General features: G+C 51.2%; 117 protein-coding genes, 2 pseudogenes and 3 riboswitches (2 of these 122 running past the window's edge). Of the genes and pseudogenes, 40 read left to right on the top strand and 79 right to left on the bottom strand.

All coding sequences use genetic code 11. The annotated features are described in order from the left end of the window. A protein-coding gene (locus DP119_RS12340) for an SDR family NAD(P)-dependent oxidoreductase (RefSeq protein ID WP_112233459.1) crosses the window boundary here: on the top strand, positions 1–532 show its 3' portion. 218 nt of this gene lie to the left of the window's left edge; 532 of the gene's 750 nt are visible here — the last part of the coding sequence; its start codon lies off the left edge, out of view; it ends in the stop codon at positions 530–532. Positions 533–575: 43 nt separating this feature from the next. Here DP119_RS12340 and DP119_RS12335 read toward each other — a convergent pair whose 3' ends face one another. The 9 genes from DP119_RS12335 to DP119_RS12295 all read right to left on the bottom strand — a co-directional run bounded on the left by DP119_RS12335 (position 576) and on the right by DP119_RS12295 (position 8,492). Next, positions 576–1,466, bottom strand: a complete 891-nt coding sequence (locus tag DP119_RS12335; RefSeq protein WP_112233458.1) for a fumarylacetoacetate hydrolase family protein — start codon at positions 1,464–1,466, stop codon at positions 576–578. A 102-nt stretch (positions 1,467–1,568) separates the two neighbouring features. Further along, positions 1,569–1,868, bottom strand: a complete 300-nt coding sequence (locus DP119_RS12330; protein WP_112233457.1) for a hypothetical protein — start codon at positions 1,866–1,868, stop codon at positions 1,569–1,571. Next, positions 1,869–2,549 (bottom strand): FusB/FusC family EF-G-binding protein, encoded by a 681-nt coding sequence (locus tag DP119_RS12325; protein ID WP_112233456.1) that lies wholly within the window; start codon positions 2,547–2,549, stop codon positions 1,869–1,871. Positions 2,550–2,678: 129 nt separating this feature from the next. After that, entirely contained in the window at positions 2,679–4,202 is a 1,524-nt protein-coding gene (locus tag DP119_RS12320) for a tripartite tricarboxylate transporter permease (protein ID WP_240616432.1), read from the bottom strand. Positions 4,203–4,229: 27 nt separating this feature from the next. Continuing rightward, entirely contained in the window at positions 4,230–4,712 is a 483-nt protein-coding gene (locus DP119_RS12315) for a tripartite tricarboxylate transporter TctB family protein (protein ID WP_112233455.1), read from the bottom strand. Between the two features lie 93 nt (positions 4,713–4,805). Beyond that, entirely contained in the window at positions 4,806–5,777 is a 972-nt protein-coding gene (locus DP119_RS12310) for a Bug family tripartite tricarboxylate transporter substrate binding protein (RefSeq protein ID WP_167399232.1), read from the bottom strand. 17 nt (positions 5,778–5,794) lie between these two features. After that, complete coding sequence (locus tag DP119_RS12305) at positions 5,795–6,328, bottom strand: chromate transporter (protein ID WP_112233453.1); 534 nt, start codon at positions 6,326–6,328, stop codon at positions 5,795–5,797. Continuing rightward, positions 6,325–6,894 (bottom strand): chromate transporter, encoded by a 570-nt coding sequence (locus DP119_RS12300; protein WP_420812311.1) that lies wholly within the window; start codon positions 6,892–6,894, stop codon positions 6,325–6,327. Before DP119_RS12300 ends, DP119_RS12305 begins: the two co-directional genes overlap by 4 nt. After that, positions 6,888–8,492: a gamma-glutamyltransferase family protein gene (locus tag DP119_RS12295; protein ID WP_112233452.1), complete on the bottom strand. Its 1,605-nt coding sequence runs from the start codon at positions 8,490–8,492 to the stop codon at positions 6,888–6,890. The genes DP119_RS12300 and DP119_RS12295 overlap by 7 nt, the downstream gene beginning before the upstream one ends. A gap of 159 nt (positions 8,493–8,651) precedes the next feature. On the opposite strand from DP119_RS12295, the gene DP119_RS12290 reads away from it, so the two are divergent. Continuing rightward, positions 8,652–9,581, top strand: coding sequence for a LysR family transcriptional regulator (locus tag DP119_RS12290; RefSeq protein WP_167399231.1), 930 nt, complete (start codon positions 8,652–8,654; stop codon positions 9,579–9,581). A gap of 579 nt (positions 9,582–10,160) precedes the next feature. Further along, complete coding sequence (locus tag DP119_RS12285) at positions 10,161–11,444, top strand: L-lactate MFS transporter (RefSeq protein ID WP_112233450.1); 1,284 nt, start codon at positions 10,161–10,163, stop codon at positions 11,442–11,444. Between the two features lie 81 nt (positions 11,445–11,525). Here the strand turns inward: DP119_RS12285 and DP119_RS12280 are convergent, their stop codons facing one another. Next, a complete protein-coding gene (locus DP119_RS12280; RefSeq protein WP_112233449.1) occupies positions 11,526–13,019 on the bottom strand; it encodes an amidase in 1,494 nt (497 codons plus the stop codon). Positions 13,020–13,297: 278 nt separating this feature from the next. Here DP119_RS12280 and DP119_RS12275 point away from each other — a divergent pair, with 278 nt between their 5' ends. The 3 genes from DP119_RS12275 (at position 13,298) to DP119_RS12265 (ending at position 16,823) form a co-directional block, all read left to right on the top strand. Continuing rightward, positions 13,298–14,368, top strand: a complete 1,071-nt coding sequence (locus DP119_RS12275) for a Fe(3+) ABC transporter substrate-binding protein (RefSeq protein WP_112233448.1) — start codon at positions 13,298–13,300, stop codon at positions 14,366–14,368. Positions 14,369–14,443: 75 nt separating this feature from the next. Next, complete coding sequence (locus DP119_RS12270) at positions 14,444–16,075, top strand: ABC transporter permease (RefSeq protein WP_112233447.1); 1,632 nt, start codon at positions 14,444–14,446, stop codon at positions 16,073–16,075. 1 nt (position 16,076) lies between these two features. Further along, positions 16,077–16,823: an ABC transporter ATP-binding protein gene (locus DP119_RS12265; RefSeq protein WP_112233446.1), complete on the top strand. Its 747-nt coding sequence runs from the start codon at positions 16,077–16,079 to the stop codon at positions 16,821–16,823. Positions 16,824–16,878: 55 nt separating this feature from the next. On the opposite strand, the gene pabB is transcribed toward DP119_RS12265, so the two are convergent. The 18 genes from pabB to DP119_RS12180 form a co-directional block, all read right to left on the bottom strand. After that, complete coding sequence (gene pabB, locus DP119_RS12260; protein ID WP_112233445.1) at positions 16,879–18,621, bottom strand: aminodeoxychorismate synthase component I; 1,743 nt, start codon at positions 18,619–18,621, stop codon at positions 16,879–16,881. Further along, complete coding sequence (locus DP119_RS12255; protein WP_112233444.1) at positions 18,599–19,222, bottom strand: anthranilate synthase component II; 624 nt, start codon at positions 19,220–19,222, stop codon at positions 18,599–18,601. The genes pabB and DP119_RS12255 overlap by 23 nt, the downstream gene beginning before the upstream one ends. Before the next feature lie 157 nt (positions 19,223–19,379). Continuing rightward, on the bottom strand, positions 19,380–19,778 hold the full coding sequence (locus tag DP119_RS12250; protein ID WP_112233443.1) for a DUF1259 domain-containing protein: 399 nt from the start codon (positions 19,776–19,778) through the stop codon (positions 19,380–19,382). Between the two features lie 244 nt (positions 19,779–20,022). Beyond that, positions 20,023–20,211: a hypothetical protein gene (locus DP119_RS12245; RefSeq protein WP_058382404.1), complete on the bottom strand. Its 189-nt coding sequence runs from the start codon at positions 20,209–20,211 to the stop codon at positions 20,023–20,025. A gap of 73 nt (positions 20,212–20,284) precedes the next feature. Further along, positions 20,285–20,761 (bottom strand): flavodoxin domain-containing protein, encoded by a 477-nt coding sequence (locus DP119_RS12240; protein ID WP_240616431.1) that lies wholly within the window; start codon positions 20,759–20,761, stop codon positions 20,285–20,287. Then, on the bottom strand, positions 20,748–21,794 hold the full coding sequence (locus tag DP119_RS12235) for a ribonucleotide-diphosphate reductase subunit beta (RefSeq protein WP_112233442.1): 1,047 nt from the start codon (positions 21,792–21,794) through the stop codon (positions 20,748–20,750). The genes DP119_RS12240 and DP119_RS12235 overlap by 14 nt, the downstream gene beginning before the upstream one ends. Before the next feature lie 6 nt (positions 21,795–21,800). Beyond that, positions 21,801–23,978 (bottom strand): ribonucleoside-diphosphate reductase subunit alpha, encoded by a 2,178-nt coding sequence (locus DP119_RS12230; protein WP_112233441.1) that lies wholly within the window; start codon positions 23,976–23,978, stop codon positions 21,801–21,803. A 1-nt stretch (position 23,979) separates the two neighbouring features. Beyond that, positions 23,980–24,468 carry an acyl-CoA thioesterase gene (locus tag DP119_RS12225; RefSeq protein ID WP_112233440.1) on the bottom strand — a complete coding sequence of 163 codons (489 nt, stop codon included), beginning with the start codon at positions 24,466–24,468 and terminating at the stop codon, positions 23,980–23,982. A gap of 136 nt (positions 24,469–24,604) precedes the next feature. Then, positions 24,605–24,783, bottom strand: a riboswitch (cobalamin riboswitch). A gap of 860 nt (positions 24,784–25,643) precedes the next feature. After that, positions 25,644–25,832 (bottom strand): DUF3934 domain-containing protein, encoded by a 189-nt coding sequence (locus DP119_RS12220; protein WP_112233439.1) that lies wholly within the window; start codon positions 25,830–25,832, stop codon positions 25,644–25,646. Between the two features lie 72 nt (positions 25,833–25,904). Continuing rightward, the gene (locus DP119_RS12215; RefSeq protein WP_112233438.1) at positions 25,905–26,381 is read right to left on the bottom strand and encodes a glutathione peroxidase; all 477 of its coding nucleotides are present in this window, start codon (positions 26,379–26,381) and stop codon (positions 25,905–25,907) included. A gap of 27 nt (positions 26,382–26,408) precedes the next feature. Beyond that, positions 26,409–26,846, bottom strand: coding sequence for a transcriptional regulator, SarA/Rot family (locus DP119_RS12210; RefSeq protein WP_112233437.1), 438 nt, complete (start codon positions 26,844–26,846; stop codon positions 26,409–26,411). A gap of 20 nt (positions 26,847–26,866) precedes the next feature. After that, on the bottom strand, positions 26,867–27,286 hold the full coding sequence (locus DP119_RS12205; protein WP_058382397.1) for an organic hydroperoxide resistance protein: 420 nt from the start codon (positions 27,284–27,286) through the stop codon (positions 26,867–26,869). A gap of 150 nt (positions 27,287–27,436) precedes the next feature. Next, complete coding sequence (locus tag DP119_RS12200) at positions 27,437–27,991, bottom strand: methyltransferase family protein (RefSeq protein WP_112233436.1); 555 nt, start codon at positions 27,989–27,991, stop codon at positions 27,437–27,439. A 214-nt stretch (positions 27,992–28,205) separates the two neighbouring features. After that, a complete protein-coding gene (locus DP119_RS12195; protein WP_101191995.1) occupies positions 28,206–29,858 on the bottom strand; it encodes a b(o/a)3-type cytochrome-c oxidase subunit 1 in 1,653 nt (550 codons plus the stop codon). Between the two features lies 1 nt (position 29,859). Further along, the gene (locus DP119_RS12190; protein ID WP_058382394.1) at positions 29,860–30,327 is read right to left on the bottom strand and encodes a cytochrome c oxidase subunit II; all 468 of its coding nucleotides are present in this window, start codon (positions 30,325–30,327) and stop codon (positions 29,860–29,862) included. 18 nt (positions 30,328–30,345) lie between these two features. Continuing rightward, entirely contained in the window at positions 30,346–30,468 is a 123-nt protein-coding gene (locus tag DP119_RS12185) for a hypothetical protein (protein WP_058382393.1), read from the bottom strand. Between the two features lie 456 nt (positions 30,469–30,924). After that, positions 30,925–31,278, bottom strand: coding sequence for a hypothetical protein (locus DP119_RS15775; RefSeq protein ID WP_146747874.1), 354 nt, complete (start codon positions 31,276–31,278; stop codon positions 30,925–30,927). 346 nt (positions 31,279–31,624) lie between these two features. Further along, a complete protein-coding gene (locus tag DP119_RS12180) occupies positions 31,625–32,320 on the bottom strand; it encodes a Crp/Fnr family transcriptional regulator (protein WP_240616430.1) in 696 nt (231 codons plus the stop codon). 171 nt (positions 32,321–32,491) lie between these two features. On the opposite strand from DP119_RS12180, the gene DP119_RS12175 reads away from it, so the two are divergent. Next, on the top strand, positions 32,492–32,956 hold the full coding sequence (locus tag DP119_RS12175; protein ID WP_112233435.1) for a universal stress protein: 465 nt from the start codon (positions 32,492–32,494) through the stop codon (positions 32,954–32,956). A gap of 58 nt (positions 32,957–33,014) precedes the next feature. Here the strand turns inward: DP119_RS12175 and DP119_RS12170 are convergent, their stop codons facing one another. After that, complete coding sequence (locus DP119_RS12170; protein ID WP_420812306.1) at positions 33,015–34,064, bottom strand: M14 family zinc carboxypeptidase; 1,050 nt, start codon at positions 34,062–34,064, stop codon at positions 33,015–33,017. Between the two features lie 403 nt (positions 34,065–34,467). On the opposite strand from DP119_RS12170, the gene DP119_RS12165 reads away from it, so the two are divergent. From DP119_RS12165 to DP119_RS12140, 6 genes are all read left to right on the top strand, one after another. Then, the gene (locus DP119_RS12165; RefSeq protein ID WP_112233434.1) at positions 34,468–35,787 is read left to right on the top strand and encodes a murein hydrolase activator EnvC family protein; all 1,320 of its coding nucleotides are present in this window, start codon (positions 34,468–34,470) and stop codon (positions 35,785–35,787) included. Positions 35,788–35,989: 202 nt separating this feature from the next. Then, positions 35,990–36,214, top strand: coding sequence for a hypothetical protein (locus DP119_RS12160; protein WP_112233433.1), 225 nt, complete (start codon positions 35,990–35,992; stop codon positions 36,212–36,214). A gap of 39 nt (positions 36,215–36,253) precedes the next feature. Then, positions 36,254–36,553, top strand: coding sequence for a hypothetical protein (locus tag DP119_RS12155; protein WP_112233432.1), 300 nt, complete (start codon positions 36,254–36,256; stop codon positions 36,551–36,553). A gap of 39 nt (positions 36,554–36,592) precedes the next feature. Continuing rightward, complete coding sequence (locus DP119_RS12150; protein WP_112233431.1) at positions 36,593–36,877, top strand: hypothetical protein; 285 nt, start codon at positions 36,593–36,595, stop codon at positions 36,875–36,877. A 35-nt stretch (positions 36,878–36,912) separates the two neighbouring features. Then, positions 36,913–37,191, top strand: a complete 279-nt coding sequence (locus DP119_RS12145) for a hypothetical protein (protein ID WP_112233430.1) — start codon at positions 36,913–36,915, stop codon at positions 37,189–37,191. A gap of 33 nt (positions 37,192–37,224) precedes the next feature. Beyond that, positions 37,225–37,494, top strand: coding sequence for a hypothetical protein (locus DP119_RS12140; protein ID WP_112233429.1), 270 nt, complete (start codon positions 37,225–37,227; stop codon positions 37,492–37,494). A 50-nt stretch (positions 37,495–37,544) separates the two neighbouring features. Here the strand turns inward: DP119_RS12140 and panB are convergent, their stop codons facing one another. The 9 genes and pseudogenes from panB to DP119_RS12100 form a co-directional block, all read right to left on the bottom strand. Then, positions 37,545–38,378, bottom strand: a complete 834-nt coding sequence (gene panB, locus DP119_RS12135; RefSeq protein ID WP_112233428.1) for a 3-methyl-2-oxobutanoate hydroxymethyltransferase — start codon at positions 38,376–38,378, stop codon at positions 37,545–37,547. 204 nt (positions 38,379–38,582) lie between these two features. Beyond that, positions 38,583–39,053: a GNAT family N-acetyltransferase gene (locus tag DP119_RS12130; RefSeq protein ID WP_112233427.1), complete on the bottom strand. Its 471-nt coding sequence runs from the start codon at positions 39,051–39,053 to the stop codon at positions 38,583–38,585. Further along, the gene (locus DP119_RS15950; protein ID WP_205853880.1) at positions 39,050–39,466 is read right to left on the bottom strand and encodes an HIT family protein; all 417 of its coding nucleotides are present in this window, start codon (positions 39,464–39,466) and stop codon (positions 39,050–39,052) included. Before DP119_RS15950 ends, DP119_RS12130 begins: the two co-directional genes overlap by 4 nt. Positions 39,467–39,577: 111 nt before the next feature. After that, positions 39,578–40,075, bottom strand: a pseudogene (locus DP119_RS12125) (class I SAM-dependent methyltransferase); the annotation flags it as partial. 22 nt (positions 40,076–40,097) lie between these two features. Further along, the gene (locus DP119_RS12120) at positions 40,098–40,655 is read right to left on the bottom strand and encodes a GNAT family N-acetyltransferase (protein WP_112233426.1); all 558 of its coding nucleotides are present in this window, start codon (positions 40,653–40,655) and stop codon (positions 40,098–40,100) included. Beyond that, the gene (locus DP119_RS12115; RefSeq protein WP_112233425.1) at positions 40,636–41,169 is read right to left on the bottom strand and encodes a GNAT family N-acetyltransferase; all 534 of its coding nucleotides are present in this window, start codon (positions 41,167–41,169) and stop codon (positions 40,636–40,638) included. Before DP119_RS12115 ends, DP119_RS12120 begins: the two co-directional genes overlap by 20 nt. Before the next feature lie 53 nt (positions 41,170–41,222). Then, on the bottom strand, positions 41,223–41,675 hold the full coding sequence (locus DP119_RS12110) for a hypothetical protein (RefSeq protein ID WP_112233424.1): 453 nt from the start codon (positions 41,673–41,675) through the stop codon (positions 41,223–41,225). Positions 41,676–41,690: 15 nt separating this feature from the next. Next, the gene (locus DP119_RS12105) at positions 41,691–42,158 is read right to left on the bottom strand and encodes a DUF4181 domain-containing protein (protein WP_112233423.1); all 468 of its coding nucleotides are present in this window, start codon (positions 42,156–42,158) and stop codon (positions 41,691–41,693) included. 20 nt (positions 42,159–42,178) lie between these two features. Next, complete coding sequence (locus DP119_RS12100; RefSeq protein WP_112233422.1) at positions 42,179–42,667, bottom strand: DUF4181 domain-containing protein; 489 nt, start codon at positions 42,665–42,667, stop codon at positions 42,179–42,181. Positions 42,668–43,001: 334 nt separating this feature from the next. On the opposite strand from DP119_RS12100, the gene DP119_RS12095 reads away from it, so the two are divergent. From DP119_RS12095 to DP119_RS12080, 4 genes are all read left to right on the top strand, one after another. Continuing rightward, the gene (locus tag DP119_RS12095; RefSeq protein WP_112233421.1) at positions 43,002–44,231 is read left to right on the top strand and encodes a dicarboxylate/amino acid:cation symporter; all 1,230 of its coding nucleotides are present in this window, start codon (positions 43,002–43,004) and stop codon (positions 44,229–44,231) included. 83 nt (positions 44,232–44,314) lie between these two features. After that, positions 44,315–44,647 (top strand): heme oxygenase, encoded by a 333-nt coding sequence (locus DP119_RS12090; RefSeq protein WP_068870998.1) that lies wholly within the window; start codon positions 44,315–44,317, stop codon positions 44,645–44,647. A 416-nt stretch (positions 44,648–45,063) separates the two neighbouring features. Further along, a complete protein-coding gene (locus tag DP119_RS12085; protein ID WP_112233420.1) occupies positions 45,064–46,704 on the top strand; it encodes a diguanylate cyclase domain-containing protein in 1,641 nt (546 codons plus the stop codon). Between the two features lie 188 nt (positions 46,705–46,892). Further along, the gene (locus DP119_RS12080) at positions 46,893–48,086 is read left to right on the top strand and encodes an MFS transporter (RefSeq protein WP_112233419.1); all 1,194 of its coding nucleotides are present in this window, start codon (positions 46,893–46,895) and stop codon (positions 48,084–48,086) included. 58 nt (positions 48,087–48,144) lie between these two features. Here DP119_RS12080 and DP119_RS12075 read toward each other — a convergent pair whose 3' ends face one another. Together DP119_RS12075 and DP119_RS12070 are read right to left on the bottom strand one after the other, a co-directional pair. Next, positions 48,145–48,561 carry a cupin domain-containing protein gene (locus DP119_RS12075; protein ID WP_112233418.1) on the bottom strand — a complete coding sequence of 139 codons (417 nt, stop codon included), beginning with the start codon at positions 48,559–48,561 and terminating at the stop codon, positions 48,145–48,147. 76 nt (positions 48,562–48,637) lie between these two features. Then, positions 48,638–49,687 carry an NAD(P)/FAD-dependent oxidoreductase gene (locus DP119_RS12070; protein ID WP_112233417.1) on the bottom strand — a complete coding sequence of 350 codons (1,050 nt, stop codon included), beginning with the start codon at positions 49,685–49,687 and terminating at the stop codon, positions 48,638–48,640. Between the two features lie 156 nt (positions 49,688–49,843). Here DP119_RS12070 and DP119_RS12065 point away from each other — a divergent pair, with 156 nt between their 5' ends. The 4 genes from DP119_RS12065 (at position 49,844) to DP119_RS12050 (ending at position 53,628) form a co-directional block, all read left to right on the top strand. Continuing rightward, positions 49,844–50,635, top strand: a complete 792-nt coding sequence (locus DP119_RS12065; RefSeq protein ID WP_112233416.1) for an ABC transporter ATP-binding protein — start codon at positions 49,844–49,846, stop codon at positions 50,633–50,635. 7 nt (positions 50,636–50,642) lie between these two features. Further along, positions 50,643–51,563 carry an iron-hydroxamate ABC transporter substrate-binding protein gene (locus tag DP119_RS12060; protein ID WP_112233415.1) on the top strand — a complete coding sequence of 307 codons (921 nt, stop codon included), beginning with the start codon at positions 50,643–50,645 and terminating at the stop codon, positions 51,561–51,563. Between the two features lie 62 nt (positions 51,564–51,625). After that, entirely contained in the window at positions 51,626–52,624 is a 999-nt protein-coding gene (locus DP119_RS12055) for a FecCD family ABC transporter permease (RefSeq protein ID WP_112233414.1), read from the top strand. Further along, positions 52,621–53,628 (top strand): FecCD family ABC transporter permease, encoded by a 1,008-nt coding sequence (locus tag DP119_RS12050; RefSeq protein ID WP_112233413.1) that lies wholly within the window; start codon positions 52,621–52,623, stop codon positions 53,626–53,628. Before DP119_RS12055 ends, DP119_RS12050 begins: the two co-directional genes overlap by 4 nt. Positions 53,629–53,673: 45 nt before the next feature. On the opposite strand, the gene nhaC is transcribed toward DP119_RS12050, so the two are convergent. Beyond that, positions 53,674–55,143 carry a Na+/H+ antiporter NhaC gene (gene nhaC, locus DP119_RS12045; RefSeq protein ID WP_112233412.1) on the bottom strand — a complete coding sequence of 490 codons (1,470 nt, stop codon included), beginning with the start codon at positions 55,141–55,143 and terminating at the stop codon, positions 53,674–53,676. 205 nt (positions 55,144–55,348) lie between these two features. Between nhaC and DP119_RS12040 the strand changes: the two genes are divergently transcribed. From DP119_RS12040 to DP119_RS12030, 3 genes are all read left to right on the top strand, one after another. After that, positions 55,349–55,885: a dihydrofolate reductase family protein gene (locus tag DP119_RS12040; RefSeq protein ID WP_112233411.1), complete on the top strand. Its 537-nt coding sequence runs from the start codon at positions 55,349–55,351 to the stop codon at positions 55,883–55,885. 106 nt (positions 55,886–55,991) lie between these two features. Next, positions 55,992–57,338, top strand: coding sequence for a magnesium transporter (gene mgtE / locus DP119_RS12035; protein ID WP_112233410.1), 1,347 nt, complete (start codon positions 55,992–55,994; stop codon positions 57,336–57,338). Positions 57,339–57,477: 139 nt separating this feature from the next. Beyond that, positions 57,478–57,891 (top strand): DUF4395 domain-containing protein, encoded by a 414-nt coding sequence (locus DP119_RS12030; RefSeq protein ID WP_101192015.1) that lies wholly within the window; start codon positions 57,478–57,480, stop codon positions 57,889–57,891. Positions 57,892–57,941: 50 nt separating this feature from the next. On the opposite strand, the gene DP119_RS12025 is transcribed toward DP119_RS12030, so the two are convergent. The 6 genes and pseudogenes from DP119_RS12025 to DP119_RS12000 all read right to left on the bottom strand — a co-directional run bounded on the left by DP119_RS12025 (position 57,942) and on the right by DP119_RS12000 (position 67,151). Next, positions 57,942–59,219, bottom strand: a complete 1,278-nt coding sequence (locus DP119_RS12025) for a glutamate-5-semialdehyde dehydrogenase (RefSeq protein WP_112233409.1) — start codon at positions 59,217–59,219, stop codon at positions 57,942–57,944. A 35-nt stretch (positions 59,220–59,254) separates the two neighbouring features. Continuing rightward, positions 59,255–60,019 (bottom strand): annotated as a pseudogene (gene proB / locus DP119_RS12020) (glutamate 5-kinase); the annotation flags it as partial. Positions 60,020–60,558: 539 nt separating this feature from the next. Continuing rightward, positions 60,559–61,593: a hypothetical protein gene (locus tag DP119_RS12015; protein WP_112233407.1), complete on the bottom strand. Its 1,035-nt coding sequence runs from the start codon at positions 61,591–61,593 to the stop codon at positions 60,559–60,561. Positions 61,594–61,780: 187 nt separating this feature from the next. After that, positions 61,781–62,416 (bottom strand): DUF4352 domain-containing protein, encoded by a 636-nt coding sequence (locus DP119_RS12010; protein WP_112233406.1) that lies wholly within the window; start codon positions 62,414–62,416, stop codon positions 61,781–61,783. 22 nt (positions 62,417–62,438) lie between these two features. After that, positions 62,439–63,881 (bottom strand): alkaline phosphatase, encoded by a 1,443-nt coding sequence (locus DP119_RS12005; RefSeq protein ID WP_112233405.1) that lies wholly within the window; start codon positions 63,879–63,881, stop codon positions 62,439–62,441. Positions 63,882–64,055: 174 nt separating this feature from the next. Beyond that, positions 64,056–67,151, bottom strand: a complete 3,096-nt coding sequence (locus DP119_RS12000; RefSeq protein ID WP_112233404.1) for an efflux RND transporter permease subunit — start codon at positions 67,149–67,151, stop codon at positions 64,056–64,058. A gap of 98 nt (positions 67,152–67,249) precedes the next feature. Between DP119_RS12000 and DP119_RS11995 the strand changes: the two genes are divergently transcribed. Continuing rightward, positions 67,250–68,101: a TetR/AcrR family transcriptional regulator gene (locus tag DP119_RS11995; RefSeq protein ID WP_112233403.1), complete on the top strand. Its 852-nt coding sequence runs from the start codon at positions 67,250–67,252 to the stop codon at positions 68,099–68,101. A gap of 246 nt (positions 68,102–68,347) precedes the next feature. On the opposite strand, the gene DP119_RS11990 is transcribed toward DP119_RS11995, so the two are convergent. Together DP119_RS11990 and DP119_RS11985 are read right to left on the bottom strand one after the other, a co-directional pair. Further along, on the bottom strand, positions 68,348–69,421 hold the full coding sequence (locus DP119_RS11990) for a branched-chain amino acid aminotransferase (RefSeq protein WP_112233402.1): 1,074 nt from the start codon (positions 69,419–69,421) through the stop codon (positions 68,348–68,350). 115 nt (positions 69,422–69,536) lie between these two features. After that, positions 69,537–70,151: an NUDIX hydrolase gene (locus DP119_RS11985; protein WP_112233401.1), complete on the bottom strand. Its 615-nt coding sequence runs from the start codon at positions 70,149–70,151 to the stop codon at positions 69,537–69,539. A 153-nt stretch (positions 70,152–70,304) separates the two neighbouring features. Here DP119_RS11985 and DP119_RS11980 point away from each other — a divergent pair, with 153 nt between their 5' ends. Then, positions 70,305–71,063 (top strand): purine nucleoside phosphorylase YfiH/LACC1 family protein, encoded by a 759-nt coding sequence (locus DP119_RS11980; RefSeq protein ID WP_112233400.1) that lies wholly within the window; start codon positions 70,305–70,307, stop codon positions 71,061–71,063. A 440-nt stretch (positions 71,064–71,503) separates the two neighbouring features. Here the strand turns inward: DP119_RS11980 and DP119_RS11975 are convergent, their stop codons facing one another. Next, entirely contained in the window at positions 71,504–74,617 is a 3,114-nt protein-coding gene (locus DP119_RS11975) for a DEAD/DEAH box helicase (RefSeq protein ID WP_112233399.1), read from the bottom strand. A 159-nt stretch (positions 74,618–74,776) separates the two neighbouring features. Between DP119_RS11975 and DP119_RS11970 the strand changes: the two genes are divergently transcribed. The 3 genes from DP119_RS11970 (at position 74,777) to DP119_RS11960 (ending at position 76,920) form a co-directional block, all read left to right on the top strand. After that, positions 74,777–75,226: an SRPBCC family protein gene (locus tag DP119_RS11970; protein ID WP_112233398.1), complete on the top strand. Its 450-nt coding sequence runs from the start codon at positions 74,777–74,779 to the stop codon at positions 75,224–75,226. Between the two features lie 27 nt (positions 75,227–75,253). After that, the gene (locus DP119_RS11965; protein ID WP_112233397.1) at positions 75,254–76,012 is read left to right on the top strand and encodes an SDR family oxidoreductase; all 759 of its coding nucleotides are present in this window, start codon (positions 75,254–75,256) and stop codon (positions 76,010–76,012) included. A 371-nt stretch (positions 76,013–76,383) separates the two neighbouring features. Then, positions 76,384–76,920: an ECF transporter S component gene (locus DP119_RS11960; protein WP_112233396.1), complete on the top strand. Its 537-nt coding sequence runs from the start codon at positions 76,384–76,386 to the stop codon at positions 76,918–76,920. Between the two features lie 116 nt (positions 76,921–77,036). On the opposite strand, the gene mqo is transcribed toward DP119_RS11960, so the two are convergent. The 8 genes from mqo to DP119_RS11920 form a co-directional block, all read right to left on the bottom strand. After that, the gene (mqo, locus tag DP119_RS11955) at positions 77,037–78,566 is read right to left on the bottom strand and encodes a malate dehydrogenase (quinone) (protein WP_112233395.1); all 1,530 of its coding nucleotides are present in this window, start codon (positions 78,564–78,566) and stop codon (positions 77,037–77,039) included. Between the two features lie 313 nt (positions 78,567–78,879). After that, positions 78,880–79,149 (bottom strand): hypothetical protein, encoded by a 270-nt coding sequence (locus DP119_RS11950; protein WP_112233394.1) that lies wholly within the window; start codon positions 79,147–79,149, stop codon positions 78,880–78,882. Positions 79,150–79,234: 85 nt separating this feature from the next. Next, on the bottom strand, positions 79,235–79,798 hold the full coding sequence (locus DP119_RS11945; RefSeq protein WP_112233393.1) for a DNA-3-methyladenine glycosylase I: 564 nt from the start codon (positions 79,796–79,798) through the stop codon (positions 79,235–79,237). Between the two features lie 58 nt (positions 79,799–79,856). Further along, positions 79,857–80,057 carry a hypothetical protein gene (locus DP119_RS11940; RefSeq protein ID WP_112233392.1) on the bottom strand — a complete coding sequence of 67 codons (201 nt, stop codon included), beginning with the start codon at positions 80,055–80,057 and terminating at the stop codon, positions 79,857–79,859. Between the two features lie 39 nt (positions 80,058–80,096). Then, a complete protein-coding gene (locus tag DP119_RS11935; protein WP_112233391.1) occupies positions 80,097–80,303 on the bottom strand; it encodes a hypothetical protein in 207 nt (68 codons plus the stop codon). A gap of 189 nt (positions 80,304–80,492) precedes the next feature. After that, positions 80,493–80,693 (bottom strand): hypothetical protein, encoded by a 201-nt coding sequence (locus DP119_RS11930; protein WP_135449384.1) that lies wholly within the window; start codon positions 80,691–80,693, stop codon positions 80,493–80,495. A 59-nt stretch (positions 80,694–80,752) separates the two neighbouring features. Continuing rightward, the gene (locus tag DP119_RS11925; RefSeq protein WP_112233389.1) at positions 80,753–80,992 is read right to left on the bottom strand and encodes a hypothetical protein; all 240 of its coding nucleotides are present in this window, start codon (positions 80,990–80,992) and stop codon (positions 80,753–80,755) included. A 179-nt stretch (positions 80,993–81,171) separates the two neighbouring features. After that, positions 81,172–81,516 (bottom strand): DUF6176 family protein, encoded by a 345-nt coding sequence (locus DP119_RS11920; protein ID WP_112233388.1) that lies wholly within the window; start codon positions 81,514–81,516, stop codon positions 81,172–81,174. A gap of 184 nt (positions 81,517–81,700) precedes the next feature. Between DP119_RS11920 and DP119_RS11915 the strand changes: the two genes are divergently transcribed. After that, positions 81,701–82,630, top strand: a complete 930-nt coding sequence (locus DP119_RS11915) for an iron-hydroxamate ABC transporter substrate-binding protein (RefSeq protein ID WP_112233387.1) — start codon at positions 81,701–81,703, stop codon at positions 82,628–82,630. A 69-nt stretch (positions 82,631–82,699) separates the two neighbouring features. On the opposite strand, the gene DP119_RS11910 is transcribed toward DP119_RS11915, so the two are convergent. The 4 genes from DP119_RS11910 to DP119_RS11895 all read right to left on the bottom strand — a co-directional run bounded on the left by DP119_RS11910 (position 82,700) and on the right by DP119_RS11895 (position 84,723). Then, on the bottom strand, positions 82,700–82,870 hold the full coding sequence (locus DP119_RS11910; RefSeq protein WP_167399230.1) for a Fe3+ hydroxamate ABC transporter substrate-binding protein: 171 nt from the start codon (positions 82,868–82,870) through the stop codon (positions 82,700–82,702). A gap of 27 nt (positions 82,871–82,897) precedes the next feature. Then, entirely contained in the window at positions 82,898–83,452 is a 555-nt protein-coding gene (locus DP119_RS11905) for a hypothetical protein (RefSeq protein WP_112233385.1), read from the bottom strand. A 127-nt stretch (positions 83,453–83,579) separates the two neighbouring features. Further along, positions 83,580–84,068, bottom strand: a complete 489-nt coding sequence (locus tag DP119_RS11900) for an LURP-one-related/scramblase family protein (protein WP_112233384.1) — start codon at positions 84,066–84,068, stop codon at positions 83,580–83,582. Between the two features lie 88 nt (positions 84,069–84,156). Beyond that, positions 84,157–84,723, bottom strand: coding sequence for a DUF4256 domain-containing protein (locus DP119_RS11895; protein WP_112233383.1), 567 nt, complete (start codon positions 84,721–84,723; stop codon positions 84,157–84,159). Between the two features lie 348 nt (positions 84,724–85,071). Between DP119_RS11895 and DP119_RS11890 the strand changes: the two genes are divergently transcribed. Continuing rightward, positions 85,072–86,499 (top strand): purine-cytosine permease family protein, encoded by a 1,428-nt coding sequence (locus DP119_RS11890; RefSeq protein WP_112233485.1) that lies wholly within the window; start codon positions 85,072–85,074, stop codon positions 86,497–86,499. A gap of 75 nt (positions 86,500–86,574) precedes the next feature. Here the strand turns inward: DP119_RS11890 and DP119_RS15870 are convergent, their stop codons facing one another. The 4 genes from DP119_RS15870 to DP119_RS11875 form a co-directional block, all read right to left on the bottom strand. After that, complete coding sequence (locus tag DP119_RS15870) at positions 86,575–86,751, bottom strand: hypothetical protein (protein ID WP_167399229.1); 177 nt, start codon at positions 86,749–86,751, stop codon at positions 86,575–86,577. A 30-nt stretch (positions 86,752–86,781) separates the two neighbouring features. Next, on the bottom strand, positions 86,782–87,459 hold the full coding sequence (locus tag DP119_RS11885; RefSeq protein WP_112233382.1) for a hypothetical protein: 678 nt from the start codon (positions 87,457–87,459) through the stop codon (positions 86,782–86,784). Positions 87,460–87,667: 208 nt separating this feature from the next. Continuing rightward, the gene (katG, locus tag DP119_RS11880) at positions 87,668–89,917 is read right to left on the bottom strand and encodes a catalase/peroxidase HPI (RefSeq protein ID WP_112233381.1); all 2,250 of its coding nucleotides are present in this window, start codon (positions 89,915–89,917) and stop codon (positions 87,668–87,670) included. A gap of 231 nt (positions 89,918–90,148) precedes the next feature. Next, positions 90,149–90,790: a Yip1 family protein gene (locus tag DP119_RS11875; protein ID WP_112233380.1), complete on the bottom strand. Its 642-nt coding sequence runs from the start codon at positions 90,788–90,790 to the stop codon at positions 90,149–90,151. 154 nt (positions 90,791–90,944) lie between these two features. On the opposite strand from DP119_RS11875, the gene DP119_RS11870 reads away from it, so the two are divergent. After that, positions 90,945–91,517 carry a YdeI/OmpD-associated family protein gene (locus DP119_RS11870; protein WP_112233379.1) on the top strand — a complete coding sequence of 191 codons (573 nt, stop codon included), beginning with the start codon at positions 90,945–90,947 and terminating at the stop codon, positions 91,515–91,517. A gap of 136 nt (positions 91,518–91,653) precedes the next feature. Here the strand turns inward: DP119_RS11870 and DP119_RS11865 are convergent, their stop codons facing one another. The 10 genes from DP119_RS11865 to DP119_RS11820 form a co-directional block, all read right to left on the bottom strand. Then, positions 91,654–92,670, bottom strand: coding sequence for an ABC transporter ATP-binding protein (locus DP119_RS11865; protein ID WP_112233378.1), 1,017 nt, complete (start codon positions 92,668–92,670; stop codon positions 91,654–91,656). Next, on the bottom strand, positions 92,667–93,674 hold the full coding sequence (locus tag DP119_RS11860; RefSeq protein ID WP_112233377.1) for an ABC transporter ATP-binding protein: 1,008 nt from the start codon (positions 93,672–93,674) through the stop codon (positions 92,667–92,669). The genes DP119_RS11865 and DP119_RS11860 overlap by 4 nt, the downstream gene beginning before the upstream one ends. 13 nt (positions 93,675–93,687) lie before the next feature. Continuing rightward, positions 93,688–94,518, bottom strand: a complete 831-nt coding sequence (locus DP119_RS11855) for an ABC transporter permease (protein WP_112233376.1) — start codon at positions 94,516–94,518, stop codon at positions 93,688–93,690. 23 nt (positions 94,519–94,541) lie between these two features. After that, complete coding sequence (locus tag DP119_RS11850) at positions 94,542–95,486, bottom strand: ABC transporter permease (protein WP_058382326.1); 945 nt, start codon at positions 95,484–95,486, stop codon at positions 94,542–94,544. Between the two features lie 93 nt (positions 95,487–95,579). Next, on the bottom strand, positions 95,580–97,160 hold the full coding sequence (locus DP119_RS11845) for an ABC transporter substrate-binding protein (RefSeq protein WP_112233375.1): 1,581 nt from the start codon (positions 97,158–97,160) through the stop codon (positions 95,580–95,582). 533 nt (positions 97,161–97,693) lie between these two features. After that, positions 97,694–97,796: riboswitch (SAM riboswitch) on the bottom strand. Positions 97,797–97,896: 100 nt separating this feature from the next. Further along, positions 97,897–98,664, bottom strand: a complete 768-nt coding sequence (locus DP119_RS11840) for an alpha/beta hydrolase (RefSeq protein WP_112233374.1) — start codon at positions 98,662–98,664, stop codon at positions 97,897–97,899. A gap of 156 nt (positions 98,665–98,820) precedes the next feature. Next, complete coding sequence (gene mmuM / locus DP119_RS11835; RefSeq protein ID WP_112233373.1) at positions 98,821–99,774, bottom strand: homocysteine S-methyltransferase; 954 nt, start codon at positions 99,772–99,774, stop codon at positions 98,821–98,823. A 42-nt stretch (positions 99,775–99,816) separates the two neighbouring features. Continuing rightward, positions 99,817–100,554 (bottom strand): amino acid ABC transporter ATP-binding protein, encoded by a 738-nt coding sequence (locus DP119_RS11830; protein ID WP_112233372.1) that lies wholly within the window; start codon positions 100,552–100,554, stop codon positions 99,817–99,819. Next, positions 100,554–101,273, bottom strand: coding sequence for an amino acid ABC transporter permease (locus DP119_RS11825; protein ID WP_112233371.1), 720 nt, complete (start codon positions 101,271–101,273; stop codon positions 100,554–100,556). The genes DP119_RS11830 and DP119_RS11825 overlap by 1 nt, the downstream gene beginning before the upstream one ends. 21 nt (positions 101,274–101,294) lie before the next feature. Next, complete coding sequence (locus DP119_RS11820) at positions 101,295–102,107, bottom strand: transporter substrate-binding domain-containing protein (protein WP_112233370.1); 813 nt, start codon at positions 102,105–102,107, stop codon at positions 101,295–101,297. Positions 102,108–102,232: 125 nt separating this feature from the next. Continuing rightward, positions 102,233–102,338, bottom strand: a riboswitch (SAM riboswitch). 206 nt (positions 102,339–102,544) lie between these two features. Between DP119_RS11820 and solA the strand changes: the two genes are divergently transcribed. Further along, entirely contained in the window at positions 102,545–103,684 is a 1,140-nt protein-coding gene (gene solA / locus DP119_RS11815) for an N-methyl-L-tryptophan oxidase (protein ID WP_112233369.1), read from the top strand. A 76-nt stretch (positions 103,685–103,760) separates the two neighbouring features. Here the strand turns inward: solA and DP119_RS11810 are convergent, their stop codons facing one another. Then, entirely contained in the window at positions 103,761–104,486 is a 726-nt protein-coding gene (locus DP119_RS11810; RefSeq protein ID WP_112233368.1) for a sulfite exporter TauE/SafE family protein, read from the bottom strand. Positions 104,487–105,019: 533 nt separating this feature from the next. Here DP119_RS11810 and ahpC point away from each other — a divergent pair. Both ahpC and ahpF read left to right on the top strand, forming a co-directional pair. Continuing rightward, positions 105,020–105,589 (top strand): alkyl hydroperoxide reductase subunit C, encoded by a 570-nt coding sequence (gene ahpC / locus DP119_RS11805; RefSeq protein ID WP_112233367.1) that lies wholly within the window; start codon positions 105,020–105,022, stop codon positions 105,587–105,589. A gap of 13 nt (positions 105,590–105,602) precedes the next feature. Further along, entirely contained in the window at positions 105,603–107,150 is a 1,548-nt protein-coding gene (ahpF, locus tag DP119_RS11800; RefSeq protein WP_112233366.1) for an alkyl hydroperoxide reductase subunit F, read from the top strand. 55 nt (positions 107,151–107,205) lie between these two features. On the opposite strand, the gene DP119_RS11795 is transcribed toward ahpF, so the two are convergent. Next, complete coding sequence (locus DP119_RS11795) at positions 107,206–107,685, bottom strand: nucleoside deaminase (RefSeq protein WP_112233365.1); 480 nt, start codon at positions 107,683–107,685, stop codon at positions 107,206–107,208. Between the two features lie 70 nt (positions 107,686–107,755). Continuing rightward, positions 107,756–108,943, bottom strand: a complete 1,188-nt coding sequence (locus DP119_RS11790; protein ID WP_112233364.1) for a DUF4317 domain-containing protein — start codon at positions 108,941–108,943, stop codon at positions 107,756–107,758. Positions 108,944–109,135: 192 nt separating this feature from the next. On the opposite strand from DP119_RS11790, the gene DP119_RS11785 reads away from it, so the two are divergent. The 5 genes from DP119_RS11785 to DP119_RS11765 form a co-directional block, all read left to right on the top strand. Beyond that, positions 109,136–110,521 carry an outer membrane protein assembly factor BamB family protein gene (locus DP119_RS11785; RefSeq protein WP_167399228.1) on the top strand — a complete coding sequence of 462 codons (1,386 nt, stop codon included), beginning with the start codon at positions 109,136–109,138 and terminating at the stop codon, positions 110,519–110,521. Positions 110,522–110,852: 331 nt separating this feature from the next. Beyond that, complete coding sequence (gene pgaC / locus DP119_RS11780; protein ID WP_112233362.1) at positions 110,853–112,112, top strand: poly-beta-1,6-N-acetyl-D-glucosamine synthase; 1,260 nt, start codon at positions 110,853–110,855, stop codon at positions 112,110–112,112. Then, on the top strand, positions 112,070–112,570 hold the full coding sequence (locus DP119_RS11775; protein WP_112233361.1) for a hypothetical protein: 501 nt from the start codon (positions 112,070–112,072) through the stop codon (positions 112,568–112,570). The genes pgaC and DP119_RS11775 overlap by 43 nt, the downstream gene beginning before the upstream one ends. After that, on the top strand, positions 112,524–113,396 hold the full coding sequence (locus DP119_RS11770; RefSeq protein ID WP_167399227.1) for a polysaccharide deacetylase family protein: 873 nt from the start codon (positions 112,524–112,526) through the stop codon (positions 113,394–113,396). Before DP119_RS11775 ends, DP119_RS11770 begins: the two co-directional genes overlap by 47 nt. 205 nt (positions 113,397–113,601) lie before the next feature. Continuing rightward, positions 113,602–113,730, top strand: the 5' end (the start) of a protein-coding gene (locus DP119_RS11765; RefSeq protein WP_112233359.1) for a YdgH/BhsA/McbA family protein. It continues 969 nt past the right edge of the window; 129 of the gene's 1,098 nt are visible here — the first part of the coding sequence; its start codon is at positions 113,602–113,604; the stop codon falls past the right edge of the window.

Below are 113,730 nucleotides of genomic sequence, written 5' to 3'. Positions count from 1 at the left end.
AGCGGTCGACGTGTTCGGCAAGATCGACGTGTTCTTCAATAATGCTGGCATCGAAGGAAAAGTTGCTCCGCTCATCGAACAGACAGTGGAAGATTTCGATCAAGTCATTGCCATCAATGTGCGCGGCGTCTTTCTCGGCATGAAGCATGTGCTACCGGTCATGTACAAGCAAAGCTTTGGGAGTGTCATTAATATGTCGTCGGTGTCGGGCCTGAGCGGTTCGCCGAACGTCAGCCCGTATATCACATCAAAGCACGCGGTCGTCGGTTTGACGAAAGCCGCAGCTTACGAAAGTGCGCGCCATCAAGTCCGAGTCAATTCGATCCACCCATCGCCGGTCAATTCACGCATGATGCGTTCGCTCGAGGAAGGGCTCGGCACAACCGAAAAAACTTTGTCGAAAACGATTCCACTCGGCCGCTACGCCGAATCCGGGGATATCTCCAATCTGGTGCTGTTCCTGGCCTCTGACGAAAGCACGTTCATCTCAGGTGCCCAGTACCGCGTGGACGGCGGCATGGCGGCATTATAGAAAAAGACGGACACCCACCATTCGGGGGATGTCCGTCTTTTCTTTATTCACGGCCCGGCAATTTCAAGTCTTCGACCGGGTTGTGCAAAGTCTTGAATCCGTCGATGCGGCATTCGACCAAATCGCCATCGCGGATGACGACTGCCCCCGGCGTTCCGGTCGAGATGATGTCTCCAGGCAATAGCGTCATCACTTCCGAATGGAACGCTATGAGCTCCCGCGGCCGGAACGTCATATTCGAGACGCTGTTTTTCCGGTGGACTTCCCCGTTCTTGACGGTCGCCACCGTCAGTTCAAGCACTGCCTCCACTTCGTCAGGCGTCACGAGTTCCGGCCCGAAACTGAAGAACGTGTCGAAACTTTTCGCGCGCGTCAAATAACGGGGATTTTTCTCGAGAATGTCTTCAGCGGTCATATCGATAATGGTCGTGAAGCCCGCCACTACATCGAATGCGTCTTCTTTCGGGACATTTTTGCATTCCGTCCCGATAATGATGCCGAGTTCCGCTTCCGCCGTCACCCGGTTGGATTGCTTCGGCAGCTCGATCGCATCTCCTGGCCCGATGATCGCCGTATCGGGTTTCATGAAACTCGCCGGTTCGGTGTCGGGCGATAGTTCCTTCAAATCTGCTGCATGCTCGGCATAATTCAGCCCGATGCCCCAGATTTTTCGCGGGTGGCGGTATAAAGGCGCGTAATCCGCTTCTGAAAACGCCATGAGCGATGCCTCGAGCGCCCCCTCAGGCATGCGTTCGAATTCTTCCCTCAGCCACCTCTTCAACAGCTCGAGTTCTCCTGTTTCGATCAGCGTGAACAAATCGGTCGGCCAGTTTTCTGCCGTATGTTCGTTGAGTTTGCGCAATGGCAAGAAGCCGTCCTTCATGACCAGCGCCGCTTCTTCTGTGCCGTTCCAATGGATTGTCGCGAGGCGCATTACACCTCCCCCTTTCCTTTTCCTTTATTTCGTTTTCCTTTGCCCGAAACCCTGCCAACAGACAGAAAAACAGGCTTTCCTTTAAAGGAAAACCTGTTTGTTTCAATCATTCTCTTTTAATCCATCGATATACTGCTTCGCTTCAAGGAGTGAATAGCCGAACGCGACACGTGCCGCTTTCACTGCCCTCACTTCCTGCCCTTCGGCAATCAAGCGGCGCAGCTCTTCGTTGATCGCAGGTTCTTCCAAATCCGCTTCCGCTTCCAGCTGTTCAATGCGTTTTGACATACGTTTCATACGCACCTCCAATCCTTGGATCTGCTGGCTCAGTAATACATACACCGCCCCAACAGCCCCTAATGACAAGCCGATCAGCCATATCCAATCCATGCCTTCTGCCATTTAACGTTCCAGCCGATCGAGGAATTTCTCGAGGCGGTCGACAGTCGTCAAGCGGGCATTGCACGCCGTTCCATCTGCGCAAATGTATTGGCCGTGCTTGACGTAGCTGTCGATGTTCGCGCCTTTGGTCTTGGCCATGAATAAGCCGACCGAACTGTGCTTATGGCAAATCATGCAGACGCCCTGCTTGCGGCTTGCGCCGAATTGGCCGCTCACCGCTTGCAGCCGGCCGTTGCGTTCGGCCACCAAAAAGCGGTTGGTGTTTTCCTGCCAGGACAAATACGACAGGGCGTGAAAATCCATTGCCGGGAGATTCGGCCCTTTCAGCCTTTTCGCTTTCGGAAACAAACGCTTCAGATTGTCGAGGTTGACGGTCGGGAAGGGGATCAAGTAAGGGCGCAGCCCCGACAGAAACTCTTCCGCAGCGTCAGTGTCTTTAACCGCTGTCAGCGGGCGCAACACATTCTTCTGCTCTTCCGTCAACGCCGGGAATATGGCGAATACTTTTTCATGGCTTAAATGGCGCAGTACGCTCAGCACTTCTGCGTCGTTCGCCGTCGCATGCGCCGTCACGAGCGCCAAGGCCTGTTCTTTAATGAAATTATATTGATGATTGCGGATAAACGCTTCCGGCTGCCCCGAAACATTCGTCCGATCCGTCGATTCTTTGATGATGGTCATCGTTCTCCATCTCCTTTTCAGGTTCTGGTTATCTTCTCTTCCATCATACTTCATCTAAAAGGCCGTTTCCATTATAGCCCATTTAAAAACCAGCGATCCGGCATGTTATACGAATCGCTAGCTTGGCAATTAGCTGATATTCTTTTTCAAACGGTAATTGGTGCGGTAGTTCTGCCATGCAGTAAATACGATGGAAAGCACTGCAAGAATGAGGAATGTCAAGGAAATGGGACGTGTCAAAAACAGTGTCCATTCCGGATCGGCCATGACTGCACGCCGCAGGTTGACCTCTGCGATCGGGCCGAGAATAACCCCGATAATGGCTGGAGCCAGTGAAAAATTGTACTTGGTGAAGAGATAACCGATGAATCCCATAACGATCAAAATATAGAGATCCGTAAACCGATTGTTGAGAACGAAGGTCCCAATGACACACAAGACCAAGATAACAGGCACTAAAACCTGTACCGGCACCTGCGTCACTTTCATGAAGTAACGCATGCCGAGAAACTGGGTGATCAACATCCAGAAAGAAGCGACAAGAAAGGCGAAGAATATCCCCCCAACGATATTCGGCTCGTTGACGATCAGCAATGGGCCAGGCGTGATGCCATGGACCATTAATGCAGAAAGCAGTACAGCTGTAACGGCTGAACCTGGTATGCCGAGAGCCACTGTCGGGATCAAGTCTCCGCCAACAGTGGAGTTGTTTCCTGCTTCAGAAGCAATAACGCCTTCTTCACAGCCCGTACCGAATTTCTCTGGGTTTTTGGACCATTTTTTCGCTTGGTCATAAGCCACGATATTGGCGATACTTCCACCCGCCCCGGGAATTGCGCCAATGATGGCACCGATCGCTGAAGAACCGAGAAGCGTGCCCGGCTTCTTTAAAACCGTCAGCATCGTATGGATCGGGCGCAGAACAAATCGAACATCCTTTAATTTCTCTTCAGCGCGCTTCGCGTCATCTTTGTCCAGTTCTTTGCGTTCAAGCGAGACCAAGAGGCGCGAAATCGCGAACATTCCGATCAAAACGACAAGGAATGGGATGCCCGCCCGCAAAGTTTGCAAATCGAACGAAAAGCGTGAGATGCCGGAAATCGGATCGGCCCCGACGGTTGCGATCAGAATACCGAATAAACCGGCAATCAAGCCTTTGATGAGCGAATCGCCCGTGACGCTTGCGATGATCGTCAAGGAAACGACGATGAGCGAGAACATTTCCCAAGGCCCCATCATCAGCGCAAACCTGGAGATTTGAGGCGCAATCGAGACAAGAAGAAGGAAACTGATGATCGAACTTAGAAATGACGCCCATATGCCGATCGATAGCGCCTTGCCCGGTTCCCCTTTTTGCGCCATCGGATAAGCATCGAATGTCGTGGCGATCGACGAAGGGGTTCCTGGGATCCCAAGCAGCGCCGCTGTAATCAAACCGCCGGACATGCCCCCGACAAAGACACCGATCATCGCTGCGACACCAGACACAGGGTCCATTCCGAATGTCAGCGGAAGCGTCAGGACAATCGCCATAGCGACCGTAAACCCCGGGATCAAACCTGCCAGAATCCCAACGACGACCCCTACCAAGATGATCAATAAAATGCGCCATTGAAATATTTCAGCAATTCCTAGAATAAATAAGTCCATCATCGAGAAGGACCTCCTTTCTGTGTTGGTTTAAAAGAAGATTCCGGAAGGGAATCGGACATTCAGGAAGTTTTCAAAGAAGAAATAAGTCCCGAGTGTGATGGCGACAGAAACGATGGTGATGACCATAATATCTTTTTTGGCACGGGACCCGACCAGTAAACCCGTAAAGATAATGAACGCGATCGTAGAGACAACAAACCCGATGAATTGCATCAGGAAAATGTAAACAAAGAAAACCAGCAGCGTCAGGATTACCAGTTTATATTCTTTATAGAAATCGCGTGCCCTTTCACCTGCTCCTTGCCGCTCCCCAGCCGATTTGGACTTCATAAGAACCAGCCCTTGCTTGATGATCAGCATCAGCGACAACAAGATCAAAAGGCCAGCAATCAACTTTGGAAAGGAGCCGGCATCGAGATGGACTTCGTTGAGCGCCGGAAAATCGTTTGATTGAAAATAAATGACTGCGCCGAGCGCAATCAATGCCACACCTATCAATATCTCACCCATGATGTTGTTCCTCACCTTCTTATTGGATGCAAGAAGCCCGGGAGGCTAGATGGGCCCCCAGGCTTCCGCTGTCACATCCATTTAGTCCACTTTCTATTCGAGATCTTGGACGATTTCGCTAATGATTTCGTCTTGTTCCTCTAAGTGGGTCCGGTATTCTTCCGGCCCCATGAAATCGACTTCAGTTCCCACATTCTGTACAGCTTCGATATAAGCAGGATCGTTCGCGGCTTCTTCAAAAGAAGCTGCCAATTGTTCAATGATGGCCGGGTCTGTGCCTTCCGGCGCGACATAGCCGCGGTTGATGCTCATCGTTACGTCATATCCGCTTTCTACGAATGTCGGGACGTCAGGCAATCTCTCGATGCGTTCCGATGTACCGATAGCCAGGAATTTCATGTGCCCGGCTTCCACGAATTCATTGGCAGAAGAATAATCGACAATCGCTGCATCGATATGGCCGCCTGCGAGTGCTTGAATCGCTTCACTCAAACCTTCGTAGCCGACGAGATTGTAATTGATCTCAAGTGCACGGCCAAGCTGCTCTACCCACACACGCGGGATACCGGCAACGGTTCCGCCGAAGCGCACTTCATTTTCTTTGCCGTATTCCACGAATTCCTCCAAAGAGTCGATTCCAAGGTCATTCGAAACCGCCAAGATCTGATCAGAGGCGGACATTGAAGCAATAGGCTCAAAGCTGTCGTAGTTGATTGGCGTAATATCTGTATGGTGGGCAACCAAGAGCCCTTCATGGATTTGCCCGATGCTATAGCCGTCCGCTTCCCGTTCAGTCAATTCTTCCAAACCGACTGTCCCGCCGACGCCAGGTGAATTGATGACAACAAAGGATTGGTCAAAATGATTGCCGGCATGTTCAGCGACAAGGCGCCCTTCAATATCGCTTCCTCCACCGGGAGCCCAAGGAATGATCATTTCCACTTCACGTTCGGGATAATTTTCGACTGCTGCCCCGCTATCTTCTTCACCACAAGCCGCCAGTCCGAATGCAACTGCTGAAACTCCTGTTGCCAACGCCATTTTTTTCCATGCATTTCGTTTCATATACATTTCTCCTTTTTTTAAGAAATTCCTGTCAGCGCCCCATACAGCAGCGCCAGACCGATCACCAAGGCGGGATGCAGTTTCCATTTCTCGAGCATCAGGTAGCTTGCAACCATCAGGATCACCGTCTGGATGCCGCCAAGTGAAGCTTCAGAGGTTAAGATGAAGTCGAGCGTCATGACGCCGATCAATACGGCGATGACAGGCTTGACAACTTTCGAGATGTTTTTTACTTCGCGTGAATCTTTGTATTTGAAGAGAATCGCCATAAGCGCGATCATCAGGATCAACGACGGTGCGACTGCCCCGAATAGGCCAACGATGGCGCCAAGGGCACCTCCCTCGGCATAGCCGATATAGCCCGCCATTTTCGTGGCGATCGGGCCAGGCAAGGAGTTGCCAAGCGCCAGCACTTCGCTGAATTCCTGTGTATCCATCCAGCCATAGCGATCCACGACTTCCTTTTCGACGAGCGGGATCGATGCCGGCCCGCCGCCGTAACCGACGATGCCTGGAATGAAAAATGCCAGGAAAATCTGCCAGTAAATCATGTTCTGCTCACCGTCCTTTTAATGAATGGCACAAGAACCAGCAGAATCAAAGCGGCGATCAGAAAAGCCGGATGCAGGCCAAGCACTTCAAGAAGAAGAATTGAAATAGCGATCAATAGGATTGCCCGGCTCCATCCCAGCGCTTTTTCGGATTGCTGGATAAAATTCCACGTCAGGACACCAAGCATAACGGCAACGACCGGAACGACCGCATTTGACATATTCGCCACCCATGGCACATCTTTATAATTTTGCAGGATGCCAAGAAGCAGGATCATCAGGATGACGGTAGGAATGACGGAGGCGGCGAGAGCGATCACACACCCGCGCAGCCCTGCCACGCGGTAGCCGATATAACCGGCAAGTTTGGTCGCAATCGGCCCAGGCATTGTGTTGGCAAGGGCGATCGTATCGCCGTATTCTTCATCCGTCATCCAGCTATAGCGTTCCACCACATCACGCTGCATGATCGGAATGACCGCCGGGCCACCGCCGAATCCGAGCATTCCTGCCCGGAAAAAGGCCATGGTGAGATCGACCGATTTGACGCCTTGTTCTTTTACCAAGCAGCAATCGCCCCGTCCGTCCGGGATTCCGTGCCTCCTGCAAGCACGCCTGTTTCTGTATTGCGCCAAATGATCTGGCCGCGCCCGAAGCTTCCTGGATCAGCCATCACTTCCACTTGATGCCCTCTGCGCTGTAATTCCTGCGCCAGGTAATTCGGGAATTCCGCTTCCACGGCCACTTTCTTGCCGCCCATCCATTGCCAGCGCGGCATATCGAGCGCCGCTTGCGGATTGAGGAGGTAATCGAGCGTATTCACCACTACTTGGAAATGGCCCTGTGGCTGCATATAGCCGCCCATGACACCGAATGGCCCGACCGCTTCTCCCGCTTTCGTCAAAAATCCTGGGATGATCGTGTGGAAAGTACGCTTGCCGGGTTTCAAGGCATTCGGATGGTTTTCATCGAGCGAGAAATCCGCTCCGCGGTTCTGCAGGCCGATTCCTGTTCCCGGGATGACGATGCCCGACCCGAAGCCCATATAATTGCTTTGGATGTACGAAATCATATTGCCTTCTTCGTCGGCTGCGGCGAGATAGACCGTGCCGCCTTGTGGCAATTCATACGCGACCGGGTCCAGGGCTTCATCGCCGATTTCCTTCGCGCGGCTTGCCGCATAATCATCGGATAATAAATGTTCAGCCGTAACCGGCATATCGTCTTGTTCTGTAATGAATGCCTGGCCATCCGTGTAGGCCAGTTTCATCGACTCGATCTGCTGATGCAGCGTGTTGGCGTTTTGCCACGCCGGCTCGCCCAGCTGCTTGAAGATGTTGAGCGCCATTTGTGCGACCATGCCCTGGCCGTTCGGCGGGATTTCCCATACTTCATGCCCTTTATAGCTGGTCGAGATCGGCTTGACCCATTCAGCTTTGTATGCGGCTAAGTCTTCTTTTTTCAGGAAGCCGCCGTGTTCAGTCATGAAGCTGTCGATTTTCTCTGCCAGCTCGCCTTCATAAAAGGCTTTTGCATCGCTGTCGCCGATTTTGCGGAGCGTGTCGGCATGGCCTGGCGATTTCCACATCTCGCCGATTTCCGGTGCGCGGCCATTCGGTGCGAAGGTTTCGAACCAGGCCTCGAATTCTTTATCGGTGAACGTTTTCTTGAAATTGTCGTAAGCTTTTTTCCAGAACTTGCCGAGGATCGGCGTCAGCGGATAGCCTTCTTCCGCGTAGCGGATCGCGGGCTCCAACGTTTCCGCAAGCGATAATTTACCGAAGCGTTTCGACAGCTCCGCCCACGCTGCCGGGACGCCAGGCACCGTAATCGGCACCAAGCCGTGCGTCGGCATTTTCTCATGCCCTTTCGCCTTCACCGCTTCGATCGTCAGTTCCTGAGGGGATGGCCCCGAAGCATTCAGGCCATGCAACTCGCCTTTCACCCAGACAAGGGCGAAGGCATCTCCCCCGATGCCATTAGACGTCGGTTCGACGACTGTCAAGGTTGCGGCTGTCGCAATCGCTGCATCGATGGCGTTGCCGCCTTTTTTCAATATTTCAAGCCCTGTCTGTGCGGCAAGCGGCTGTGATGTTGCGACCATGCCTTTTTTACCGAAGACTGTTTGGCGTTTCCCAGGAAAGGGATGATTCAAGTAATCCATGTCATTTCCTCCTATATACTTTCATTCGGTTGAATAAATTATCACCTTTCCGAATAAAGATGTCATTTTTGTATTATTCAAATTTTACAAAAATATCTTTCATAAGTAAAATTAAATATATTTAATAGTATGATTAAAAAAACTCATAGAGGTGAAATGATGGACCACAAACTCGAAATCTTCGTGACCACAGCAGAACAGAAAAGTTTCACGCGTGCAGCCGAGCTGCTCCACATGACGCCTTCCGCCATTTCCCTGAGCATCAAGGCACTCGAGAAAAAGCTTGGCGCCCGGCTGTTCGACCGCAATAATAAGTACGTCCAGTTAACGGAAGCCGGGCAGGTGAGTTACGCACAGGCCAAAGAGATCCTCCTGAAGTACGATCAATTGAAGATCTCCCTGCTGGAACTCGAACCGTCGGCGGCAATGCCTTTGTCGATCGGGGCGGCCTATACCTTCGGCGAGTACTTTCTGCCAGGCATCATCTATGCATTCAATAAGCGCCATCCCAATATCACGCCCACCATCACGATCCATAACTCCAAGACCATCATCGAGCAAACCCATAAACAGGAACTCGACATCGGCTTTATCGTCGAAGGCGATATCGGCAACCCGGATATCGACATTGAATTGTTTACAGAAGAAGAAATGGTCATCATCGCCCGGCCCAACCACCCGATCATCCGTAATTCACAAGTTGACCGCCGATTGCTTGAAGCGGAAACATGGATTATCCGCGAACCCGGTTCCGGCACGCGCGATGTTACCGATAAGCTGTTCGCGCAGCTTGGCATTGCACCGAAGAAAGTGATGAGCTTCGGCAGCTCCCAAACGATCAAGGAATCGGTCGCGCTCGGCCTTGGCATCTCTTACCTTTCCGAATCGACCGTCAAAAGCGAGACGAATATCGGAACCATCGGGGCAATCAGCCTGGCTGATTTTCCGAACAAGAGCCGTTTTCATTACATCACCCATCGCTCAAGCTTCCATGCACAAGCCGCCCAGCTGTTTTTGGACTTTCTTGACTCCTATGTCATGGACGAAAAAGTTTCCGTGCATACGAAAAAGCGGTTGGCGGAACTTTGAGGATCATTTTTCAATCTGATTGAGCCGTTGTTTTCATGGAACTACGCATTGGCTGCAGGCTCTTTAAGCCGCCATCTAAAAGAACCGGCAAGCCCTCAGATACTGGATGCTTGCCGGTTCTTTTATATCCTAATAATTATATTGCCTGAAATAGCATTTATTCTTCTAAAAGAGAGAAATTAATAGTTAAAGCAGAATATTTTAGAATAGTGGAAATTCTATCGTAGACGATCCTCAAAACCGCATGGATGCTGGATTTTAGCCTTCTGGTTTCTCCTTCAGGCAAAGAATCTCTCCTTTAAACTAGAAAATTTCTCTCTCAGTAAAAAATGAGTAAATATCCCTAAACTAATTCGAACTTTTATGAAAACGCTTACTTAAATTCCCCTATTTTATTCCTTTTTCATTAAAAAAGAACGGTTTTTACGCTCTTCAATGTGTAAATGCACAGTTTTGTTTAACAGGAATATCACATTTTTATTATAGTAGTTTTTCAATTCAGAAAATTAGTTTGTCGAAATAGTGAAAACCATGTATTCTCTAGAAACAAGTTCTACGAAACAAAGGAGGAATTTCACTATGAAGACGAACAAAAACAGATGGCTGATTGCGTTATCCGCCATCGCGATTCAATTGTCGATCGGTGCGGCTTATGCCTATAGCGTCTACACGAAACCCATCAGCGAAACGATGGGCTGGTCTCCAACAGAAATCACCTACGCCTTCACGATCATGATGGCCCTCGGCGGTATTTCCGCAGCGTTCTTCGGCGGCTTCGTCGAAAAGAACGGGCCACGGAAATCTGCCATGGTGGCCGCTTTCTTGTTCGGCCTCGGACAAGCGGGCGCAGGCTTCGCGACACAAATCGATTCACTCGTACTATTCCTGCTTACATACGGATTCATGAGCGGCATGGGGCTTGGCGTCGGGTATATCGCGCCGATCTCGACACTCGTCAAATGGTTCCCTGACCGCCGCGGGCTTGCGACTGGCATGGCTGTCATGGGCTTTGGCGCCGGCGCACTCATTACCGCGCCGGTTGCGGCAAGCTTGATCGCTTCTGTCGGCGTAACGACTACTTTCTATATTCTCGGCATCAGCTATTTCATCTTGATCTCACTCGGCGCTTCCTATATTGCCCCGCCACCTGAAGGGTTCATGCCTAAAGGAATGGAAGCGGACCTTGCTTCCGGCAAAAAAGTCATGAAGAAAGACTTGGCCCAACTGACAGCTAGAGAAGCTGTGAAAACACGCCGCTTCTGGATGCTGTGGACGATGATGCTCATCAACGTCAGCGCCGGCATCATGATTATTTCGGTCGCTTCTCCAATGGCGCAGGAATTGGTCGGCTTGACGGCAGCGGGTGCCGCGACACTTGTCGGCATCATGGGCATTTTCAACGGCGGCGGACGCCTCGGCTGGGCCGCAATCTCCGATTATATCGGGCGCCCGACCGTGTTCATGATGTTCTTCATCATCCAGATTGTCGCTTTTGTCATGCTTCCGGGCATCACAAACGTCATCATTTTCCAAGTGTTCATCTTGCTCATCGTTTCCTGCTATGGCGGCGGCTTCTCGAACTTGCCGGCCTTCATCGGCGACATGTTCGGCACAAGACAGCTTGGCGCCATCCACGGCTATTTGCTGACGACTTGGTCTCTCGGCGGCATCATCGGCCCGGCGATCGTGTCACAAGTCTATGCTGCAACCAACAGCTATGTACCCGTCTTCTATATCTTCATCGGATTGATCTCCGTTGCGCTCATCTTGTCCATCTTGATCCGCATGGACATCCGCCGCGTGGAACGCAATTACGAAAAAGACGACAAGGTCCAAGCGACCCAACAAGCCGTTTCTTCTTAAAACGAATGAAAGCCCTGGAAAAGGAATTCCTTTTCCAGGGCTTTTTGTGTTTCCTTCTATATAACATCATCCAATTCAACTCTATTGAAAGAACGGGTTGCCGCGCTGGCCGATCCATAAGTCGCTTTGTTCAATCTGTTTCGCCAATTGGAGCAAGCGATGCTCTTCTCCTTTTTGCGCCATCACTTGGACGCCGATCGGCAAATTCGCCTCGGTCACGTGAAGCGGCAAAGACATCGCCGGCTGGCCAGTCAAATTCGCCAGCTGCGTGAACGGCGTGTAGCTGAGGCTCGGCAAGAACATCGCATAGATCAGTTCTTGCTGGTCGGTAGTATCACGTGCCATGTCGAGCGCTTGCAATAAGCGTGTACGCGATTCTTTAGAATGGCTCAATTCGCCGATTTCTGGGGCAGGGTGCGCTGTCGCGGGAGTAATGTAGAAATCAAAACGCGCGTGCATTTCTGCCATTTTCGCAGCGGCTGCGTCCCATGCGGCGAGGCTCGCGGAATAATCAGCGGCCGAAACCCGTTTGCCGGCAGTCGCCAACAGCCAGGACTCGATTTCCATATCGTCTTCCGTCAAACGGCGGCCGAATGTTTTCTCGAGATTTTTCTGGAGCAACGCCATTTCCCCGCTGTTCATCAAATAATATTCACGCATCAATTGAATACCGTCGATATCAGGGGCTTGTTCTTCAACTCTATGCCCTTGCCCTTCAAGCCAGCGCACCGTCTTCAGCACGGCTTGTTTCGCATCTTCTGACACCAGCGTGCCGACCGGCGATTCCAGCGAGAACGCAATCGCTAGCGGCTCGCTAAACTCCCGGCCCAGCTGTTCCGTATATTTCCTGGGAAATAGCGGCGTTTGAAACGCGGCTTCCGGCTGGACGACCTGCAATACATCGAGCAGCGCAGCGCTGTCCCGCACGGTCCGGCTCAGCGCAAAGTCGATCGATGCCCCTTGCCATTGCCGTCCGGCTCCCGGTCCGACTGGCGTTCTGCCGCGTGTCGGCTTGAGCCCGAATAATCCGGTAAACGAAGCAGGGATGCGAATCGAGCCGCCACCGTCGCTGGCCCCTGCGACGGGCACAATGCCGGATGCGACAGCGGCCGCTGCCCCGCCGCTTGAGCCGCCTGGTGAATGATCCGTATTCCACGGATTATGCGTCGGGCCGAACAGCTCAGGTTCTGAAATATTCTTCAAGCCGAATTCCGGCGTATTCGTGTGCCCGATCGGGATAAGCCCAGCCGCTTTCAAGCGCGCGACGAAATGAGAATCGCGTTCCGGGCGAAAGTCTGCCAGCAATTTCGATCCCGCACTCAAGCGCTGTCCCGCAAGTGCCTGGGAGATGTTCTTCAAGGCAACCGGCACACCGCCGAAGATGCCGTCTCTTCCATTCTCCGCATCCAGCAAAGCCTGCTCGTGGCGCTCCGCTGTGAAAGCATGGAGTTTCGGCTCCACTTCATCCAAGCGCTGAAAGCTCAGTTCCACCAATTCTCTTGGGTTAACTTCCCCTTTTTTCACCAATCCCGCAAGCGCTGTCGCGTCTAGCGATAAGTATGTTTTCATATCCATTCCGTATGCCCCCGTTTCCGTTAGATCAGTCCCGTTGTTTCTCATTCTCAAGTGTAGCATTTCCTGAGACTGGCAAATAGCCAAGGGGTCGATGAGACTTTGGAAAGCTTTCGAACTAAGCGCTTTCATTTGTTATCTAAAATATAACGAAAATGGACACATTTAAAACAAGTTTCCCCCTAAAACCGTTGACTTTAATACATGGCTGGCTATACTAGTAAATGAGAATCGTTTTCATTTGAATAAGATTCATCAACCAATTCAAAGGAGAGACACCCATGAAGAAATTGCTTTCATTCTTATTAGTGCTCGGCACGCTTCTCGTGCTTGCTGCATGCGGCAGCTCGAACAGCTCAGAAGAACAACCGGCGGAAACATCCGGCGAAGAAACTGCCAGCAACGAAGTGAACCTATATACTGCCCGCCACTACGATGTGGACGATGAGCTCTACAAGAAATTTGAAGAAGAAACCGGCATTAAAGTCAACTTGATCAAAGGCGAAGCCGATGAGTTGCTTGAGCGCATCAAGCGCGAAGGAGACGCTACACAAGCCGATTTGTTTTTGACAGCTGATGCAGGCCGCCTGCACCGCGCGAAAGAAGACGGCATTTTGCAGTCTGTTTCAAGCGATGTGCTGGACGAACAGATTCCTGCTAACTTCCAGGATGAAGACCAAATGTGGTATGGCCTGACAAAACGCGCACGCGTCATCCTGTATGACAAAGAAACAGTCGACCCGTCTGAACTCTCCACGTACGAAGCATTGACGGAAGACGAGTGGGCTGGACGCGTATTGATCCGCAGCTCTGAAAACATCTATAACCAATCCTTGCTCGCTTCTTTCATTGAATTGAACGGCGAAGAAGAAGCGAAAGAATGGGCAGCCGGCATGGTCGAGAACTTTGCGCGCGACCCTGAAGGTGGCGACCGCGACCAAGCGAAAGCAATCGCAGCGGGTGTTGGCGATGTAGCGATCATGAACACGTATTACTTTGGCCAAATGCTGAATTCTGAAGACCCTGAAGAAGTCAAAGTGGCTGAAGGCCTCGATGTGTTCTTCCCGAACCAGGATACGACAGGCACGCACGTGAACGTCAGCGGCGCGGGTGTGGTAAAATCAGCTAAGAACCAAGAAAATGCAATTAAATTGCTGGAGTTTCTCTCCGCACCGGAAGCACAAGAAACATTCGCTTCCGTCAATTATGAATACCCAGTAAACGAAGCAGTGGAACCATCCGAATTGCTGCAATCATGGGGTGACTTCAAAGAGCAGGACATCTCGATGTCTGCACTCGGCGAAAACAACGCCAAGGCGATTCTATTGTTCAACGAAGTCGGCTGGAAATAACCTAGATGATCTCCCCTTGCTGCTGGTTTAGTGCGGCAAGGGATTTCTTGCGAGTTGGAAAGAGGTGCCTGGATTTTGCAACGCAGATTGGCCAATTTCAATATCTGGACTGTAGGGGCAGTCGTCATCATCCTGATGCTGTTCCTGCCGAATTTGACCATTGTCACCGGGCTATTCACGCCGTCAAATGACAATTGGGAACATATGAAAGAGTTCGTATTGCGTCAGTTCGTCATCAACTCACTGATTCTGACGCTCGCGACAGCGTTCTTCACGATTCTGATCGGGCTGAGCCTTGCCTGGCTGATCGCGCAATACGATTTTCCATTCCGGCGCTTTTTGAAGTGGGCGTTGATCCTCCCTCTTTCCATCCCGCCGTTTATCGGTGCTTATACGTACCACGGCATCTTGAATTTCACCGGCGTCATCCAGACGACGCTGCGCGAGGGATTAGGAATGGAACTGGACCCGGCGTATTTCGATATCATGAATTTGCCCGGGGCGATTTTCATTTACACGATGTTCTTGTATCCTTATGTTTACACGATCACGCAAGTGTATTTGTCTGAACAATCAGCGTCATTGATCGAAAGCACGCGTTTGCTCGGCAAAGGCCCTTGGCGCACGTTTTTCCAAGTGGTGCTGCCGATTTCCCGGATTTCCATCATCGCCGGCGCGAGCCTCGTCGTATTGGAAGTGCTGAATGATTACGGCGTCGTGAAATACTACGGCATCCAAACCTTTACGACCGCCATCTTCCAAAGCTGGTTCGGCCTTGGGGATTTGGATACGTCGATCAAATTGGCCGCTTCTCTCATGGGCTTTGTCATCATCATCCTGCTCATCGAGAAGCTGCTCCGCGGCAGGCGGCAATACAGCTATTTCTCGACGAAAGTGCGCCCGCTCCAGCTGATCCCGCTTAGCGGATGGAAAGGCTTTGCGGCGGCAGGCTACGGCATGGTGATCTTGAGCCTCGGCTTCTTCATCCCTGTCATTCAGCTGGTTGACTGGACGGTTTTGACCTTTGGGACGATCCCGATGGAAGAATTCATGCGCTATGTGCAAAACTCGGTGTTTGTCGCCGGGCTCAGCGCCACCTTGATTGTCATCCTTGCGCTCATCGTCGGGAATTTCGCCCGCATGGTGCAAGGCAAATATACGAAACTCTTGCCGAAACTGACGGTGCTCGGCTATTCGATTCCTGGGGCGGTTATCGCGGTTGCCGTCGTCACGGCTTTTGTCGCACTCGACGGCTACCTCGCCCCGCTTTATCTGGCGATCGGCCTCGAGACGACGCTGGTGCTCAGCGTCAGCATTGTTCTGCTGCTCGCTGCTTACATCATCCGCTTCTTCGCCATCGGCTATAACTCGATTGAGACAGGCTATGACAAGATCGGCACGAACTTCCGGGATGCTTCAAGACTCCTCGGCGCCGGCCCGACGAAGACCTTTTTCAAAGTCGATGTGCCGATGATGAAAGGCGCGATCATCAGTGGATTTATCCTGGTCTTCATCGATGTCCTCAAGGAGATTCCCTTGACATTGATCCTCAGACCGTTTAATTTTGATACATTGTCAACAAAAGCTTTCCAGTACGCAAGTGATGAAAAAATCATGGAGGCTTCTCAAGCTTCCCTTTTGATTGTCGGTATTAGCGCCTTGGCCATTGTGATTTTCTATAAGATACTCGAGAAGGAGATGGATTGATATGTTTGTCGCCATTGAAGATGTGAGTTTTTCCTATCCGAATACACAGGCCCCTGCACTTGATCGGTTCACGCTGGATATAAAAAAAGGTGAAGTCATTTCGATCCTCGGGCGCAGCGGCAGCGGAAAAAGCACGATTTTGCGCTTGCTAGCCGGGCTTGAGCGGCCGAAAAATGGACGCCTGGTCATCCAGGACGAAACCTTGTTCGACGACAAGACATTTTTGCAGCCGGAAAAACGCGGCATAGGCATGGTCTTCCAGGACTACGCCTTGTTCCCGCATATGACGGTTGCCGCGAATATCATGTTCGGCTTGTCCGGCATGAAAAAAGCCGACAAGAAGAAGCGCATGCGTGAAATGCTTGAACTCGTCGAATTGGAAGAATACGAAAAGCGCTATCCGCATCAATTGAGCGGCGGCCAGCAACAGCGTGTGGCAATTGCCCGCGCGATTGCGCCGAACCCTCATTTGATCCTGCTGGATGAACCGTTCAGTAATTTGGACGCCGAGCTGCAAGGGAAAATTCGCAAAGATCTTCGAGAGATTTTGAAAAAGGCGAACATCACCTCCATCTTCGTAACACACGATGAAAAAGACGCGCATATTCTTGCCGACCGCATTGTGAAGTTGAAAGACGGAAAAATGGATTTTGTCGGGCGTCCGTGCGATATGCTCGATACGTTCCGCCAAGAAGCCATTGCCGAATCCGAAGAAGTATTGAAACCTAAAGCTACCGTCAATGCGTAATATAGAAAAGCCGGCTCTTCCGTGATGGAAGGGCCGGCTTTTTTAACTGCTATTTTCACATAGCATGAGTATCAATTTCTACTTTCATCCATCCGCGGACGCTGTTGATGAACCAGATGGCGTCGAATGTGCCGAGCTCTTCTTTTTTCAGCACTTTCGTTTCGATGCGCCCTTCTTCAATCAGCTGTTCGCGATAGGTGCCGCCGAGCAGGCCGCTTGAGACGGGCGGCGTGTAGAAACGGCCGTCTTTTTCTGCGACCAGGTTGCCGATGGTAAACTCGGTCAATTCCTCGCGGTCATTCCATAACAGCACAGAAAAAGCGTCAGGCGCATGGTGTTGGTGCTGCTCATAGATGCCGCGGTTGGTCGTTTTGTGATAGAGAAATGCATTTCGGTTATCGACCGGCGATTTGGCGAGTGCGCAGTGGATCGGCTGCTCGACCGGGGCTGCAGGCTGTGCAGTCAGCTCCATCCTGCCGCTGCGCTCAAGCGTCAAGCGGACTTTGAAAAGGCCTGTCGCATGCTGTGAGGCAAGTGATTCCAATTGTTTCACTACAGCCTCTTCATCCCATGCAAAACGGAAATATGCCGCGCTTTTTTTCAGCCTCGCGAGGTGAAGCGCGACCAGTGGATAGTTTCCGTCTTCCAGCTTGAGCGATTCGAGCAAGGCGAATTCCGGGCGCTGATCTGTCAACACGCGGGCTTTCGTCAATAGCTCCTCGTACTCGCCTTCGGATGTCGAATCCCAGGTGATGCCCCCGCCCACGCCGTAGCGCGCAGCCGATTTGTCCTGATCGATGACGACGGTACGGATCGGCACGTTGAAGACGGCGTTTTTTTCAGGCGTGATATAGCCGATTGCTCCGCAGTAGACTTCCCGCGGCGTCTGTTCGAGTTCGGCGATGTAGCGCATCGTGCTGACTTTCGGCGCGCCGGTGATCGAGCCGCACGGAAACAATGCCTGGAACCAATCGTATACGCTGAGCCCTTCCGGCAATTCAGCTTCCACCGTCGAGGTGAGCTGATGGACGGTCGGGTATTTCTCCGCTTCAAACAGCTTCGGCACTTGAACCGTCCCCGGCTTGGCGAGGCGGCTCATGTCGTTTCGCAGCAAGTCGACGATCATCAAGTTCTCGGCGCGTTCTTTTTCCGATTCGAGCAGCACATCCAAAATGGCTTCATCTTCCCCGTTTGTCCTGCCGCGCGGGGCCGTGCCTTTCATCGGCTTTGTGCGGATGCGCGAGCCGTCGATGCGGAAGAATAATTCCGGTGAGGCCGACAGGATCTGGTGGCGGCCGATGTCCAGGTAAGCGCTGTAATCCGCTTGCTGGTTGCGTGCGAGCTGCCGGTAAAATGCTTGCGCATCGCCTTTGAATCCAGCCGTAAGGCGTTCCGTGTAGTTCACTTGATACGTATCGCCTTCTTCAATGGCCTGGCGGATTTTCTGGATGCCGTTCTTATACTCAAGAACGGAGCCTTCTAGCGCCCAGGCCGATACTTCATAATCGGCGTTGTCCGCCGGCTTAGGCGCTTGTGTTTCGCTATAGATGCCGAACCAGGCAAGCGGCATTTCGGCTCCTTCGTGCACGGTCATTTCTGGATGGAAAGCAGGCGCCGCCTCGTAGGAGACATAGCCCGCCGCGTAGTAGCCTTGTGACGTGTAACGGTCGACTTGTTCGAAAATGGCCGCCACGTCCTCAAGTGACTTCGCTTCGAGCACCGCGTGCGGCTCGGTAAAGGCGACCGCTTCCGGTGTTCCGTCGTCTTTCACAAAATCAAACTGCAGATAAGGGGCCATCTTGTGCGCCTCCTTTCTTTTCCCGATTCCATAATTGGGCGTTCTGATAGGCGGTCGCGAGCATCTGAAAACCGTCCTTCGTCAAAATCGATTCAGGATGGAATTGGATGCCCTCGACCGGCAATTCTTTGTGGCGCACGCCCATGATGCTGCCATCCTCTGCTGTTGCCGTCACTTCGAGAATGCCTGGAAGCGTATCGATTTCCGCCACGAGCGAATGATAACGCACGACCGGCGTCGGTGAACTCAACCCCGCAAAAACTCCCTGCCCGCCATGTGCCACTTCCGATACTTTGCCGTGGACAGGCTGTGCGCCTTTACGGACTTTGCCTCCGTAAAACTCGACAATGCTCTGGTGGCCCAGGCACACGCCGAGTATCGGAATGTTCCCGCTAAGCTGTTCGAGCACTTTTGTCCCGACGCCCGGCTGCAAAGGCTTGCCCGGCCCTGGCGACAGCACAATCAGCTCCGGTGATAAGGCTTCGATGTCTTGGAGCACGGCCTGGTCATTCTGGAAGACCTCCACACGCGCACCGAGCCGTTCGAAGTAATGGACCAGATTATATGTAAATGAATCATAATGATCGATGATGACAATCACGGGAAAAACTCCTCTTCAAGTGAAATGTTGCGTAGTTTCATTATAAAGGGAGGACGAGGATTAAGCATCGATTATCTAATCGCATGTTTTATGAATGGACATTGCTCAAGTTGAATAGTAAAAACCCGGATTGCCAGGCATCCGGGTTGTATCTATATTAATCGATTCGGCGCAATGCAGCTGCGAGCCGTGCGGCAAAATTCTCGGGCGGTTCCTCTGCAATCAGGCGCAGACACACAATATTCGGGTTCGAGTCGATGCTTTGCTCAAATTCTGTCGGTAAGGCGATCGGATATTGCTGCAAGGCTTGCGTAAATAACGGCACTTCTTCAGGCAGCAGGTAAATGTCTGCTTCGTTCATGGCAGAGCCATCGGATTTCAGGTTTCGAAACGATATATCGTGTTCCAGTGTGCAATCAAAACTTTTATCATGCAATTGAATGGTTACGGTCCGGTTTTTCTTGATTAGGCATTCCATGTCCGTGGTATCGGTCTCTGCCTCAAGCAAGTTACCGACCTGTTGTGCCAGGTCCATGATAGTGTGTTCGATTTTCATATCGTTCCCCTTTCTTAAAGCAAATTACGCCGAAAAGAAAACGCCGAAAAAAACCCAAGCAAGGGCTTTTTTCGGCGTTGGTTCCAGCGCTATAGTCTGTTCCATTTTACCAAATGGGAGTTGTATATTTTTAAGCAGTGATAATTGATGCCTGATCGGAAATACTATGGCTTCCCGTTCGTGAATAGTATAAGATAAATCGTCCAAAAAGGGAAACTATAGGCCTACAACCACTTATACAAAATCAATCTTCTTCATCTTCCTCGTCATCTTCATTGTCTTCATTGTCTTCAGAGTCGCCTTGTTCTTCACCTGGCATGACGTCTGTTTCTTGTTCCATTTCCGGCTCTTCTTCCCCGCCGCCGCATGCAGCAAGCATTCCGGCAGACAGCATTGCCGCTGCGCCGACTTTCAGCCATTTCTGTTGTGCCATCGACCTTCCTCCTCCGTTTCAATTCCTTATTAGCTCTATACCCGCTTGCCCGAGCGAGAAACTAAAGGAAGCGTCAGGAGTTGGCCGACAGCAAGCCTCTGTGATGGCTGTATTTCATCAGCAAACGTTCCGCGAACGCAGCACAGCGCGGGCAGTCATCCGCAGAAGGCATCTGTTCGACTTTTAGCGTGGCGGCTAAGATGGTTTTCGCGTGAAGCATGTCCCGGAACAGATCCACCGCGCCGCAATACGCCGCGAAGCAGCGGTCGCCTGTGCCGAATACGCCTGTAACAAGGCCGTTCCCGTGCTGTTCCATCGCTTCGAACAGGCCATGCAGCTGCTTCGGGATTTCGCCGCTCATCCACGTATATGTACCGACTACAACTATATCGTAACGGGATAGTTCAGCGAGATCGAATTCCTTCACATGAAAAACATCCGGTTGAGCCCCTTGACGAACCAGCGCATCCGTAATCATTGAAGCGAGGCATTCGGTGTGCCCCGTCGCAGAAGCATAGACAATTGCAATGTCCGGTTTATAATTCGTCAAAACCGTTCGACTCCGATACTTTCGTATAGGCGCGCGATTTCTGTTCGAAGAAATCCGACTTCGTGCTGTTCATCCTGTCATCGCCGAAGACGCGGATCCACGGCATCGGGTTATCACGCGTTTCATAGAGGTTGCCGAGGCCGATTTGGCGCAGCCGCTTGTTTGCCAAATACTCGACGTATTCGTTGAACTCATCCAGATCTAGGCCGTCGATGTCCCCAAGGATGTGCTGTGCCCATTCTTTTTCGAGTTCCACTGCGTGCGCCACTTCATCGCGGATCCAGTCGTTCATCTCATCTGTTGCGAGTTCCGGGTTTTCTGCCATCAGGATGCGGATAAACTGGGAAACGAAATAGGCGTGCTGCATTTCATCACGCTGGATATAGCTGATCATCGTGCTCGTCTTGAGCATTTTCTGCTGGCGTGCGAGATGGTAGAAAAACGCAAACCCGGCATAGAAATAAATGCCTTCCAAGTTGATCGAATTAACCGCAAGCTTCAATAAGTTTTCCAGATTGGGCTCGGTGCGGAACGCTTCATATGCAGACAAGATCCGTGCGTTGCGCTTTCTGACGAGCGGGTCGTTCTTCGCTTCATCAAAGCGCCGGTTCTGTTCATCGAGCGGCACGAGCGAGCTGAGTACGTAGGAATACGACTCGGTATGGACCGCTTCCTGCTGGGCGATGACGGCAAAAATCGACTTGAAGCTTGAATCGCTGACATAGTCCATCACTTGGGTCATCGTCGGGGTCTGCAGGCTGTCGAGAGATGCAAGCTGCGTGTTGATGCGCAAAAAGACATCTTTCTCGGTATCCGATAGCGAGTCCCAATTTTTAATATCGTCCTGCATATTGATTTCCTGCGCTTTCCAGAAGTTCGCGAGCAGCGCTTGGTACAATTCATACATATGCGGATGGGCGATGTCATTCCAATTGAGCAAGCCGGAGCTCGCCCCGCCGACAATGGCGGTCGAGCGGTTCGGTGCATCCGGATCCATCAATGGTTGTTTCGTTAAAGTTTGCATACTCCTCATCCTTCCTTAGCTTTCACATGCCTCGCATGCTTCGATTTCTTCCTGCGACGTGCTGCGCACATAATAGCTCGTCTTCAATCCGCAATTCCACGCTTCGAGGTGCAACTCCAGCAATTCCTTGGCGCGGATCGTGTGCGGCACATACAAATTAAAACTGATTGACTGGTCGATATGGCGCTGTCTCGCGGCGTTTTGGCGGATGCTCCATTTCTGGTCCAGCACGTGGCGCGCACGGCGGTAATAGTCATACGTCCGGTGGTTGAGGTCCGGTGCCGTAACATTAAAACGGAAATTCTTTTTCTCTTCTGCGTATTCGACGGCATACAAAGGATCGATGCCGTCTGTCGAACCGCCGATTTTAGCGGTCGACGAGTTCGGCGCGACCGCCATCATCCAGCCATTGCGGACGCCGGATGCTGCAACTTTACGGCGCAATGCGTCCCAGCGTTCGCTGTTGTAGCCGCGGCGTTCGAAAAAGCTGCCCGTATGCCATTCAGAATCCTTGAATTCGCTGAAGGCTCCTTTTTCTTCTGCCAACCCCGCAGATGCGCGGATTGTGTGCCAGGCGATTTCTTCGTACAAAGTGTCGGCATACTCGACCGCTTCTTCTGTTTCCCAATGGATGCTGCGAAGCGCCAGCAAATGGTGCCAACCGAATGTTCCTAGTCCAACGGCGCGGTATTTTCCGTTCGTCACTTCTGCCTGGCCGACCGAAATGGTATTCAAATCGATGACATTATCAAGCATGCGCAATTGAATCGGGATGAGGCGGGACAAGACGTCCGCCTGCACTGCTCTTGGCAAGTTGATCGACGACAAATTGCAGACGACGAAATCGCCAGGTTTGCGCACAGTGACCAAATTGCCTTCTTCGTCTTTGTATTCTTTGATGATTTCAGTCGGAGACATGTTCTGGGCGATTTCACTGCACAGATTGCTGCAGTAGATGGACGTTTTGCCGATGCCGCGCAAGTGCTTGTTCGGGTTTTGGCGATTCACTTCGTCGCGGTAGAACATATACGGCGTGCCGGTCTCAAGCTGCGACACCATGATGCGCGCCATAACGTCCATTGCACGGAACGATTTTCTTGCCAATAAAGGATGGTTAACCGCTTCTTCGTATTTTTCCGTAAAGTATTTACGGTCCGTTTCGTCATAGAAATCTTCCAGGCCAAGCGGATTGCCCTGATCGTCTTTCCAGCCCATCACTTGCTTGACTTCGTGCGGGCAGAACGTATGCCATTCGCCGACACTGCGGCCGTTTTCATCCGTTTCCTGCAATTTTTGCATAAACAAATCCGGAATCGAGACCCCGGTAAAAATATCGTGTGCTTTGCGGCGCTCATCGCCATTGTTCGTTTTCAAATCCAGGAAGCCATTCATGATGTCTTTATGGAATACATCCAAATAGACCGCCACTGCGCCTTGGCGCTGGCCGAGCTGGTCGACGCTGACCGCTGTGTCGTTGAGCAGGCGGATCCACGGGATGACGCCGGATGAATTGCCTTTGAATTTGCGGATGTCCGAGCCGAGTGCGCGCACTTTTCCGTAATAGACGCCGAGGCCGCCGCCGTCTTTGCTCAGGCGCGCAACGTCCCAGTTGTTCTGGTAAATGCCGTCAAGCGAATCCGCCACGGTGTCGATAAAGCACGAAGACATTTGGCCGAAGCTTTTCCCTGCATTCGATAAAGTCGGCGTCGCCACCGTCATATACAAATTGCTCATCGCCCAATACGCTTCCTTGACGAGTTCCAAGCGGCGCACTTTCGGTTCTTTTTGCATCAAAGTCATCGCGATGATGAGAAAGCGCTCTTGCGGCAATTCCCACACACTTCCGTCGTAGTCTTTTGCCAAATAACGGTCCGCCAGCAAGAATAATCCTATGTAATTGAACAATTCATCGCGCTCCGGTGAAATTTCTTGTCCCAATAGGCGAATCTCGTCTTCGGAGTAAGCTTCCAATAAATCTTTCGAATAAATGCCAAGTCGGCTAAGCCCGTAAATCAATCCGTAAAAATCATCGTATTTGTTCGCTGCGCTGTAGCCGCGCGTTTGTGCCGCTTGCTCATATAATTTCTCCAAATATAATCCTGCCGCCTCAAACGTCCAATGCGGTTCGTCCATCGACACCCGGTCCAATGCATCTTGAATTTTTCTATCGCGTTCTACTGCTCCTAAAGTCATTTCAACACAGCTCCTTTGCGTATTCGTTTGCTATCATTCGGCGTTCTTTTCGTTCCTGTGCGTTCTCAAATAGACGTTTTTCATTTTCCGTTTCCGGCACCACGCTTGCGACCGGCGTCGGACGGCCTTCTGCATCTACTGCCACCATCGTCAAGATCGAGGTAGTCGTTAAGCTGCGCGTGCCGCTTTCGATGTGCTGGCATTCTGCTTTGACGTATACTTCCATCGAAGTACGTCCTGTCGAAATGACAACGCCTTCCAAGATCAGGATGTCGCCGACTTTCGCCGAGGACAGGAAATTGACGTTGTCGATCGACGCGGTTACGACTGCGCGCCGGCTATGTTTCATTGCCGCGATGGCTGCGATTTCATCAATATATGCGAGGACGGTGCCCCCGAAAATCGTGCCCATATGGTTGGTATCCGGCGGCAAGACGAGCCGGGACTGGATGGTCCTGGATACGCCGGCCGGAAGTTGTTCTCTATTCATGCTGACTTCCTCCTTTTGAAAACACAAAAGCCCCCACTCTCCGGAGAGAATGGGGGCATAAACGCAAGTTAATTAGGTGGGCATACTGCGACCACACGAACCAAACCTTTGTCATCCTTCCCAATTCCCGGAGAAGTGCAAAACGACAACTAAGGCAGGTCTCCTGGCTCGCGCGTCACTCTCGCCATGCCCTTCCCGTCCATTGGACAGTGGGATTTCATGGTTCGTCTGCGCTTACAGTTGCGGGAACAGCTCCGGTATTTCACCGGATTCCCTTTTAAGCCCATATCGGGCACCTTTGTTGCGGTATCACTATATATGGTGTTGGTTTTTTACATCATCACCAAATCTTGTAGTTTCACTATAGACCAGTTCTAATTTCGCCGCAAGGATTTTCTCGCACTTCCTGCAGAAAGTGAAAAAGGGTCTAGTCACTGGCGTGTTTTTCGTATAAAACTTTCAATTTGTAGTTATTTTTTGATACGAGGTTCTTCAAATTTTCTGTTTCTGTGAAGATAGCGAGAGTTTGCTTGTAGAATCCATATGGTGTTGTGATTGTGCATCATCTTGGCAGTCGCCAGCTTGCTTTGGGTTGGCCTTTGGCAGTAAGCCAGGAAGACCGTCTGTCTTACTGCGTCGGCTCACCCTTGTCGCTGGCCGGCTAAGATATTTCATAAATTCTTGTATGTCTAATTAAATCTGCTCCTTTAGATAATTGCCGGCTAGTGGGGGAATCGCTTCCCGGGATGGGCTTCGGTGAAGACAACTAGAGCTTGCTTGTGGAATCGTTCCGGTGTTTTAATTATGCATCATCTTAGTAGTCGCCGCCGGGCTTTGGGTTGGCCTTTCGCAATAAGCCAGGAAGAGCGCCTGTCTTATCGCTTCGGCTCACCCCTTTGCGCTCGGCGGCTTAGAGATTTCGTTGTTCTGTATGTGTTTAATCGGATTTGCTCCTTTAGATAGTTGCCCGATCGTAGGGGAATCGCTTCCCAAATTGGGCGTGTAATAAGATAGTGGGCATTTTCATTTCGACTCATTTTAGCATTCTATTTGTGCTTCACATCAATTTTGCTGCCTAGCTTTGGGTTAGCTCCTAGCAAAATTCCACTCACTGTCCAAACCATTTCTATTTCCCAGGAAATAAAAAGGCCGCGCAATTGCCTGCGCAGCTTTTGTTATCCATCGACCCATTCAGATTCAGCTTCTGGCTGCTTTCCTTTTTGGTTCGTGGTTTCTTTATTGTCTTTGCTTGTATACGGCTTGAAACTCTTGGCCTTGTTCTTGCCTTTTTCCCAACGGTTCCAGCCTTTTTTACCGGTTCCTTGGCCTACGCCGCTTTTTGATTTTGCTTTCGCTTTGCCCATTTCTTTCACTCCCGTTCACTCATCGTGACGTTCAGCTTACCACATCCCGCCGCTTTCGTGAACAATTCGTGTTTAGGCCCCGAGCACTTTCTGGATGTCTTTGTGCATTGAATCGGGTGTATCTTTCGGTGCGAACCTCGCCACGACTTTGCCGTTCGGGTCGACAAGGAACTTCGTGAAATTCCATTTGATGCCGCTCGACAGAAAGCCTTTCGTGTTTGACGTCAAATGATCGAACAAGGGGTGCGCTTCTTTTCCGTTCACTTTGATGATGTCGTGCATCGGGAACGTGACGCCGTAAGTCATGCGGCACGACGATTCGGCATCTGCCGCTTCCTCGACTTCCTGGCCGAACTGATCGGACGGAAAGCCAAGTACGACTAGGCCTTCATCTTTGTAGCGCTGGTAAATCTTTTCGAGGCCGTCAAACTGGCCGCGCAGGCCGCATTTGGTCGCCGTGTTGACGATGACCATCGGTTGGCCTTTGTAGCGTTCGAGCTTGTACTCTTCCCCGCTGGCATCGGTGACCTTAATATCGTAGATTCCCATCATTCATCACTCCTGTTCCATGAATTTTCACAGATCCATCTCGCCGAAAAATGCATTTAAGGCTTTCAGGTTGTTCATCAGTTCGATGGCATTGACATCAAGATAATTGCAGCTGGTGATCTTGTCGTGAATGGCCTGCTCAATCGGCTTTTCATCCGCACGCGACTTTTCCGTTAAAGAAATCCGGAAAGCGCGGCGGTCTTCAGCCGATTGTTCTTTCACGATGCGGCCATTTTGAATCATCCGGTTGATGATCGGGTTGAGCGTGCCGGTGCCGAGCCCGAGTTGCCCGCCGATTTCTTTCATCGTCAAGCTGTCTTCTTCCCATAACACGAGCAAGACCAAGTACTGAGTAAAGGTCAGGCCGAACGGTTCTAAGGTCTTCGCATAAAGTTTCGAGAAATTGCTCGACGCTTTATACACTTCAAAGCATAGTTGCTGTTCCAGTTTGGTTGGTTTGTCCATGTCATCACCTGTTTTTCTGCTTATCGAACGACAATCTCCACGTCCACTGAATCTTTGATCGCTTTGGAATATGGGCAATACGCATGGGCTTTGTCGACATATTCCTGTTTCTTGCCATCTTCCAGGCCGTCGATATCCACTTCAAGGCGCACTGCAAGTTTCACGCCGCCGTCCGTTTTATCGCCCAGCAAGGAAACTGTCGCTGTGACTTCGCTGTTCGTTACTTTCACTTTATCACGTTCCAACACGAAGTCCAATGCACTGTTGAAGCAAGAGCTATAGCCTGCCGCAAACAATTGCTCAGGGTTCGTTGCTGTATTCGGCTGGCCGCCGAGCGCGACTGGTTTTGCCACATCGAGGTTGAAAATATTGTCTGGTGAATAAACCGTGCCTTCGCGTCCACCGCTGTTGATCATTGTCGTTTCAAATATTGGTTTCATTTTTATATCCCTCCAAAATTATATCTTACACGATCTATATTAGATTAAATCGTACACGATGTAAAATGAAATGCTTTGGTTTTTTTCCACAAGAAAAATCCCAGATGCAAGATCCGGGATTTCCACTTCTTTATTCGCGATAGCTGAGCTTCAATAAATATAAGGAATCAAGCGGGCGCGGTGCTTCATCCATTCCTTGTATTCGGGCCCGAACTTTTCGACGAGCAAGGCTTCTTCGTGCTGCATGCGTTTATTGAGTGCAAAAGCGAGCAACAAGCCGCCGGCAATCGCCGCAATCGGGCTCGTAAAGAACAGTGCCATGCCGATGCCGATCAAAAACAAGCCAGTATAAAGCGGGTGGCGCAGCTTGCGGTAAGGGCCGCTGCTGACGATCGTATCGCCTTCCCTAACCGTCACGTGGCGTGTGAATTGTGATTTCAAGTGAATGATCCCCCAAAATCGCAAAAAGACGCCGATGATAAGCAACACGAGCCCGATCGGCCTGAGCACCGAGGCAATTTCTGTTCTTGCCAATTCCTGAAGCCAAAAACCAACCGCAATGGTAGCGATCAGCGACAATAGGATTCCGAAGAATGTCCTTTTTTCGACCGGGTCGCCTTGCCCGGTCTCGCGATTTTTAAAAACGATGAATTCGACCAGCCAAATAACGCTCACAGCGGTGAAAACCCAGTCCATCCACCCCATCACATCCACCTCTTTCTTCTCCTTAAAATACTATAGAAGATGCCGCTCAAATACAATTTCCAACTGGTTGCGAATAGAAAAAGCTGTCCCGGCACCTTACCGGAACAGCTCTTCTTTAGTCTTCGTCCGTCACCGACAACTCAACGAGCATCGCGGTGAAAACGATGAAAATGGCCATTAATGCGATTACCATCGTGAACATTGTCCTCAACTCCTACCATGTAATAAATCCTTTCGAGCCAGGCGGTGCATGTTGGATCATGTGGGTCAGTGGAATCGCGTATGCAATGATGATCAACGCGGCGGCAATGCCGATCCAAATCCACCAGTTTTCCAGCCATTTCGGTGTATTCGACATATCGCTTTCCGCCAGCGGGAATTCCACCATCTGTTCAGGCGTTTCCGCTTTTGGCGAAACGAACATCGTCATGATGACGATATACATCAAGATCATGGCAGACAGGAACAAAATCGTGCCGCCGATCGCCATCGTCACATGGTTCGAGATGATGCCGTCAAACCATTCCATCGCCGACGGGTGGTCGTTATAGCCGCTGTAAGCTGTGCGGCGCGGAGCCCCCATCAAGCCTAATACGTGCTGTGCAGTCGACATGAGCAGCATACCGATCGACCAAGTAATGATCTGGACAAAGCCTAGGCGCTGCATGCGCTTCGTGAAACGGCGCCCCGTCAAATATGGGATGAGCCAGAAGGTCAAGCCCATAAACGTCATCGCGACAGGCGTTCCGACGGTAATATGGAAATGCCCGACAATCCATAACGTATTGTGGACGACTTCATTCAATTGAAAACTGGCATTGATGATCCCGCCAGCGCCCCCAGGAATGAAGAACGCCATGGCGATGAAAATCGACGTGAACCGGACATCTCGCCACGGCAATTTCTTGAACCAGCCAAAGAGGCCGGTGCCGCCTTTTTTGCGCCCTGAAATTTCAAAGGTCGCAAACATCGAGAACGCCGTCATGAGTGATGGCACGATGACCATAAAGGTCAAGACGACCTGCAGGAACTTCCAGAAGTTCGAGATACCCGGCTCCGTCAATTGATGATGGAACCCGACCGGAATCGAGAACAGAATAAACAAGACGAAGGCGAGACGTGCCAAGGAATCACTGAACACTTTCACACCAAGCAGTTTCGGCACGATCGTGTACCAAGCGATGTACGCTGGAAGCAGCCAGAAATACACAAGCGGGTGGCCGAAATACCAGAACAGCGAACGGCTCAATTCCACATTGATCGTATCCGTCCAACCGAATGCCCACGGAATGTATTGGAACAACACAGTCGCAACAACGCCAAGACAGGCGATGATCCATAACACGATGGTCGTGACCGTCATGAACGCAAACAAGGGACTCAATTGCCCTTTATTGTTACGGCGCCAAACCATGTAATGGCCGACCAAGGCAAAACTCGAGATCCACGTGCCGACAATGACCAAAGCCAGGCCGACATAATAAAATCCGTTCGCTTTCAGCGGGGCGTAAAATGTATAAAGCACTGAAGCTTCACCGGCCACAATCATGACTGTAGCCATGACCGTTCCGAGCAGCGTCACCCACAGACCGATCCATGAAAACAAGCGGACTTTAGGGCCGAAGCTGCCAAGGCTTTTGCTCATGCCGGTGATAAAGAAGGCGAAAATGAAAAAGGTCGTATAAATAAGTGCAAGCAAGACGCCGTGCGCAGTAAGGATTTGGTAATAATCAAGCCAAGCCGGGAGCTGAAGTGCGTCGTTGCGGATAAATACCTGCAAGACGCCCATGAGCGTACCGATCAAAAATGCGGTATAAGCGACACCTAAGTGCCATAAGGCGATTTTACGTTCTGGTTGGGCAATCATGTCAGTACACCTCAATTTCCGTAGACATCATATGGTGCCCGGTGCCACAGTATTCGTTGCACAGAATCAAATACTTGCCCGGTTCTTCAAATGTGTAGGATTTGGTCGTAATCCGTCCGGGAACGACCATCATATTGACTTTCGTGTTGTCGATCGTAAAGCTGTGCACCACATCCGTGCTGGTGACTTTAAAAATGATTTCTTTGCCGGCCGGCACCCGCAAGTCCGGTGCGTTGTAGCCGAAAGCCAGTGCGACGATCGCTACTTGATATGTATCTTCGTCCAATTGCGTGACTCCCGGGTTATCGAATGGCGCGGTTTCGTTCACTTTCTCCGGGTCGATGGTGTCCATCCCTCCGGACGGCGTGTGATTTTGCGAAAATGCGCTGACGCCGACGACGCTCAAAAAGACGATGAGCGAGACGATGCCGAAACTGAGCCAAATCTTCTCGTATTTATGAAAATGCATGATGAATCTCTCCTTTTTTTATCTCGCTACGTACATCAAATACACGGCAACCCACATGGCAACGATGACGATGCCGACGAAGAATACACTGACGAGTGTCCCCTTCAAATTCACCTCATGATCCGATTGCTTCTTATCCATTGCTTCCACCTCTTCGCTCGTTTGCTGTTTCCTTTAGCATAGGACCTAAGTTTCGGTTTAGCTGTGACATAAATCACACCTAGCCGTTTTTATTTTTAGCTGTCCATATTTTCGCCAAAAAAAAAAAGCCTGCAGATGAGCAGGCTTTTAGGTAGTTGCTATTTGTTGGAATGAATGGTGGAGATAGCGTGTGGCGTTGTTCCGCTGTTCTATTGGAGTTTCATGTTGGCAGTCGCCGCCGGGCTTTGGGTTGGCCTCTTGCCATAAGCCAGGAAGAGCACCTGTCTTACGACGTCGGCTCACCCTTTTACGCTCGGCGGCTGAGAGATTTCATTGAGTCGGGTATGTTTAATCAGATCTGCTTCTTTATTCAGTTGCCGGCTAGTGGAGGAATCGCTTCCTGGATTAGGTGTGTGCAGGATAGTTGGAGTTTGCGAGTGGCGTTGTTCCCCTGTTCTATTTTTCTTCTTGGTAATATTCGCTGCCTTGCTTTGGGTTGGCCTTTGGCAGTAATGAATTGGCGAAAGTCAATTGAGCCAATTCATCTGCGATGCTTGAGCGTAGCGAAAGTTGAGCAAGCCGTTTCATACGATTATTGGGTGCAGCTTTTCTCCTGCTGCGTCGGCTCACCCTAGGCGCCGGCAGCTGAGAGATTTCGTTGCCTGTAGATTGTTTAATCGCATCTGCTTCAATATGCAATTGCCGGCTAGTGTGGGAATCGCTTCCTGAGATGGTGCATCTGAAAAGCCGCTGATTGAGCAAGTTAAGGTTATGGGTTTGTTTGGTGGATAGAGACATGTGACCCTTCATTCTTCTACCTGTTTGAAGCAAGCTATAGAATAATATGAATTTCTACATTTCATTTTAAAGGAGCTGAAGAACTGATCTTCCACTCTAAAGCTAGAGACGGAGTGTAAGGGGCCGACTCCGAGAGGATTAGCGAGACAATTGAGACCCTGCAGGAGCGTAGCGACGAAGCGGCTCAATGCGAGCCCTCCGGAAAGCGTGCCCCTGCAACGAAGTCGAAAAGCCGAAGCTTTTCCTTTCATTGCTCTTATATTTTAGCTATATAACTCCTTTGCACCACGCTCTTAAGGAGAAAAAGCCAATTTTACTAGAGCAAACAAAAAGCCTACCGTAACGGCAGGCTTTAAGATTAGTCGATTTTGCAGAGGTAAATTGGGCATTCTTCACAATTGATGTCGAATTTCAGTTTGGGAATATTGTATAGAACGATTTTGCCGTCTTTCATGCCGACGGTTCCTTGTTTGCGCAAGTCGCTGAGCATCCGGTTGACCATTTCCCGGCTCATGCCGCAGAAATTCGCCAACTCTTGATTCGTCAACAAGACATCGATCAATAGGCCGCCTTCCGCTTCTACGCCGTAGCTATTGCCGAGGCGGATCAAAGTCGAATACAAAGCCCCTTTTTTGCCGTGGAGCATCAAATCACGGAAACGGGTTTGCGTTTTCTGCTGGTCGATGCCCATCCATTTCATGAATGCCATCGCAAGCGAAGGGTCTTTTTCAAGCGATTGTTCCAGTTCTTCGACGGGAATTTTTAAGCAGACGGTCTTGGTCATCGCACGGGCGTCCAGTAAATAAGTGGCCCCTTTTGCGAACACGGTAATCTCGCCGACCATCTGCCCGGTGCCGCAAATTTTCAATGCCAATTCACGGCCGTCTGGTGTTACTTTTCCGATCTGCACTTTTCCGGAACGGAGAATATAAAGGCCTTTTACCGCCTCCCCTTCACGGAAAAGATAATCGCCTTTCTGGTATTCTTTAACTTGATGGCTGATCGTCAGTAGCTTTTCGAGCTCTGGCGTCAATTTGCTGATTCCTGATTCCAAAGGGTTCTCCCTCCTCTCTCTTGCTCATGCTTTTCTCAAGCGTACCACAGATTTTACGGAATTTGGATGCGTTTTCACAAATCCTCCGAGGCACTCAGGAAATTTTCTAAAAAAAGAAGGAAGTCCCGGATGATGTATCGAAAGGTAGCAGTATAGAAGGAGGAATGAACAATGACTTTGAAATATTCCCGAATTATGGTGGCAGTGGATGGTTCCAAGGAAGCGGAATGGGCTTTCAAAAAAGCCTCAGCTGCAGCTTCGCGGAACAATGCGGAACTTTATTTGGTGCATGTCATCGATAACCGCTCATTCGGCTCCATTGAAGCGTACGACCGCACGATTGCAGAACGCGCACTGAAAAGCGGTGAAGAACTGCTTGCCCGCTATAAGGAAGAAGCCTCTTCCCACGGTGCAACGAATGTCCATACGATGATCGAATACGGTTCACCGAAAACGGTCATCCCGAAAAAATTGGCGAATGAGCTGAAAGTGGACGTCATCGTTTGTGGCGCTACCGGCTTGAACGCAGCGGAACGCCTGATCATGGGCAGCGTTTCCGAACGCATCGTCCGTACTGCCAAATGCGACGTACTCGTGGTCCGCAGAAACCAGGAAGATATCGACGCAGACGAATAACAGGGTCCACAATATGAAAAGCCTTTCCCGGCTAAAGCGGGAAAGGCTTTTCTTCGTCTTATTCCGTTTCGCGGGTTTGCTGGAATGCCAGCGTATCCCAGAACGACGTGTCTTGCGTATCGATCGAACCGTCCGCAATTGCGCGCACAGTCGATTCCAATGTCGTCACGGTTTGCTTGATCAAGTAACCATTGCTCTTCTGCCCAAGGACATAAGGCTCGTATTCATGGTCGGACATGCCGCGCATTTCGAAAAGCAGTGTCGAAATGCCGTATTCGACTGCAATGCCATTGCGGCTGATGGTTTCAGCGTCGCCGCCGCGGTACTTGCCGAGATGGCCCCATCCTGTTGAATCGACTGCGTCAAAGACGACTGCCCCCAGTTTTTTCGATCCTTCGAGCACTTCAGGATCTACGTTCGGAGTGGTTGGGTAAAGAATCGATCCCGATACCAATTCCCCGTCGCGCTCGCTGTTCGCCCCTTGGTGATGCAAGTCGATCATATAATCGATATCGTATTTACTCATCACATTCGTGTGCAATGCTTTCGTTTCCGGCTGGATTTTCGTGATGTGGTCGCGGTTCAAGTCAACCCCGACTGCATTGTAACGCGTTAAATTGCGGTCGCCCGACGCTACGTAATCCTCCAATGAAAAATCGACATCTCCCATGGCGCCATCCGCATTCAACATCGGTACCACCAGGATATTGACGTTATCTGTTACGCCTTTCATTTTTCCGGTGCCCAGATGCTTGATGAATTCAAGCGCGCCTTCTGTCGTCAGCTGTTCATTTCCGTGCTGCTGCGTCAAGAACAGGATGGTCGGGTTTTCTGGGTTGCTCATGTATTTCGCTACGTATAAGTCGCGGCCTTTGACACTTTGCCCGATGACTTCCAGTTCCATGTTTTCTTGCTTGGCTTCCTGCTTTTGCAAAAAGTCCGCCATTTCCGAGTAAGTGGTCAAAATGGACGTATTGACTGTCTCATTTCCCCCATATCCCGGCCCGTTTCCGACCGCCTCCACTACTGAAGAATTCAACGGGACCGCACTTAATGCAAGAGCCCCCGCCAATGATAATGTCAATGCCCCTTTTTTCAACGATTTCATCGATCCATCACTCCTTTTTGTATGTTGCCATCCCACCCTTTCCATTTTTCTTTCTTCGTCTCCTGCCGAATTTATTAAAACGATTCCTTCGTAATGCGAAACAAGAGCCTCCTGCTGACCCTGGCCCTATCAAAAATGATAGAAAACATGAATTATTCTGCAAAAACATTACTTTCTCCTTATAAAAGATTACATTTCTCCTTCTTATATGTCGCTTATGACAGCCCGATCTCTGAATTGATAAGAAACTGTAATAATAAACAGGTTTATGCGGTGGTACAATGGGTCTGCCGGAATTTTTGATGGCTTTTTTTCATGACCTCGGTCATGCATCATTACTGCAGAAAAGAATTCTTATATAGAAAAAATCATAAGCAAGGAAACATGAAAGGAGCACAACACATTGAACACATGGTCTAAATGGTTCGTAGCGGCGTTATCCGCTGTTCTGGCGCTATCGATTTTCATGCCGGCAGCAAGTGCTGATAAATTGTCCGACCTCGAAAAAGAAAAACAACAGGTCGAGCAAAAGAAGAACAACTTGAATTCCGAAATCCAGTCAAAGAACAATGCAATCGTCAAAAACCAGACGAAACTTGAAAAAATCATGAATAAGATCCAGGAATTGAACGGTGAAATCGAAGAAACCCAAGGCAAGATCGATGGCGTTCAAGCACAGATCGACCAAACGAAAGTCGAAATCGATGAGTTGAAAGAATCGATCGAAGAACTGGAACGCAAAATCGCGGAACGCGAAGAACTTTTGAAAGAACGGGCACGCGCCATCCAATTGAGCGGCGGTTCCGTTGACTATATCGATGTATTGCTCGGGGCAAACAGCTTTGTCGACTTTATCGACCGCGCTTCTGCCGTCAACACATTGATCGAGGCAGACCGTGAAATCATGCGTGAACAGGCAGCGGATAAAAAACTTTTGGCTGAACAAAAAGCGGAAGTCGAAGAAAAGCTCGCGAAACAAGAGGGCCAAAAAGCGGAACTTGTTGAGTTGAAAAATTCATTGGATGCACAAAAGAAAAAGCAAGACGATTTGCAGGATGAGTTGAAAGCAGAACAGAAACGCCTTGCAAAAGAAAAATCTAAACTTGAAGAAGAACATGCAAAAGCCATGAACATCAGTTCTTCACTCGAAAAGAAAATCGGCAAAGAACAAGCCCGTCTAGCGGAAATCGCACGTAAAGCAGAAGCGGAGCGCAAAGCGAAAGAAGCGGCAGCCCGCAAAGCGGCAGCGAAGAAAGCAGCACAGTCCAACGCTTCTTCAGCAACTGTGACTCAAGCGGCAGCGCCTAAATCAAGCGCTGGATTCATCCGCCCGGCAGCAGGACGCCACACTTCAGGGTTCGGCGGCCGTGACATCGGCGCAGGCGCTGAAACACACCTAGGCTTTGATATCGCCAACAGCCCAGGAACGCCAATCCTTGCAGCAGCAAGCGGCTATGTATCACATGCTGGCGCTATGGGCGGTTACGGCAACGTCATCATCATTACCCATGTCATTAATGGACAAAGTTACGCAACTACTTATGCTCATTTGAATTCCATCAATGTTTCTGTCGGCCAGGCTGTCTCACAAGGGCAGAAAATCGGCGGAATGGGCAACACTGGGCGTTCAACTGGCCCACATTTGCATTTTGAAATCCACATCGGCAGCTGGAACGGATCTCGTTCTAACGCAGTCAACCCAGCAGCATATATCGGCGGCTAATGACCAGCCGCTATTAGTTAAAGGCAGTACCCGGAAACTTCGGGTGCTGCCTTTTCTGCATTTATTGAATTCTGACCTGGAGTTAAATTCTTCCTTTTTTATGTTAGACTGAAAAGAATAAACAGATTTCTTTCTATAATAATAGTCGTTTAATAGTCGTTTGAAAAAGATCCATTAGCGTTTAAGGAGGCGGTTCACTCTGTTGGGGAAAATCAATACCGGGATGGCGATTGTGGCCTTATTTTTATTAGCCCTCCTATTGACCGGAAATGAATTTAAGCCTTTCCCGAATTTCATTTTCGCTTTTTTAGCATTGATGTTCTTATCGCAAAGCACTGAAAGCTTCCGGGAGAAAAAAAGATGGGAAGGCGCGCTCCAAGGGTTTGTTTCGGTGATGTCTCTTTTAGTAGTGGTCACCGGATTTTAAACAATCGAACGCCATAAGCTACGGAAAGGAGACAGTCGGATGAAGACACTTCTCGAACTGATCCGCGTCTTTGCCATATTGGCGATTCTGGGAATGGGCGGCGGGTTGATTCTAGCAGGATTTTATTCGGGCAGTCCTGACACCGAACCGTATCGCTGGCTCGGCGGCGGCGCGGTGCTGTTGCTGATTTTTGTGCTGTACCGCAACAAATTGCAGTTTTCGGGCTGGTATCAAGGGACAAAGCGTGACAAATTGCGCCGGCCGATTACGATTTTATTGGTCGCCGCTTCGGTTTTATTGATGATTTCACCGTTTGTTTTAGCGACCTTCTCAGCTTAAGCAGAGGGTTAAAGCAATTTCTAATAATGAGGTGAAGCAATGAATTCGAATCAATCAAGAAAAGAAAAGATACACAACCCATACTTTTCTTTAAGCATCGGCGCTATAGGGATGTTGCTTTTGACTTTTGGCATCTTTGAATTGGTTATCGGCAATGCGGGTACGAATCCCGCTGAGTTTTTTCTGCCGTGTGCTGGGCTGATCATCTTAGTTCACTACATATACTATTTGGAAAAGAAAGCTGGCATCAGCGATAAGTTGATCTGGATCCGGGCGTTGGCGATTATGATAGTTCTGGCGCTGGGGGCATACATGGCTTATTGAGCGGGTTTATCCTAGTTAATGAGGGGGTTCTTTCCATGAAACAGAAATTGCTGTCCATCTTTTCGTTCCTGTTGTTTCTCGCGCTTCTCATCCCCTTCGCTTATTCTTCCAGCCGTTTGGGGACGCTATTATTCGAAGGGCTATTCGCGCTCGGTTTCTACTCGCCGCTCGTACTGGCCGCTATCGGATTCATAGCGGCCTGGTCGGGGGTCAAGGGTGTTTACCGGATGCTGCTCACCAGCGGCCACGGTTTTCTTTTTGTGCTGTACGCCGTTTTGCTTTTTGTCGCGAAGTTCGGCTTCCAGGAACCGTGATCCACTGACTGCAAATAGGATTGGGGGCTTTTCATGATTTTTGTATTGGCTGCGTATGTTGCTTTGCTGGTTTTTTCGGTGAAGGCCTTTGCTGGCAAGCAAGCTCACCGGTGGATTCATTCGGGATATATCACGGCTTTCCTGCTGCCTTTTCTCGTGATGGCTGTGTTTCTCCGAATTATCGGCCCCTTCGCCGGCTCCGGTATCGGGGCGAGCGCTGTCGGCATGGCCTTCGCAATTGTGACTTTGATTACTGGCCTCGGCTTTTTGTATATCGGCTACACTTCCAAAAGCACCCATTAGAAAAGATTGCCCTCATCCGCCATGAACATGGCTTTTGAAGGCAATCTTTTTTATTTCGAACCGTATAGCTGCTCGAGCTCTTCTTCTTTCATCGTGAAACGGTGCTGTTCTTTCGGGAACGCGCCGCTTTTCACTTCTTCGACGTACTGGGCGAGCCCTTGTTGCATGGTCTCGCCTGCTTCTGCGTAGGACTGGACGAATTTCGGCAAATGGTGCGAGCCGTATTTAACGGTGTCGTGATAGACGAGCACTTGCCCGTCGGTTTCCCTGCCGGCACCGATGCCGATGACCGGGATGTTGAGTTCTTTCGCGACTTGTGCGGCCAATTGATGCGGGATGCATTCAAGTACGAGCATGCAGGCTCCCGCCGCTTCGCACGCTTTGGCGTCTTCGATCAATTGCTTCGCGGCGCTTGCGGTTTTGCCTTGGACTTTATATCCCCCGAGCACGGCCGCTGCTTGTGGCAATAAGCCGAGATGGGCGACGACCGGGATGCCGGTGGCGACGAGCTTACGCGTCACTTCCAGCACTTCACCAGCGCCTTCGAGCTTCAAAGCTTGCGCGTCCGTTTCCTGGAAGATCCGCATGGCGTTTTCAAGCGTGCGGTCCCAGCTGCCATGGAACGAACCGAACGGCAGATCGACGACGAGGAAGGTATCCGTTGCCCCTCTTCGCGCCGCTTTCCCGTGATGGATCATATCCTCGACGGTCACTTTGACAGTCGAATCGTAGCCGAGCACGACCATGCCAAGTGAATCGCCGACAAGCAGCACATCCATCCCGGCTGCTTCCGCAATTTTGGCGGACGGGTAATCGTAGGCCGTCAGCATGGCGATCTTGTCCCCCTGCTTTTTCATTTTCATCAATGAGGCTGTATTTTCCATTGTTCTCTCCTTCCGGGAAGGAAACCTTTTAAAAAAGCCCGCCGCAAAAAGCGGACGGGCAGAATTTGATTGCGTCGGTTTCTCCGTCCCTGTCATTTTTCAGATCAAGGCAGATCTATTGAGTTGTTATACTTTTTTACAGGTGCAGTTCCTGAGAGATACCGCCCTGTTTTTACTATAGCAGATGCCTATGCCAGCTGAAAGTCACTCATTCTTCAGCATCACTTGGAACGCGGCGTAATCAGTTTCGAATTCGCCAGTTTTTATGAATCCGGCTTTTTCATACAGGCGGATTGCGCGTTTATTGAACTGGGCGACGGTGAGGCGCAAAGGCTCGCCCGGATGGCGTCTATCCATTTCGCCGAGCAGAAACTCCAGAAACGCTGGACCTCTCCCCGCCCCGGTTTGATCGGGTTTCATGCCAAGCCCGATATCGACAGGGCCTTGCGGATAAACATCCCAGTTATGGCCTGCTGGCACCTGCGCCCCTTTCCCGGTGCAATAAAAGCCGAACAACTCTCCCTGCTCTATCACCACGCGGTAGCTGCCGTTCATCAGCTCCTGTAAACTTTCATCCGACGCTTCCCCGTTATAGAAGTCGTATGGATAAGGATAGCGCCAAGCCAAGATTTCCCGTGCATCCATCTCCGTCATCGCGCGTTCAGCTAAATTCATCGTTTATCGCCGCCTTGGCCAGGACGCCGGTTCTCCGGTTTTTTCAACCAATGGCGCAAGCCTTTGCCGGCATACGGTTCGTCATTGAAGCGCGGGATGACGTGGAGATGGCTATGGCCAATCGATTGGTTCGACGCTTCGCCGACATTCCAGCCAAGCGTATAGCCGTCTGGCGCTATTTGATCAAGAAACGTTTTCGCCAGCCCAAGCAGCTCCTGTGTCTCCTGCCACTCTTGCGGCGTCAGGCCGAACGGCGACGGGCGATGCTGTTTCGGGACAATGACACCCGACCCTTCGAGCACGCCTTGCGCTTTAGGGTGCTGCAAGAACCAGCAATTGGCGGTTTCAAAAACGATGCGCTGTCCCGGATCGTAAACCGGATGGCAAAACGGGCATTCCGGATGCAACCGGATCACGGCGCCGCAATGGGACTGCGCAGTGAATTCACATTTGGCGATATCGGACAAGGCAGCTTCGAGCTCGTCAAAAACGACATACGCTTCGCTGCCATCCCAGACATTCTCGTATTCATTCCGGCACGCTTGGCGCTCTTCCGCCGTCCGAAAAGCGATATCACCGATCCATAATGTGCCTCCCGGCGCCAGCCTTTTCAGCAATTGCTTGAGGAAACTCCATTTATCTTCGTCCTCCAAGTGATGAAGCGCGTAGGTACTGACGATGCAATCAAAAAACAGCCCGTCAAAAGCAGGCGGCAAGCCGTCCGCCATGTCCCATTCCACCAGCTGCGCTTCCGGCATTTTCTTCTCGGCACGCTCAATCATCTCAGATGAAAAATCGATCCCGAAAATGCGATGCCCTTTATCGTATAAAGCAGATGCCAATGCACCTGTCCCAAAGCCGATATCCAGTACCGACGCTTGGGGCTTCTCGTCCACTGCCTCGAAAATCTCCGTCAGCACATCGCTGTAGCCCGCAAACGGATACGTCCCTTGGCGTTCGCTTTCGCGTACCGTGTCGTCGTATTCCGCTGCCCATTCATTGAATCCTTGTTTCCCTAACATCCTGCCGCTCCCCTTCTCGTCATCAATTGCCTCTTTGCTGCATTTGCCATTCAGGGGCCAGCAGCGAAAAGACCAGTGCATCGTGCGATTCCCCGCGCTGATGCAAGTAGCCGCGGAGCCGGCCTTCTTCCGTAAAGCCCATTTTCTTCAACAATCGGTTCGACCCGGTATTGGCCGGATAGGTCGTGGCGCCTACACGGTAAAGCCCGAGTTCGTCGAACGCATAGGCCAGTACGGCCGAAAGCGCCTCTTCCATCAGCCCTTGTCGCCAATAATCGGGATGCAGCTCATACCCGACTTCTGTCTTTTTCGAGCGCAGCTGGAGCTGGTTCAAGCCAATCGTCCCGATCAATTCTTCCTCGCCGCGCAAGCGGATGCCCCAGCGCATGCCGCGCATGAACTCGAATACGACGCGAAACGCGCGGATCATCTCGAGCGCCTCTTCTTTCTCCATTAACCGGTCCATGCCGTAATAATACGTCACGTCTTCACGCTGCAAGAGCGCAAAAAAACGGTCGGTGTCCTGTTCTGTAATTTCCGTCAGCATTAAGCGTTCCGTCTCAAGTGTGGGAAATTGCATGCCATCGCTCCTTCTGCACCCGGTAAACGAGCACATATTGTCCGTTGCGCAAAACCGGTTCCCCGCATTCCATCCCGAGCGCTTCGGCTACTTTTCGGGAAGCTTGGTTTTTTGGTTGAATGAGTGAAATGAGTGCGCGTTGGCCGTGCTTTGTGAACCCTTGCTCACAAAGCAACCTGGCAGCCTCACCAGCATAGCCAAAGCCCCAGAATTCCGGCGCGAGCCAGTAGCCGACCTCAAGTTCCACCTGCCCATCCACCGATTGCGGCACGAGTCCCGCATGGCCGATCCGCTTGCCGTCTTCTTTCCGCACCAGCAAAAACAAGCCATGCTCCGGATGTTCCTGGTACATGCGGTAGATCCAATACAGGAATTCCAGTGCCTGCTGGCGATTTTTCACCTTGCCCTCCCCGATATGCCGCATGACCTCCGGTTGCTTCACTAAAGAACACAGAAATCCAAAATCCTCGTCCCGGTAACGGCGCAGCAACAAGCGCCCACTCTCCAATTGCATGTCCACTTGCCCCTTTCACCGTTTCACGTGAAACATTTTTCAGAAATCTTCCATTACCGAAGCCGGTTGCTGCCAAACCGTTCGTTGCTTTCGTAGTCTTTGGACTTTCGGAGCTCCAGACTGTTGTGTTCGGCAAATTGCGATAAATCCTCGAATAATCCGTCGCCGAACAAAGCGAAGCGTAAATCGATGCCTTTTTTCACACGGACCACCGCCACTTTCGAGGCCCCATTGCTGCGCTTGAACTCGATGCGGCGTATGTCCTCTGCGTATACCGTTTTATAATAAAGCGGCAAACCCCACAACTCGACACGGTAACTGATATTGCCGTTGCGGACCTTGACGCGCGCTTCGATGAATAAAGCCAGAACAATCAACGCCGATACGAATAGTTGAAAATACAGCGCAAACCCGTCCGGAAATGTGCCCAGGAGCAACGGCGGTAAATTGACCGCCAATAACATGATGACGAGCAGCCAGCGCTGCACTTTTCCTTGGTGAACCATTCCACTCTCCTCCTTTTACGAAGCGCCGAGATCGTAGCTGTAGAAAAATACTTCACTGAATTCGGGGAAAGCCATATAAGCACATATAAAAATAATCGCCAGTGAAGACGGCAGCTGCAATAAAGTAAACTTATAGTCATTCGGATTCTTAGAATGCTTTTTTTCCATATATGCGGTGTATAGCTCTTGGAAAGCTCCGACAATCAATAATGCGGCTAACGGCAGGACAGGGCCATCTTCGTAAGATGCGAGATAGGCCGCAATTAAAACAGCGGCCCCGCCCCAACGGAAATAAGCATCCACTTGCTGGTGGCGGCCGTTCACATAATTCGAGGAATGGGTAAACCATTTCTTGCGCCGGACGCCCAAGATCCTGCGCAATAGCCCATTGACAAGGAAAATCAAGATCCCGCTGGCGGCAACGAAAGCCGCGATTCTCCAAAGGGTATCGTCTTGCATTCCATAATTGCCTAGCTCATTCAATTCCCCACTCCTTCGCTTCTTTAATTCGCAGGAATAGCCAATGAACGGAGCTCATCGAGGATGAGTTCCGCAAACTCCGGGAAAAATGTGATCGTGCATGTGCAGATAATGATGGAGCTCGTCAAAAATTGCAACAAACTGTATTTATAGTCATTCGGATTTTCGGCATGTCTTTTTTCCATATAAACACTATAGGCCCCTTGCATCCCCGCGACAGCGAGCAGCGCAGCCAAAGGGAGAAACGTAAAGCGATGCGATGGAAAGGTGAAAAGTGCCGCGATGGAAATAGCCGCCCCGCCCCAGCGGAAATAAGCGTCCACTTTTTCGTGGCGGTCGTTGACGAAATTCGTTTCGCGGGAGAAGAACTTCTTGCGCTCGACTCCCAGGATTTTGCGCCACAACCAGTTCACCCCCATGATTGCCAAGCCCGTGACTGCGATACACCCGATCAGCGGCCATACCCAATCGTATTGCGCTTCGTAATACTCCATTCCGCCTGTTCCGCCCATTTTGGCAACCTCGCCTTCCGGTTCATTCCCAGCTTCATCTTTCGGTAGTTCTATCGTATCACGAGTTTTTGGGAAATTATAGAATGTTTTTTAAATTTTCAGACACGCTTTCATTGCTGTCCTGGATACTATCGGATAAAATAATTGGAACCATGGGATGTCACGGAAGCAGAGAGCAGCCTGCCTGGTGCCCGGTAGGTTTGCTGCGCACGTTGCCGTTCTCCTGCCGAGTCCGCTTCTTTGACAAAGCAAAAGGCATGGGCTATCGTAATTAAGTCAAATCCGACTAAGTTTATATGGTTTTTAAAAAATAAATCGAAAAAAGGAGGCGCTTATGAAAGCCCTTTGGAAAACCTATGCAAATGTATCGCTTATCTTAAAAATCACCGTGGCGCTCATCCTCGGCGTCATTGCCGGCTTGATCTTCGGGCCAGATACGGCCGTCTTGGCACCACTTGGAGACTTGCTCTTGCGGCTCTTGACCTTCCTGATCGTGCCGCTCATCTTCTTCACCTTGATCGTCGGGATCAACCAATCGAAAATCGGCGACCTTGGCCGAATGGGCGGTAAAGTCTTCCTGTTCTATACATTGAGTTCAGCATTCGCCATCATTGTCGGCTTAACGGTCGCAAGCATCTTCCAGCCAGGGTCGGGCATGCAGCTCGACGGCTCGGAAACCTTCGATGTTCCGGAAAACCCCGGCTTTACGAGCGTTCTGTTGAACATCGTGCCGTCCAATATCATCGCGGCATTCAGTGAAATGAACTTGCTCGGCATCATTTTCACGGCGTTCGCGTTCGGCATCGCCATCTCCTATATGAGAAGCTCTTCTGAATTCGGTGAACTCGGCACTCATCTGATGAAAACGATCAATGCATTGAACGAAGCGACATTGCTCGTGTTGAAAGCCATCCTCCAGTATGTGCCGATCGGCATTTTCGCCATCATGGCGGAAACCGTCGGCTCGCAAGGAGTGGAAACGCTCGTGTCGCTTGGCGGCATGGTCGCCGTGCTTTATATCGCCATCGCAGTGCAGATTGCGCTTTATACGATCGCGATGCTCTTGTTCAAAGTCAATCCGCTGACCTTCTTCAAGCATGCCCGCACGCCAATGCTGACGGCTTTCGTCACCCAAAGCAGCTCCGGCACCTTGCCGTTGACGCTCAATGCCGCACGCGGGCTCGGCATCCCGAAAAGCTTGTATGGCTTCAGCCTGCCGCTCGGCGCAACGATCAATATGGACGGCGCGGCCATCCGCATCGCGGTTTCCGCCATATTTGCCGCCAATATCATCGGGGACCCGTTGAGCCTGTCCGAGATGTTCATGGTCGTCTTGATCGGGACGCTCGCGACTGTGGGCACCGCTGGGATTCCAGGCGCCGGCATCGTCATGATTGCCACGGTTTTCGTCCAGCTCGGGTTGCCGATGGAAGCGGTCGCGCTGCTTACGGCAATTGACGCACTCGTCGGCATGGGGGCTACCATGCTCAATGTCACTGGCGATTTGGCGGGCTCGAAATTGATCGACCAAAGCGAGAAAAGACGCGGTACGGCCAAAGCTTAACGCGACTCGCTGCGGACAAAGCATGGGGCGCTGTGATACAGTGGGAGTATCTCGTATCCCACTGAAAAAGGAGACATGACATTATGTATATCGTGACCAACCGCATCAAAATGAAACCGGGCTTTGCTGAAAAAATGGCGCCCAACTTCACCCGCCCAGGCGCATTGCAGGAAATGGAAGGCTTCCATAAAGTCGAAGTGACCATTACGCAAAACCTGGAAGAATACGACGAATTGAACGTCAATATGTACTGGGAAACCTTGGAGAATTTTGAAGCATGGAAAACGAGCGACGCGTTCAAGCAATCTCATAAGCGCCCTGAACCGTCAGAAGGCGAAGAGAAAAAAGAATCGCCGATGCTCGGCAGCGAACTTGTCATCACGAAAATTGCTTCGGTCATTGAAGCAGCTAAATAATAGAAACAGGCAAGAAGTCGTATTTTCCGAAGCTTATCGCTCGCTTTCCGTGGGCTCGCGCCCAAGCCTCCTCAGTCGCTTTGCGCCTTGCGGGGTCTCGGTCGTCTCGCTGATCCACAGGAAAGATAAGGTCGACCTACGAGAGACATTATCTTTGCGAAAGTAATGCGCAGCATTATTGAGCAGAAGGGGTTACGAGCGAACGCTTCTCCAAATACTTAGAGAGAACATTGATTTTTGAATGTAGAATTAAGTTAGCTTCCTAGCCGTTCATTTAAATCACAAATTTCTCCAACACTCCGAAGAAGCAGGCAGCAAAAGCTGCCTGTTTCTTTTTGCCTTCTTTCCCTTTTTATGCAGGACTTTTGATATACTGGATGTATTCGTGAAAATTGCCTATTTTGGAAGGGATCCATATGAAATCATTATCGCTTAGAAATTACTGGGGCCTGATATTCGCCGTCTTTATCCTGCTTTTTGCTGCCGTCCTCAGCATGCTCGTCTCCGAAGTAAGTACACAAAGGCTCGAAGAAGAACGCGGCAATGCCTTGTCGAGCGCGGCGTTTCAGATGAAGGACCGGTTGGATCAATATATGTGGGGGCGTTATAGTGAAATCAAGACCTTCGGGGAAATCGAAGAGCTTGCACTGGGCACGTCCACTGAAGAAAAGCGTGCTAAAATCGAAATGCTGCAAGACCAGGTGCCGGCTTTTTCGTGGATCGGCATTACCGATTCAGCCGGGACGGTTACCGCTTCAACGGATGAACTGCTGGAAGGAATGGACTTGTCCGCGCGGCCGGTTTATTCCGAAGCACGCAAAACCGATTATGTCGGAGATGTCCATGAGGCGCTTCTTCTAGCGGACCTGTTGCCGAACCCGGGAGGCCATGAGCTCGAATTTGTCGATATCAGCGTGCCAGTTTACCACTCCGATGGTTCGTTCGGTGGCGTGGTGGCTGCGCATTTAAGCTGGGATTGGGCGGAAGAGGTGATGCAATTTGTCTTGCGCCCGCTGAACCGCAGCGAAAATGAACTGGAGGTCTTTGTGTTAAGCCCGGGAGACCACCGCGTCATCCTCGGTCCCGAACAATTTCTTGGCCAGCCGCTTCCCGTCGATTCCTACACCCTGTCCCAAGGAAAAAGGGCGGGATGGGTACTGGAACAATGGCCGGACGGCAATTCCTATTTGACGGGATTTACCGGCGGCCGCACCAATTGGGATTATCCGGGACTTGAATGGATTGTACTGGTCCGCCAACCGGAAGAAACGGCCTTCGCCGCCGCACGCGACTTGAGCCGCATCATCATGATGAGCGGCTTGGCCAGCGCCGTTCTATTCGCCTTCGCCGGCTGGCTGGTGGCCGGCCGCATCAGCCGGCCGCTCAATGAAATATCAAGAAAAGCGAAAGCGTTCCGCAAAGGGGGGCAATTGGCCTTGCCGAAAAACACCGGCGTCCGTGAAATCGAAGACCTGTCCGGCTCGCTTGAAAGCCTGGTCATGACGCTCGGCACGACGGAATCCGATTTGGAACGCATGCAGGATTTGGCACAGCGCGATCCGCTGACCGGTTTGCCGAACCGCATCGCACTCGAGGAAGCTGCCGACCGCATGATGAAGCAGGCACGCAGCGAGGGAGGAAAATTGGCTTTTTTCTATTTGGACCTGGACGGTTTCAAAAAAGCCAACGATACCCTTGGACATTTAGCGGGCGACCATGTGCTTCAGAAAGTAGCCGAACGGCTGATGGCGGAACTGCCTGAAGATGCGTTCATTTCCCGGATCGGCGGAGATGAGTTCGTCTTGCTGTTCCCTTGCGAAGGCATGGGTGAAATGCCGACAAGGCAACTGGCGCAGCGGCTGATCGATCGCCTGAGCAAGCCGATCACCGTAGAGGCCGGGCGCGTGCAGCTCGGGTGCAGCATCGGGATCGCCGTCTACCCCGACAATGCGGAAAATCTTTATACCTTGTTATCGTATGCAGATGCGGCGCTTTATGTATCGAAGGAAAATGGCAAAAGCCAGACAACCTTTTACAGGGATATCGCCTCTGGATGACATGGAGCTATTGACTGTTTGTGTATCGGAAGCGAATGATCATCCGAAAGCGCCGCCTCTTGAGGCGGCGCTTTTTCAGGTGCCATATATTGGACGGTCTGCCCGGGGTCTGCTACGGTTAATAATGACAAGGACAAAGATATATTACATATAATCCTGCCATCATGTTTTTCGAAGGAGTCTTGCATTTGAGTCATAACAAACCTAAATTATGGACGCGGGACTTTATCGGTGTTTCCGTCGTCCATTTCCTGCTATTGCTTGTGTTCTATTTATTGATCGTCACGATCGCTTTATACGCCGTCGAAGAATACGGCGCTTCGACCAGTGAAGCCGGTCTTGTCACCGGGATTTTCATCTTGGGTGCGCTCGCGGGACGCTTGGTCATCGGCCGCACGCTCGATATGATCGGCCGAAAACGCGCATTGGTGCTCGGTTCCGCCTTATTTGTCGGGATGACCGCACTTTATTTCCTGCAGCTCGGGTTGCCTTTTTTGATGCTCAACCGCTTCTTGCACGGCGCAACACTTGGAATCGCAAGCACCGCTGCCGGAACAATCGCCGCACAAGTCATTCCCCACACGCGCAAAGGCGAAGGCATCGGCTATTTCAGCATGAGCGCAACGCTTGGCGCAGCATTCGGCCCCTTCATCGGCTTGATGATGAGCCAATGGACTGGCTATAATATGATTTTCGCTGCCTGTGTAGCAATCGCTGTGTCAGCATTGGCCTTGAGCACCTTTGTGGAAGTGCCGGCGCTGGAAAGGCCGCCGGCTGGCGATGTAAAATCCGGCTTTCAGCTTTCCAACTATATCGAAGCAAATGCTGTGCCGATCGCCATCGTCATGTTCCTGGTGGCGCTCAGCTATTCGAGCGTGCTGTCATTCATCAATTTTTACGCCAATGACAAAGGGCTTGTGGAAGCGGCGAGTTTCTTCTTCCTGGTCTATGCCGTCGTCATCCTGCTGACGCGGCCATTCACCGGCCGTATCATGGACCTGTACGGCGCCAATTACATCATGTATCCAGCGCTCGCCTCGCTTGCAGGCGGCCTGCTGCTGCTCAGTATCACCGATTCAGGGCTGGGGCTGTTGTTTGCCGGGGCTTTGATCGGCCTCGGGTTCGGCAATATGCAATCGACGACGCAAGCGGTCGCCATCAAGCTGACCCCTCCCCACCGGATGGGGCTGGCGACATCGACGTTCTTTATCGCGATGGACGGCGGCCTCGGCTTGGGGCCGTACATCCTCGGGTTCATCATCCCCTTCACCGGCTATAGCGCTCTTTACGGATTGCTGGGGATTGCGGTCTTTGCCATGATCGTGCCGTATTATTTCCTGCATGGAAGAAAAGAACGCAGGCATTCCGCTTCGCTCCATTGAGCAGCACCATAATAAAGACCGGCTGACAGTGTCCTGTCAGCCGGTCTTTATTTCGTTCTTATTCTTCCTCTTCTGCTGCGTCCGCTTCCGCTTTCGTTTTATGCACTGTGCTATGCGGATGTTCTGGCGGTGCATAGATGGAGTAGATCTTCAGCGGCTTATCGCCTGTGTTCGTGACATTATGCCATTTGCCTGCTGGGATGAGGATAGCGTAATCGTCTTCTGCTTTCTCTTCAAAGCTCAGATTGTCTTCGCTGTCTCCCATCTGCACGAGGCCTTCCCCGTCCTCGACGCGAAGGAATTGGTCGCCGTGTTCGTGGACCTCAAGGCCGATGTCATCACCAGGAGCGATGCTCATCAAGGTCACCTGCAAGTTTTTACCGGTCCAAAGGGCGGTCCGGAACGTATCGTTTTGTTTTGTCGCATCTTCGATATTGACGACAAATGATTCAGCACCATAGTCTTTCAATTCCATGTTCTATTCCTCCTCCGGTTTATTGTTCTGTCCTAGTCCTCCTCTACCCTTGAAGGAGCGGGCATAAACAAACCGGTCAGCGCATCGCCTGTTTTTTCAGCGCCTGGTTGCGGGAATTGAATGCATCGTTATGGGAAGAAACCATGGCAATATTGGCCGCGTCCGGCTCGATGAATTTCTTCGCTTTATTGACGGCATTGGCGGCGTCGGTGAACGTGCCGGCGATCAAATTGAGCTTGCCGTCATGCTGGAGGATGTCCCCTGCCGCAAACACTCCCGGTACGGAAGTTTCGCTTGCCGGCGTGCCTTTCAGATAGAACTCATCTTTTGTCTCCAAATCGAGCGGGCTGTTCTCGAGCAAGCTCGCATCACGTTCATAGCCGTGGTTGATGACGAGCTGGTCGACCGGCAGCATGCGCCGCTCACCCGTCACTTGGTTCATCACTTCCACGAGTTCGACGCGGTCGCCTGCATCCGAGGCCACGAGCCTCGTGATGGCGGAATCCAATAGGCATTCGGCGCGGCTTTCGAGCAATTGGCGCACTTGCGCTTCATGGCCGGCCATTTCGGATTTGCGGTGGACGACATAGACTTTCTCGGCGATCGGCTCGAGCTCGTTCGCCCAGTCGACTGCCGAATTGCCGCCTCCTGAAATGAGCACTGTGCTGCCGCGGAAACGCTCGAGTGTTTTGACAGTGTAATTGAGGTTCGCCACTTCAAAACGTTCGGCCCCTTCGATTTGCAGCTTCTGCGGTTTCAGGATGCCTCCGCCGACTGCGACGATGACCGATTTCGAGTAATGGACTTCACCTGAAGCACCAGCCAATACAAACAAGCCCTCTTCGTTTTTGGCCATGCTTTCCACTTTCTCATCCAAGCACACTGTCGGATCGAACGTCAGCCCTTGCTCGACCAATTGGGTAATCAGTTGTTCACAGCGGATCGGCGTCTGCCCCCCGACGTCCCAGATCATTTTTTCCGGATAGACATGGAGCTTTCCGCCCAGGCGCGGCTGGAACTCGATGATTTTCGTTTTCATGCCCCGAAGGCCGCTGTAGAAAGCTGAATACAAACCGGCGGGGCCTCCCCCGATGATGGTTACGTCAAAGATGTCGTGATTGGCCATTTTTTCCATCCCCGTTCTATGGTATATTGCGATTGACAATGATTCTCAATAACCTTATAGTATACATTGTAATGAAAGTGAGAATCATTATCAACATATATCCCATTTTTATTTTTTTGATTGAAAATTACGGTTTAACGAAAAGGAGGGCTGTCGATGGGACGCCTTTTCACAGAAAACCTGGAAGTCAGCTATGGCGAAAGGAAAATCGTCAAAGGCTTGTCCCTGTCGATTCCAGATAAAAAGATCACGGCGATCATCGGGCCGAACGGCTGCGGGAAATCGACCTTCCTGAAAGCGATGACGCGCGTCATTCCTCACGAAGCGGGCTCCGTCATTCTCGACGGCCAGCAAATCGCAGAAGAGAAAACGAAGCAATTGGCGAAAAAGCTCGCCATCTTGCCGCAGTCGCCGGAGAACGCTGCCGGTTTGACCGTCGGCGAAATCGTCTCATATGGCCGCTTCCCTTATCAAAAAGGATTCGGCAAGCTCAGCAAACGGGATTATGAAATGATCGACTGGGCACTCAATGTGACCGGCACGCAATTTTTCAAATACCATCCCGTCGACGCCTTGTCCGGCGGCCAGCGCCAACGCGTCTGGATTGCCATGGCGCTCGCGCAGGAGACCGAAATGATTTTCCTCGATGAACCGACGACTTACCTCGACATGGCGCATCAATTGGAAATTCTGGAACTGCTCCGCGAACTCAATGCCGAGGAAGAACGCACCATCGTCATGGTGCTGCATGATTTGAACCACGCCGCCCGCTTCGCTGACCATATCGTCGCGATGAAAGACGGGCAGATCATCAAAGCCGGATCACCCGAAGAAGTCATCGTTCCGGAGGTGCTCCGTGAAGTTTTCCGCATCGATGCGGAAATCGGCCTGGATCCGCGCACGCAAAAACCGATTTGCCTCACCTATAATTTAATTAAAGGAGCTTAACCAGATCATGAAAAAACTACTCATCTTGTCCATTGCTTTACTCGTTATGCTGGCGCTTGCCGCTTGCGGTTCTACAGAGGAAACGGGCGGTTCGGAAGGCGCATCGAGCGACGCCGAAACAATCCAATACGAATCGGAAAATGGCACAGTGGAAGTGCCAGCCGATCCGCAGCGTGTCCTTGTCCTCTCTACATATGCCGGCAATGTCATGGCACTTGATGTGCCGCTCATCGGTGTGGATGCCTGGTCGAAATCCAACCCGAACTTCGAGCAGCAGCTTGAAGGCGTGGAAGAAGTGACGGAAGACAATTTGGAGAAGATCATCGAATTGGACCCTGATTTGATCATCGGTTTGTCTACTATCAAAAACATTGATAAACTGGAGCAAATCGCTCCGACGGTGACCTACACGTATGGACAGGTCGATTATTTGACGCAGCACGTGGAAATCGGCAAATTGCTCAATAAAGAACAGGAAGCACAGGCTTGGGTCGACGATTTCAAAGAACGCTCACAAAGCGCCGGTGAAGACATCAAAGCGGAAATCGGCGAAGATGCCACCGTATCGGTCATCGAGAACTTCGATAAGCAATTGTATGTATTCGGCGATAACTGGGGCCGCGGCACGGAAATCCTGTACCAGGAAATGGGCCTGAACATGCCGGAGAAAGTCGAAGAAATGGCACTGACTGACGGGTTCTATGCATTGTCGCAAGAAGTCCTCCCCGAATACATGGGTGATTACGTGATTTTCAGTAAAGATTCCGAACAGGACAATTCATTCCAGGAAACGGAGCTTTACCAAAACACGCCAGCCGTGAAGAACAACCAAGTATTTGAAGCGGATGCGAAGAAATTCTATTTCAATGACCCGATTTCACTCGACTACCAGCTGGAGTTCTTCCAGGAAAAATTCCTTGGCCAATAAGACTAAAAGGGATTCTGCCACGCGGAATCCCTTTATCCTTTCTATAGAAAAGATGATGAAGCATGCGTTATAACGCCCGTTTTTCCTACATATTCGGAATCAGCCTGCTGGCACTTGTGCTGGCTTTTGTTGTGTCGATGGTTTTCGGCGCAGCCGACGTCAGTTTGAAGAATCTATGGCTTGCCCTCTTCTCCGACAACACAGGGCAGCAGATTTCAGTTATCCGTGAAATCCGCCTGCCGCGTGAAGTGGCAGCGATTTTCGTCGGGGCCGCACTTGCCGTATCCGGGGCCATCATGCAAGGCATGACCCGCAATCCGCTCGCAGACCCTGGCCTGCTCGGTTTGACTGCCGGCGCCAACGCAGCGCTTGCTGCGACTTTGGCGTTTATCCCGGGCGCCAATTATTTCGGCATCATGATTGCCTGCTTTATCGGCGCCGCCATCGGGGCCGGGCTCGTCTTCGGCATCGGGGCCTCGCGGCGCGGCGGCTTCTCGCCGTTCCGCATCGTCCTTGCCGGGGCTGCCGTCTCGGCTTTTCTGACCGCCATTGCAGAAGCGATCGGTTTATTGTTCAAAATATCGAAAGATGTCTCGATGTGGACCGCCGGCGGCTTGATCGGCACGTCCTGGGGGCAGCTGCAGATCATCGTGCCGTTCATCACGATTACACTGCTCGCGGCATTATTACTGTCCCGGCAACTGGCAGTGCTCAGCTTGAGCGAAGAAGCGGCGATCGGCCTTGGCCAAAAGACCGGCCAGATTAAGGCGATGCTGTTTGTCGTCGTCACCTTGCTTGCCGGCGCAGCGGTTGCCTTGGCCGGCAACTTGGCATTCATCGGTTTGATGATCCCGCATATCGTCCGCGTGATCGTCGGCAGCGATTACCGCTTCATCATCCCGATGTCCGCCGTCATTGGCGCAGTCTTCATGCTGCTCGCCGATTTATTCGGCCGCACGGTCAACGCTCCCTTTGAAACGCCGGTCGCAGCGGTAGTCGCCATGCTCGGCTTGCCGTTCTTCCTGCTCATCGTCCGCAAAGGCGGAGGTGCGTTCACATGATCCAGCCGCATTTAATCCGTAAACAGCGCATCACGGTCGCCGTGCTTAGTGTCATCCTCCTTGCCACAGGCGTCCTGAGTTTGGGACTCGGCTATTCGACTCTTGGCTTTGACCGGATTGTGCCGGTGCTGATGGGCCAAGGCGACTTCAAAGAAGAGTTCGTACTGTTTTCCGTACGCATGCCACGGCTTTTGATCACTTTGCTTGCCGGCATGGCACTGGCTTTGTCCGGCGCCGTATTGCAGAGCATTACCCGCAACGATCTGGCAGACCCTGGCATTATCGGCATCAACTCCGGTGCCGGGGTGGCCATTGCGGTATTCTTCCTGTTCTTGCCTGTCGAACCGGGCTCATTCACTTTCATGCTGCCGTTCGTCGCATTTCTCGGCGCTTTCATCACGGCTATCTTGATTTATTTGTTTTCACGCGATCCGCGGACAGGGCTCCAGCCGGTTCGCTTGGTATTGGTCGGCATCGGTTTTTCGATGGCCTTGTCCGGTGTCATGATCGTGCTCATTTCCTCCGCTGACCGGGAGAAAGTCGATTTCATCGCGCAATGGCTGGCAGGAACGATCTGGGGCACCGACTGGCCGTTCATCCTGGCACTCTTGCCGTGGCTCATTGTTCTTGTGCCTTTCGTTTTATACAAAGCGAATCGTTTGAACATACTTGGGCTCGGTGAACCGGCCGCAATCGGGCTCGGGCTCAATATCGGCAAAGAACGCGCCGTCCTGCTGCTTGCGGCAGTCGCGCTCGCTGCCGCTGCGGTTTCTGTCACCGGCAGCATCGCCTTTATCGGCTTGATGGCCCCTCACCTCGCGAAAGCGCTCGTCGGGCCGCGCCATCAATTGTTCCTGCCCGTCGCCATCCTCCTCGGCGGCTGGCTGCTGCTTGCGGCTGACACAATCGGCCGCAATTTGCTTGAACCGTCGGGCATTCCGGCTGGCGTCATGGCAGCATTGATCGGCGCACCATATTTCGTTTATTTATTGATGAAGAAATAAACAAAGGCTCATGTCCCGAAAAGGGGCATGAGCCTTTTTGCTGTTTTATACCGGTTCTTCCTGCACTTCCATATCCATGCGTGCTTCGCGTTCTTTAAGCTTCTGCATTTCCTCATCGGTCATGAATTCGACTTTCCAGCCGAGGAACGCCATGATGATGGCGATGATCGGCACGGAGTAATTCAACACCGCATACGGTGCATAGGCGAATGGATGGACCGCAAGCGTCGCCAGGATGAACACGCCGCATGTGTTCCACGGAACGAACGGCGACGTGATCGTCCCGCCGTCTTCCAATGCGCGCGACAGGTTTTTCGAATGCAAGCCCTGGTCCTGATAAGCCCGTGCATACATTCGGCCAGGCAACAGGATCGAAATATACTGCTCGGATGCCGTGACATTCGTCAGGAAGGCGGATGCGACGGTCGCAGCGATCAGGCTGCCGGCCGTTTTTGCCAGCATCAAGATCTTGGTGACGATCGATTTCAACATGCCTGTATGTTCCAGCACCCCGCCGAAGGTCATGGCGAAAATCGTCAAGGAAATAACGAACATCATCGAATCGATGCCGCCTCTATTGAACAAGGAATCGACCACTTCGTTACCGGACGTGATGGCGTAGCCGTCATGCAGTGCATTGACCGCTTCTGCCACCGAGCCGCCCTGCACCAGGATGTGGCACAGCCAGCCGAGCACGATGCCGACCCCGAGCGCCGGCAATGCCGGCACTTTTTTCATGACCAATACGATGACTGCTAAAGGCACAAGCAAGAGCCATGGCGAGATGACGAAATTTTCTTCAAGCGACGACAGGATGGTATTGATATTGCCGCTATCGATTGCATTGCCCCCGAATTGGCGGCCCAGGAAGAAATACGCGATCAGTGCAATGATCAGCCCTGGAATGGTCGTATAGACCATATGGCGGATGTGGACGAACAAATTGGTGTTGGTAACACCTGCTGCCAAGTTCGTCGTGTCTGACAGCGGCGACATCTTGTCCCCGAAATAAGAGCCTGAGATGACCGCTCCGGCGACCATTGCAGCAGGAATCCCCATGCTCGCGCCGATGCCCATGCCGGCGATGCCGACGGTCCCCATCGTCGACCAGGAACTGCCGATCGCCCCGGCGACCAATGCGCAGATTAAACAGATGGTGACGAGGAATAATGAAGGTGTAATGATTTTCAAGCCATAATAAATCATCGTCGCGACGATGCCCCCGCCGATCCATGAAGCGATGATCATGCCGACCATGATGATGATGACCAAAGCCGGCAAAGCAAGCCGGATTCCTTTATAGGCACCCTCTTCGATCATGTGCCAGCGGTACCCCAACCGCCAGGCGATGATGACCGCGATGGTCGTGCCGAGAAGCAAGGGAATATGCGGGCTGCCCTCAAAAATGATGATCGTGACAGCCATCGCCGCAACCATGAAAACCAGCGGCAGCAAAGCCAGCCAGAAGGGCACTTCGATCTCCTGCTGTTTCGGGCGTTTCTTGTCTTCTTTCATGTTCTCAAACCCCTTTGTGGAAATGGAATGAATGCTTGTATTTATTTTGCCACTATACTGATTTCATTGCCATAAAAATTTTCAGATTACATCGATTTTTCGGAATTTGGAATAGTCCGAAGCAGGATTCTCCCTTGCTCTTCCCGAAGTGTACCCATTATCGCCTGAGCTTCCGGCATCCTGTTATGGAAAGGGGAAAATGACCATGGGAAAACTGACTGTATCAATGTACATAACTCTTGATGGCGTCATGGAAGAGCCGTCATGGACGGCAGCCTATTGGGACGATGAACTCGCCCAGTTTCAACTGGATCAACTTTACAATAATGATGCCTTGCTGCTCGGGCGCGTCACGTATGAAGGGTTCGCCGCCACCTGGCCGACTGCCGAAGATGGGCACGGTTTTGCGGACCGGATGAACCAAATCCCGAAATATGTCGTGTCGCATACGCTGAAACGGACAGAATGGAATGCGCGCCTGATCAACCATGACTTCGTCGAGGAAATCAAACGGCTGAAGAAAACCGGCCAGCGCTTGCTCGTCTATGGCAGCGCTGAGCTGATCGATACCTTGATCGAACACGATTTGGTCGACGAATTGCATTTGATGACCTTCCCGCTGTTAATGGGGGAAGGAAAAAAACTGTTCCGCGATGGCGTGTCGCCAAAAGCATTCAAATTGCTGAAAAGCTTTTCGACCGACCAAGGCGTGTTGATCGCCAATTATGCGCCAGAACGGTAATGAATATTTTAAAGCGCAAATAAGCATGGCCGCCTCCCTTTTGGGGAAAGAAGAAAAGAAGCCGCCTCGCACTCAAGGCCACCCCGGAAGGAGCTGAAGCCTTGCGATGACAGAAAATGAAATCACTTTAGCATTGATCCAATCCTTGAAAGACGGTCGGACGCAAGATTTCCAGCACATACTCGATGAGCTGCAGCCTTACGACATCGCGGTCCAATACCGCCATCTGCCCGAAAAGCACCGTGAACGCTTCCTGCTTCATCTGACTGTCCGCCAATTGACGGAGCTCATGCAGGAGCTTCACCGGAACGACCAGGTGCGTTTGCTTGAGCGAATGTCCGTCGACCAATCAACCAAAGTGCTCGACTTGATGGACAATGACGATCTCGTCTCCCTATTGTCCGATTTAGAGCCAACGATGATCGAAGAGCTCCTGTCGCGCATGAATCGCGAGGAATCTTCCTATATCCAAAAGACGATGAATTACCCGCCGGAAACAGCGGGACGCATCATGAACAACCGCTATGTCTGGATTCCGCGCCATTACACCATCCGTGAAGCAATCGATAAAATCCGCGATTTCGCGGAAATTGCCGAGTACTTGAACTATCTATACGTCGTCGATGAAGACAAGAAACTGCTTGGGGTTGTTTCCTATAAAGATTTGATCCTCGGTGAACTCGATGAACAAATCGACGATGTCATGTATACACGCGTCGTCAAAGTCGATGCCTTGACCGACCAGGAAGAAGTAGCTGCCATTATCAGCCGTTACGACTTTATCACGTTGCCTGTCGTCGATACGGAAAACCGGCTGCTCGGCATCATCACCGTCGATGACGTCATTGATGTCGTGTTGCAGGAAGCGAATGAAGACATCGAAAAGCTTTCTGCATCCGGCAAATCGATTGATTTTCAGACACCGCCTTTTGTTGCAGCATACCGCCGTTTGCCTTGGTTGATTTTGCTGTTGTTTATCGGGCTAATCTCCGGTGGCATCATCAGCCGCTTTGAAGACACCTTGCAGACAGTGGTCGCCTTGGCGTTCTTCATGCCCATGATTGCCGGCATGACCGGCAATACCGGCACCCAGTCGCTCGCAGTCGTTGTGCGCGGGCTGGTTGGCCAAAAGCCCGACAAAAAAGGTACGTTCAAACTCATCCTGCGCGAATTATGGGTCGGCATCATCATTGGCGTCACGTGCGCCGTGTTGATTTTACTCATCGCCTATGTTTGGCAAGGCAGCCTGGTGCTCGGGCTCGTCGTCGGAAGTTCATTGCTTTTAACCTTAATCATCGGGACGCTCGCCGGTACCGTTATCCCGCTCATTCTGTACCGTCTGAAAATAGACCCGGCAGTCGCATCAGGGCCATTGATTACGACCATCAACGATATCCTTTCGTTGCTCATTTATTTTGGGCTTGCTTCGCTGTTCATCTCTCGTTTGATGTGAACAGTGTTTTTTGAGCTGTTTTCTTTATTCCGAGTAATCAACTATGTATAATAAGGGGAAACTTTATGCCATCACATTCTCGTGCTGATCGCGGCTTTTTCAGAGCCGATTGGCCATAAAAAACTCGGAGGGATTAACAATGACCATTCCAAAACCGCTCGTCCAACTCAATCAAGCTTTTCTTGTCGCCACGGTGTTAGCCGGGCTCATCGTCCACCCGCTGATTCTGCTCGTGCCTTTCGCCATTGGAGTCGTTACCTTGATCACCAAGAAAAATCCGCTTATTGCGTTCGGTCGCCGCTTTTTGCCGAATCCTCCAAACAGCTACCTGCAGGAAGATCGCGACCAGCAATTGTTCAATCAATGGATCGCCACTGTCTGCCTTGGGCTCTCCCTCCTGTTTTTCGCAGCAGGCCTGCCGATCGTCGCCACTGTTTTCGGCGCTATGGTCATTATCGCCGCTGGTGTCGCGCTCATGGGCTATTGCATCGGCTGCACCGTGCGCTACCAGCTGATGATGTGGAAACACCGCCGGGCGAAAACGGACTATTAAGGTATTTATAAATGAACAGAAAAAAGCGGAGACCGCAGTCTCCGCTTTTTTTATTTTGTTTGGCCATTGCCTTTGATGATGTATTTCGTTGAAGTCAGTGCCGGCAAGCCCATTGGCCCGCGTGCATGAAGCTTTTGCGTGCTGATGCCAATTTCGGCGCCAAAGCCGAACTCAAAGCCGTCCGTAAAGCGCGTCGACGCGTTATGATAGACCGCTGCCGCATCTACTTCCGTGAAGAATTGCTGGACGCTTTCTGCGTGTTCCGAAATGATCGCCTCAGAATGCTTCGTGCCGTACTGGTTGATATGCTTGACCACTTCATCCACGCTTCCTACCGTTTTCAGCGCGAGTTCATAAGCCAAGTACTCCGTGCCCCAATCGGCTTCTTCCGCCGGGATGATGCCGCTGCCTGATTGCTGCGCCTTTTCATCGCCGTGGATTTTCACGTCTTTTGCCTGCAAGGCTTCAATCAATTCCGGCAGGTGCTGCTCGGCCCATTTCTCATGGACGAGAATCGTTTCGCAGGAGTTGCAGACCGATGGACGCTGGGTTTTCGCGTTCAACGCGATGTTGATCGCCATATCCTTGTTCGCCGTCTCGTCGATATAGACGTGGCAATTGCCTGCGCCTGTCTCAAGTACCGGCACTGTCGAGTTCGCGACGACTGTCTTGATCAGGTTGGCGCCGCCACGCGGGATCAGTACATCCAAATAGTCGTTCAGCTTGAACATCGCAGAGGCCGCCGCACGGCTCGTATCTTCGAGCAATTGCACGGAATCCACCGGCAATTCGCTTTGTTCGAGTGCACGGTGGATGACCGAAACAATCGCTGTGTTCGAGTGGATCGCTGTCGAGCTGCCGCGCAGGACGACCGCATTGCCTGTTTTCAGGCACAGGCTCGACGCATCCACCGTGACGTTCGGGCGGGCTTCGTAAATCATGCCCACCACGCCAAGCGGCACGCGCACTTTCGTCATGTCGAGGCCATTTGGCTGCTGCCAATGCTCGAGCACTTCACCGACCGGATCGGTGAGTTTGGTCAATTGGATAAGCGCATCCGCCATATCCGCCAGGCGCCCTTCATCGAGTTTCAGGCGGTCCACGAGCGATTCACTCATGCCATTTGCGCGCCCGGCTTCAATGTCTTTCAGGTTTTCTTTTAGAATGAAATCTTTTTCAGCCATCAACTGCTGAGAGATGAGTTCTAATGCTTTATTTTTCAGGGTGGTGTCGGCTTTCGCGAGTTCCCCCGCTGCCGCTTTCGCTTTTTTCGCTTTTTGTACCAGTTCTGTCTCCAAAGCTGCTTCCTTTTGAAGAACTTCTGTCATCCAATCTTCTCCTTTCGAATTTCCGTCCCTTACGCTAATTCTTTAACAGGTTTTGCAATATATGTCCCGTCGCCGTTTCCATCCATGATCTCAACCAATTTTTCACTGCCTTCACCTGTGCCGATGAACACATCGACGCCGAAGTTATGGGCTGTTTTCGCGGCTTCCACTTTGGTCTTCATGCCGCCGGTTCCCACATCGGACCCGGCACCGGAAGCGGCTTCCATCAATTCATCCGGGATATCCTTCAGATGGGTATATCGTTCAGCGGATGGGTTGGTCTTCGGATTATCTGCATAAATGCCGTTGATATCCGTCAAAATGATCAATTGATCCGCACGGACGAGCCCGCTGACAAGGGCCGACAGCATATCGTTATCACCGAAGGTCAATTCCTCGACCGCTACCGAATCGTTTTCGTTGATGACCGGCATCATGCCGCGCTCCAGCAATTTCGAAATGGTATCGTCCGCTTTTTGGTACAAGTCTTTCGTCAACAGCAATTGTGCAGAGACGATGTCGAAATTCTTGAATTCTGTCGCGTATGCCTGCGCGAGCAGGCTCTGCCCGACGGCTGCCGCCGATTGTTTGTCGACAACCGTATCCGGACGGGATAAATAACCCATGCTTGTGCATCCGGCTGCAACAGCGCCAGATGAAATCAAGATGACGTCATGGCCTTCTTCTTTCAAGCGGGCCAGCGCGCCGACATGTTCCCGCAACTTCGTGATGGACAATTTACCGTGGCTGTCCGTCAATGAGCTGCTTCCTATTTTCACTACTATTCTTTTCTTTTCCATTGTTACAGTCACCACCCGATTTTGATTATTTAATGAGCTCTCCCATTACGATCAAAAGCGGAAGAACCCGGTCTCCGTAAAACGCTTTACAATGGCTGACTTTCGTTGTCTGATAATAAGAATTATTATGCAATCAAATGCATTTTAAGTCAACTACTAATTTCAAAAATACTTACAAAACAGTTTTTGAAACTTCATCACTTGCATAATAATGAATATTTATTCAAAAACATGCGTTTCATTATAAACCATTTAAAATTCCGGAGATGGCGGCTGCGCATTCTTCGCCAACCGGAATCCCAGCTGGCAGCTGATCGCTTGCAACGCGCCAATCATAAGTGGCAAGTGTAACATAACCAGAGGGTATTTCAAGTTCAGGGAGGGGATTTCGCCTTATGAAAGGGCTTTCATTTCAGATATAAAGTGGGTATAAAGGCATATTTAAGGATCCACAAAAGCCCGCACCCCAAGGGATACGGGCAAAACACGTACAAGTGTTGCTATTTCATTCTAAAGTACCACTGCTTCGACCGCCTTTTTTATCCAGGGGGCGCTTCACTTTCCTTGCGTTTGGCAGCACGGCGGTATCCTTGGATGATATCACTCAACGCCCCGATGATCATGATGGCCAGGATACCCCCGAAAATCCAGGTGAGTGCATTGGATCCGCCGAACGTGGCGGTGAGGAACTGCTGGAATTCAGGGTTGAGCAGTTCCGAATTGATGAAAATCAGGATGAACACGAGCACCGAAACCGTTTGAACTGCGGCATTGAATGCGGCTAACCGGTAATTCCAGTAGCCTGCGCGCCATTGCCAGATGGCGAGCGACAACTCCAAAACGATGACGAGGGCAATGAATGGCCAATACGACAACAGCACGTCCTGGTTGAACACCGCCATTTGGAAGCGCAAGCCTTCCCCATCGTCAGTGTAGATACCGAGCACTTTGTCGGCATTGAAATAGACCGTCGTCCAGATGACCATCCAGATCAAGCTGCCGAAAATCTGGCTTTTTGCCACTTGCGCCTCAACCGGCTCCAGCAGCGCTTCCTGCCCTCCCCATTCTTTCAAGTCATCAGGGGTCCACTCTTCCATCGTCAACCCGAGCGGCGTCTCCACGCCCGATTTATCCGCCCAGTCCAGAACGGCAACGACCAGTGTGATCCAAAACAAGGTCTGCATGATGGTATTGAAGATCGCGCCGATGATATTGCCGATCAACGAGACGAGTACCGATATCAGCGTCTCTTCCTGGCCGATTCCGGAGACAATGCCGACGATTGTCACGACAATGAGCGTGATGAGCACGGCAAGCGGAATGACCAGCCGCAGCAAGCGGACGTACAAGTCGAAATAGCGCGGGCCGATCAAGTAACGCCTTACTTTCCCATAATGCTCCGCCATCAGTGCCGGATGGCCGAATTCCTGAAGGACCATCCGTTCTTCGTTCTCGGTACTGTCTGCTGTAAGCCGTTCCGATAATTTGTTTCTCAAGTCTTTTTCCGCTTCCTGCCGTTTGCCTTGGGGCAGCCGTTCGAGCACTGCGCGGATATACCGTTCACTTAGCTTCATGACCCCATCTCCTTTTGAGGCAGCTTGTTATTAGCTCTATCATGAAGGATTTTTCTGGAAAAAACAATAGAGTAATTTAATTATTCAGATATCTATATGTTGTTTTGCCTTCCTCTTTCCATGGCAAAAAACCGGCTGTCGCGTACCCAGCCGGTTTTGCGTTTCTTCTATAGAAAATGGTTGGCGCTCAATCGAGTTTGATCGCCATGCTTTGCGCCGGGGCGAGCAGTTCCCCATCCGCGGCGAATAGTTTGCTCGTGGTCAATTTAAGCTCTTGTGCCCCGTCTTCCAAGATAAAACCGACGTTGCCTGATTTTACTTCTCCGGGTTTCAGCCCTTCGTTCAACGACTCCAAATACACATCGTCTTCCCAAGTCTTCACTTCGCCACTTTCTGTCTCGACCAATGCCACCGGCGCGAAATTCATTTCTTCACTGGAGGTGTTGTGGATTTCGACAAAAAACTTTGCCAGCTCGAATTCCTGGTCGTGCGTATAGGAATGGTAGAAATCGATCAGGCTATAATCCGGCGTGTACTGCAGCAGCTTCGTTTCATGGATGGTCAGCTCGATATCGCCGATTTGCACTGCCTGCGCTTCCATATTGGCCGCCAACAGCTCCAGCCCGCCTTTTGCATCACGCGCTTTCTGGCCAGGCTCCTGCAAGCGGCGGTCGTCGCTCACTTGCGGGCTGAGGACATATTGTTCCGTGTACGCGGGCGCTTCCGGCAAAGACGCCGCAGTCGCCGTGTCTTGCGCTGTCTCGTCTTGGCAGCCCCATAATAATGCCAATGGGACAAGCAGCCATGCTAATCTCGCTTTCATCCAATCCGCTCCTTGCTATCGTTTATTGTTTGTCGTCGATCGTGACATCCGCGCCCATCAAGTCGAAGATGATGCCGGCATGATCCGTATTGTCCAATTGCCCTGCAAATTTCTGGCTGGCAGGACCGTAAGCATAAACCGGCACGTCTTCCCCTGTATGGCCGCCAGTCGTCCAGCCGGTATGCGAACGTTTATCGAAAATACGCTCGATGGCATTGTCGATGTCCAAGTATTCGCCTTCGTTTGCCGCTTTTTTCACAGAAGCGATTTCTTCTTCAGTCAAGTCCAGATCGATATAGCGTTCCAATGTTTCCTCCACGCCGGCCCCTTCTGCAATTTCAGCAGCCATGAAATCCGGTGTGCGCTGTGCAGCGAGGATCGGCTCGGCGAACCAATTATAGATGCCGTCTGCTCCGATCGAGAAGCCGCCTGTCGAGTGGTCAGCTGTCGCCACGACCAATGTATTCTCATCTTGCTTGGCGAATTCGATCGCTGCCTGGAATGCACGGTCGTAATCTTCCATTTCGCTCATCGCTGCGACGATATCGTTGTCGTGCCCTGCCCAGTCGACTTGGCTGCCTTCAATCATCAGGAAGAAGCCGTCCTCGTCCTGCTTCAGGCGGTCGATTGCAGAACGCGTCATGTCTTCAAGAGACGGCACGCTGTCTTCGCGGTCGATCATTTTCGGCAAGCCGCCTTCTGCGAACAGCCCGAGCACTTGTCCATCGTCATTGGCGAGCAGCTCTTCTTTCGATGTCACATAGCCATAGCCCGATTCCTGGAACTCCTCCGTCAAATCGCGGTCCGTTCGGTCGAATAGTTTAGTGCCCCCGCCGAGTAAGACATCGATTTTATGTTCGCCGTCGATGCGCTCATCGAAATAATCATCGGCGATGGCATTCATATTGCGGCGGCTGATATCGTGGGCGCCGAATGATGCCGGTGTCGCGTGTGTGATTTCGGAACTCGCCACAAGCCCCGTTGCCTTGCCTTGTTCTTTCGCCGCTTCGAGGACGGTTTTCACTTCCGATTCATCGTTATCGACCCCGATGGCATTGTTATAGGTTTTGACGCCCGCTGCCATGGCAGTGGCGGCCGACGCCGAATCGGTGACGTTCTGGTGCGCATCTTCCGGATAGGTCATTTGCTGGCCGACCAAATACGAATCGAAAGACATGTCGTCTGCAAAGCGCGCAGATGGGTCGTCCTGCAAATAACGGTAAGCGGATGTATAGGCCGTGCCGACGCCGTCGCCGATCAGGAAGATGACATTTTTCGGCGCATCCTTATCTTTGCCGTGGCCTTTGCCTTTCCCCTTTCCTTTTCCAGGATGTTTATGTTCCTTATGTACTTCGGCTTTGCCGTTCCCGTGCGCTTCCGCAGGCGCGGACGGGGTAAAGCTCGTTACGGCGACCGCTGCCACCACGGCGGCTGGGACAAGTTTCTTCATCGATTTTCGGATCATCTGGCATTCCTCCTCGTGTTTGTTGACCACCGTTAGTGTATCGAAGGAATATTAAGGAATTGTTGAGAGCATGTATAGACTTTGTTAAGGAACAGCTATTTCCCGGGAAATAACTTCCGGGGATATTCCCAAATTAAAAACCGGCCCCCATTAAGGAAGCCGGTTGTGCGTCGATCAATCTTCGCGATCGACGAGTGATTTATTTTTCTGGAATTTGCGCAATACTTCATAGACGACCGGCACGACCACGAGTGTCAGCAAGGTCGAGGACAATAAGCCGCCGATGACGGTGATCGCCAAATCTTGGGAGACAAGGCCACCGCCTCCGCTTGAGACGGCCATTGGAATCATGGCGCCGATCGTGGCGATTGCCGTCATGAGGATCGGGCGCAGACGCGTCGCTCCTGCTTCCAGCAAGGCTTCGCGCACTGTCATGCCTTCGCGTTCCATATGGATGACGCGGTCGACCAGGACGATGGCGTTCGTCACGACAATCCCGATGAGCATGAGCAGCCCCATCATGACCGACACGGAAATCGTCTGGCCGGTTACGTACAGCCCGACAAATGCACCGATTACTGCAAATGGCAGCGAGAACAGGATGGCGAATGGCGCAAGGCCGCCGCCGAACGTCACCACCAGGATGAAGTAAACGATCGCGATTGCCGCAGCCATCGCCAAGCCGAGCTGCGTGAAGGTTTCATTGATGTCCGCCGTCACGCCGCCGGTTTCTACTGTCACGCCTGAAGGCAAGTCCAGTTCCTCTACGTTTTCCTGGACGGCCGCACTTGGCGCAGACACGTCATTGCCCGTCACCGTGCCGGAAACCGTCGCATAATAAGCACCTTCCGAACGGCTCAAGGTATTCAAGGTCGTGCCTTCTTCGACGTCGACCAATTCGCCGACAGTCATCGTGGTGCCTGCAGCGGTCGGAACCGGCGTTTCCAGAAGTTCTTCGAAAGTCGCCGCATCCTGCTGGGCTTCACGCTGGACGATGACTTCAAGTTCTCCGCCGTCCGTGTTGACCGTCGTCAGCACTTCATTTTGGCCACCGCCGGACAAAGCCACCGCGACTTGTCCCGCCGTCAGGCCGTATTGGAGAATTTCCTGCTGCTCGATACGCAACTTGTGTTCCACGTAAGGATCTTCCGCATCGGATGTCACTTCTTCCAAGCCATCGACATCGCTCATCGCGCCTTCGACTTGAGCCACGGTATCCATCAAGTCATCCAGGTCTTCGCTGTACAAGGTGTACGCGACTTCGCTCGATGCCATCATGCCGCCACCCATCATATCCTGCTCGCCCCATTCGCCCGAATGGTCGAGCCCTTCAAGGTAATCGTTGACTTCTTTGCGGGATTCCTCGAATTCCTCCACGGAAATCGAATCGTCAAAGATCAAATACACTAACGCGCCATCTCCGCCGCCCATCATCATCTGGGCCATATCGGCGTTAGCTGAATCGTTGATCGATAATTGAAGAACGTCGATGTCCTCGCGTTCAAGCAGGTCCTGCTCGACCGCTTCGATGTTCTCGACAGTCTCTTCCTGCAACTCCCCGGCTGTTGGGGAATACGTGATATACATCATTTTCTCGGTTTGCGAGCCGAGGAACGAGAAGCCGATCAATGGCGTGAGCGCCAAAGACCCTACGAGCAGCGCAACCGCGATGATCGAAGTGATCCATTTATGGTTCAAGGCTTTTTCCAGGAAGGAGCGGAACCAAAGCGCCATCTTGCCGGTTTCTTTATGCTTCGAAGCTGTTTTCTCGCCGTATAGCTTCTTCTTGAAGAAACTATGCGACATCGCCGGCACGATGCTGACCGCCACTGCAAGCGACGCAAGCAAGGCAAACGACATCGTGAGTGCGAACGGCAAGAACAATTCACCGACCATTCCGCCGACAAAGACCAGCGGCGCAAAGACCGCGATCGTCACAAGCGTCGATGACAAGATCGGCTTGAACATTTCGATTGTCGCGGATTGGATCAATTTGCGGCCGGATAATTTCTCTTCTTTCAAATGCATGCGCCGGTAGATATTCTCGACGACGACAATCGAGTCATCGATGACCCGTCCGATCGACACGGTAATGGCACCGAGCGTCATGATGTTCAAAGTGATGTCGAGCCAGTTCAACAATAATAGCGCCACAAAAATGGATACCGGGATCGAGACGATCGCAATGAGCGTCGAACGGAAATCACGCAAGAACACCAAAATGATGAGCACGGCAATCAAGCCGCCGAACAAGGCTTTTTCGACCATCGCGAAGACCGATTCCTCGATCGGTTCGCCTTGGTCAAGCGTAATGTCGACGATCAAGCCGTCCACTTCGCTTTCCAAATCCGCCATCAAGTCTTTCACTTCATTGACCACAGTGACTGTATTGGCTTCCTGGCCTTTGACGATTTGGATTGCTATGGCATCTTCGCCGTTGGTGCGGGAAATCGACTGCACTTTCCCGACCAGTTCCACATCGGCAAGTTCAGACAAAGCAACAAACGGTTCCGGATCGTCTTCAGAAGGCGTCACCGGAATCAATAATTCCTCGAACTCTTCAATAGAAGCAACCGATCCGTCGATATAGACCGCTTCTTCGCCTTCCTCAAATTCACGAAGGCCGAGCGACAGCGCAATATTGCTCGCTTCGATCATCTGCTGGATGTCCTCTTCCGTCACCTCACGGTCAGCCATCGCCGCTTCATCGTATGTCAGACGAATTTCTTCGACATGCTGTCCGGTGACAGTCGCAGAGGCGACGCCATCGATTTTCTCGATTTCCGGCAAAATCGCCTTCTGGACACGGTCCGTCAGTTCAACGATCGATTCCGTTTCACTGCTGACTGACAGCGCAACGACCGGGAACATATTGAGGCCGATCGACATGATCGACGGCGTCTCCACTTCCTCCGGCAAGCTGACGCCGTCGATTGCGGATTCGAGTTCCCGCTTTTTCTCATCCATATCGACGCCATAATCGTATTCGATCTGGATTTGGGAAACATTCGAGGAGGAGTTCGAATAAACCGCTTTGACATCCTCCAGGCTTTCGACTGCCTGTTCGACAGGTATCGAAACCTCTTCCATCACCTGTTCAGGCGCAGCGCCCGGGTAGACCCCCGAGACGATCAAGTAAGGAATCGAAATATCGGGAATCGACTCCATCTTCATTTGGGTTGTTGAATATATGCCGGCAAAGGTTACAATTAAAGTCAACAGCCACACGGCAAATTTGTTTTTCAGAACAAAACGCACTAATCCTTGCACACAACTTCTTCCTTTCTTTGACGAAATCCATTTACTATTCCATACTAATGACCAACTGGTCAAGCGTCAAACAAGTAATCTGAAAAGAGGAATCAAATATGTCAAAAAAGCAACAGATCCTGGAATCCGCACTGCAACTTTTTGCCGAAAAAGGAATTGAAGCCACGTCTGTCCAGCACATCACTCAAGCTGCGGGCATCTCGAAAGGCGCTTTCTACCTGTCTTTCCCCTCCAAAGAAACATTGATCAAGGAAATCATCGATTCATTCATGAAAAACTTTGTCGCCGATATTGACCGAGTAGTCAATAGTTTTAAGTCCCCTGACGAGAAGCTCTACCTCTTTTTTCATGCCCATCTCGCCTTGCTCGAAAAGCATGCAGATTTCGCCAAGATCTACGCGCGTGAGCCAATGCATGCCTTGAATGAGGAAATCCTGGAGAAACTCATCCATTACGACACCTGGATCGACCATTCGCTGCTGTCGTTACTGGACGAGCTTCATGGAGAGCAGCTTCGGGGCCGCCGCTATGACTTGCTCATTGCCATCAAAGGCTTCGTGCGCATTTATTCCCAGCTGGTGTTGTTCCATCCGTACCCGCACGATATTGAAAAAATCGCAGAGCTCCTCGTGGAAAAGACCAACGTGCTGGCCGCTTACTCCAATACGGCTTACCTGACGGAAGAAATGGTCGAATTGCCGATGCCAGGCCCGGAAGAAGTGACCACCGCGGAAAAATTGCTGGCGGTGATCGCCGAATTACTGGAAGACGAACAGCATCCGCCGCTCATGGCCGAATCCTTCTCGCTGCTTGCCGAAGAGCTCAAGTCGGAAACGCCAAGGCACGCCATCCTGCATGGCTTGCAGGCCAATATCTACGACTACGCTCCCGCCAAATGGCTGTCGTACCTATTGAAAAAATACGAACAGAAAAAAAGCCCAGACAATTGACGTCTGGGCTTTTTCAGAGTGTTGAAGAAGTCTATTAATTCATTACGAATTAGAATGGAATCGTTTTTTCTACATTCAACAATCAACGATCTCTTTAAGTATTTGGAGAAGTGTTCGCTCGACTCCTGTGGAATAGCGAGACGACCGAGACCCCGCAAGGCGCAAAGCGACTGAGGAGGCTTGGGCGCGAGCCCACGGAAAGCGAGCGATAAGCTTCGGAAAATACTGCTTTTTACATGCGCTGATTTAGTTGATTTCCACGGTCCAGTCCAGTGTGTCTTCGACTTTTCCTGTCTGGATGCCAGTGATCGTATCGTACAGCTTTTGAGACAATTCACCGATTTCGTGGTTGTTGATGATCATTTTCTTGCCTTGCCAATTGAGTTCGCCGACCGGGGAAATGACCGCAGCCGTCCCCGTCCCGAATGCTTCCTCGACTTTCCCTGCCTGATACGCTTCGTATAACTCGTCGATCGCGATGCGTTTTTCCGTTACCGGGATGCCCCATGAATTGAGTAATTCAATGATCGACATGCGCGTGATGCCTTTCAGGATGCTGCCATTGAGTTCAGGCGTCACGATCTCCCCATCAATTTTGAAGAAGATGTTCATGCTGCCGACTTCCTCGATATAGCGCTTCTCGACGCCATCGAGCCATAGGACGTCCGCGTTGCCTTCTTTCTTGGCATTCGCTTGTGCCTGGTAGCCGGAAGAATAGTTCCCCGCTGTTTTCGCCATTCCTGTGCCGCCTTTGACTGCGCGCGTGAACTTGTCTTCGACATGGATGACAACCGGCTGCAGTCCGCCTGGGAAATAAGAGCCGACAGGCGACAGGATCACCATGTATTTATATGTAGATGATGGCCCCACTGCCAAATTGGCGTCCGTCGAGATGATGTACGGGCGGATATAAAGCGACGTGCCCGGTGTTTTCGGCACCCAGTCTTTTTCGATCTTGATCAATTGCTTCAGGTGCTCGAGCGCCAATTCTTCGTCGATCGACGGGATGCTGAGGCGTTCGCTCGATAGGTTAAGGCGCTCGAAATTCTTCTCGGGACGGAACAGCAATACGCGCCCGTCTTCGGTGCGGTATGCTTTCATGCCTTCAAAAACCGTCTGCCCATAATGGAAAATCATAGCTGCCGGATCCAAGGAAATCGGGCCATATGGCACAATCTTCGGTTCATGCCAGCCTTTTTCCGTTTCGTATTCCATGATGTACATATGGTCAGTGAAAGTTTGGCCGAATGGAAGCTGGTCTTGCGCCGGCTTGTCTTTCTTCGCAGTATTCTCGATTACTTCCAATTGATAAGTCGTCATGGTCATTTCTCCTTCTGTGCAGCAATAGTATTTTCACGATTTCGAATAATTATACACATCATTGCTCAAGCTGAAAAGAGCGTTTCGAAAATTCCCTAAATATCGGCCCATCGGCTCAGCGGATCAACTCCATGAAATGCATGAGAATTTTCGCGGTCAAGCCCCAAATGACACGGTCTTCATATAAATAGAAAAACTCATCCACTTGGCGCGCACGCCAGTTGTAGTTCTCGCCTCCGGCAATCAAATCGTACGGGAAACTTTCCTCCGGCTGGATATCGAAATCGATGCGGTATACGCGCGGTTCGTTTTCCAGGAAGAACTTCAGCGGCACCGTGAAAACACTGTCGACTTCCGGCGGGTTCGGTTCAAAATCCGTTTCAGGATCGATAAAGCCCGCAAACGAATAAACGATCATGCCAAATGGCGAGACGATGTAATCAAGCGGAAACACATTGCTGATCGCTTCTTTGCGGATGCCCAGCTCTTCCATCGTCTCACGCAAGGCCGTCTCTTCTTCATCTTCATCCCTGCGGTCGATCCGCCCTCCCGGAAAACAAATCTCCCCCGGCTGACGCCTCATTTCAAACGACCGCACTTCAAACAGGATATGGACGCCGTCTTCTTTTTCGATTAACGGGAGAAGAATGGCGAATTTCGAGAAATCCCGGTTGCCGAGTACTTCAGGCACCCGCCCTTTGACTTTTTCCAAAATCTTTTCCGGTTCCATGCCATCACCTCGATTTCCTTTCTTCCTATCTTACCAAATAATCGAAGCGCCCGGCTTTTCAACCGCTCCGGGAAAACGAATAAGCCGAACTTCCCCGCGGCTTATTGGCGAAGATATGGCGCCTCCGCTACAATGGGAGCGGAGGGGATAACCGTGAACCGAAAAACTTACATCGACAACGATTCCTATACAGCGGGCATAACCATAAAAGACCCGCAGGCAAACGATGACAATAACCTGGCGCTCCACGCAGGAAATAAGCGCAAACATTCGCTGGCCAACCGGGAAGCCTTGCTTTCCTCGCTCGGCTACACGCTTGATGAACTCGTCTGTGCCAAACAGACCCACAGCAACCATTTCCGAAAAGTATCGCATGCGGACGGAGGCAAGGGGGCCCGGACGATGGAAGATGCGATTCAAGACACCGACGCGCTCTATACACGTGAACGGGGGCTCGTCCTGGGAAGCTTCACTGCCGATTGTGTGCCGGTGACGTTCAACCACGTAACGGAAGGGTTGATTGGTGCCGTGCATTCCGGCTGGCAAGGCACCGTGAAAGAACTCGTGCCGCACTTATTTGCCCATTTAATTGCCAATGAAAGCTGCGCTCCGGAAGGATTCCGGGTCCAAATCGGCATGGCGCTCAGCCAGGGGAAATTCGAAGTGGACGAAGACGTCTACGTAAAATTCAAAGCGCTCGGCTATGCCAGCCCGTTCATCGAATTCAATGAAGAAACGGGAAAATACCATATCGACAACCAGCTCACCGTCAAAACCCAGCTGGAACGTGCCGGCATCCCTGCCGAACACATCGACGTCGACCGGAACTGCACATTCAAAAGTCCCGACGGCTTCTCCTACCGCGAAGACAGACAATGCGGCCGCCATATGGCTTACATCGTTAAGAAATGACAAAAAGCTCTTCCGCGTAGGGAGAGCTTTTTGTGTGTTTAGAGTATGTGCGATAGCTAAACTTTTTTGTTTTGTGAGCAGCAACTGTTTATTCATCATATAAATAGTCGCAGCCTCGCTTGGGGTTGAGCTTTCGCAATGAGCCAGAAACCCGCTGTCTCATTACTTCGCTTCACCCCTATGCGCGAGACTGCTTTTTGATTTCGTTGGATTCAACATGCAACAAAGGAACCGCTTCTTTGCTGTTCACATGCCGGAACGAAGCTTAGCAGAAAAAGTAAGCGGTAATTATCGCTTTACTGTCGAAAAAGCAGTTGATGAATTTTCTTTATAACTCCTGAAAGCTAGGAACCTTTTCACTGCCTGTAAAACAAAGGGGTAAGCACCAGAAAATTCGATTTCCAACGAAGCGCAATCTCAGATGATTGTCTATATTTCATTCAAATCATCAAAATCTCCCGGATGTCCTCTTCACTCATCGACTGCACGGCTTCTGAACCGGATTGGATCATCTCATCCACCAAATCCTGCTTGCGCAGCTGCAGGTCGTACATCTTCTCTTCGATAGTCCCTTTCGCCACCAGCCGCAGCACCTGCACTTCCCGCTTCTGCCCCATCCGGTGCGCACGGTCCGCCGCCTGCTGTTCTACAGCCGGGTTCCACCACAAGTCATACAAGATGACCGTATCGGCCCCCGTCAAATTGAGCCCGGTTCCACCTGCTTTCAAGGAAATCAAGAACAAGTCCTCTTCGCCTTCATTAAAGCGATCGCATAATTCCACACGCTCTTTCGGCGGCGTCGAGCCATCCAAATAGAAATAAGACCTTCCTGAGCGCAAAAGCGACTGCCCGATGATGTTGAGCATGCCCGTGAACTGGGAGAACACCAATACGCGGCGGCCGGTCAGGCGCGCCTCTTCCAAAATTTCCAGCAATTGCTCGAATTTCGCCGAGCCGCCTGAGTAGTCTTCCACAAACAATGACGGATGGCAGCACAATTGCCGCAAGCGCGTGAGTCCCGCAAGAATGCGGATGCGGTTCTTGCGCATGCTGTGGTCGCGCAGATGCTTCAAGGCTTCGTGGCGCAGTTCCGTCAAATACGCCGTGTACAGTTTCTTCTGTTCTTCGTGGAGCTCGGAATGCTCGATGCGTTCAATCTTTTGCGGTACTTCCCCGAGCACTTCGGCTTTCGTCCGGCGCAGCAGGAACGGCCGTACGCGCTTCGCGATATCCGCGTTGCGCAGTTCCGCGAATTGGCTGCGGTCCGGAAGCAGCACCGGGAAGACGACGTTGAAAATCGACCATAATTCATCGAGCGAGTTTTCGATCGGCGTCCCGGTGAGCGCGAAACGATGCCGGGCGTCTAGTTCTTTCACGGCTTTCGCGGTTTGCGTCGCTGGATTTTTGAAGGCTTGCGCTTCATCGAAGAAAATCGTATGGAAGGTCCAGCCTTTATACGCCCCCCGGTCCATCCGCAGCGCCGGATAGGATGTGATGTACACATCCCCCGGCTTTTTCAAGGATTGTGCCCGCTTTGCTTTCGGGCCGTCGACGATGACCGTGCGGATCCCCGGTGCAAAGCGCTCGAATTCGGCTTGCCAATTGTACATGAGCGAAGAAGGCGCAACGATCAGCGCCGGCTCATCGCTCATGCGGATGTCTTCCAGCACCGATTGCACGAATGCGATGCTCTGGACAGTCTTGCCGAGCCCCATCTCATCCGCCAATATGCCGCCGAACCCGTATTTCGCAAGCAAACGGAACCAGCTGAAGCCGCGCTTTTGGTAATCACGCAAAACAGCTTCAAAATGCGCCGGCAATTGTTCTGCTTGCGCCCATGGATGGTGCAGCTCTTTCAGCAAGCGCGCAAATTCCGTCCCGGTCTCCGATAACTCGTGCTCTTCGAGGCTCCCGGCGAGCCGCATGCCTTCCAGCAGCGGAATGCGCTGGACGCGCTCAAAATTATCTTCATCGATGTTCATGGCAGCCAAATACTCCTCAAACGCTGCCATACCCGGGGTTTCAAGCGACATTAACGTACCGTTAGGGATGCGGAAATAGCGCTTTTTCTCCCGGATGGCACGGATGATCCCACGCAATTCTTCTTCCGGTATGCCTCCCAGATCAAAGCGGAACTCCAGCCAATCGGTTCGGTCTTTCGGCAAATTGACGCGGATTTTCGGCCCTGGCAAAGTTTTCTGGATGCGCATTTTCACTGAAGTCGTCGCATAGACCTCGAGCCATTCTTCGAGCAGCGGCACCGTATCATAGAGAAAATCGTATTCCGCTTCCTCATCCTGCAAGTAAAAGCCGCCGTCCGTCTTCGTCAGCCCTCCCGACTCCATCAACTCCATGATGGCCCGTTCCTTGTCGAGCTGGCGGAACACGCCGGGGTACTGCCGGTATGTTCCTTCCGGCTCTTCGCACGGATTGATGACCAATTGGCCGTAATGAAATTCAATCCCTGCGAGCAATCGGCTGCGCACGCGGTCGAGATACAGTTTCGCGCGTAGCGGCGTTTCCCCGATTTTCTCAATCGCCTGTTCAGTCACGATGACCGGCCCGAGCTTTTCCAGCCCCGGCAAGACAGTCTTCATCATATGGGCGACTCGGCTCTCGTCGATCGGCAGCTCTTCGCCTGCCCCTTGCATCAATTCTTGCAAGCCTGACAAACGCTTCATATCGGCTGCGGCAGGCTGGACAATCGATTCTTCCGTCAGGGCGACACCGTATTTCGGAAAGATTTCCAGTCGCTCCAACCCCCGGACAATCAAGCGGTATCCGCCCTTGCCATGATCCAGTCGAAACGACACCGGCAATGTATCCGTCACGTGAAACGGCAGCACTTCCCCGAATGGATTCTCGAATTTGGCATGCGCCATCTCGCGAAGCACCGGAGACAAACGCTCCCAATCGCTTGCGGACACAATCCATTTCCCCTCTTCATCCTGCTGCGGGTTGCTTTTATCGAGTACTTGCAGCAGCTCCAGGGCCGGCTGTTCGAGCGCATGGCGGCCTGGGTCGTACGGAATCGCCGCGGTCTCTTCGTAGTGGCCGTTCGACAGGGCCGATACGAAGCGCAGGGGATCCCGGACATTTTTCAGGATGGCCGTGCCGCTTCTGAACGTCAGCGCCAATTGCCCTTTGCCGCCGCTGCGTACAGTGGCTTCGACGTGATACGGCACGCGCCGGTCGAACCGGTGCAAACGGGCAGAAGGCTTATCGTCTTCATCAAACAAGCCGAACATCCGCTCAGCCAGCGGGCGCTCCCGCTGGCCGAGTTCTTCTGCGGCGATCATCACTGCTGCAATGTGATGGCAATAGGTATGGATGAACCCGACAGGCGGGCAGCTGCATTCCGCCTGGATCGTACCGGCTTGTGAGCGGGCCAGCTTGACGTGGAATGAACTGCGCCCTTCGACGACGGCTGTTATGGACTGGTCGTTGGCTTCTGTGATGCGGACTTTCCCGGCCATTTGAAATGCCTGGCCTTTTTTATAGGCAGCCTGGCCGCATAGTTTGCGGATGTGTTTATCGCTGATCCAAAATTCCATAGCGGCCCCTTTCTTCTGCGTGATGATGTCATGCTTCCATTATCCGGCATGCGGCAATCGTCTTCAAGCGGATGAGCTTTACACAGGAAGTGCTTTCGACTTATAATAAACTTAATTTTCAGATATTAATCGACAGCTTGATTCCAAGGGGGGATATCAATGGCTCGCGCCCATCAAAGCATCTTCATCCAAGCGCCGATCGACGAAGTGTTCCAGTTCGCCAAGAAGCCCGGGAACTGGACGAGTTTCTACAATCATTTATCGAAACCGGAAAGAATCGACGGAACCGGCGAAGCAGGCACTGAAGTCGAGACGGTGTTTTCCATCGTCGGCTTGCGCTTCCCCGTCACGATCAATGTAATCCGCTGTGAACGCAGCGGTGATGAAGGGTTTTGGGAAGGCATCATCACGGGCAGCTTCACTGCCCATCAAAAGAGCCATTACCGCTCAATGGACGGCGGAACGGAAGCCGTCTTCGAACTGGAAATCGACTTGCCGCACAGCGCTTTCGACCGTTTCACCGAGCGCCTCGTCTATGACCGGCTGGAGCGGAACACCCTTCGCCACACGCTTGAAAACCTTAAAGCGGCCTGTGAATTGGGCCGTTAAAATCTAGTTGCCGAAAGGATGAATCAGATGAGACTGGAAGGAAAAGTAGCGATCGTCACTGGCGCAGCTTCGGGCATGGGGAAATCCATCGCCATTTTGTACGCCAAAGAAGGAGCGAAAGTCGTCGTCTCCGACATCAACCAAGAAGGGGCCGATGCGGTTGTGGAAGAAATCAAATCCGCAGGGGGCGAGGCCATCGCCATCGCCTGCAATGTCGCGAAAGAAGACGACATCCAAACACTTGTCGACAGTACCGCCGCTGAATTCGGCACGCTCGATATCCTCGTCAATAATGCGGGCATCATGGACAATTTCGAAGCGGCCGCAGATATCGAAGACGACAGCTGGGAGCGCATATTCGCGATCAACACGACAGGGGTCATGCGCGCTACCCGGAAAGCGCTGAAAGTGTTCCTCGAAAAAGGCTCCGGCAACATCATCAATATCGCATCCGCCGGCGGCTTGCAAGGAGCGCGGGCCGGGGCCACCTATACCGCATCGAAACATGCCGTCGTCGGCTTCACGAAAAACACCGGTTTTATGTATGCCAATAGCGGCATTCGCTGCAATGCGATCGCCCCCGGCGGCGTCGAGACCAATATCGGCTCCACGATGACCCATATCAGCGAATTCGGCATGGGCCGCACGCAACCCGGCATGGCGGTCAACCCGCGCATGGGCAAACCGGATGAAATCGCCTATGTCGCCTTGTTCCTCGCTTCCGATGAATCGAGCTTCGTCAACGGTACCGTCATCACTGCCGATTCCGGCTGGCTGGCTTATTGAACCAATTGAAAACCCGTGCGCTGAATTCCGGCGCACGGGTTTTTTGGCATAAAAAAACATCCCGCATGAATGCGGGATGTATCGATATAGCTGCGGCGTATCAGGCCACGCTCCACAACGTGTTCCGTAAAGGAATGCCTGTCCGTCTTATGCAACTTAGCTCATCGCGTAGTTAACAATAGCCTATGCGCCGCGCCCTGTCAACTCCAGGAACCCCAACACATGCATCCGCCCTTAAAACTGGCCCCTAAAAATTATTCGGAATTGATACTTTTAACTGGGTCAATTCCTTGCTACAGTAGTTCAAAACTATATGGCATTACGAAAAGGCATTGCGCCTGGCGGGTGGCCAAGAAAGAAGGAATCGTTTCATGCAGAAAACCACGACTTATTCCAGTTCCAAAACCTATGATTTGATCATCACTTCGATGCTCATCGCACTTGTCTTCGTAGCCACGATGCTGCTCAATATCCGCTTGCCGATCGCGGCAAACGGCGGGCTGGTCCACCTCGGCACGACGATGCTGTTCACGGCAGCTCTATTGTTCGGGCCGAAAAAAGGCGCCATCGCCGGCGCTGTCGGCATGGGGCTCTTCGATTTAGTATCAGGCTGGACGCTGTGGGCGCCGATCACCATCGTTGCACGCGGCTTGCAAGGCTACCTGGTCGGGAAAATCGCCTGGTCCGGCGGGCGCGGCGGTGAAAGCCTCGGCTTCAACATCCTGGCTGCAGCTCTATCCATTCCTGTCATGGTCGCTATCTACTATATCGGTGAAGCGATCATCTTCAGCAGCTGGATCATCCCAGCAGCTTCTATCCCAGGAAACCTGGTCCAAAACGCAGTCGGCCTGGCACTTGCCATCCCGGTCGTTGCAGCCTTGAAGAAAACACCTTATTTCAGAAATTAAGCACAAACAAACCCCCTCCCGAAAAATCGGCAGGGGGTTTTCTATCGGCTCTTTTGGAACTGGCTCCCGACTGATACAAAAAACCGCTGAGAATTTCTCAGCGGTTTTCTAAACGATTAAATTTGCGGTGTCAAATCTTCCGGCGCATGGTCGGCCGGTTTCACTTCATTTAAATCCAGCGTTTCTGCTGTGTATTTATGGACGTGTTTCAATAGCTCTTCGTTGTTCATCAAGGATTTGCCGTAAGACGGAATCATTTCCTTGATTTGCGGCTCCCATTTCGCCAAATCTTCAGGGAAGCAGCGTGCCAGTACATCAAGCATGACGTGGACCGCTGTCGATGCCCCCGGGGATGCGCCAAGAAGTGCCGAGATTGTGCCGTCTGCCGAGCTGACGACTTCCGTACCGAATTGCAGCGTACCTTTGCCGCCTGCATCGGTATCTTTGATGACTTGGACGCGTTGCCCTGCGACAACGAGATCCCAATCTTCGCTCTTCGCATTCGGGATGAACTCACGGAGCTCGTCCATGCGCTGCTCTTTCGACTGGATGACTTGCTGAATCAGGTATTGTGTCAACGACAAGTTCTTCGCCCCGCCTGACAGCATCGTCAAGACATTATTCGGCTTGACCGAGGCCACAAGGTCCATATAAGAACCGGTTTTCAGGAACTTCGGCGTAAAGCCTGCGAATGGCCCGAACAACAAGGATTTCTTGTCGTCGATAAAGCGTGTATCCAAGTGAGGCACGGACATCGGCGGTGCGCCGACTTTCGCTTTGCCGTAGACTTTCGCGTGATGCTGTTCGATGACTTCCGGATTGTTGCAGACCATGAACAGGCCGCTGACCGGGAATCCGCCGATATGTTTCGATTCCGGGATGCCGGATTTCTGGAGCAAGTGGATGCTCGCCCCGCCGCCGCCGATAAAGACGAATTTCGCTGTGTGTACATCGAGTTTGCCGGTCTCAAGGTTTTTGATCTTCAGCAACCAGCGCCCGTCTTTCATCTGCTTCAAATCCTGCACCATGTGGCGGTAATGCACGTTGACGTCTTCTTTCACGAGACGGTCGAACAGCATGCGCGTCAAGGCACCGAAGTTGACGTCTGTGCCCGTATCGATTTTCGTCGCCGCGATCGGCTCGTCGTCTTTGCGGTTGGCCATGATCAATGGCATCCATTCTTTCAGCACTTCCGGGTCATCGGAAAATTCCATACCTGTAAAGAGCGGGTTTTTAGCCATTGCGTCAAAACGTTTTTTCAGGAAACGGATATTGTCTTCGCCTTGCACCATGCTGATGTGCGGAAGCGGGCGGATGAATTCTTCCGGGTTCTTCAACAAGCCTGTTTTCACGAGATGGGACCAGAACTGGGCCGATACCTGGAATTGTTCGTTGACGTCGATGGCTTTGCTGATATCCATCGTGCCGTCCGGCTTTTCTTTCGTATAATTCAATTCACAAAGGGCTGCGTGGCCTGTACCGGCATTGTTCCATTCATTCGAACTTTCTTCGCCAGGGCTCGACAATTTCTCGAACACATTGATTTTAATGTCCGGAGACAATTCTTTCAGGAGAATCCCCAGCGTCGCACTCATAATACCGGCACCGATTAAGATTACATCTGTATCAGTTTCTCTATTGCTCATGTATACCTTCCTTTTCTACGCGAGTATTAGCGGCTTTTCGGGTCCGCCGCTTCCGTGTTAAATCCATCATCTATTGTATGCCTTTTTGACACAAAATTTCTACTACTAACAGATAATTATAAAGCATTTTGCGTAAGGATTAAAGAAAATACGCCTTTTACACAAAGCTGTGAGGTGAAAAAGCGGATTCCTGCACTGAAGCCGCGGAATCGACCGCCGAACTAGCGTCTCGTTTCCTCGCGCAATCTGCGCCCAACCCAAAAAGAAACCGTCCCGACGGCAGTCTCTGCAACGCATTCTACGCCCTTGAATATCACCAGCCCGGCTTGGAGGCGGCCTTCTTGTAGAGGGCAAGCAGGCACCAGATCAGCAAAGCCGTGGCGAGAAAGCTTGCCATATACCAAACCGGAGAACCTGTATAGCCGAATGGCACTTCCGGCTGCAGCACGTTCTCATTCGCCCATAACGCTCCGATATTCGGCTGATACAGCGCCGTCTTCGCGTACCCGACCGCAAATGTAACAATCCAATACAGAAGATGGGCCATAATCGCCCCGGCCGTTGCCTGGCACACAAATTTCATCCCGCTCACCCCTTTTCCATATTTTAACATAATAGCACAAATATGCCCATATAGAATTCCAACAGTTCCCAATTTTTTTGCCTGTCTATTTTCGGTTCATCGTGTGGAATGGGCAGCCGATCAAATGGTCGTCAATCATGCCAATTGCCTGAAGGAATGAGTAGGCCGTGACGGGTCCGACAAATTTAAAACCGCGCTTTTTTAACTCCTTGCTGATCTTTACTGACAACTCTGACTGGGCGGGAATCTCCCCGTCCGATTGCCATTCGTTGATCACCGCTTTGCCATCCGTAAAACTCCAGAGATACGCTGCGAAACTCGTAAATTCGGATTGGAGCGCTTTTACCGCCCTTGCATTCGTGCGGACCGATTCGAGCTTGGCGCCGTGTTTGATCACACCGTGCTGTTCCTTGATATCGGCGAGCTCTTCGTCTGTCAGACCGGCGCAATATCCTATATCGAAATTGCGGAAAGCGTCTTTGTAGCTGCCGCGTTTCGACAGCACGATTTGCCAGGACAGTCCTGCCTGGGCGCCTTCTAAGCTCAGCATTTCAAATAAATAACGATCGTCGCGGCTTGGGCGGCACCATTCCTTGTCGTGATATGCCTGCATCATTTCATCGCCTTTTGGCCATGCGCATTGTGCCATGGGAGCACCTCTTTCTGTTTTCTTCTAAGAAAAAAGAAGCGGCCATGATTCCCGCTTCTTACCGTTTGTCATCTTCTTGCGTTTCCCGCTCTTCCACTTTAATGCTCTTTACAGGCGTTTCCTGATCCGGCACATCGTCCACTTTATTGGACTTACTCTTTCTCAGCATCATGAGGATACTGCCGACCAACAATCCGGTAATGAGCAGAAAAAGGCCAAAGATGATGAGTGCTACCGTGATTCCACCAGGCATTTCCATTTTTATTTCCCCCTTTCGCTATCGATCCTTAGGTTCTTTTCACTGTTCATTCTCCAGTTTTTTAACGCGCAATTCCAGTGCCTTGATGCGCTTTTGCAAATCCGTTTCATCCGCATGCAGCTTTTTGTTCTTGTTGGCCGATGACTTTACGGCAGCTACTACCAGCACGATCGCCAAAATGAAAAAGCCCAGGAGGAAGAACGTTGCAATGATATCGCCTATATTGAACATCATCATATTATCCACAATTCATATCCCCTTCCAATCTTGGTGTAAACTTCTACAAACCTCATGGAAAACCCTTTATCGCCGCATACAGTCAATATTGAGGGTTTCTTTCATAAATCTGCTTGAAATTAATACTCATTCAACTCAACAAAAAGCCGAAGCCCTTCGTCGTAAGGGTTTCGGCTTTTGGGTTTTCAAGCGATACGTCTATCGCATCATTTCATTGACAAAATACAGCTGATAAACAGCCGGCAGCAATAACGCGACGGCTAAACAAATCACGGCTGCGATTTTCGCTTGTTTGCTCACGCGCCCATCTTCCGATTTCAATTGCTCGAAAAACGTTAACGTAAAGTAAAAGCTGGCTACAAATAAAAGGGCTGAAACGATGCCCACCCAACTGCCCATTCCAAACATCTCCATATTCGACATCCCGCTCCCCCATTTCATATCTGATTAGGCCTTAGTTAAGTCGCCAAGAACAAGTTTTGCCATGAGACAGTCAATAAAAACAGCGAAATGACCACGAAAGCATAACCCCAGAATTCTTTTTGGTTTTTCTCGATCCGTTCGAATCCTGCAACGAGCATGAACAATCCCGCGAGCAGCATGACGAGCGGCGTCGAAACCAATTTTTCGGTAAATAATGTATAGCTTCCTATTCCGATAACACTTAATTGAAGGATAATCCGAATTATTTTCAGCATCGCTATTCCCCATTCTTACGCAACTGCTCCAATGCGTATTGGCGCATCCGGGCAGTCTATAAATTCCCATTTTTTTCATCCTATCATTTTTAAGGAATCAAAGGAATATGAAGATGGAAATTTGAGGAAATAGATAGTCGTTTTCATAAAAAAGAACGCGGCTCCTGCTTTAGCCCGCCTTATTTCATATGATTTCGGATATGGCGGGGAATCATGATCGCTTCGACCGATAAATCGACGGCTTCAAAATCAGGATCGATGCATTCTTGCCAGTATGCCATGTGTTTTTCGTCGATCCAATGCGTTGAGGTTTCCACCGCCTGCCCGCCTTCCCCCTGCACCGAATACCAATACAAATACTCAGCCCCGTCCAGCGTTTCCCGGAAAATCGTCTCGACGTACATCTTCTCCCCTTCTAAGGTAACGAGAACTTCTTCCATGTAATCGTTCAAGAACTTCAGCCATTCGTCCACCACTTCTGACTTTCCTTTTTTCACGCGAAACCGTGTCAACTCAACATCCATTCGAATCACTTCCTTTAAAAATTTTCAACATTTCACAATCTGGCAGAAAACAACAAGCTTGGCAAAATTCTCTTCCGTAAGTTTATTGACAATACACGAGCAGAGAAGTAGGATTAAACTAGAATCTAATTGAAAATGATTATCATTATTGATTGATCGTTTGCCAATAAAGGAGAAGGAAACCTTGAAGAAAACAGGACTATTGCTCGCGCTTTTACTGCTATTGGCCGTACTAGCAGCTTGCGGGGCTGCCGAATCGGCTGAAGATACGGGCTCTGCAGAACCGGGACAGGCCGCAGCAGAAACATTTACATACGAATCGGAGACAGGTCCGGTTGAAGTGCCGAAAGATCCGCAGCGCATCATTGCACTGACGAACGGGCCTAACGTCTTGGCGCTTGAAGGCCAGGTCGTCGGCATCGATGAATGGACCAATGCCAACCCGCTTTTTGAGGACATGCTGGCTGATGTGGAAATCGTCACCGAAGACAATCTGGAGAAAATCATCGAATTGGACCCGGACCTCATCATTACAGGCTCCCATATGAAAAACCTCGACAAGATGGGTGACATCGCGCCGACTGTCGCCTTCACTTGGGGCAAGCGCGGTTATTTGGAGCAGCAAGTCGAAATCGGCAAGTTGCTCAATAAGGAACAGGAGGCCTCCGATTGGGTTGCTGATTTCCAAAGCCGTGCTCAAGCTGCCGGCGAAGAGATCCGCGCCAAGATCGGTGAAGACGCCACTGTTTCGGTCATCGAAAGTGGCAATAAGGAATTTTACGTATTCGGTGATAATTACGCACGCGGCACCGAAATCCTCTATCAGGAAATGGGCTTGGCCATGCCTGAAAAAGTCGAGGAACTGGCGCTTGAGGCGGGCGTCTACACGTTCTCGCAGGAAGTTCTTCCTGGCTTTGCCGGCGATTATGTCGTGCTCAGCAAGAACCCGGATGTCGACAATTCGTTTATGGAAACCGATGTCTGGAACAGCATCCCTGCCGTAAGCGAAGAACGCGTCATCGAAATCGATACGAAAGCTTCGACATACAGCGACCCGATCACGCTTGAACATCTGCTCGGCGTCTTTGAAGAAGGATTCCTGGCCGAAAACTAACCCAATTGAAAGCACCCGTTCGAACGGCCTTCCATTCCCCCCCGGAAGCCGTTCGAACGGGTGCTTTCTTTATTTTTTGCTTTTGAAGCAAGCATCGCACGTAAACTGCGCTTCGGTTTTTAAATAAGCCTTAATTTCCGTAAACCCTTTGCGCTTCGGATAGTGCATATGGATATGCACCGGTTCGCCGCCCTCGATTTCCTTGCCGCACACTTGGCATTTCGGTGCTTCAGTGAACATGGCCACACCTCCCGCTTTCTGCCCTCGCTATTGCTTTAATCGATCCGACAACCCTTGGTCGCCTGTATACGTGAACTTGGCGATTTTGCCTTCTTGGACGGTCGAGAAAAGGACGACGCCTTCCACTTCAGCATGCTGCTCTTTTCCGCCTTTTTGCTGAAAGCCCACTTCTGCCGTGAACAAGTAGCGGTTCGCCACCGTCTCGCTCAACTCGATATCCACATCTTCCAAGCGCAGCTCGTAACCGAAAATATCAGCTAACCCTGGAAAATATGTACCGAACACCCGCATGAACTGATCTAGTTCACTATCCGTGAAGTAGGCTCCGTATTTTTCGTCTACCTGCCGCCCGAAGGCTTCATTCACTTCGACACCGTCCACGATTTGTTTGTTGGCAGGATTCCACATCGCTTCTAAAAATTCTTCGTCTGGCCCATTGAATTGCAGTTCCAATACACGTTCAATGGCCTCCATATTCGGGTCATCCGCTTTTGCCTCCATACAGCCTGAAACAGCGAAAAATGCCGCAAGCAATACGAGCCCGGCCAATGCCAGCTTCAGTTTACTTACTCCTCTCTGCATCCCGTCCGCCTCCTTTCTCCATAATACGGAAAAGGGAGCGGTAAGTTTCAATTTTCTGGCATTTTAAGAATGATAAAAAACGGCCACGAATTATAAAATGGCCGTCAATATAGTTGCCTTATCAGCTTTAACCGGAAGCAGCCGCAGCTTGGTCCGCTTTTACGCAATCAATCGCCACAACGAGCGAAATGATAAGATGTTCCATCGTTTCGTCCAGGATATCCACTTGATACGTATCTCCCCAGCTGAGCCATTGCTTTCTCACCGAGCCGATCACTTCCCCATGCCGCAGGATGTCAAAAGTCATTTCCCACCAGTTTCCTTGCACATCGATGCCTTCCGCTTCAATAGCATAGCGCGGCTTTAGAAAAGTGAACTCTTTCTTGATCATGACCGCCTCCTGCCCGTCCACTTCCACAAAGAAAGTCGGCAAGAAACTGAAAGTCTTTTTCGTGATCAGCCCGATTTCCCGGCTTTCTGCATCCAAGATCGAAAAGGTCTTCGGGATTTTCAAAAAACTCCCTTCCACGAAATAACGGTCCCGCTCCTGCTCGTCTTTCACGGTGAATTTTTCGCTCAAACTGAACACTTTCTGTTTAATATAGAGTTGCTTCATCACTAACGCCCCTTCTTTTTCTACTCTTGTGGTTCCACTATATTTTTACGTCCCACCTACTTGTTCCACGTGAAACATCTTAGGGCTTTTACACTTTCAAGATCCCACGGAAGCCTCTTGCCGCGTAATAGGAATCCGCTCCGTTATGGTAAACGAAAACCTGGCCGTACCTGCAGTCGCCAAAGATTGCGCCGCCGCGTTCCCGGATAGCTTCAGGGGTCTCGAGCCAACTCGAAGTCTTCAAATCGAATTCGCCCAGGGTTTGAAGCGTGCGGTATTGTTCTTCGGTCAATAATTCAATTCCGATCTCAGCTGCCATGTCGACTGCCGAATTTTCGGGCTTGTTCTTTTTCCGGGATTCAAGCGCAGCCCGGTCATAGCAAAGGCTTCTGCGTCCTGCAGGGCTTTCTTTTGAACAGTCACAAAACAAGAACATGCCTGTCTCGGTTTCATAACCGATCACATCCGGCTCACCGCCGGTCTCCTCCATCCGATGCAAGACCGCCAACTTCTGCGGATTTTCACCCAGCTTCAGCAGGACATTATCCCACCCCATCTTCTCGTGGCGCTGTTCATTTTCCTCAAAGCGCTGTTTCAAGGCTTCGAGCAGAGTTCGCTGCTGTTCATCGGTTAGATACTCTTGAGGCTGTGCCATTGCTCTTCTCCTCCCTTTCCTTTTCACCGCATAGATGACCTGTATATGGAGTTGGCTATTTCATCCTGATTTCCTTTATTTACGGCAAGTCGCCGGGGAAAGATTCACTTAATTTTCGCCGGGCTGATGGCTATCGCCTAATAAATTATTCTTATTTTCTATGGTGTCATAACTTAAATCCTCTAAGATAAAAGAAATTTATCAATAAAATATTAAAAATCAGCATATCGTGAACAATTTCACTTAATTCTTTGTTATGCTTATATAGTGAAAATTGTGGCAGAAAGAATAAAAATGGGCAGGAGTGATAATGAGGATATATAGGAGATGATCGATATCACGAAAGAAATGATTACTACTGTAGACGAAGCCATGGACTTAAATGTTAAAAAACAGGCAGAAGGGCAAGATGATTATTCCTTGGACCGTGTGCCGCGCGAAGAACGGAAGATGGGCTGGCTCAGCATCACCAACATCACGTTCGGAATCGCGACTGCTATATTCTACTTCCAGACCGGCAGTGTCATGGCCCTTCAATTCGGGGCTGTGAACGCCATTATTTCCGCTGTTTACGCGATTATTGTTGCAGGGATTCTCGGGACGGTTATTGCCTATCTATCGGCAAAATCAGGGATGAATGTCAATCTATTATCCAGAAGTGGTGGATTTGGTTATATCGGAGCCTCTTTGACCTCCTTAATCTACGCATCAAACTTTATCATGTACTGCGCATTCGAAGGCCTGATCCTGGTCGCCGCAGTCCATACGTTCTTCCCCTCTATCCCCGAATGGGCGCTCATCATCTTTTTTGGGCTTCTGGTCATTCCACTCAATTGGTTTGGTATCAAACAATTGGACAAACTGCAAAAATGGTCTTTGCCGATTTTCCTGGTGTTCCTCCTGGTCACCATCATCGTCACCTTCAACACGCCGTCGGGCTATGACGGCGCGTTCTGGACTTATTTGCCGGAAGGCGTGCAAGTGGGCGGTGCGGCATTATTACTGTGCATCGGCATGCAGCACGGCATCATGGGCTTGACGGCCCTGCTTGCTTCGGATTATGCACGCTTCCTGAAACCGAAAGACGTCAAGCTCGGGTCGGTCATGATCGGCTTCATCCCGCAGATTTTCTGCTTTGGCGTCATGGGCGGCCTTGGCATCTGGTTCGGCGTGCGCCTCGGTGAATCCAATCCGGGCGTCTATATCGTGCTATTGCTCGGCTTCGGCGGGGTCATGTTCACTTTGCTTACGCAGCTGCGCATCAATATCACGAACATTTATAGCGGTTCCTTGTCGCTGTCGAACTTTTTCGAGAACATTTTCAATTTTACGCCTGGCAGACGGTTCTGGATTGTCGTCACGGCCTTGTCCGCCATTGCCTTGATGCTCGGCGGCATTGTCGACCATCTTGGTACTGCGATGACCTTCCAGGGCGTCTTTTTGCTCGCCTGGGCAGCAGTCATCGTCGCGGATGCCATGATCGTCAAGAAATGGCTGAAAATCGGGCCCTTGTTCTATGAAGCCCGCCAGGAATACCTGTATAAATGGAACCCTGTAGGCGTTGTTGCATTGGTCATTTCAAGCGGCCTCGGCACGTTTGCGGCACTCGGCTATATAGGGCCGTTCCTGCAAAATACAGCGGCTTTCTTCGCCGCTGTGCTCGCTGCAATTCTGACAGTGGTGCTGGCGGCCCTGACAAAGGGCAAGTACTACATGAAAACGGAACCGGCTGATGTGGACATCGAAGACCATATCGCGACCCGTTCCGGCAAATAATTAGCCATGATTTTATAGCAAGAAGACACACCCATTATCTCCTCAACTTACCAACAGGCACTATCTTTCTCCTTTTCACATCAAAAACGCCCGCTGCATCACTTGATGCAGCGGGCGTTTTTCAATAAACCAGTTTATAGACGATTTCCCCGTCAATGACGCGGCCGTCTGCCACAAAACCAAGTTTTTCGTATAGTTCCCTGGCAGCTTCATGGGCCGGCTCGAAACTGAGGTAAATCGTACGATGTTCATGGTTTTATCGCTTAACGAAGGCTTCAGCTCTTATTTGCTTCTTATGATCACTATTTCCACTACCGGCCCATCTTCCGTTTCAGCAGAATACGTGATTTTGTAGTTCTCGACGTAGTGGATGTTGAGATAGTACTGGGTTTCCGACTGATCGTATCCTACTGCCCCTTTTGCCCCCAGAATCTCATCGATTTCTTCGAAGGTCATGCCGATGCGGGTATCGAAGACCGAGACCTCAGGATTGCCGACAAAAAACCCTTTGGCGATATTGTCATCATCCAGGAAATAACCGTCTTCCTTGTTAAAAACGACGAGCCGGCTCCCGAGGAAGTAGTCATCGTAAGTCGGTTGGCCATAATGCTCAATTAAATCGGCCAGAGGCGTTCCAAGCGGAAGCGGCATGGTGATGCCCTTCTGGTCTGCAGGCACCGCTTCCCCTTCTTCATCGGTTGCACTAGCATCAGCTTCCGCATTTTCTTCTGGCGCTTGCGTTTCCTCTTCATCTGCCTCTGCAGCTTCTCCTGCTGCTTCTTCCGGTTGTTCCGTTTCGCCGGAACCATCCGAAGCGGTCGTTGTTTGCGCTTCTTCCTGTTCACTTTCTGCCGGCTGTTCCGCGATGGTATCTGCCGTTCCGCACCCCGCCATGAACAAAGCCGAGTCGAGAACCCCCACACTCAAACTCTTCTTGTAGAAACTTTTCCCTTTTGGCAATACAACCCTCTCCTTAACCGTTTTTGAACTGAACCCAATGGATGTGACGCGTCCGGTGCCGAAAAAATGTGCTCTTAGATGATGGCTCTTGTTTCCAGTTTGTCATTAAACCAAACAAGAAATTACATTTTTCTGAAACCGGCTCTTTCTAGCCGGTTTGAACCCACAAAAAAACCGGCCAGCAAATGCTGGCCAGTCATTGTCTGATTTAGTTCTGCAAATCGTAGCGATCGGCATTCATCACTTTGTTCCATGCTTTGATGAAGTCGCGGACGAATTTCTCTTTATTGTCGTCTTGTGCGTACACTTCAGCTACCGCACGCAGGATGGAGTTCGAGCCGAATACGAGGTCGATACGTGTTGCAGTCCCGGCCGCTTCGCCGGTTACACGGTTTTTGCCTTCGTATTTATTGAACTCGACCGGCGTCCATTCGATGTCCATGTCCAATAGCTTCGTGAAGAAGTCGTTGGTCAAGACGCCGACGTTGTCAGTCAGGACGCCTGCTGTAGAACCTTCATGGTTTGCGCCAAGTGCGCGCATGCCGCCGACCAATACAGTCATTTCCGGAGCTGTCAGGCCGAGCAATTGCGCTTTATCCAACAGCATTTCTTCCGGGCTTGTTGCATATTCTTTCTTATGGTAGTTTCTGAAACCGTCGGATAGCGGCTCAAGTACTTTGAAGCTTTCAGCATCGGTTTGCTCTTCGAGAGCGTCTCCGCGGCCTTGTGTGAACGGCACTTCGATATCGAAACCGGCTGCTTTGACCGCTTGTTCGATCGCTGCGTTACCGCCGAGGATGATCAAGTCGGCAATGCTTACTTTGCCGCCAGTGCTTGCTTTCAATTCTTCGTAGAAGCTGAGCACTTTCTCCAATTCAGCCGGCTCGTTTGCATCCCAGCTGCGCTGAGGCGCAAAGCGGATACGCGCACCGTTCGCGCCACCGCGCTTGTCGGAACCGCGGTACGTGCTGGCAGAAGCCCAAGCCGCTTTGATGAGCTGCTGCGGGTTGATGCCGCTTTCCAGGATTTTCGCTTTCAGTTCATCCAATTCCTTGTCAGACAACGTACCTGGCGCTGCCGGTACCGGATCTTGCCAGATCAGCTCTTCTTCCGGCACTTCCGGTCCCCAATAGCGGACTTTCGGCCCCATGTCGCGGTGAAGAAGCTTGAACCACGCACGCGCGAACGCATCTTGGAATTCTTCCATGTTCTCGTAGTAGCGGCGTGAAATCTTTTCGTATTCCGGGTCCATACGAAGCGCCATGTCGGCAGTTGTCATCATCGTTTTCACTTTGATGGACGAGTCTTCCGCATCCGGTGCCATCTGGTGCTCAGATAGATCTTTTGCCGTCCACTGGTAAGCGCCGGCAGGAGATTTCGTCAGTTCCCACTCGTACTCGAACAATTGCTCATAATAGCCGTTGTCCCATTGCGTCGGATTGGCTGTCCATGCGCCTTCGATGCCGCTTGAAATCGTGTCGCGGCCTTTTCCGGAGCCGTATGAACTCTTCCAGCCAAGCCCCATGTTTTCCATGACGGCCGCTTCCGGATCGTCCCCTACGTTGGACGGGTCCCCAGCGCCGTGCGCTTTGCCGAATGTGTGGCCGCCTGCGATCAAGGCAACCGTTTCTTCGTCGTTCATGCCCATGCGCGCGAACGTCTCGCGGATGTCCACTGCACTTGCAAGCGGGTCCGGTTTGCCATTCGGGCCTTCCGGGTTCACATAGATCAAGCCCATTTGAACGGCTGCGAGCGGGTTTTCCAGTTCGCGGTCGCCGGAATAGCGGTTATCCGCGAGCCATTCTTTTTCATTGCCCCAATAGACGTCTTCTTCAGGCGCCCAGATATCTTCACGGCCTGCACCGAATCCGAACGTTTTGAAGCCCATCGATTCAAGTGCCACGTTGCCCGTCAAGACAAGCAAGTCAGCCCAAGAGATTTTGTTTCCGTATTTTTTCTTGATCGGCCAAAGCAAACGGCGCGCTTTGTCCAAGTTGACGTTATCCGGCCAGCTGTTAAGCGGCGCGAAACGCTGGTTGCCTGTAGAACCGCCTCCGCGGCCATCCGTTGTACGGTAAGTACCCGCAGCGTGCCAGGACATGCGGATGAACAATCCGCCGTAATGGCCGTAATCCGCCGGCCACCATTCCTGGCTATTGGTCATCAAGTCGCGCAGATCTTGTTTCAATGCATCGTAATCCAATTTCTCGAATTCCGCTTTATAGTCGAATTCGATCCCCAGAGGGTTCGATTTCGTGTCATGCTGGTGCAGGATATTCAAATTCAGCATATTCGGCCACCAGTCTTTATTTTGCGTTTTGCCTGGCTTGTTCGAAGTCGTGATGGCACTGTCCTGGTGTCCGCCCGTTTGGCTCGTCGGCTGTTGCCCGCCGGCGCCCGTGAATGGGCATTGCGCGTCTGATGCAGCTGTGTGGCGTTTTTGTTCGTTGTTATCCATCTTGTCAAAAACCTCCTAATTGATAATAAAAAAAGTAAACTTCCATTATAAAACTTGTATTGCTGGGCATTGCCAATTACATATAATAATTATTACATTAGAATTATACTAAACTAGAGTTCGGCTGAACAGCAATATGTACGAAAAAAAGGGCAAATCTTTTCTGCGCCTCGCAAAACAGAAAGAGTTGCCCGAATTCTTTCCTATATAACTATTTTCATCTCCCAACTGCTAGAAAAACTCACTGAAGAATGAAGCAAACAGCACAAAGACGATCAGCAAGACAATGAATGTGATGATGATTCCCGGCAGCACAACGATGAAGAACCCTTTCCAGGACGACACCCGGTGCGCTTCGCCTACCGCCTTGCAGACGATGATGAATGTCCAGATGGAGACCACTGCCATCACGATCGACATGACGACGACGATCGGGTTCCCTTCCACGTCCGTCCGGTCTGCCAAGAAGGTTTCCGGAGAGGCGAGCACCCAGATGATCAGCAGCGGCAACAGCCAGATCTGCGGAATTCGGGCCGTGGCCAGCGCCTTGAACATCTCCTGGTAGCTCGCCGTCCCCTTAAACAGCCGGCCGACAAGCACCAGGATTGCGGCACCGAGGAAATAGCCGAAAGCGCTGCCGATCGGCCCGGTCACCAAGGCCTGCAGAATGGCCGCCCACGCCGGCATATCCGAGCTGCGTTCGTTCATCATCCCGATCAAGCCGGAAGCAAAACCCGTGAGGACGATGAGCAGTATGATGAACTTGAAGGATTTCCGTTCAATGACAAAACGGACGGTTTCACGCGTGCGCAGCCAAATATCGGTGAACGGGTTCAACCCGCGTTCATTTCTTATCCGTTCTTCCCTTACCATGATTTCTCCCTCCTCTCTTATCAAAGATCGCAATGGCTCAAAAGGCTATCCCCTATGTTTCTTCATAACTCTCGAATACCTTTTTTTGACGAAGGGCGTGAAATCGCAGTGGTAATGATAAGCGAACAGCCAATTGAGAAAGGAGTCATGCCGAATGGAAATTGACAATATGCTTGGCGCGCGTTCCAGGCAGGAATTGAGGGAATGGCTAGAGAAAAATTCGGCTTCGGCGAAGTTTTGCTGGGTGCTGATCGGGACCAAAGAACGGCCAGAAGGAATCCCTTATTTGGATGCTGTGGAAGAAGCCTTATGCTTTGGCTGGATTGACGGCATCACGAAAAAGACAGCCGATAATCGATTGGCGCAGCGGCTTTCACCGCGCCGGAAAAACAGCAATTGGACCGAATTGAACAAAGAGCGCGTCAGAAGGCTGGAGAAATTGGGCTGGATGACTGGCCAAGGGCGCCGCGTCCTTCCTGATATGCGGCCCGAGTCTTTTGCGATCGACGAAGAAATCGAATCTGCTTTGAAACGAGACCCGCAAGTCTATGAAAACTTCTTGAACTTCCCTGAACTGTACCGCCGGATCCGGATCGATAATATACAGGGCTATAAAAGCTATGACCGCGAAATATTCGATAAACGGCTGGAGAAATTCATTGTGAATACACGCGCCAATAAAATGTACGGACAGTGGCACGACAACGGGCGCTTATTGGATGACTGAAAACTTCTCGCAAGTTTCCACCTTTGTTAAGTAGATATTTCTACTTTTGTTAGATAGAACTTTGCTAGGAACGCTGGCATCTCCATCGAAAAAAGGCATCTTTCCCGCATTTGTGCTGGGAAAGATGCCTTTTCTTCTATACATATAGCGGATCTTTTGCCGCATCAGCCGGCTGTTTTTCGACAAGTGGATAAAAACAGGCGACTTCCTGGCCCGAGAGCCCTCTCGGTTCGAGTGCCGGCACTTCATTTTTGCAGCGTTCGGTGGCCATGGGGCATCTTGTGTGGAATACGCAGCCGCTTGGCGGGTTCGCCGGCGACGGCAGCTCTCCTTTTAAGACGATGCGTTCCCTGCCGCGCTCAAGCAACGGGTCGGGAACCGGCACTGCCGACAGCAAGGATTGCGTATACGGATGCTGGACTTTTGTATGAAACGCGCCCCGTTCCGATTTCTCCATCACTTTTCCTAGATACATGACAGCCACACGGTCGGCCAAATGATTGATGACGGACAAATCATGTGCGATGAAAACATAGGTCAAGCCCAATTGCTTCTGAAGATCTTGTAGCAAATTGATGACTTGCGCCTGCACGGAAACATCGAGTGCACTGACCGGCTCATCACAGATTAGCAGTTCCGGCTCCAGGGCAAGGGCGCGGGCAATGCCGACACGCTGCCGCTGGCCGCCAGAAAACTCATGCGGCAGTTTATTGTAATGGGTGTCCGGGTTCAAGCCGACCAGTTCGAGCAATTCCTTGACTCTCGATTCCAGCCGCTCGGTCTTTTTATAGGCTTTCAACGGCGCCGCCACGCTGTCCCCGATCTTCATGCGCGGATTCAAACTGGTGTAGGGATCCTGAAAAATCATCTGGACATTGCGCCGCATGTCATGAAGTTCTTTGGCGCTAGCTTCTGCGTAATCTTTTCCATGGAACAGGATTTCGCCCGCTGTCGGTTGCTGCAGGCCGACGATGCTTCTCGCGAGTGTGCTTTTCCCGCAGCCCGATTCGCCGACGATACCGAGTGTTTCGCCTTTTTGGACTTGGAGGTCAATGCCATTAAGCGCTTTGACGTAGCTTTTCTCGCGCTGCAACAAGCCTTTTTTGACGGGGAAATGGACATGCAGCCCTTTGATATCCAATAATGCGCTCATGTTGTCAGCACCCCTTCCAATTGCTTTTTCTGTTCTTCGAATTCATTGCTCGAAAGAATGCACGCTGCCGAATGATTGCCTTCGCGATGCTCCAGCGGCGGATCAACTTGCCGGCATGCGTCCCGTGCAAACGGGCATCTCGGTTCGAACGCGCATCCCGCCGGCCGGTCGATCAAACTCGGCGGCTGCCCATCAATCGGGATGAGCCGCTCTGGGCCGCCTTCACGAATGACCGGGACCGAACGCAAAAGCGACCACGTATACGGCATTGACGTTCTATAGAAGATATCTTCAGCACTTCCCGATTCGACGATTTTCCCGGCATACATGACCAGGATGCGGTCGGCCAAATGGGCCACGACGCCGAGGTCGTGAGTGATGACGAGAATGGCCGTGCCGTATTTTTCCTGGATGCCCTTCAGCAAATCCAAAACTTGCGCCTGTATCGTGACATCCAGCGCCGTCGTCGGCTCATCCGCAATCAATAGTTTCGGATTGGAAGCAAGCGCCATGGCGATCAAGACACGCTGGCGCATTCCACCCGAAAATTGATGCGGGTAGCTGTTCATGCGCGCTTTGGCATCGGCAATGCCGACGTCTTCCAATAGCTCAATCGCTTTTTCGCGTGCTTGCTGTTTCGGCCGTTTTTGATGCGCTTGTATGGCTTCGATCAATTGCTTGCCGATTCTGGAGACGGGATTCAAGCTCGACATCGGATCCTGAAAAATCATGGCGATGTCGTTGCCCCGCAGTTTTCTCAGTTCCGTTTTGCCCATTTCCAATACCGGCTGGCCTTCAAAATGAATCGTGCCTTGCGGATACAGTGCAGGCGGTTCCGGATTGAGCTTCATCAAGGAATGGGCAAGCACGCTTTTGCCGCTCCCCGACTCCCCGACGATGCCGATGGTCTCCCCTTTCTGGATGGAAAAGGACACGCCGTCGACTGCTTTCACGAGGCCGCCCGGTGTATCAAGATGGACATGAAGATTTTCTACTTGCAACATTCGAGTGCCCCCTTTAGGCAAGTTTGGTTTTGCGCTTGCGTTTCGCTTGATGTGGATTAAAACTGTCCCTCAGCCCATCGCCGAGCAAATTCAAAGCCAGAACAGTGATGACGATCGCAAGGCCTGGGAAAATGGAATACCAAGGCGCGATGGTCACGTAGATCTGTGCTTCCTGCAGCATATTGCCCCAGGTCGGCGTTGACGGGTTAACCCCCACGCCGAGAAAGCTGAGCGCCGCTTCCGCTAAAATCGCTTTCGCGAAAATGAAGGTGCTTTGGACGATAACCGGGGACAGAATATTCGGCAATACGTATTTGGCGATGATCACCGCATGGCTCGATCCGGTCGTCTGGGCCGCTTCGATATAGGATTGGTTTTTCACTTGCAGCGTCGCCGAACGGACGACTCTCGCCATGACCGGGAAAAACGCCAGCGTCAAAGCGATGATGATATTGGTGATGCTGCCGCCAAGTGCTGCAACCAGCGCAAGCGCAAGGATGAGTGCCGGAAACGCCAGAAAGCCGTCAATGATTCTCATCAGCACGAAATCCACTTTGCGGAAATAGCCGGAGATTAAGCCAATCACTGTGCCGATTACCGTTGACAGCACCGCAACGATGACGCCGACAGACAAGGACACCCGGGCCGCGACGATGGTCCGCGAGAAAATGTCGCGCCCGAAATCATCGGTGCCGAACCAATGCGCCGCCGAAGGGCCGGTCAAACGCTGTTCCGGGGAAATCGCGGCCGGAGAGAAAGGCAGCCAGGAACTTGCGGTGATCGCAGCAAGCGCGACGATCAATAGCATCGCCAGCGCCAGCAGATTCGTTTTCTTAGTAAACATCGGTTTTGTCTCCTTCCAAATGGTCAATCATAGCGGATGCGCGGATCGAGGAATGTGTAGAGCAAATCCACCAATAAATTGACGAATACATAAATACCGGCAATGAACAGCACAATTCCCTGGACGACCGGGTAATCGCGGCGGTGGATGGAATCGACCAAGAGCTGGCCGATGCCCGGAATCGTGAACAAAGTCTCGATGATGACCGTGCCGCCAAGCAAGCCGGCCACGGTAGCGCCGAGTACCGTCGTCGTCGGGATCAAGGCATTGACGAAGACATGGCGCATCAATACTTCACGTTCCTTTACGCCTTTCGCGCGCGCCGTTTTGATGTAATCCTGATTGACCGAATCGAGCATGCTGTCGCGCAGCATCCGCGCGATGATGCCCACTTCGACGATCGCCAGTACAAACGACGGCAGCAAAATATGGTGAAGCCATGCATCCGCCCCTTCCGCAAACGGCACATAGCCGGCCACCGGAAAGATCGGCAGCGCAACGCCGAAGCCAAGCACCAATAGCGTGGCGAGCCAGAATTCCGGGACCGATACGCCGAACAAGGAAACCGATGTGAAGATCGGATCCAAGACGGTCTTGCGCAGCGCGACGATGAGGATTGCCACCGGAATGGCAATGGCGAGCAAAATCACCGTCGACAGCGCCATCAAGCTGAAGGTCGGCCCGAAATTCTCAGCGATCAGCGAGGTCACCGATTGCGAAGAGTAAACGGAAGTTCCGAGATCCCCCGTGATGACTTGTGAAAACCAATTGAAGAATTGGACATAAAGCGCTTGGTCCAAGCCCAGTTCACGCTCCAAATCAGCAATCGCTTCCGGTGAACTGTCTTCTCCTAAAATGAGAAACGCCGGGTTACCGGGAGTCAAATGCACGATCATAAAGACGATGACACTGACGACCAGCATGACGGGAATCACCGACAACAACCGGCGAATCGTGTAGTTCAGCATTGCGTGTTCCCCCTTCTCCATAAAAGGAAGAAAATCGCCAGCATCGTTCCTGACGATTTTCTTCTCTTAGTTATCCTGTTTGATGGCTCGTTTTTAATTGGTTTTATACGTATTCCAGAAGCGCGGGCCGTACCATTCGCTATAGTCGTGGATATCGGTTGTGCGCGCATTCAAGTTCGAGATGTTCGTCACTTTTTCAAACGGCAATTCTTCATACAGCGTTTCGTTCAAGCCGGCGAGGATCTGCTGTCGTTCTTCCTCGGATTCCGCTTGTGCCCACTGGGCGATTTGCTCCTGCCATTTCTCACTGTTATACCAGCCACTGCTGTTCGAATCCTGGCTCAACATGCCTGCCTGGTTCGGCGAGAAGAACGGGGACCATCCGACGACAACGAGATCCCAATTAGAAGCCTCTCCCCATTTCTCAAGGTATGTTGCCCATTCATAGGATTCCAGCTCGACCGCAAAGCCGGCTGCTTCAAGCTGCTGTTCAGCGATCTCGGCAATTTTCTTATAGTCGTTGGAATCGCTCGAGAAGATAATTTTGATCGGCTCGCCGTCGTAGCTGCTTTCTTCCAATAAGCGTTTCGCTTCATCCACATCGTAGGACAGGAAGCCGTCTGTGTTTTCTTCCGAATACAGGGCGGTTTGGTTCGGCGTGAACAAAGCGCCGTCCAATTCGTAAAATTCCTCGTTGCCGTATGTTGCTTTGGCAATCGCTTCTTTATCGAGTGCAGCGTTCAATGCCTGGCGTACTTGCAAGTCATCGAAAGGCGCTTCCGATTTATCCGGCGTCAACACCGTATAGCCGTTAGTGGCGGTGCCAGCTTCGATATTCGGCGTGCTTTCGATCACTTCGTACAAATCGAGCGGAACTTCATCGCCGAAATCGTAAAGTCCGGTTTTCAAGCCATTGACCACCACTTGAGGGTCTTTGACGATCTTGAAATGGACCGAATCCACATACGCTTTTTTCTCTCCCGTCAAACCGCTTGTCTCATCGGTTCTAGATGCATAGTCGTCGTATTTGGCCAAGACGATTTCATCGCCGCGCTTCCACGAATCAAACTGGAATGGCCCGGTGCCGATATACTGGTCATGGTCAAGCGGCTTTTCGCCGGCCGCTTCAGCGACCTCTTTCGGCAAGACGACTGCAGCCGATTTCGGGGCAGCCAAGTCAGAAAGCAAAGAACTGTATGCTTTGTTCAATTGAATGGTCAATTGCGAGCCATCTGCTTCCACGGACTCAACGTGGTCGTTGGTGATCTTGCCGACAGATGACACTTTCAGCCAACGTTCGATGGACGCTTTGGCATCTTCTGCCGTTACCGGTTCTCCGTTATGGAAGGTCACGCCTTCACGCAAAGTAATCGTGTAGGTTTTTCCGTCTTCGCTCACTTCATAATCTTCAGCGAGCAGCGGCACTGCTTCAAAATCCTGGTTTAAGGCAAACAAACCTTCATAAATATGCCAGCCGATTTTGCGTGCGGCACTTTCCCCCGTGTACATCCAGTCCAGCGTGTTCGGATCTGCGCCGATCGCCACGTTCAGCTCCCCACCTTCCACTGGTTCTGAATCTCCGCCTGCATTGGACGAACTCGCTTCCCCGCCGGAACAACCGGCCAATCCGATAAGTGCAATTAATGTGATGACTAAAAAGATGAAATTTTTCACGATGTTCCTCCTTATGATTGAAAAAAGTGGTGATGTTCTTCACAACGATGATGTGTTCATGATTCGCAATAGTTAAAGAGACGATTAACATTTGTACATTTAAAAAATCAATGATCTCTCTAAGTATTTGGAGAAGCGTTCGCTCGACTCCTGCGGGAAAAGCGGGTTTGAGAGACCCCGCAAGCGGCGGTAGCCGATGAGGAGGCTCGATTCCCGCCCGCGGAAAGCGAGCGATAAGCTTCGGAAAATACGACTTCCTAACTTTCTCAATAAGCCGTTCTTACTTCTCTAAATTATGTATAAAACTGCCTAAAAGCTTATCCCAGTTCCCAGATTTTCAGTGAAGCGTCGAAGTGTTGATGCGCCAATCTGCCGCTCAAGCTCCGACGGTATTTCGAAAACCATTTGTCCATTGAAGGCACCTCCTTCGCCAAAAATAATTTATCCTACCTGTTTACTTGGTTTTAACGTAATAAAAAAACCCCTTCTTCTTTTCGACAAGAAGAGGAGTGGTTTCATACGTTCGATCGCCTCTCTTATCTCTGTACGCGCAGTACAAGGAATTAGCACAGTGCCGCGTTGCGGTCTGCTGCTTTGACGTCTCAGGGCCAGTCCCTCAGTCAATCTCGATAAGATGATTAAATTGTAAAGTTCATGTTACGGTCCTTAGTCCGGCTTGTCAACATTATTTTGAAGAAATTGAATTTATTTACATGACGCTGAAATTCGATTTGGATTACGCTTGCCCGCCAGCCGGCAAGACTTGTGCCTGTTCGATCCATTCAATGGATTTGGCGACGATGAAATCCAATTCATGGTCCATGGAAGCGATGTGATAGGAATTATGGAGTTCGTGCTTGAACGCGTGTTCCGAACCGACTTTGCCGAGAATATAATCGGTGTTGGCTGGCGGCACGACATGGTCTTCAAGCGACTGGAAACAAACGACCGGGCAGTGGACTTCACCGAGTTTTGCGCGGACAGCATCCATATAGCCGAGCAATTGCTGATACGCTTTGACCGGCGCTTGCCCGTAAGTGATTTCCACCGCATCCGCTTTTTTAATGTCGGGCGCATCTTCTGTGACGTAAGCATGGGCCGGGCGGCTGCGGTAAGTTTCAAACTGCGGGATGTCGATCGCCGGATTGATCAACGCGATGCCCTGGATTTCAGAATGGCGGCTGGCCAGATCCAAGCTCAAGGTGCCGCCCATCGATTGCCCGATGACAAAGACCGATGTGCACGATTTTCTGAGTTCGATATAGGCCTGCTCGACACTCCGGAACCAGTCATCATAAGAAAATTGTTGCAGATCCTTGTAATGGGTGCCATGGCCTGGCAGCCGCGGACAGGAAACCGTATAGCCTTGTTCGCCGAGCGCTTCGCCTAATTCCCTGACGCTTTGCGGCGTGCCGAGAAACCCGTGGCACAATAGGATGCCGGTGCTGCCGCCTTTCAGAAAGAAGGCTTCCGCCCCTTGGATGACAGGATATTGTTCGTTCATGCAATCCCTCCTTCAGCTGTTTAAAAATCAGGAGGCCCACTAGCTGCCTCCAATGTGAAGTAATGCGAAAAAAGCTTATTCACATTAGACTATATTCAAAACCTACTTGTCAACTAGGTTTTATAAAATGAACGATCCCCCGCACTAGGCGCTGCTTTAAACTCCCGAACCCTTCCCTTGGCGCGCCCAGCTGGCGATCGCTGCAATATCACTCGGCGACGTGCTGCAACAGCCGCCGATGATGTCAGCTCCTGCTTGATGCCAGGCTTTCGAATTGGCTGAAAACGCACCAGCTGACGGTTCTTCGCTCCAGGTTTTGCTTACCGGATTGTAAGTGGCGCCGGAATTCGGATAGACGATGACCGGTTTGGAAGATGCGCTTTTCACTTCCTGGATCAAGGATTCGATAAACTGCGGAGCTGTGCAATTAATGCCGATTGCCGCCACTTGGTGTTGTTGCTCGAGCCATTTTGCACAATCTGCGATCCGCTCCCCGTTGCTGATATGGAACTCATCTTTCGCGCTGAACGTGAACCAGGCAGACACTTGCGGAAATTCTTCCAGCACGCTCACGATCGCTTTCGCTTCCGCGAGGCACGGTAAAGTTTCGCACGCTAAAATATCCGCTCCTGCTTCCACCAGCACCCGGATGCGTTCTCTATGAAATGCGGCCAATTGCTCTTCGCCAATCGCATAGCCGCCGCGGTATTCAGAACCGTCCGATAAAAACGCGCCGTATGGGCCGACTGATGCCGCCACTAAAGGCTTCGGCCTGTTCGAGCGATCCGCTGCAGCGCCCCAAAACTCGTCGCGCGCTTGTGTTGCCAACTCGACAGACTTCGTGATCAATGCGATCGCTTGTGATTCTGTCAGCCCTCTCTCCTGATAGCCTTCAATGGTCGCCTGGTAACTGGCCGTAATGGCACAATCCGCCCCAGCCTGGAAATAATCCACATGCACTTTCTTGATTAACTCCGGATTTTCCATCAATATTTTCGCTGACCATAAGGAATCATTTAAATTGCATCCATAGTTTTCAAGTTCTGTCGCCATAGCCCCGTCCACGATGAGGACCGGGAACTCGTTCAATATCTGTTCAATCGGGTTCATTCCAAACCATCCTTCCGCTCTCAGTCGTTTCACTTTATTCCCTCAGCCTTGGACGGCTTTCCCTAAAAATTGTCTCGTTCTTTCAACGGCGGGCTCGGTGAAAATTTGCTCAGCCGTGCCTTGCTCGATAATGACGCCGTCTTCCATAAAGATGACGCGGTCCGAAATTTCCCGCGCGAAATTCAATTCATGGGTCACGATGAACATCGTTTTTCCGGTGTCCGCGACGCGGCGGATGGTGGCTAATACTTCATCGACCAGTTCCGGGTCCAATGAAGAAGTCGGTTCGTCGAATAACAGCACTTCCGGGTCCAAAGCCAGCGCACGGGCGATGCCGACACGCTGCTGCTGGCCTCCGGACAATTGCGCAGGGTAATGGCTCAGTTTAGACGACAAGCCGACCTGCTCGAGCATCTCGATGCCTTTCTTGTCAGCAGCGTCTTTTTTCATCCGCTTGACGCTCGTCAAACCGACGGAGACATTTTGCAGCACAGTCAGATTCTTGAACAGGTTGTATTGCTGGAACACCATCCCCGTTGCAGTCCTGAGCGCGAAGATTTCCTTTTTCTTGGCGGTGGCCGCATCCACCCGCTTTCCACCGATTTCCACGATGCCGCTCGTCGGATCTTCGAGAAAGTTGATGCAGCGCAACAACGTCGACTTCCCGGAACCGCTTGGCCCGAGGACCGCCACCACTTCGCCTTTTTCGACGGTTAAATCGATGCCTTTCAACACATGCTGTCGGTCGTAATATTTATGCAGCTTCTCCAATTTGATCATCAGGCAATCCCTCTTTCATATCTGCGTGCACGCTTCTCGATTTTCACCAATAAGCGCTCGACGGCAATGCATAAGATCCAATAGACGATCGAGACGGCGATATACACTTCAAAGAACGCCAAGCCGCGGGAGCCGAGGATTTTTGCCTGCCCCATGATATCGATGACGCCGATGATGAACACGAGCGAGGTGTCTTTGATGGTGCTGATGAACATATTGCCGAGGTTCGGGATCGCTGCCGTCAAGGCCTGCGGGAAGACGATCTTCAGCATCATCTGCACAGGCGTCATGCCGATCGCTTTGGCGGCTTCGAACTGGCCGCGGTCGACCGATTCGATCGCAGAACGGATCGTCTCGGATAAATACGCGCCCAAATTGATGGAAAAGGCCATCAAGGCATAGAATTCCGGAGCGATGCTATTAACGTCCGCCGACTGAAGCCAGCCGTATTCGCTTTGAAGAAAATAAATGATTTTCGGAATCCCGTAAAACACTAGGTAAATCTGCACCAATAACGGCGTCCCCCGGATAAAGGAAATATAGATCGACGTGATGACGCTGAGCACGGGCACTTTGTAGATTTTGATCAATGCTGCAGCCACGCCGATGACCAGACTCAAAAGCAGCGAGCCGACTGCTATGCCGATCGTGATTGGCAGCCTGGAAATAATGGCAGGAAAGCTCTCGATCAAGAAATTCAAGTCCAGTAAATTTTCCATTGTCTCTGTCCTTCCGCTAGCTTATTCAGGGATGTAGTCGCCGCCGGTCCATTTCTCGGACAGTTCGGATAAGGTGCCGTCTTCTTTCAGCTGTTTCAAAATCGGGTCGATCAAGGCTTTCAGCTCTTTGCCCTTTTCTTCGTCTTTCAAGACAATGCCCATATCGTCATTGACCAAAGGCTGGCCGACAATCTCCACGCCGAGCTCATTCTTTTCCAGTACCGCGTTCATCATGATCGGGTCGTTGACGTAAGCGTCGACGCGCCCGTTCTGCACATCCTGCAGAATTTCCGATGGATTACCGCTTTCGCTATATTTCAGTTCGATTGGCTCGGCGGCGGTTTCGTTATATTCTTCAAGCAATAAAGTATAGGAGTCACCTGCCAACGCCCCGACCGCTTTGCCTTCCAAATCTTCAATCGTCTGAATGTCTTCTCGGCCTTCTTTTACTGCGATGACCGTTTCCGCTGCGAAATACGATTCATCGGTGAACAAATACTTTTCTTGGCGTTCCGGCGTTTTCGCTACTTGGTCGGCGATGGCTTGGATTTTATTCGACTCGAGTGCAAGGAACATGCTGTCCCATGGCACGGCGACGTATTCGAACGTATAGCCGTCCAATTGTTCATCGACGGCCTTCATCATGTCCACGTCGTAGCCTGTCAGCTGGTTGTCATCATCCGCAAAAGCGAAAGGCGGATAGTCGTTTTGTGTCCCGACGCGGATCACTTGCTCTCCGTCAGCGTTCGCCGTCTCTTCCGATGAACAGCCGGCGAGTGCCCCGGCAATCCCTACTAAACAGGCAGTTGCGAATACATAAGCGTTTCTTTTCATAATTCAAGCTCCTTTTGGTGTGTAGTTTTTTATGATAGGGCTGGACTTTCCGCCTTGTGTAGAGTGCCTGCCCTCCTTTTGGATGCAAAAAAGCCTCTTTCAATAGGAAAGAGGCTTCGACCAATTTCTTATCTCTCAGAATGAATACATCCTGCAGGAATTAGCACCTCTCATGAATATGATGGTTGCTGGACGTCATAGGGCCTGTCCCTCAGTCTCTCTGGATAAGTTATTTAATTTTTTTAACATATTAGCGATAGTATTTGAGAAAGCCCCTGCTGTCAAACCCTTTTTGAAAATAAATCAAAATTTCGCATAAAAATTCAGGAGGAAATTGACAAAGCCTGCCGTATTGCATACTATCGATTTTAATATTCCATTGCTGCCGGGTTCCACTGGGCGGCATGCATCCAATACAAGAGCGGAGTGAACACAAGATGAGCGAGAAAACTGTTTTTGACGTCGCCATCGTCGGTGCCGGCACAATGGGCATGGCCGCCGGCGCTTTTTTGGCACAGCAAGGCAAGAAGACATTGGTGATCGATGCATTCGACCCGCCCCATGCGAACGGCAGCCATCACGGAGATACCCGATTGATCCGCCACGCTTACGGGGAAGGCAGGCATTACGTTAGGTTAGTGTTGCGCGCACAGCAATTATGGGAAGACTTGGAGAAGCAGACCGGCTACAAAGTGTTCGACAAGACCGGCGTCATCGGACTCGGCCCGGAAGACTCGCCTTTTCTATTGGAGAGCATTGCAGCCGCCAATAGCTACGGCTTGCCGCTCGAAATATTAAGCAGCGGCGCCATCCAAGACAGATGGCCAGGCTTCACTGTGCCCGAGCATTTCATCGGCTGCTTCGAAGCACAGGCAGGCGTGTTATACAGCGAAAATGCCATCTGTGCCTATAAGAAACTGGCGCTTGAAAATGGCATCCATTACGTGCCAAATACACCCGTCCAGCACATTGATATACAGAATGGCAACCGTGTGAAAATTTCCACCGCACAAGGTGTTTTCTATGCTGAAAAAGTGATCGTTACGGCCGGTGCTTGGGCGAAGAAGCTGCTACCAGACCTGCAATTGCCGATCCAACCGACGCGCAAAGCGGTCGGCTGGTTTGAAGCACCGGAGATATACAATGCCGATCAATTTCCCGGTTTTTTTGTGGAAGGTCCCGAGATGATGTTCTACGGCTTCCCGAGCATCGACGGCGCTGGCGTAAAAGTCGGACGCTCGGATGGCGGGCAGCCAATCGACCCGGACGAACAAACCCAGAACTTCGGGCAATACGAATTTGATGAGGGCGACCTAAGAAGATTCCTGGACCTGTATATGCCAGAAGCGAGCGGAGAATTGAAACAAGGCAAAACGTGTTTATACACCGTATCGGACGACCATAACTTCATCATCGACCGCCATCCGGACAACGAGCGCGTCATTTTCGCCTGCGGCTTTACCGGCCACGGCTTTAAATTCGGCAGCGTCATGGGCGAAGTGTTAAGCCGGTTGGCGATCGACGGCCACACGGAATTCGATATCGCCCCGTTCTCGCTCAATCGCTTTAAACTATGAGCTCAAACACAAAGAGGTTCTCCTTATTGTTAAAGGAGAACCTCTTTGTTATATTTGCCGACTATTAGTGAATCGTTCATGGCAACCATCCTAAACTCTCCAACAGTAAATAACTCCCTGTGAACAGTAAGATGACATAAGTGAACATCCGGAAAATCCGTTGGTTGATTCGCCCAAACAATAATTGCCCCAAGTATAGGCCTGCCGCTACAAGTGGGAGGGCCCAGAAACTGGAGAGCCAAACGGTTTTGTTCGTTCCCGCAAAACTCACCTGCATGATCAGGCTCACCAAATAAATGAAGAGGTAAAACGCCAACGTCGTACTCCGCAAGGTTTCTTTTTTCGTCTCCGTTCCTGAAAAATATAGCAAAATCGGAGGTCCCGGCATGCCAATACTTGTTGTCAGGGAACCGGAAAGGCCACCGACCAATAGATCCCGCTTGTTATTTCGGCTGATCCGAAATTTAAAAATGAGCATCAAGGTCAGCAATAAAATGAGCAGGCTTACCATGAGTTTCAAGCTATTCAAATCGATCATCAAGAAGACCGCTATTCCAACAGGCAACCCCAGCGAACTTCCAGTAATGAACCTTTTCAAAACACCGATATCGACATCTTTCCGAACCTTTGCGATCAAGGCGGCCGAAATGAGCAAAGATAAGATTAAATTTATCTGTATGGCTTCGGCGGGCTCAAAGATCAGCAGAAGGAATGGCGTCGCCAGGATGGAAAACCCGAATCCGGTGCTCGTCTGGAGGATTGAGGCAATCAGTATGACGATGGTAAATACGGCAAACTCCATAAAATCCTGCTTTCCCTTACAAAGATTTACTGTGCTGTCATTTTCCTATATCCATCTTAACATGCAGCCCGCTGCGGGTTTTAGATATGCTCGCGATCAGGCAGAATCCCCCGACGCCTCTCTTGAATATCCTGCCCAATAAGTGACTTAACTGCCTGGTTCTTTTTATGCCTCCCTATTGCCCGCCATTCTATCAATTGGGAGGCTTTATTGAGAAATCACCATTATTTTTGATTATTAACCCTATTTCGAAATATTTAATAATTATTAATTTCACAATCTACCCTGCTTTTTTCAGATTATGTGTTTTTTTGATTAAAACGGCTTCTTGCAACGTTTTTTCTAGTCTTTCAGCGAAAGCGTTTCCACTTTAGGGTTCTCTTTGACAAAAACCCGATTTCATATGACAATGGAAATAGAATTAGAATTATTATAACCAGATAACGATATTAATTGGGGCGAACCACTTCGATTAATTTTTTTACGTTATCGTTTACGGTAATTCTAAAAAATCATTCAGGAGGTAATTATTTATGTCATTAATCGGAAAAGAAATCCAACCATTTAACGCTTCAGCTTACCAGGCCGGGAGCGGAGATTTCATTGAAGTCACTGAAGAAAACATGAAAGGCCAATGGAGCGTCGTATGCTTCTACCCAGCGGACTTCACGTTCGTTTGCCCGACTGAACTTGAAGACCTCCAAAGCCAATACGCCACATTGAAAGAGCTTGGCGTGGAAGTATACTCTGTTTCTACAGACACTCACTTCACTCACAAAGCTTGGCACGACCACTCAGATGCAATCGGCAAAATCGAATACACAATGATCGGTGACCCGTCTCAGCGCATTTCACGCGGATTCGATGTTCTGAACGAAGAAGAAGGCCTGGCACAGCGCGGCACATTCATCGTAGACCCTGACGGCATCGTCCAAGCTGCGGAAATCAATGCAGACGGCATCGGCCGCGACGCCAGCACGCTTGTCGGCAAAATCAAAGCGGCACAATACGTGCGCAACAACCCAGGCGAAGTTTGCCCGGCGAAATGGGAAGAAGGCAGCGACACATTGAAGCCAAGCCTTGACCTCGTAGGCAAGATTTAAGGGAGTTTTGACAATGATACTAGATGCGCAAATCAAATCTCAATTAGAGCAATACTTGCAGCTTTTGGAAGGCGACGTGCTGCTCCAAGTGAGCGCCGGGTCCGATAAGGTATCAAATGATATGGTCGATTTGGTGGAGGAACTGTCTGCCATGTCTTCACGCATCCAAGTGGAGCGCACTGAGCTTGAGAGAACGCCAAGCTTCAGTGTCACCCGTCCTGGCGAAGATATGGGCATCACCTTTGCGGGCATCCCGCTCGGCCACGAGTTCACTTCCCTCGTCCTTGCCTTGTTGCAAGTGAGCGGACGTGCGCCGAAAGCCGACCAAAAAGTAATGGATCAAATCAAAAACCTTGAAGGTTCTTATCATTTCGAGTCTTATATCAGCCTGAGCTGCCAGAACTGCCCGGAAGTCGTGCAATCACTCAACTTGATGAGCGTCCTCAATCCGAACATCACGCATACGATGATCGACGGCGCGGCGTTCAAGGAAGAAGTCGAAAGCAAGGACATCATGGCCGTTCCAACGGTATTCCTAAACGGCGAATCATTCTCGAGCGGACGCATGTCGCTTGAGGAATTACTTGCGAAGCTCGGCAATGCGCCGGACGCTTCCGAATTCGAAGACAAAGAACCGTTTGACGTGCTCGTCGTCGGCGGCGGCCCGGCTGGTGCCAGCGCAGCGATTTACGCGGCGCGTAAAGGCATCCGCACCGGCATCGTCGCTGAGCGCTTCGGCGGACAGGTGATGGATACCTTAAGCATCGAGAACTTCATCAGCGTCAAGCACACGGAAGGCCCGAAATTCGCGGCCAGCCTTGAAGAGCATGTGAAAGAATACGACATCGACCTCATGAACCTCCAGCGTGCGAAGCGCTTGGAGAAGAAAGAGCTGTTCGAGCTTGAACTCGAAAACGGCGCTGTCGTCAAAGGCAAGTCCGTCATTCTTTCTACAGGTGCCCGCTGGCGCAATATCGGCGTTCCTGGCGAAGCGGAATTCAAGAACAAAGGCGTGGCGTACTGCCCGCATTGCGACGGCCCGCTATTTTCCGGCAAAGACGTCGCAGTGATCGGCGGCGGCAACTCCGGCGTGGAAGCGGCGATTGACCTTGCAGGAATCACGAACCACGTCACGGTGCTTGAATACAACACAGAACTTAAAGCGGATTCCGTTTTGCAGGACCGCCTGAAGATCCTGCCGAACGTCACGGTGCTGACGAATGCCCGTACGTCGGAAATTACCGGCACTGATAAAGTGAACGGCCTTTCCTATATCGACCTCAAGACCGGGGAAGAAAAGCATGTCGAATTGTCCGGCGTCTTCGTCCAAATCGGCCTTGTGCCGAACACCGACTGGCTCGGTGACTTCGTCGAGCGTACACAGCACGGCGAAATCGTCATCGACCAGCGCGGCGCGACGAACGTACCCGGCGTATTCGCGGCAGGCGACTGCACGAACACCCCATACAAACAGATCATCATTTCGATGGGCGGCGGCGCCACGGCTTCACTCAGCGCGTTCGACCACCTCATCCGAAGTGATATCCCTGTTATGGCGTAATCAAAAGAAAAGGACTGCGAAGAGATTTTCTTCGCAGTCCTTTTTTATGTGCTTACTATTTTGATTCGTGTAAACGGCGGTGAAGTTCGCCCACTTTTGCCGCAAGCTCCGGAACCGGCCCATCGACGTCCGGATTCGTCAGTATTTCTTTTATGGACAGGTTGCGGACAGGCGAAGGTTCAGTGTTCAGCTCTTTCATCCACTCCGCCAATTGTTCCGATGAACTCGCATAGACGATGCGGCCGAGCCCGGACCAGCCATGCGCCGCTGCGCACATCGGGCAATGCTCGCCTGACGTATAGACAGTCGCATGCGCCCGTTCTTCCGGCGCCAGGTGATTCGCCGCCCAGCGCGCAATCGCAAATTCCGGATGCTGCGTATGGTCGCCTGACGCCACGTGGTTATGGTCCTCGAACAGCACCTCCCCAGCAGCCGATACAAGGACGGAACCGAATGGCTCGTCCCCTTTCTCAAGCGCCTGTTCGGCAAGTTCCACACAGCGCTGCAGATGCTTTAAATCGGTTTCGGTGATCATGTGCGGCTCCTCCTATCCATTTATTGCACTTTAAATAAGTTTACCCACTTAATGGGCGGTTAAGCCCGTTCTACTCCAACTCTTCCTCCGCCAATAATTTAAACCCTTCCACTACCGTATCCTCTTCGACTTCGATGAGGATGCAGCGGCGGCCATTGTAATTGACTTGTTTGACGTAACGTAAGTCTTCGGGGCCGATCTTGATTTCTGCGACTTTCGTGTTGATCTTGATCGATTTGGAGCCGTATTTCGGCACGATATGGCTCGCTTTCATCTCGTACTGGCGGTCATCGGTCACTTGCTGGAAAGCCTGTTCCACTTTCTCCGTGCTGATGTCCTTGATGCCGCTTGCCTTCAAGACGCGCTCGACTTCCTTGGAATCGAGCATCGGTGCCACTTCGTCTTCGTCTTCCGCTTCCACTTCGAGCATGCTGTTGATCTCGTCGTAGACGCCTGCGAGCGTTCTCGAATTGACTTCATCGCCGATCACTTGCTTGACGATTTCTTCAAAGACCACTTTATCGTCTTCTGCGGTGGTGATTTCGTCGCCGTTCAGCACGTTTTCGATAAACTGGAAATCCGGCTTATTGGCTTTTGCCGCGGAATACAGGATGCGGTTGACGTCTGCGGCATTGTTCGTGAAACTCGGGAACAAGAACCCGCCGACCGGCGATGACAGCTTGATGACCGGGTCCGCCATGATGTTCGACTTGAATTCCTTTTCGACAAAATCAAACACCAGCGATGATTTCGGCAGTTCGGTCTGGTTCATGCTGCTGAGGACGAACGGCGTCGTGTACACCTCATCGCGCAGCGCGGCTTCCGTCTCGTCGGGCTCGCGCTTTGTCGTCTTGAAATACGTCCCGCGGATGAAGGTGATGACCATGTCCTTGTCATAAGGCGTCTCCTCGACCATCTTCAAGGCGAGGCGCTGCATATTGTCTTTCCAGCCTTCCGCATCGTCCGCATGGAGCCCTTCGTACAATAGATGCTGCGTATGGTCCGCCTGCCCTTCTTCCGGGCGCTGGAACTTCACTTCGAACAGCTTGATGTCGAGCTTGCCCGCGAGCACTTTCTTGAAATTGGCCAAGAACAGCTCCTGCTGCTCCCGGTCGAGCAAGGAAAACGAGCGGCTCTCCTCGTGGAAGATCTCACTTGTTTCCTGTTTGATGTATACGTTATAAATTTCGGCGATTTTCAATAAATCCGTCTCCAGCTTGAACTGTTTGCGGATTTCGGCAATGTCTTTTTTGTTCATCTCTATTTCCAACTCCCAGCTAGTAAAATCCATATGGTGCAAAAAAAGAGTATCGAAAGCCTGCGCTTTTGACACTGCTCCATTATACCAGTTGACGGGGCATGCAGGTATTGTGCCCTCTCCTGTATAAATAAACCAAAACGGTTTTGCGGGTGGATACGCCAAACCGCTAAACCTTAGGGAGAGATGACTATGCGAGAAGCGGCAAATAATTTCGGGCATGAACTCTTATGGCAAGTCAAAACAGGCGACGAACCGATCTATTCCACTCCCATCTTCGCCATCTTCAGCAACGGCCAGCGGGTCGTCATCTATCAGTCCTGGGACTGGTATTTGTACGTCCGGGTAGCGGAAACCGGCAAATTGGTGTGGCGCTATCTTTTTGGCGCGCCGAATTACGGGCGCCCCCAAGCCGCCGATGTGGACGGGGATGGCAAGGTTGAAATTTTCGGCGCTTCCCATGACGGCCATGTTTATTGCCTGAATGAACAAGGCGAAAGAAAATGGTTCCACTCAAACCTCTATTACCGTGAAGGCAGCGGACAGGTCAGTTCGGCAAGCGAATGGGGCATCACCGACTCAACGAAAGATTGGGCAGCCAATTCTTTCCTGAGGATGGACGGCAAGCACGCCGAACTCGCCATTGTTTCGGGGGCCGGCGCAGGGCAAAAGCGAAAAATCAGCGGTGTCGACACGGCTACCATTTGGGTCGAAGAGGCATTCGACACTTTGCCTGATACCACATCGGCTTACGAGATCCACCCTTTCCATGAATCCGATGTTTATTACCAGCATGCCGGCCAGCTGGTGGAAGAAGCGGATGCTTGGTATCTCTATACAACTTCCTTTGACAATCAATGCGTCAAATTGAAAGCGAGTACGGGTGAGTTGATATGGAAATTCAGCTCGCTTGAACAGAACGAACCGTTTCCGAGCATCGTGGATATAGACGGGGACGGCAAGCTGGAATGCCTATTCAATAGTATCGATGAGCATGTGTACTGTCTGGAAGCGGCGACTGGCAAGCTGAAATGGCACAACCATGCCGGATTTGGCATCGACTGTTTCGGAAGCTATGCGGATCTGGACGGTGATGGCACGCTTGAATACATTATCAACGGACGCGGCGGCCGGACGCTTTACTTGGATGGCGTAACGGGCGAGACGAAATACACATCGACGGATTGGTCGGTTTGGGCGACCAGCGAAACCAATTCAAGAGCGACCGCCTTCGATTACGGACCGGGCAAAAAAGCGGTGGTGTTCGGCGGATTGGCCGGCTTTGTCTATTGCCTGGATGGCCAGGCGAATACCCTGTGGCGGACCTATCTGGCCGCGAATATGCGCGGGTCGACAATTGTCATGGACATCGATTCGGATGGAGAGCAGGAAATCCTGGTCCCCGATATGATGGGCACCATGACGATCCTCAACCCACGCGGAAAAGAAATCGGCCAAATTCACGTCAAGGGCGGCATTGAAGGCACGCCGCTTGTCGGGGATTTGGACGGAGACGGGAAAACCGAAGCACTGTTGACGAGCCTGGATGGCTATGTGAGCCTGATCCGCTTCACTTGAAACAGCTTGCCCTTCCAATGAGTCCGCTGACTGAAACGGCCTGATTCCCCATCTTCATCCGGGCTCAGGCCGTTTTCGATTCCAGGGATTTGCATGGCGTATTCTTATTGCCGAAAAGTTTAAAATCAATCGGATGAATTTACACAAAAATACGAAAAATATAGTGATTATTTATTTTTAATGAATAAACAGTAAACCTATACACCTATATGTAAATTATTTATTATTTATTTTGAAATTCCATTGACACTTTAAGACTATACTGGTTATACTCACATTTAAATTATTTAAATATTTGTTAAAGTCAAACATTTTTATTAGGAGGCGCATCATGGATTTTTCACAACTTTTCTCGGGGCCTTATAGTTTCATCACCGGCTATGTGTTCGTTTATCCCTTCGCAATGGCCTTGTTTTGGATCGCCGGTTCCATCCTGTTCCTCAGGACCAAGGAGTTGAAAAGCGAGCCTTTGGATATTGAAGCGTTCGACTGGCCCATGATCAGCATCCTGGTTCCTTGCTATAACGAAGAGGAAACCATTGAAGAAACCGTCCGCAACCTTGTGGGGCTGTCTTATCCGAAAAAAGAAATCATTTTAATCAATGACGGCTCGAAAGATGGGACGGGCGGGATCCTCAGGACATTATCTGAGCAGTACGGCGATGTCCGGGCCATCCAGCTGCACGAAAATCGCGGCAAGGCGAACGCCCTGCAAGTCGGCTTGTTCGCTTCCAGGGCAGAATACCTCATTTGTGTCGACTCGGACGCCTTGCTGGCCGATACCGCGCCCTATTATTTGATCCACCAATTCTTCAAGCAAGGGGAACGGGTCGGCGCTGTCACCGGCAACCCCACGATCCGCAACCGCAACAACTTGTTGAGCCGGATGCAGCTGGTCGAATACGCCTCGATCATCGGGGCCATCAAACGGACACAACGGCTGCTTGGAAAAGTGATGACCGTTTCCGGCGTAGTGGTCGCCTACCGCAAAAAAGCCCTTGTCGATGTCGGCTTATGGGACCGCGATATGATCACCGAAGACATTGCGGTCAGCTGGAAACTCCAGAAGCGTTTCTGGGACATCCGCTACGAACCCCGTGCGCTGTGCTGGATGCTGGTACCGGAAACGGTATCAGGCATTTGGAAACAGCGGGTCCGCTGGGCGCAAGGCGGGCAGGAAGTCATTCTGCGCCATTGGAAAGTCCTGTTCAACTGGAAACAACGCAGAATCTGGCTCGTGTATCTCGAACAATGGTTCAGCATCCTGTGGGCTTTCTCCTGGCTGTTCATTACGCTGCTGCTATTATTGACGGCCACTACGCTGCAGGAAATGCTGTTCTGGTTCACTTTCAGTTCCTTCGCCTTGGTGTTCATCAGCCTCATTCAATTATTCATCGCCCTGTCCATCGACTCCCGCTATAACGGGAAATTGAAATACTATTTCTGGGCCGCTTGGTATCCGGCCATTTATTGGATGATCAATACCGCTGTCGTCATCGCAGCCATCCCGAAAACCATCTCATCTCGCCTAAAAGGAGGTTACGCTGTATGGAACAGCCCAGACCGCGGTATGAAGAAGAAAGTTTCCTGATCGTCGTCAAGCGCTCCTGGATCTACGCCAGCGTCGACTTCATCTTTTCGATGCTTTGCTGGCTTTATAGTGTATTGGTGGTCTCGTTTATCGTCTCCGCGACTTTGGGGTTCAATAACATCCTGACACGGGTCATGAATTCTTCCTTTAACATGACCAACCAAGACATCCGCCTGTTCATTGCGGCAGCCCTGGGCGTCTTCCTGCTGTTCTATGCATTGCTGTACCTGAATCATGTCTACAATAAAAAAAGGTTTGGCCCATTAAGAAGACGGAGCTACCCCGCCCCGGCAAGCAATGCTGAACTCAAGTCATTGGGGTTGATGAAAATAGAAGCGATCGAAAAACTGCAAAGCGAAGACTATGCCGTTTTTGAAACGAACCCGATTGTCCCTCTTGGAGGTGAGAGCGTTGATCAAAAAGATTTTTATTTGGACGACCATTATCGCATTAATTAGCCTGTTTTTCCTGTCACGGAAAGAGCTGTTCGCCGAAGCGTTCTCAGCCGACAAGCCCGCCATGTCCTTTCCGGAAAAATTGACCGAAGATGGCTGCCTCGGCTTGAATTATCACCGCGTCCAGGACGATGCCTTATTCGTCAAATCGGCGCGCACCGTGCTGCAATCCAATGAATTGGTGCAATACAGCGTCCTGAAAAGCGAATTTCAAGCACAAATTGACGCCTTGGTCGAAGCGGGTGCCAATTTCTTGAACGAAGAACAATTACTGAAGGCAAAAGAAGACGGCGACTTCCCGGAAAAATGTGCGTGGATTTCCTTTGACGATATCGACGTGTCGGTGTACGACAATGCTTTTCCCATCTTAAAAGAAGCGAACGTGCCATTCACCATGTTCGTCATTGCAGGGCAAGTCGGCAATAAGGACTTCAGCAACCTGGAAATGGCCACATGGGACCAGCTCCGGGAGATGAAGGACAGCGGCTTGGCTGACTTCGGCTCCCATACCTTTGATATGCACCGCTTCGAAGGCGAGACACCTGTCTTTTTGGTTCCCGGGCAAGCAGACGCATTCAGGGAAGACCTGAAGAAAAGCGTCGAAATGATCGAGTCGGAACTGGATGTCACGGTGAAAAGTTTTGCCTATCCTTATGGCAATACCAATGAACGGGTCGCCCGCATCTTGAAAGAACAAGACCTTGAAGCCGGCCATATCCTAGCCCCTCAAGTCATCCGGCCGGCGGATGACAATTATTGGATCAACCGGGTCATCGTCAACCAGACGACTTTCGATGACGTGCTGCTTCCTTACCTGGAAAAAAATTAAAAGTTGAAGCGGATCCCAAGAGCAATCACGGCTTCTGCACGCTCTGCCAGGAAGCTCCTTTCTATGGAGCTTTCCTTTTTTATTCAATGAATTGATTCCTGCCCTCTTCATTTGCTCCGGCGATCCATTATTTGCCCCATCTGGGACTGATAACTATCCGCTTCTCCCGCCACGCTGAAAAACGTATCGTAAAGGCGGAATGATAATGAAAAAATGGCTTCCACTAACAGCCACCCTCCTGCTGTCAGGCTGTTCCATGCAGCCTGCCCAGCCAACTGAGGATACAAGGAAATATGCGCATGGCGTGTCCATCGTCGGAAATACGGTGCTATGG

The organism is Planococcus maitriensis (assembly GCF_003289925.1).
GTDB lineage: Bacteria > Bacillota > Bacilli > Bacillales_A > Planococcaceae > Planococcus > Planococcus maitriensis.
Note: the sequence above shows the minus strand (reverse complement) of the source record. Positions and strands in the feature narration are given on the sequence as shown.

Bases quoted from the DNA above. Each gene is read 5' to 3' on its own strand.
- DP119_RS12200 (WP_112233436.1), bottom strand. From the start codon at position 27,991: ATGGGGTGGATGGACTGGGTTTTCACCGCTGTGAGCGTTATTTGGCTG.
- DP119_RS11790 (WP_112233364.1), bottom strand. From the start codon at position 108,943: ATGAACAAAAAAGACATTGCCGAAATCCGCAAACAGTTCAAGCTGGAG.
- DP119_RS11840 (WP_112233374.1), bottom strand. From the start codon at position 98,664: ATGAACGAACAATATCCTGTCATCCAAGGGGCGGAAGCCTTCTTTCTG.
- DP119_RS12010 (WP_112233406.1), bottom strand. From the start codon at position 62,416: ATGAAAGCGAGATTAGCATGGCTGCTTGTCCCATTGGCATTATTATGG.
- DP119_RS11985 (WP_112233401.1), bottom strand. From the start codon at position 70,151: ATGGAACCGGAAAAGATTTTGGAAAAAGTCAAAGGGCGGGTGCCTGAA.
- DP119_RS11870 (WP_112233379.1), top strand. From the start codon at position 90,945: ATGGAAATTGACAATATGCTTGGCGCGCGTTCCAGGCAGGAATTGAGG.
- DP119_RS12310 (WP_167399232.1), bottom strand. From the start codon at position 5,777: ATGAAACGAAATGCATGGAAAAAAATGGCGTTGGCAACAGGAGTTTCA.
- DP119_RS12110 (WP_112233424.1), bottom strand. From the start codon at position 41,675: ATGGTTCACCAAGGAAAAGTGCAGCGCTGGCTGCTCGTCATCATGTTA.
- DP119_RS11930 (WP_135449384.1), bottom strand. From the start codon at position 80,693: ATGGGCAGTTGGGTGGGCATCGTTTCAGCCCTTTTATTTGTAGCCAGC.
- DP119_RS11900 (WP_112233384.1), bottom strand. From the start codon at position 84,068: ATGAAGCAACTCTATATTAAACAGAAAGTGTTCAGTTTGAGCGAAAAA.
- DP119_RS11945 (WP_112233393.1), bottom strand. From the start codon at position 79,798: ATGGCACAATGCGCATGGCCAAAAGGCGATGAAATGATGCAGGCATAT.
- DP119_RS11960 (WP_112233396.1), top strand. From the start codon at position 76,384: ATGCAGAAAACCACGACTTATTCCAGTTCCAAAACCTATGATTTGATC.
- DP119_RS15870 (WP_167399229.1), bottom strand. From the start codon at position 86,751: ATGAACATCGTACGATTTACCTCAGTTTCGAGCCGGCCCATGAAGCTG.
- DP119_RS12040 (WP_112233411.1), top strand. From the start codon at position 55,349: ATGGGAAAACTGACTGTATCAATGTACATAACTCTTGATGGCGTCATG.
- DP119_RS11775 (WP_112233361.1), top strand. From the start codon at position 112,070: ATGGAACAGCCCAGACCGCGGTATGAAGAAGAAAGTTTCCTGATCGTC.
- DP119_RS11830 (WP_112233372.1), bottom strand. From the start codon at position 100,554: ATGATCAAATTGGAGAAGCTGCATAAATATTACGACCGACAGCATGTG.
- DP119_RS12115 (WP_112233425.1), bottom strand. From the start codon at position 41,169: ATGCAATTGGAGAGTGGGCGCTTGTTGCTGCGCCGTTACCGGGACGAG.
- DP119_RS12075 (WP_112233418.1), bottom strand. From the start codon at position 48,561: ATGGAATTGAAAGACTATGGTGCTGAATCATTTGTCGTCAATATCGAA.
- DP119_RS12005 (WP_112233405.1), bottom strand. From the start codon at position 63,881: ATGATCCGAAAATCGATGAAGAAACTTGTCCCAGCCGCCGTGGTGGCA.
- DP119_RS12025 (WP_112233409.1), bottom strand. From the start codon at position 59,219: ATGACAGAAGTTCTTCAAAAGGAAGCAGCTTTGGAGACAGAACTGGTA.
- DP119_RS12295 (WP_112233452.1), bottom strand. From the start codon at position 8,492: ATGGATTACTTGAATCATCCCTTTCCTGGGAAACGCCAAACAGTCTTC.
- ahpC (WP_112233367.1), top strand. From the start codon at position 105,020: ATGTCATTAATCGGAAAAGAAATCCAACCATTTAACGCTTCAGCTTAC.
- DP119_RS11865 (WP_112233378.1), bottom strand. From the start codon at position 92,670: ATGAGCGCATTATTGGATATCAAAGGGCTGCATGTCCATTTCCCCGTC.
- DP119_RS12215 (WP_112233438.1), bottom strand. From the start codon at position 26,381: ATGGGAATCTACGATATTAAGGTCACCGATGCCAGCGGGGAAGAGTAC.
- DP119_RS11990 (WP_112233402.1), bottom strand. From the start codon at position 69,421: ATGACGACTTATCAATTGGAAGTAATCGAGAATACTGCGAAGAAAGAC.
- DP119_RS12335 (WP_112233458.1), bottom strand. From the start codon at position 1,466: ATGCGCCTCGCGACAATCCATTGGAACGGCACAGAAGAAGCGGCGCTG.
- solA (WP_112233369.1), top strand. From the start codon at position 102,545: ATGAGCGAGAAAACTGTTTTTGACGTCGCCATCGTCGGTGCCGGCACA.
- DP119_RS11825 (WP_112233371.1), bottom strand. From the start codon at position 101,273: ATGGAAAATTTACTGGACTTGAATTTCTTGATCGAGAGCTTTCCTGCC.
- DP119_RS12265 (WP_112233446.1), top strand. From the start codon at position 16,077: ATGTTTGTCGCCATTGAAGATGTGAGTTTTTCCTATCCGAATACACAG.
- DP119_RS11895 (WP_112233383.1), bottom strand. From the start codon at position 84,723: ATGGCACAGCCTCAAGAGTATCTAACCGATGAACAGCAGCGAACTCTG.
- DP119_RS15775 (WP_146747874.1), bottom strand. From the start codon at position 31,278: ATGAAGGGTCACATGTCTCTATCCACCAAACAAACCCATAACCTTAAC.
- pgaC (WP_112233362.1), top strand. From the start codon at position 110,853: ATGGATTTTTCACAACTTTTCTCGGGGCCTTATAGTTTCATCACCGGC.
- DP119_RS11975 (WP_112233399.1), bottom strand. From the start codon at position 74,617: ATGGAATTTTGGATCAGCGATAAACACATCCGCAAACTATGCGGCCAG.
- DP119_RS11920 (WP_112233388.1), bottom strand. From the start codon at position 81,516: ATGGATGTTGAGTTGACACGGTTTCGCGTGAAAAAAGGAAAGTCAGAA.
- DP119_RS12145 (WP_112233430.1), top strand. From the start codon at position 36,913: ATGAAACAGAAATTGCTGTCCATCTTTTCGTTCCTGTTGTTTCTCGCG.
- DP119_RS12195 (WP_101191995.1), bottom strand. From the start codon at position 29,858: ATGATTGCCCAACCAGAACGTAAAATCGCCTTATGGCACTTAGGTGTC.
- DP119_RS11950 (WP_112233394.1), bottom strand. From the start codon at position 79,149: ATGAAATTTGTGTGCCAGGCAACGGCCGGGGCGATTATGGCCCATCTT.
- DP119_RS12100 (WP_112233422.1), bottom strand. From the start codon at position 42,667: ATGGGCGGAACAGGCGGAATGGAGTATTACGAAGCGCAATACGATTGG.
- DP119_RS11965 (WP_112233397.1), top strand. From the start codon at position 75,254: ATGAGACTGGAAGGAAAAGTAGCGATCGTCACTGGCGCAGCTTCGGGC.
- DP119_RS12070 (WP_112233417.1), bottom strand. From the start codon at position 49,687: ATGGCCAATCACGACATCTTTGACGTAACCATCATCGGGGGAGGCCCC.
- DP119_RS12205 (WP_058382397.1), bottom strand. From the start codon at position 27,286: ATGAAACCAATATTTGAAACGACAATGATCAACAGCGGTGGACGCGAA.
- DP119_RS12210 (WP_112233437.1), bottom strand. From the start codon at position 26,846: ATGGACAAACCAACCAAACTGGAACAGCAACTATGCTTTGAAGTGTAT.
- katG (WP_112233381.1), bottom strand. From the start codon at position 89,917: ATGGATAACAACGAACAAAAACGCCACACAGCTGCATCAGACGCGCAA.
- DP119_RS11785 (WP_167399228.1), top strand. From the start codon at position 109,136: ATGCGAGAAGCGGCAAATAATTTCGGGCATGAACTCTTATGGCAAGTC.
- DP119_RS12245 (WP_058382404.1), bottom strand. From the start codon at position 20,211: ATGGCACAACAGAAATGGCTGAAAGTCGGCGCAGCGGCAATGCTGTCT.
- DP119_RS12320 (WP_240616432.1), bottom strand. From the start codon at position 4,202: ATGATGGACTTATTTATTCTAGGAATTGCTGAAATATTTCAATGGCGC.
- DP119_RS11970 (WP_112233398.1), top strand. From the start codon at position 74,777: ATGGCTCGCGCCCATCAAAGCATCTTCATCCAAGCGCCGATCGACGAA.
- pabB (WP_112233445.1), bottom strand. From the start codon at position 18,621: ATGGCCCCTTATCTGCAGTTTGATTTTGTGAAAGACGACGGAACACCG.
- DP119_RS11810 (WP_112233368.1), bottom strand. From the start codon at position 104,486: ATGGAGTTTGCCGTATTTACCATCGTCATACTGATTGCCTCAATCCTC.
- DP119_RS12225 (WP_112233440.1), bottom strand. From the start codon at position 24,468: ATGAATAGAGAACAACTTCCGGCCGGCGTATCCAGGACCATCCAGTCC.
- mgtE (WP_112233410.1), top strand. From the start codon at position 55,992: ATGACAGAAAATGAAATCACTTTAGCATTGATCCAATCCTTGAAAGAC.
- DP119_RS11820 (WP_112233370.1), bottom strand. From the start codon at position 102,107: ATGAAAAGAAACGCTTATGTATTCGCAACTGCCTGTTTAGTAGGGATT.
- mmuM (WP_112233373.1), bottom strand. From the start codon at position 99,774: ATGAACCCGATTGAACAGATATTGAACGAGTTCCCGGTCCTCATCGTG.
- DP119_RS12250 (WP_112233443.1), bottom strand. From the start codon at position 19,778: ATGAAAATCGAACACACTATCATGGACCTGGCACAACAGGTCGGTAAC.
- DP119_RS12085 (WP_112233420.1), top strand. From the start codon at position 45,064: ATGAAATCATTATCGCTTAGAAATTACTGGGGCCTGATATTCGCCGTC.
- DP119_RS11860 (WP_112233377.1), bottom strand. From the start codon at position 93,674: ATGTTGCAAGTAGAAAATCTTCATGTCCATCTTGATACACCGGGCGGC.
- DP119_RS12030 (WP_101192015.1), top strand. From the start codon at position 57,478: ATGACCATTCCAAAACCGCTCGTCCAACTCAATCAAGCTTTTCTTGTC.
- DP119_RS12280 (WP_112233449.1), bottom strand. From the start codon at position 13,019: ATGGATATGAAAACATACTTATCGCTAGACGCGACAGCGCTTGCGGGA.
- DP119_RS12315 (WP_112233455.1), bottom strand. From the start codon at position 4,712: ATGGGTGAGATATTGATAGGTGTGGCATTGATTGCGCTCGGCGCAGTC.
- DP119_RS12150 (WP_112233431.1), top strand. From the start codon at position 36,593: ATGAATTCGAATCAATCAAGAAAAGAAAAGATACACAACCCATACTTT.
- DP119_RS11855 (WP_112233376.1), bottom strand. From the start codon at position 94,518: ATGTTTACTAAGAAAACGAATCTGCTGGCGCTGGCGATGCTATTGATC.
- DP119_RS12065 (WP_112233416.1), top strand. From the start codon at position 49,844: ATGGGACGCCTTTTCACAGAAAACCTGGAAGTCAGCTATGGCGAAAGG.
- DP119_RS11875 (WP_112233380.1), bottom strand. From the start codon at position 90,790: ATGGTAAGGGAAGAACGGATAAGAAATGAACGCGGGTTGAACCCGTTC.
- DP119_RS12325 (WP_112233456.1), bottom strand. From the start codon at position 2,549: ATGACCATCATCAAAGAATCGACGGATCGGACGAATGTTTCGGGGCAG.
- DP119_RS12220 (WP_112233439.1), bottom strand. From the start codon at position 25,832: ATGGGCAAAGCGAAAGCAAAATCAAAAAGCGGCGTAGGCCAAGGAACC.
- DP119_RS11925 (WP_112233389.1), bottom strand. From the start codon at position 80,992: ATGCTGAAAATAATTCGGATTATCCTTCAATTAAGTGTTATCGGAATA.
- ahpF (WP_112233366.1), top strand. From the start codon at position 105,603: ATGATACTAGATGCGCAAATCAAATCTCAATTAGAGCAATACTTGCAG.
- DP119_RS12095 (WP_112233421.1), top strand. From the start codon at position 43,002: ATGAAAGCCCTTTGGAAAACCTATGCAAATGTATCGCTTATCTTAAAA.
- DP119_RS12155 (WP_112233432.1), top strand. From the start codon at position 36,254: ATGAAGACACTTCTCGAACTGATCCGCGTCTTTGCCATATTGGCGATT.
- DP119_RS12235 (WP_112233442.1), bottom strand. From the start codon at position 21,794: ATGAGGAGTATGCAAACTTTAACGAAACAACCATTGATGGATCCGGAT.
- DP119_RS12275 (WP_112233448.1), top strand. From the start codon at position 13,298: ATGAAGAAATTGCTTTCATTCTTATTAGTGCTCGGCACGCTTCTCGTG.
- DP119_RS11890 (WP_112233485.1), top strand. From the start codon at position 85,072: ATGATTACTACTGTAGACGAAGCCATGGACTTAAATGTTAAAAAACAG.
- panB (WP_112233428.1), bottom strand. From the start codon at position 38,378: ATGGAAAATACAGCCTCATTGATGAAAATGAAAAAGCAGGGGGACAAG.
- DP119_RS12050 (WP_112233413.1), top strand. From the start codon at position 52,621: ATGATCCAGCCGCATTTAATCCGTAAACAGCGCATCACGGTCGCCGTG.
- DP119_RS12305 (WP_112233453.1), bottom strand. From the start codon at position 6,328: ATGATTTACTGGCAGATTTTCCTGGCATTTTTCATTCCAGGCATCGTC.
- DP119_RS11995 (WP_112233403.1), top strand. From the start codon at position 67,250: ATGTCAAAAAAGCAACAGATCCTGGAATCCGCACTGCAACTTTTTGCC.
- DP119_RS11850 (WP_058382326.1), bottom strand. From the start codon at position 95,486: ATGCTGAACTACACGATTCGCCGGTTGTTGTCGGTGATTCCCGTCATG.
- DP119_RS12055 (WP_112233414.1), top strand. From the start codon at position 51,626: ATGCGTTATAACGCCCGTTTTTCCTACATATTCGGAATCAGCCTGCTG.
- DP119_RS12140 (WP_112233429.1), top strand. From the start codon at position 37,225: ATGATTTTTGTATTGGCTGCGTATGTTGCTTTGCTGGTTTTTTCGGTG.
- DP119_RS12175 (WP_112233435.1), top strand. From the start codon at position 32,492: ATGACTTTGAAATATTCCCGAATTATGGTGGCAGTGGATGGTTCCAAG.
- DP119_RS11940 (WP_112233392.1), bottom strand. From the start codon at position 80,057: ATGGAAATGCCTGGTGGAATCACGGTAGCACTCATCATCTTTGGCCTT.
- DP119_RS12015 (WP_112233407.1), bottom strand. From the start codon at position 61,593: ATGAAGCTAAGTGAACGGTATATCCGCGCAGTGCTCGAACGGCTGCCC.
- DP119_RS12230 (WP_112233441.1), bottom strand. From the start codon at position 23,978: ATGACTTTAGGAGCAGTAGAACGCGATAGAAAAATTCAAGATGCATTG.
- DP119_RS12330 (WP_112233457.1), bottom strand. From the start codon at position 1,868: ATGGCAGAAGGCATGGATTGGATATGGCTGATCGGCTTGTCATTAGGG.
- DP119_RS12290 (WP_167399231.1), top strand. From the start codon at position 8,652: ATGGACCACAAACTCGAAATCTTCGTGACCACAGCAGAACAGAAAAGT.
- DP119_RS12060 (WP_112233415.1), top strand. From the start codon at position 50,643: ATGAAAAAACTACTCATCTTGTCCATTGCTTTACTCGTTATGCTGGCG.
- DP119_RS12090 (WP_068870998.1), top strand. From the start codon at position 44,315: ATGTATATCGTGACCAACCGCATCAAAATGAAACCGGGCTTTGCTGAA.
- nhaC (WP_112233412.1), bottom strand. From the start codon at position 55,143: ATGAAAGAAGACAAGAAACGCCCGAAACAGCAGGAGATCGAAGTGCCC.
- DP119_RS12285 (WP_112233450.1), top strand. From the start codon at position 10,161: ATGAAGACGAACAAAAACAGATGGCTGATTGCGTTATCCGCCATCGCG.
- DP119_RS12185 (WP_058382393.1), bottom strand. From the start codon at position 30,468: ATGGATAAGAAGCAATCGGATCATGAGGTGAATTTGAAGGGGACACTC.
- DP119_RS12190 (WP_058382394.1), bottom strand. From the start codon at position 30,327: ATGCATTTTCATAAATACGAGAAGATTTGGCTCAGTTTCGGCATCGTC.
- DP119_RS12120 (WP_112233426.1), bottom strand. From the start codon at position 40,655: ATGCAATTTCCCACACTTGAGACGGAACGCTTAATGCTGACGGAAATT.
- DP119_RS11905 (WP_112233385.1), bottom strand. From the start codon at position 83,452: ATGCAGAGAGGAGTAAGTAAACTGAAGCTGGCATTGGCCGGGCTCGTA.
- DP119_RS12170 (WP_420812306.1), bottom strand. From the start codon at position 34,064: ATGAAATCGTTGAAAAAAGGGGCATTGACATTATCATTGGCGGGGGCT.
- mqo (WP_112233395.1), bottom strand. From the start codon at position 78,566: ATGAGCAATAGAGAAACTGATACAGATGTAATCTTAATCGGTGCCGGT.
- DP119_RS11910 (WP_167399230.1), bottom strand. From the start codon at position 82,870: ATGTTCACTGAAGCACCGAAATGCCAAGTGTGCGGCAAGGAAATCGAG.
- DP119_RS11795 (WP_112233365.1), bottom strand. From the start codon at position 107,685: ATGATCACCGAAACCGATTTAAAGCATCTGCAGCGCTGTGTGGAACTT.
- DP119_RS12130 (WP_112233427.1), bottom strand. From the start codon at position 39,053: ATGAATTTAGCTGAACGCGCGATGACGGAGATGGATGCACGGGAAATC.